Here is a 111,420-nt window from a genome sequence, read left to right on the forward strand (position 1 = left end):
TGTCGTGCCGCTGATGATCGACATCGACAAATATTGCTCGCCGAGCCGGGCGCGCTTAGATAGGCACAAGATTGTCTCGATCGGCCGATTGTGCGATTTTAAGACCTACAACTTCACCATGCTGGAAGTTGTTAAGTCGCTGCGCGAGCGGGGGTATCCCGTAACGTATCACATATATGGCGATGGTCCCGACGAGGCTCGCTTGCGCACAGCTATTGCGGAGCAGGGCCTCTCCGAGGTCGTCGTGCTCCATGGCCCGCTCGAGTATGCCCATTTCCAGGACGCGGTAAGCGATGCGCTGGTGTTCATCGGTTCCGGAACAGCGGTTATGGAAGCCGCCGCCTGCGGGGTGCCCAGCATTGCGGCAATCGAATACTCTACGGAAGCAGAAACCTACGGGTTTATACATGAGATCCCGGGGACTAGTTTTTTCGAGCCCCATCTGCCTTACCCGAGGCAGTCGATTAGCGATTTGATTGCTAAACTTCTCGCCTACACGCCTGATCAATACCGACAGATCGAAGTGGCATCGATCCAGCGCGTCCAGCCGTTCTCACCTAAAAATGTCGTTGATGTCACGGCTAAGGCCTTGCTGGAATCCAGCCCTCGCCGGGTGAATGGATTACGGTACGCTGTGTCCATGCTGGTGTGGCGCTTCCTGAGTAAAAAATTAGGCGTGTGAGTCGCGTGTTGACTGTCTGAGTAATGAAATTTTTAACCCGACACGTATACTTGAGGAGGGGGAGTGAAATCTTCCTGTGGTTCTGCGCCATTGTCGTTCTGACGTGCGTCGACTACGTGTTGGTTGGCATTGGGGAGACTGCCATGGCTATCCGTTTAGCTTCCGCAGTATATCTCGCGGGGCTCTTGCACCTGTACGCACGGCGCAAGAAAAGCTTTGGTTTCTTCCTGCTGATGGCTATTAGCTATGCGCTTCTCTTCGGACTTCCTTGCGTTGCCTGGGTGCTAAGCAATCCGCTTAACGACACTGGTCAGATTAATTTCTTGCTTGGACTGCTGAGTTGCGGAAATTTGCTGACGGTGCTAAGTCATTGCGAGAGTTACTATAAGCAAAATAAATACGTCCCCTTTGCCTTTGAGTCTAATGGGGCCTTTGTCGTTGTCTTCGTGGTCGTCGCTTTGGCGCAGGCGTACAAGCTCTACGCGTATTTCGGCGTCCTGAGTTCGAGTGAGTATGGGCATCTGGCAATTTGGGTCGATGGAGAGGCGCTGCTTAGCACGGTTCCCACGTGGATCCGGGTTATAAGTGGCGGAAGCCTGTTGACTGGCATTATCGGGGTTGCGCTTCTTCGGAATCGGCCGTATATGCAGTTTGCTTGCCTGATCCTTATTACTTCAGATATTATTATTGGCGTTCGCAATAAGGGATTTTTTGGAGTATTGGCCGCGATCTACATTCTTTCCCTTTTTGAGCGTGATAGGGCGGCCAAGCTGTTTCTGAGGATCTCTTCGCCGTTTTGGCTCGTGGCTGTATTCCTCGCGCTCTCGATGGTTTCATTCCTGCGGGAGGGCTTCGAAGTCCCAGTTTCTGAGTATTTGTTGATCGTGCTCGATTCCCTGGCCTCGATCGTTAATGGTCTGCTTACGGTCGCGTCTCAATCGCAATGTATTGACAACTTGGATGGCTCGCTGGTGTTTTCTCAGTTTTGGACGCTGATCGGACTTCGTGGCGGAGCGCAACTGTCTGGCGAGTTCAACTATTGCCTTACTGGCGATCCAAGTCCGCTAACCAGCGTCAGCTCCTCGCTGATTTTCGAAGTGCTTCTATTGACTGGCTCGTTTTGGCCGCTGGCCGCTGGCCTCTACTTGGTCGTGCTATACGCAGCGCTGCGATTGCTCGAACGGCACAAGAGCATCTTCAGCCTGTCCCTCTTGTGCGCCTTGGCGCCCGCCATTCTTTATACCTTGCGTGCGGAGTTGTTGCAGCCGCTGGTCTTCATCCTTAAGAGCCTCCCCTACATCCTGTTGATCGGACTGATGGTGAAACGCGTCTCACGAAAGAGCCCGATGGGGCCTGCCCCAGCTGAGTTGAATGTAGGTGCCCCTCAAAATTGAGCTTTGAAAGCGTATGCGAATTCTGATATTCAATTTTTTTTCCGGCGTTATGGATCGCGGCATTCCCATTTATTGCAAAAATCTGCGGCGCGCGCTGGAAATCGAGGGCCACCATGTTGTGGAGCTTTGCTGTCCGGCGTGGGCGCACGGACTGCCGAAGTCGGTGCAGAATGTCCTGTTCATGCTGTGCGAGCAGTTTCTGATGCCTGTGTTGTCGATCTTCTATTCACGGTCCGTCTACCCCTACAACACCGCTTCGGTTCTGGGAAGCCTGCACACTGGGGCGCTACTGGTTGTCCATGACTTCATACCCAATCGGAAATCTGACAAAGGCCTAGTCGCGCGATACGTCCGCATGACCCAGTGGGTGCATGCGGCTCTCGGTCGAGACGTCGCCTGCGTCTCTTACGCCACCTACCGGGTGGCTCAAAAGGTCAACGCGTTCGCCAAGTCGCGTAAACTGGTTTTGCCCAACGGCTTTTGGACTTTCCGTGCCGCCATCAACGGCCTGAGCTTCCCGCAAGGCGAGCAGATTCTGCTATGCACTGGTGTGGGTAAAAACAAGGATTTGAAAGGAGCGCTGGATCTGTATGCGTCGATTCTGTCTGAGCGGCGCATTCCCTTGGCACTGCTAGGCTTGGCTGGCGATACGGGCATAATGCAAGGCTGGCTGGCGGAGCATCCAGAGATTAATCCGACGCTGATCCGCGTGCTGCCCCGACTAACCGACCGCGAGGTTGTCGAGGTCTACATGCGCTCCCGGTGGGTGTGGGTCCACTCGCGCAGCGAAGGCTACGGGCGTTCGATAGCCGAGGCCAAGTGCTGTGCCAAGTACACGATCGCTACCAACATCCCGCCGTTCCGCGACCAGAAGGACCAGACGGTCCAGCTGTATGGCGACAGACAGAGCTTCGAGAGGGCTGTCGCGGCTCTCGAAGGCATCGATCGATCGGCGCTGCGGCCCCAAGAACCAACCGAAGACAAACTGCTGGTCAAGAACATCCGTCTATGGCTGAGGACAAGCTCCTGAATGCTGCGCCCCCGTCTGCTCATCCTTACTCCTCGTTACCCCTACCCGGTCATCGGCGGCGACCGCCTGCGTATCTACTATCTCTGTAAGGTACTAGCGCAGCACTTCCGTCTGACTCTGCTAAGCCTTTGTGAGTCGGAATCTGAGATGTGTGCGCCAACGCCAGACGACGGCGTGTTCGAATGCATCGAACGCGTCTATCTTTCACGCACCCGTTCTCGGCTCAGCGCGCTGGTGGCGTTGCCGAGCCGAACCCCTCTGCAAGTTGCTTACTATTGGAGCCCAGAGTTCCATCGCCGCATTGAGGCGCTGGCTCCGGCCCACGACGGCCTGCTGGCCCACCTAATTCGTACCGGAGATGCAATCAGGCATCTCCCGCAACCCAAGTTCCTCGAGATGACCGACGCCATTTCGCTGAACTACGCGCGTGTCAGCCGAGAAAGCGGGGCTGCGCTGGATTTGCGAACGCAGGTTTACCGCGTCGAGGCCAAGCGTCTGGAGGCCTACGAACGGGCGGTCGTCGACGACTTCGATTATTCGTTCCTGGTGTCGGATATCGACCGGCAGTTTCTGTTCGGGCGCGATGCGGCTCGCCTAGCAAAGGTCATGGTGTGCTCCAACGGCGTCGATTTGGGTGGACGGCCGTACCGCTTCGAACATGCCGGCCGCGACGTCGTGTTTATTGGCAATATGACTACGCTACAGAATCTAGATATGGCCACGTTTATGGCCACTGACGTGCTTCCGTTGGTACGCGCGCGCCAGCCCCAGAGCCGTCTGCGCGTGATCGGGCGCATCCGCGAGGGCGATGCCGCAGCACTGTTGCGTCACAATGGAGTGGACGTCACAGGTGAGGTGCCCAACGTCGCTGCCGCAGCGCAGGGAGGGGGCGTCGGTGTATGCCCTATGCGCTTGGGTGCCGGCGTACAGAACAAGGTGCTGGAGTACATGGCGCTGGGTCTGCCAACGGTCACGACAGCGCTGGGGCTCGAAGGCTTCGCGGCCCGGGATGGGCACGAACTGATGGTAGCTAACGACGCGTCCGCCTTTGCCGCAGCAGTGCTGATGCTACTTGAGGACCGCGACGCCGCGCAGGCCATGGCCGCCGCTGGTCGCCGCTATGTCGAGGACCACCACTCTTGGACCGCCATGCTGCAGCCGATGGTCGATGCGGTGGTTGAACGCCTGTGTCGAACGCCTTTGATCTCGCTGCGTTCAGGACAGTCCCCGGGGGATCATGGAGGGTGATTGCATATGACTTTCGTTGTGCGCGCCAACCCGGTGCGAAGCCAGTGTTCAGCTGAAGATGATTTTGGACACAAGAAAACTGCGCAATAACCTGTTCACCTAGAACCGCTGTGGTTACGTGGCGAGTCGATATGGCCTTCCGGACTTTGGGTCGGAGCGTCTAAAGGAGCGCAGGTTAACTGTACGTATTCAGCCCCCCGGCATTGACAACATCGTCAAGCCGGTGAAGTGCGGGTAGCGCGCAGAGCGAGCAAGGCTGAGAGTGCATGGATGGACCAACCCGAAGCCCCAGACCGCAAGGCTGCCGCAGTGCAGGACAAGCCCGAGACGCTGGAGCAATGCCACGCGGTGATCGAACAGTTGGGGCAGGAACTGGCGCAACTGCGCGGTACGTATTCAGCCCCCTGGCATTGACAACATCGTCAAGCCGGTGAAGTGCGGGTAGCGCGCAGAGCGAGCAAGGCTGAGAGTGCATGGATGGACCAACCCGAAGCCCCAGACCGCAAGGCTGCCGCAGTGCAGGACAAGCCCGAGACGCTGGAGCAATGCCACGCGGTGATCGAACAGTTGGGGCAGGAACTGGCGCAACTGCGCGAGCAGGTCAGCGCGCTGCTGGACAAGAAGCTGAACTCGCGCAACTCGTCGAAGCCGCCATCGTCAGACGGGCCCGACTCGGGCGGTAACAGGGCACAGCGCCGAGCCAGTGGTCGGGCGAGAGGCGCACAGCCTGGACACAAGGGCACGTACCGGACGCTGCTGGCGGAGTCCGAGGTGGACGCGGTCCACGACTGCCCGCCGCCTGAGGTGTGCGAGTGTGGTGGCCCGGTGGCGGCGGGGCGGCCGATGCGACACCAGGTGTTCGACGTGCCGGCACAGGTGAAGGCCGAGGTGCAGGAGTACCGGCTGTACCACGGGGTGTGCGGGCACTGCCGCAAGACGCACAAGTCGGTGCTGCCTGCGGGGGTGCCGCGCGGGCAGTCGCCGCCGCCACTCGCCGATTCCAGCGCTTCGGCCAGCCACCGCTCCAGCGTGGAAGCGCTCACGCCCACTTCTGCGGATACCCGCTCTACCGAAGCACTCTCCGGTGGCAGCAACCTCGCCACCACCCGGTCCTTGTATTCCTTGCCGTATCGAGCCACGTCTTCTCCTCGTCTTCGCCCCCTCTTTGGGTTCTATCGACGCGGCAACTATTCTGACGTGGGGGGATCTGCAGGCGGCGCGGCAGTGGGCCTGCGCGTTCGTGCATTGGTACAACCATGACCACCGCCACAGCGGCCTGCGCTACGTCAGTCCGGCGCAGCGCCATGCGGGGCAGGACCGCGAGATCCTGGCGGCGCGGGATGTGCTGTATCGGCAAGCCCGTCAGGCAAACCCGAAACGCTGGTCGGGCAAGACACGCGACTGGTCGCCGATCGGGGCGGTCACGCTCAATCCCGAGCGGGAATGTGTGGTCGCGGCTGTCGATGCCGCGGCCGCCGAAATAAGCGCAGTCGCGGCATGACTCACGCGGCAACTACCTTGAGTGTAAGCGTCCGGGCAAGACATCTCGTAAGCTCCCCCACCAACTCACGGGCGATCGGGGCCTTCCGATACCACGTCACGAACCTCTGGCGACGCACGCTGCGGCGACGAAGTCAGAAAGACGCAATGACGTGGGACCGGATGACCAAACTTGCTGCTGACTGGCTACCTCAACCCCGCATCCTTCATCCATGGCCCGACCAGCGCTTCGACGTCAAACACCCAAGGTGGGAGCCCAGTGCGTGAATCGCGCACGCTGGGATCTGTGCGGGGGGCGCTCAGCAATGGGCGTCCCTACCGCGATCATGCTCCGGCCGGCTGGCGGCAACTCTGCGGTGATCGCTGTGCAAACTCAATGGACGCGATGGTGATCCCGTGCTGGCGATGCTGATGTCCTGCAGGGACATCAGCGCATCACCTCTCAGTGCTCCACCACCGGAGCGGCCCAGTGCTCGGCCTTGCGCAGCAACACGCGGGGGGTACGGAACCGCACGATGGCGCGGTAGAGCGCGACGTAGCTCGCGCAGAACACCAGCAGCATGATCGAGAGGGTGCTGCCGTCATCCCACCACAGCACGGCGGGGCACACCGACAGCGAACACAGCACCCACAGGTAGGGCGAGGTCATGGAGTTGCGGCGCAGCATGTTGGAGGCGTCGCGCTTGCCCACGGCCCAGCGCATCAGGCGGCGGTAGATCAGGCTGTGCAGGTGGGTGGCGTCGGGCAGACCGACGGGGCGGCCGCGGATCACGCGGCGGCGGTACATGGTGAACAGCGTCTCGAAGATCGGGTAGGCGCACAGCAGCAGCGGGAAGATCGGCGAGACGGCCTCGTTGCGGCAGACCAGCAGGATGCCGAGTTCGGCGACCCAGAAGCCGAGGAAGTACGCACCACCGTCGCCCAGGAAGATCAGGCCCAGCGGGTAGTTCCAGACGAAGAATCCGAGCACGGCGCCGAGGGTGATCAGCGCGCAGTTCATGATGGTCGTGTCGCCGACCTGGAAGGCGACGTAGGCGACGGCGGCCAGCATGATGGCCACGCACATCGACGCCAGACCGTTGAAGCCGTCGATGATGTTGACCGAGTTGGCGACGCCGGCCACGGCGAGCAGGGTCAGCGCGACGGGCACGCCCGCGATCAGCAGCAGGTCGTCGAGGCCGGGGATGCCGGTCTTGGGGATCACGGCATCCAGCAGCCAGGCCGCCATGGCGGCCGCCACGACGGTGGCCAGCAGCCGCTGCCGGGGGGTGACCCGTTTGGTGAAATCCTCGATCAGGCCGGCACTGAAGGCGATCAGACCGCAGGCGACCAGCCCGGTCATGAACAGCCAGCCCTCCGCCTGTTTCTGCATCATCAGCATCGCCCCGGCCAGCACGCCGACCACGATGCCGACGCCGCCGATGCGGGGGACCACCCGAGCGTGGAATTTCTGGGGCTGGTCCTTGTCAGTGTCACCGGACAGGTGCGCGTGGCTGGAAGCCGATCGCACGATCAGCAGCGTGGCCAGAAACGCGACCAGGAACGAAGATATGAAAAAAACCATTGGTACCCCTCATGCCAGTAGTGGTGCGAGCAGCTTAGCGAACTCACCATTGACAACCATATGCTCTTTGTGAGTCGAAGCCAAGTGGAAGGCCCGTCCGTGAAACAATGACTAGCATGAACGTATATTTGTTACCGCTGTTGCGAAAAGTCTGGGCGTCGGCTGATCGTGCAGTCAGGGCGCGTTCTGGCCCGTAGCACGATGTTGTGAGTCGTTCGCGCTTGCGGCGGGGACCGTCGTGGTGTTGTTTTTTGGTTCCGGAAATGAAAAAAGGCCCTTGCGGGCCTTTTCTGAATCGAAGGGAGAGGCGACTGGAGCGTATCAGTACGCGCCGCTGCGGGCGACCATCACCTTGGCCGTGCGCAGCACGATGGACAGGTCGGTGACCAGGTTCCAGGTCTCGACGTACTGGCGGTCGAGCGCGACGCGCTGGTCGTAGTCGAGGTCGTTGCGGCCGCTGACCTGCCACAGGCCCGTCAGGCCGGGAGGCACCGACAGGTAGTGTTCACGGGCGGCGCCGTAGTAGCGGTCGAACTCGGTGCGCACGACCGGGCGCGGGCCGACGATGCTCATGTCGCCGACCAGCACGTTCCAGAGCTGCGGCAGTTCGTCGAGGCTGGTCTTGCGGATGAAACGGCCCACCTTGGTGATGCGCGGATCGTTCTTGAGCTTGAAGTCCCGGTCCCATTCGGCGCGGGCCGCGGGATCGGTGGCCAGCAGTTCCTTGAGCACCTGCTCGGAATTGGTCACCATCGACCGGAACTTGTAGCACTTGAACTCGCGTCCGCCGCGGCCCAGGCGGGTGTGCCCGTAGATGATCTGCTTGCCGGTGGTCAGGCGCACGGCCAGCGCGACGGCGATCATCAGCGGAGCGAACAGCGCGAGGATGGCCAGGACCCCCACCACGTCGAACGTGCGCTTGAAGAAGTGCTCGATCTTCGTCAGTCCGACCGTGCGGTTGGCGGCCTCGGAATGCTGACGAGCGATGTTGAGGTAGTGCACCGTGGCGGACGGGGCGGCGTAAGTTGCCGCCTTGGCCTCCACGTGGTGGTCCGTGTCGATGACACGGGCCAGGTTGGTAGCAGAAGAGTCTCCTGCGTATCGCATCGTCGCTTCCCTTCGGAGAAGTGGTGAGTTAGGGTTTGTTCGTACACATTCTAGGTAGGACCTTGAGGGTTGGCGATCACCGGTATCGGGCGTGTCGTGCCCCCGATAAGTGCGTCTGGCCGGTGGTATTTGTCATGCGATTGCTGTAAATCCGAGAAATTCGAGACGAACTGCTCGGATCTGAGCGACTTTCAGTCGAATGCGAGGGCGGCAACGCTTGACTGCAGGGTGGTCGACCCCCCTCGTTTCGGGGAGTCGATCCCGCACCGATCCGGCCGATAAGTCACGGTTGGATCGCCTGACCCCTCGTTTCCGTCGGGCCATTTCGCCTCGGGGCACCGCCCGGCATCGGTGATGCGCGAAATTCAGTGCATTCCGTCCAGTCGCACGCCTCGTCTGCGCGCCATGTCCAGCGACATGTCGAGCTGTCCCGTGGGGCCGATCAGCGCGCGGGCGGCGACGAAGGCCAGCTGATCCTCGAGAACCAGATGTGGTGCATGCAGCGCCTGAAACCTGTGCGAGGCGCCGTCCAGGACCCCTTGAATGAGGGGGTGGCCCGAGATGATTTGTTGCAAAAGAGGCGACAGCTCCGCCCAGCAGCTCTCGATTGCCCGGTGGTCCGCGAGCATCTGCCGGCCGGCGGCCTGCAGTTCGGGCTCGTCGCTGGCGAGCAGCACCGGCACGATGTGGCGTTCCTCGTCGGCGTGGTGCAGCGGGGCGGCGATGCTGAAGTAGCGCTGCACGTCCTGGGCGGCGCTGCGGGCATCGGCGTCGGCGCCGTGCTGCTGCAGGTGGGCGCACAGGCGGCCCAGCAGGTCGAGGGTGCGGCGCACCCGGTCGTGGCAGCCGGCGAGCAGCTCGAACGGTTCGGCCAGGCTGGCGGCGGGACCGCTGCTGCCGGGCAGGGGGATGACGGACATGGCGGGCGGGCTCAGGGGCCGTGGGCGGCGGTGAACAACTGTGCCACGGCCGCCAGGGCGAGCACCTCGGGCTCCTTGCCGGGGATGCCGGGCAGGCCGATCGGGCAGGTCAGCCGGGCGATCGAGGCCGCGGGCACGCCACGCGCCTCGAGCCGGCGCAGGAAGCGGGCGCGCTTGGTCTGGCTGCCGATCAGGCCGCAGAAACCGAAGTCGCCGCGCCGCAGGATGGTTTCGGTCAGGCGCAGGTCGAGCTCGTGGCTGTGGGTCAGCACCAGGTAGAAGGCGCCGGGTGGCGCGCAGGCCACCTCGGCCTCGGCCGGCTCGACGCACGACGCCTCGATGTGGGGGGGCAGCGGACCGGCCGGAAACTCGGCTTCACGCTCGTCGATCCACTGTACCCGGCAGGGCAGGGCCGCGAGCTGGCGCACGATGGCCCGGCCGACATGGCCGGCGCCGTGCAGCTGCAGCACGAAACGTGGCACGGGGGCGGCCCAGCGGGCCAGTCCTGCGGCGCTCAGGGGCTGGAAGCGCAGCGTCAGCGCGCCCCCGCAGCACTGGCCCAGGCTGGGACCCAGGGCGATGTGCTGGTCGGTCGTGGCGGCCGTCGCGCCGGCCTGCAGCCGCGCGCGTGCATCGGCGATGGCCCGCAGCTCGAGGTGGCCGCCGCCGATGGTGCCGGCCACCTCGGTGGCGCTGACCAGCAGGTGGGTGCCGGTCTCGCGGGGCACGGAGCCGCGGTGGGCGACGATCTCGACATCGAGGGCGGGTTCGCCGCGGGCCAGCCAGTGGCGGGCGATGTCGGCCAGCGGGGGGGGAACGGACATCCCGGTGCCAGGCTCGGGCTCGGGGCTCAGGGGGCGGCCCTCACGGCGTCGATCGCGTCGAGCAGCGCCTCGCTGGTGGCGGGGGCGCGCAGCGGCGGCTCGCTGCGGTGTCCGCCGGCGGCCGAGACCGCATCCTTGAGCGCGAAGAAGACGCTGAAGGGCAGCAGCAGCGGCGGCTCGCCCACGGCCTTGCTGCGGTGGATGCTGTCGGCGCCGTTGTGGTTGTCGAACAGGCGCACGGACAGCGAGGCCGGGCAGTCGTTGGCGGTCGGGATCTTGTAGGTGCTGGGCGCGTGGGTCAGCAGCTCGCCGCTGCGGCGGCTGCCGTCGGCGGGCTGCCAGACCAGCTCTTCCATCGTCAGCCAGCCCATGCCCTGGACGAAGGCGCCTTCGACCTGGCCGATGTCGAGCGCCGGGTTGAGCGAGCGGCCGACGTCGTGCAGCACGTCGGCGCGCAGCAGCTTCCACTCGCCGGTCAGGGTGTCGAGCAGCACCTCGCTGAGCGCGCCGCCGTAGGCGTAATAGAAGAAGGGCCGGCCCTTGAGGCGCTGGCGGTCCCAGTGCAGGCCGGGGGTGGCGTAGTAGCCGTCGCTCCACAGCTGCACGCGGGCCAGGTAGGCCAGCTGCACCAGCTCGCCGAACCCGATGCTGCGTTCACCCGAGCGCACGCGGCCGGCGCTGAAGTCGACCTCGCTGGCCGCGCCGCCGAGCTTCTCGGCCGCCAGCGTGGCCAGCCGGTCGCGGATCTGGCGCGCGGCGTTCTGCGCCGCCTTGCCGTTGAGGTCGCTGCCGGTGGAGGCGGCGGTGGCCGAGGTGTTGGCGACCTTCTGCGTGTCGGTGGCGGTGACGCGCACCTGGGCCAGCGGCAGGCCCAGCTCCTGGGCGACGACCTGCGCGACCTTGGTGTTGAGGCCCTGGCCCATCTCGGTGCCGCCGTGGTTCACCAGCACCGAGCCGTCGGTGTAGACATGCACCAGCGCGCCGGCCTGGTTGAGGTGGGCGACGTTGAAGCTGATGCCGAACTTGACCGGCGTGAGCGCCAGGCCCTTCTTGAGCACCGGGCTGGCGGCGTTGTAGGCGGCGATCTCGGCGCGGCGCTCGGCGTAGCGGCCCTCGCGGGCGAGCTGCTCGACCAGCGGGTGGATGACGTTGTCCTCGACCCGCTGCTCGTAGGGCGTGACGTCGCGCTCGCCGACGCCGTAGAAGTTGGCCTGGCGCACGGCCAGCGCGTCCCGACCCAGCGTGCGGGCGATGCGGTCGAGGATGACCTCGATGGCCATCGCGCCCTGCGGGCCGCCGAAGCCGCGGAAGGCGGTGTTGCTCTGCGTGTTCGTGCGGGCGCTGTAGCCGTGCATGGCCACGTCCGGCAGCCAGTAGGCGTTGTCGAAGTGGCACAGCGCGCGGCTCATCACCGGGGCGGACAGGTCGGCGCTGTGGCCGCTGTTGGAGATCATATCGATCTCGACCCCGAGCACGCGGCCGTGGTCGTCGAAGCCGACGTCGTAGCGGAACTCGAAGCCGTGGCGCCGGCCGGTGATCAGGAAGTCGTCGTCGCGGTCCGGGCGCAGCTTGACCGGGCGCTGCAGGCGCTGCGCGGCCAGCGCGGCCGCGCAGGCGAAGACGGCCGACTGCGACTCCTTGCCCCCGAAGGCGCCGCCCATGCGCCGGCACACCACCTGCACGCGATGCGAGGGCCAGCCCAGCGCGTGGGCGATGAGCTGCTGCATCTCGCTGGGGTGCTGGGTGGAGCTGTGCACCAGCAGCGCGTCGTTCTCCTGCGGCAGCGCGCAGGCGATCTGGCCTTCCAGATAGAACTGTTCCTGGCCGCCCAGGCTGAAACGGCCCTGCAGGCGGTGCGGCGCGGCGGCCAGCGCCGCGGCCGCATCGCCCCGCGCCAGGTGCATCGGCGGCACGACGTGGTCGCCGGCCGCATGGCCCTCGAGCGCGGTCATGCGCGCGGGCAGCGCCTCGATGTCGAGCACGGCGGCGGCCATCGACGCGGCCCGCCGCGCCTGCTCGCGGGTCTGCGCCACGACCAGGAACACCGGCTGGCCGCGGTACGTCAGCGCGTCGGCGGCGAAGATCGGGTCGTCGTGGACGAGCGGGCCGCAGTTGTTCTCGCCGGGCACGTCCGCGGCCGTCAGCACCGCGACGACACCGGGCTGGGCGCGCAGCCGGGCCAGGTCGATGGCCCGCAGGCGGCCGTGCGGCACCGGCGACAGGCCGAAGGCGCCGTGCAGCGTGCCGGCCAGCTCGGGCAGGTCGTCGATGTAGGGCGCCCGGCCGGCCACGTGCAGCCGGGCGGATTCGTGCGGGGGGCTGGCACCGACGGTGGTCGTGGCGGTGGCGGTCTGGGGCGGGGTGGCCAGGAAGGCGTCGACGGGCTGGTTCATGGCAGGGGCCTCCGGCGGCGGGGATCGGCGGACGGCGGCGGCACCGTCCGGTTCATGGATGGGCGAGGGCGAGCACGAGGGTGCGGGTGCGGATCGGCCGGTTCAGTCCGCCGTGACGACCTGTCGTCCGGCCTCGCCGTGCCAGACGATGAGCTGCTCGGCGGGCAGGGCGCCGTCGGGCCGGCTTTCCAGCCACAGCCGCCACAGCAGGTTGGCGGCGACCCGCTGCCGGTAGCGGGCGCTGGCGCGCAGGTCGGACATCGGCTGGTAGTCGGCGTGCAGCGCGGCCATGGCGCGCCGCACGCCGGCCTCGTCCCACGACCGGCCCCGCAGCGCGGCCTCGGCCTGCGGCGCTCGGCAGACGGTGGCGGCCATGCCGCCGAAGCTGATGCGGACCTCGGCCACCACCGGGGCGACCGGATCCGTGGTGTCGAGCACCAGCAGGACGGCCCCGAGCAGCGCCGAGATGTCGCTGTCGTGGCGCTTGGAGACCTTCCAGGCGCGCACCAGCGTGCGGCGGCTGGCGCTGTCGGGTGCGGGCAGCGGCACTTCGAGGGTGCGCAGGAACTCGCCGGGCTGGCGCTCGTTCTTCATGTAGCCCAGGTAGAAACGGTCCAGCGGCACGCGGCGCTGTCGCTCGCCGTGCTGCAGCAGCACGGTGGCGTCCAGCGCCATCAGCACCGGGGCGCCGTCGCCGATCGGCGAGCCGTTGGCGATGTTGCCGCCCAGCGTGCCGGCATGGCGCACCGGCGGCGAGGCGAAGCGGCGCCAGACGTCGTTCAGCGAGGGCAGCCGTGCGGCCAGCGCGCTCCAGGCGTCCTCGAGCGAGGCGGCGGCGCCCAGCCGCAGCGTGTGGCTGCCATCGTCGTGGCCCACGCACTCGATGCGCTGCAGCTCGGCGACCTCGCCGGTGGCGATCAGGGTGTCGAAGCGGCGGAACTGCTTGTTGACCCACAGGCCGATGTCGGTGCTGCCGGCCATCAGCTGCGCGTCGGGGGCCGCGGCATGCAGCGTGGCCAGCGCCTGGACGCTGCGCGGCGCATGGAAGGTGGTCGGGTGGCCGGCGGGGGCGTAGTGCAGGGCCGGGTCGCCGCTGAGCATGTGCAGCGCGGCGGCGATGGGGGCGGTGTCCAGGCGCTGCACCGGCAGCTCGAACATGCGCTCGCCGGCCTCGAGGATGGGGCGGTAGCCGGTGCAGCGGCACAGGTTGCCGGCCAGCGCGTCGGCCAGCTCGGCCCGCGGCGGGCAGCGGCCGCCGGCCTGGGCCTGCCGGTGCTCGTAGGTGGCGGTCAGGCTCATCACGAAGCCGGGGGTGCAGAAGCCGCACTGCGAGCCGTGGTGGTCGACCAGTGCCTGCTGCACCGGGTGCAGCGTGCCGGCGCCGGGCGGGCTCAGGTCCTCGACCGTCAGCAGGGCCTTGCCGTCGAGCGTGGGCAGGAAACGCAGGCAGGCGTTGACCGTGCGCAGCAGCAGCGGCCCGACCACGGCGGCCCGGGCCGAGTCGGTGCCGGTGGCCTCGGCGCGCCCGGCCAGCTCGGCGACGATGACGGTGCAGGCGCCGCAGTCCCCTTCGTTGCAGCCCTCCTTGGTGCCGGTGCAGCGGGCGTCCTCGCGCAGCCAGTCGAGCACGCTGCGGGTGGGGCTGGCATCGGTGATCTCGCGGATCGCTCCCTGGTGGAAGAAGCGGATCGGGCGGGGGGCGGGCAGGTCGACAGGCATCGGCATGGGCGAGAACATACTCCTTTGCGCGTTTCTTGCTATACATGTTCAGGCATGACCAGCATGAGAATGAACGTATGGCCAATCGCGCCGTCTTCGACAAGATCGAGCTCCACCTTGTCCGTGTCTTCCACACCGTGATCTCAGAACGCAGCGTATCGCGAGCCGCCGTGCAGCTGGGCTCGACCCAGCCGGCCGTGAGCGCCCAGCTCAAGCGGCTGCGTGCGCTCGTGGGCGATCCGCTGCTGGTGCGTTCGGGGGCCGGCATGGTGCCCACCGAGGTGGCGCTGCAGCTGCTGGGCACGGCCGCCGACCTGCTGCGCAGCGCCGAGCAGCTCTTCGGCGGCAAGGTCAGCGCCCGGGCGTTCAGCCCGCAGGGCAGCGAGGTGGAGTTCCGCATCGCGGCGAGCGACTACCTCGACCCGTTGTTCCTGCCCGCGCTGGTGGCGCGGCTGCGGCGCGAGGCGCCGCTGGCACGCGTCACGCTGCATGCGCTGTCGGCCGAATACGACTACCGCGCCCGGCTGGCACGCGGCGAGGTCGACCTGGTGATCGGCAACTGGCTGGAGCCACCCGGAGAGCTGCACCTGGGCCGCCTCTACGCCGACGAGATCGTCTGCCTGGTCGGCGAGGACCACCCCGCCGTGCGCTCGCCGCGCAGCTGGACGGTCGAGCGTTACCTGGCGGCCGAGCATGTCGCGCCCACGCCGATGCATGCGGGCGCGCTGGGTTTCATCGACGAGCACCTGGCGCGCGCCGGGCTGCAGCGCCACATCGCCGTGCGCTCGCCGCATTTTTCCCTGGTGCCGGCGCTGCTGGCGCAGACCCATCTGGTGCTGACCACGGGGCGGCTGTTCTGCGGCCGTTACCTGGCGCAGCTGCCGCTGCGCATCGTGCGCTGCCCGATGGCCTTTCCGAGCCTGAGCTACTACCAGCTCTGGCATGACGTCAGCCACAGCGCGGCCTCGCTGCGCTGGTTGCGCGAGATGGTGCGCGACGTGGCACGCGGGCTGGCGCAGCTGCGCCAGCCCGACCGCAGGATACTGAGTCCATGAACCCCTTCCTCGCATCGACGACCCCGGCCCGGCTGGCCGTGCGGGGCGACCTGCTCGACTTCACCGCCGATCCCGGCTGGGCGTCCCCGGCCGAGCTGGCCGGTCGGGGGGCGGCTGCGGGCATCCGCTGGCGGCCCGACCACTGGCTGATGATCGAGCAGGGCCGCATCGTCGGGGCCGAGCCGGCCGCGACGAGCACGCCCGGCGCCGACTGGCAGCGGATCGACCACCGTGGCCGGCTGATCCTGCCCGGCTTCATCGACACGCATGTGCACAGCCCGCAGCTCGACGTCATCGCCAGCCACGGCACCGAGCTGCTCGACTGGCTCGAGACCTACACCTTCCCCGCCGAGCAGCGTTACGCCGACGAGGCGCTGGCGGTCGAGCGTTCGGCGCTGTTCCTGGACGCGCTGCTGGGCCACGGCACGACCAGCGCGGTGGTCTTCCCGACCGTGCACCGCGTCAGCGCCGAGGCGCTGCTGGGCGCGGCCCACGCCCGCGGCATGCGGCTGGTGGCGGGCAAGGTGCTGATGGACCGCCACGCGCCGCCGGCGCTGTGCGACGACGTGATCGGTGCCGAGGCCGACAGCCGGGCGCTGATCGAGCGCTGGCATGGCCGCGGCCGGCTGGCCTATGCGCTGACCGTGCGCTTCGCGCCCACCAGCACGCCGGCCCAGCTGGCGATGGCCGGTCGGCTGCTGGCCGAGGTGCCGGGCCTGTACATGCAGACCCACGTGGCCGAGAACCGCGACGAGGTGCGCTGGGTGGCCGAGCTCTTCCCCGAGGCGCGCAGCTACCTCGACGTCTACCACCGCGCCGGCCTGCTCAACGGGCGTTCGGTGCTGGCGCACGGCATCTGGCTGGACGACACCGACCGCCGCCTGCTGGCCGACACCGGCGCGCAGATCGCGTTCTGTCCCAGCTCCAACCTGTTCCTGGGCAGCGGCCTGCTCGACTGGCCGGCGCTGGAGGCGGCCGGGGCGCGGGTCAGCGTGGCCAGCGACGTGGGCGGGGGCACCAGCCTGTCGATGCAGCGCACGCTGGCCGACGGCTACAAGGTGCTGGCGCTGCAGGGCCACAAGCTCAGCGCCTGGAAGGCGCTGTACGGTGCCACCGCGGGCGCGGCGCTTGCATTGGGTCTGGAGGGCGAGATCGGCTCGTTCGCCGAAGGCTGCTGCGCCGACCTGGTCGTGTGGGACTGGGCCCGCGGGCCGGTCGGCGAGCACCGCGACCGCCTGGCCACCGGCCTGCACGAGCGCCTGTTCGCCTGGCTGACGCTGTCCGACGAGCGCCACCTGGTGCAGGTGCTGGTGGCGGGCCGCGACCTGACGCCGACCCGCACGGCCTGACCGAGAATGACCGCCGCCATGAACTTTCCGCTTCCACCGAAGGCGCCCGGCCGGCGTCGCCCCGAATGCCGCCGCCCATGAGCCCGCCTCGACTCGAACTCCGCCGCATCAGCAAGCAGTACCCCGCCGTGCGCGCCAACGACGGCGTGAACCTGCTGGTGCAGCCTGGCCAGATCCACGCCGTGCTGGGCGAGAACGGTGCGGGCAAGTCCACGCTGATGAAGATCATCTACGGCGCGGTGCGGCCCGATGAAGGCGAGATCCTGTGGAACGGCCAGCCGGTGCAGATCGGCAGCCCTGCCCGGGCGCGCGAGCTCGGCATCAGCATGGTCTATCAGCATTTCTCGCTGTTCGACACGCTCACCGCCGCCGAGAACGTCTGGCTCGGTCTCGACCAGTCGCTGTCGCTGGCCGAGGTGAGCGCGCGCATCCGCGAGGTCTCGGTGGAATACGGGCTCGAGGTCGATCCGCTGCGCCCGGTGCACAGCCTGTCGGTGGGTGAGCGCCAGCGGGTCGAGATCGTGCGGGCGCTGCTGACGCGCCCGCAGCTGCTGATCCTCGACGAGCCGACCTCGGTGCTGACCCCGCAGGCGGTCACGAAGCTGTTCGTCACGCTGCGCCGGCTGGCCGCGCAGGGTTGCGCCATCCTCTACATCAGCCACAAGCTCGACGAGATCCGTGCCCTGTGCCACCACTGCACCGTGCTGCGCGGGGGCCGGGTCACCGGCGAGGTCGACCCGACGCTGGAGAGCAACGCCTCGCTGTCGCGCCTGATGATCGGCGCGGAGCCGCCGCAGCTGATGCACCGCAGCGCCAGCCCCGGGCCGGTGGCGCTGCAGGTGCGTGGGCTGAGCCTGGCGCGCACCGACCCTTTCGGCGTCGACCTCGAGGGCATCGACCTGGCGCTGCGCGGTGGCGAGATCCTGGGCATCGCCGGGGTGTCGGGCAACGGCCAGGGGGCGCTGATGGCCGCGCTGTCGGGCGAGGACCGCCGCGCGGCACCGGGCAGCATCCGCCTGTTCGAGCAGGACATCGCCCAGGCCTCGCCGGTGCACCGGCGGGCCCGCGGCCTGCACTTCGTGCCCGAGGAGCGCCTGGGGCGCGGCGCGGTGCCCACGCTCAGCCTGGCGCACAACACGCTGCTCACGCGCAGCGAGCTGGTCGGTCCGGCGGGCTGGCTGCGCATGGCCGAGGTGCAGCGCCTGGCGACCGACCTGATCTCGCGCTTCAAGGTCAAGGCCGGCGGGCCGGATGCGGTGGCCCGCTCGCTGTCGGGCGGCAACCTGCAGAAGTTCATCGTCGGGCGCGAGATCGACGCCCGGCCGAAGCTGCTCATCGTCTCGCAGCCGACCTGGGGCGTGGACGTGGGCGCGGCCGCGCAGATCCGCGGCGAGCTGCTGGCGCTGCGGGACGCGGGCTGCGCGCTGCTGATCGTCAGCGAGGAGCTCGACGAGCTGTTCGAGATCTGCGACCGCCTGGTCGTGATGGCGCAGGGGCGGCTGTCGCCGTCGATCGCCACCTCGCAGGCCACGGTCGAGCAGATCGGTGCCTGGATGTCGGGCTTGTGGGATCGGGAGGCCCGTCATGCTTAAGCTGGAGCTGCGTGCGCAGCCGTCGAGATGGATGTCGTTCGCCTCGCCGCTGCTGGCGCTGGCGCTGACGGTGGTGATCGGCATCGGCCTGTTCCTGCTGCTGGGCAAGGACCCGGTGCGGGGCCTGCAGATGTTCTTCATCGAGCCGGTCAAGGACCTGCGGGCGCTGTCGGAGCTGTCGGTCAAGGCGGTGCCGCTGGTGCTGATCGCGCTGGGCCTGGCGGTCTGCTTCCGCTCCAACCTGTGGAACATCGGCGCCGAGGGGCAGTTCATCCTCGGGGCGCTCGCCGGGGGCTGGGTGGCGATGCAGGCCGACCGTGACAGCTCGCCGGCCATCGTGCTGGCCATCCTGGCCGCCGGCGTGCTGGGCGGCATGCTGTGGGCGGGCATCGTCGCGCTGCTGCGCGACCGCTTCAATGCCGGCGAGATCCTCGTCAGCCTGATGCTGGTCTACGTCGCCGAGATGCTGCTGAGCTACCTGGTCTACGGCCCGTGGAAGGATCCGCTGGGCTACAACTTCCCGCAGACCATCACCTTCGAGGCGGTCACGAAGATCCCGCGCCTGTTCCCCGGCCTGCGTGCCAACGCCGGGGTGCTGATCGCGCTGGTGCTGGCCGGGCTGGCCTGGGTCTTCCTGTTCCGCACCTACCGGGGCTTCGCGCTGCAGGTGGGCGGGCTGGCGCCGGCGGCGGCCCGCTACGCCGGTTTTTCCTCGCGCACGGCGATGTGGACCGCGCTGCTGATTTCCGGGGGCATGGCCGGCCTGGCCGGGGCGCTCGAGGCGGCCGGCCCGCTCGGCCAGCTCACGCCCTATGTGCCGGTGGGCTACGGTTTCGCGGCCATCATCGTCGCCTTCGTCGGGCGGCTGCATCCGGTGGGCATCGTGTTCTCGGCGGTGCTGATGAGCATGTTCTACATCGGCGGCGAGCTGGCGCAGTCGCGCCTGGGGCTGCCGAAGTCCCTCACCGGCGTGTTCCAGGGCCTGCTGCTGTTCACGCTGCTGGCCTGCGACACGCTGATCGCCTATCGCCTGAAGTGGACGGCCGCGCCGCTGCGCCAGGCCTCGCCCGCACTCAAGGAGGAGGCGGCATGAACGAGTTCGCACTGCTGGTGGCCGCGACGCTGAGCGCGGGCACCGTGCTGGCCATCGCCGGCCTGGGGCTGCTGATCAACGAACGCGCCGGGGTGCTGAACCTGGGCGCCGAGGGCATGATGCTGGTGGCGGCGATCGCCGGCTTCGCCACCTCGGTGCACACCGGCAGCGACGTGCTGGCGCTGGGCGCCGGGGCGCTGGCCGGGGCGGTGATGGCCGCCGCGTTCGGGGTGCTGGTCATCTGGCTCAACACCAACCAGTACGCCACCGGGCTGGCGCTGAGCCTGTTCGGCGGCGGCTTCTCGGCCTTCCTGGGCATCCGCTACACGCAGGAGAAGCTGTCGCAGCGCAGCCAGTTCGAGCTGCCCTGGCTGTCGGACCTGCCGTGGTTCGGGCCGGCGCTGTTCCGCCAGCACCCGATGGTCTACCTGACGATGGCCTTCGCGCTGGCGCTGGCCTGGTTCCTCTACCGCTCGCGGGCCGGGCTGGTGCTGCGTGCGGTGGGCGAGTCGCCCGAGGCCGCGCACGCGCTGGGCTATCCGGTGCGCCGCATCCGTTTCCTGGCCGTGCTGGCGGGCGGTGCGCTGTGCGGGGTCGCGGGTGCCTACCTGTCGGTGATCTACACGCCGCTGTGGGTCGAGGGCATGACCGCTGGCAAGGGCTGGATCGCGCTGGCGCTGACCACCTTCGCCACCTGGCGCCCGGCCCGGGTGCTGCTCGGCGCCTACCTGTTCGGCGGCGTCACGATGCTGCAGTTCCAGCTGCAGGGCGAAGGCGTGCAGATCGCCAGCCAGTGGTTGACGATGCTGCCGTATGTCTCGACCATCGTGGTGCTGGTGCTGATCTCGCGCAATCCGGCCTGGATCCGGCTGAACATGCCGGCCTCGCTGGGCAAGCCGTTTTTCCCGGGGTCGTGAACCGATCCCATCATGCCAACCTCCTCAGTCCTCTGGAGAATCCATGTCCCTGCTCTCGAAGCGCTCGCTGCTGAAGGCCACCAGCTGGGCGGCCCTGGCGACCGTTGCCGCCCTGGCCGGTTGCGGCAAGAAGGAAGAGGCGGCCCCGGCCGCCGAGCCGGCGTCGGCGCCGGCTTCCGTGGCGGCCAAGCCCGAGCCCCTGAAGGTGGCCTTCGCCTATGTCGGTCCGGTGGGTGACGCCGGCTGGACCTATGCCCACGACAACGCCCGCAAGGCGCTGGAAGCCGAGTTCGGCGACCGCATCGTCACCACCTTCGTCGAGAACGTGCCCGAGTCGGCCGATGCCGAGCGGGTGATGCGCGACCTGGTGGGCCAGGGCAACAAGCTGATCTTCGGCACCACCTTCGGCTACATGGAGCCGATGCTCAAGGTCGCCGCCGACACGCCCGACGTCAAGTTCGAGCACGCCACCGGCTACAAGAGTGCGGGCAACATGCGCACCTACGACAGCCGCACCTACGAAGGCGCCTACATGGCGGGCGTGATCGCCGGCTCGATGACCAAGACCAACACGCTGGGCGTGGTGGCCTCGATCCCGATTCCCGAGGTGATCCGCAACATCAACACCTTCACCCTGGGGGCCCAGAGCGTCAACCCCAAGGTCAAGACCAAGGTGGTCTGGGTCAACAAGTGGTTCGATCCGCCGAAGGAAGGCGAAGGCGCGCAGAGCCTGATCAACGGCGGCGCCGACGTGCTGTTCCAGAACACCGACTCCAGCGCCGTGCTGCAGAAGGCCGAGGAGAAGGGCAAGCTGGCCTTCGGCTGGGATTCGGACATGAGCAAGTTCGGCCCGAACGCCCACCTGGCCTCGTCGGTCATCAACTGGGCGCCGTACTACAAGAAGGCCGTCAAGGACACGCTGGACGGCACCTGGACCACCGGCGGCGTCTGGTGGGGGGTCAAGGACGGCGCGATCGACCTGGTGTCGATCTCCGACAAGGTGCCTGCCGAGGTCAAGGACAAGGTCGCCCAGGTGAAGGCCGGCCTGACCGATGGCAGCTTCGTGATCTGGAAGGGCCCGGTGGTCGGCCAGGACGGCAAGGAGCTGCTCAAGGCCGGCGAGGTCGCCGACGACAAGTTCCTCCATGGCGTGAACTTCTACGTCAAGGGTGTGGACGGCAAGGTGCCCAGCGGCAAGTGATGCCGGCCGGGCTGCGGCCCGGTCGTCCGCGGCCCTGTGAGGGCGGCGGGGGAAAAAGCCTTCGAGACGGCGCTTCTGCGCTATACTCGAAGGCTTTTCCGTCTTTGGCTACGCGGAGAAGAGGCATCTGGCGAGGTCGGACGCGCATGGCGCGGGTCGGTCGGGTCGTGATGTCAGCCAGGAACCTGAGAGGCTGCCCGAATAAGCAGAACCGATGGCACTGGAAGTAGCCGCAGACCATCTAGCAAAGAGATTTGCCCATGAAGACTTTCAGCGCCAAGCCGGCCGAAGTCGTGCATGAGTGGTTTGTGATTGACGCAACGGACAAGGTTCTGGGACGGGTGGCCAGCGAAGTCGCCCTCCGCCTGCGCGGCAAACACAAGGCCATTTACACGCCTCACGTGGATACCGGTGACTTCATCGTCATCGTCAATGCGGACAAGATCCGCGTCACCGGCAACAAGGCCGAGGACAAGGTGTACTACCGTCATACCGGTCACCCGGGTGGCATCTACGGCACCAAGTTCAAGGACATGCAAGCCAAGCACCCTGGTCGCGCCATCGAGAAGGCCGTCAAGGGCATGCTGCCCAAGGGTCCGCTGGGCTACGCGATGATCAAGAAGCTGAAGGTCTATGCCGGTGGTGAACACCCGCACGCCGCTCAGCAGCCCAAGTCGCTGGACATCTAAGGAGCGATCATGGTTGGTGATTGGAACTACGGCACGGGCCGTCGCAAGTCGTCGGTCGCGCGTGTCTTCATCAAGAAGGGCACGGGCCAGATCGTGGTCAACGGCAAGCCGGTTGACCAGTATTTCGGCCGTCAGACCTCGATCATGGTCGTCAAGCAGCCGCTGCTGCTGACCAACAACGCCGAAACGTTCGACATCAAGGTCAACGTGCATGGCGGTGGTGAGTCCGGTCAGGCCGGTGCGGTCCGTCACGGCGTGACCCGTGCGCTGATCGACTACGATGCGACCCTGAAGCCCGAGCTGAGCAACGCTGGTTTCGTGACCCGCGACGCTCGCGAAGTCGAACGGAAGAAGGTCGGTCTGCACGGCGCGCGTCGCCGCAAGCAGTTCAGCAAGCGCTGATCGACCGAGCCCGTTGCCATCACGGCAGCGACCGCTCCAAAGGGCCACCTCGTGTGGCCCTTTTTCTTGTCTGGTTCTTGTGCAGGTGGAGTGCTTGAGGCATGCGCTGGAAGTTGTTGCGTCGTCGTTTTTCGGTCAGTGCGCCCCGGGTCACCGTGCGCAGCCGCCTGCCCTGGCCCTTGCGCTGGCTGTCCCTGGCGCTGGTGTTCGGCTTCTCGGCGGCCGTGGCCTTGTGGGCCTTCGAGTTCGGCAAGGAAATTGCGGGTGTGGACCGCAATGCGGTCAAGGAACTGGCGCGTGTCACCGAGGAGCTCGAGCAGATGCGTCAAGTCCACGAACGGGCGTTGACGGTCTCGAACTCCGCCGATAGCCTGCTGCGGGCCGGTCGGGTCGCTCAGGAGAGCCTGGCCGCACGTGTCAAGGCGCTCGAAGCCGAGAACCTCGCGCTCATGCGTGACGTGGCCTTCCTCGAGAAGGTCGCGCCGGGCGGCGGCGGTTCCCGGCTGGTGTCGGTGCGGGGCCTGCAGGCCCAGCTCGAAGCCAGCGGACGTGTGCATTTCCAGGCCTTGCTGATGCAGCAGCAGGGCCGTTCGACCGAGTTCACCGGGCGGGCAGAGATCGTGCTTACGGGTACGCTGGACGGGAAGAACTGGTCTCAGCCCGATCGACAGGCGACGCAGATCAAGCTCAAGCCGTATCAGCGCCTCGAAGGGGCGATCGATTTCCCGCCGAAAGCCGTTCTGAAACAGCTCGATGTGAAAATACTGGACCAGAACGGCAAGACCGTCGTCACGGAATCCGTGCGCCTCTGAGGGGAGGCGGCGGGCATGAATCGCTCGTTCGTTGCACAACCATCATCAGGAAAACCATGTTCAATTCGAAGAAACAGCCGTCCATCCGCAGCCTGGTCGGCGAGGGAACCGTCATCCAGGGCACGCTTCGTTTTGGCGACGGCCTGCGCATCGATGGCGAGGTGCAGGGCGACGTGGTGGCCAACGTCAACGACACGAGCATCCTGGTGATCAGCGAGAAAGCCAAGGTCGTCGGTACGGTCAAGGCGGGTCATGTCATCATCAACGGGACCGTCATTGGCCCGGTGGAGTCGAACCACCTGCTGGAACTGCAGCCCAAGGCCCTGATCCGTGGCGACGTGCGCTACGAATCCCTTGAAATGCACCAGGGTGCCACCATCGAAGGTGCATTGACGCGCCTGAATTCGGGCGGCAATGCCGCCTCGGCAGCCCTCGAGGACAAGAAGTCCCCGAAGCTGCTCGCCGTGGGCAATGACAAATAACCGATCGACTTGAACCGTAGACAGGAGTGCCCGATGAGCGCCGCAGCAGAAAACATCCAGACCGAGACCCCGATGCCCGCCCCGATCCTGTTCACCGACAGCGCGGCGGCCAAGGTGGCCGATCTGGTGGCCGAAGAGGGCAATCCTGACCTGAAGCTGCGTGTCTTCGTGCAGGGTGGGGGCTGCTCGGGCTTCCAGTACGGCTTCACCTTCGACGAGCTGGTCAACGACGACGACACCCAGATGGTCAAGAACGGCGTCACGCTGCTGATCGACGCGATGAGCCTGCAGTACCTCGGCGGTGCCGAGATCGACTACAAGGAAGATCTGCAGGGTGCCCAGTTCGTGATCAAGAACCCGAACGCCACGACGACCTGCGGCTGCGGGTCGAGCTTCTCGGTCTGATCAGGCCGGGTAGCAGGCGCCCAGCACCCGGGCGCCTCGTGCGCCGGTGACCGCCGCTTCGCTGGCGGGACGCCGATGCACATGGCAGGCCGCCAGCCAGGCGAAGGCGGCCGCCTCCACCTCCAGCGCCGGCAGGCCGGCGGCATCGCTGTCCTGCACCGTCACGCCCGGCAGCAAGCCGGCCAGGCGGCGCATCAGGTCGCCATTGAAGGCGCCCCCACCACACACCAGCAGCCGTGTCGCACGGGGAGCGTGGGCCCGCAGGTCGGCCGCGATCACCCGGGCGGTGAACTCGCACAGCGTGGCCTGCACGTCCTCGGGCGGGGCCTCGAGGTCCTCGGCGCTGAGCAGCGTGTCCAGCCAGGCGGGCGAGAACAGGTCCCGGCCGGTGCTCTTGGGGGGCGGCTGGTGCAGATAAGGCTCGCTGCAGCAGCGCTGCAGCAGCGTGGCCCGGACCCGGCCTGAAGCGGCCCAGGCGCCGTCGTGGTCGTAGGTCAGGCCCCGGTGCCGGCCGATCCAGTGGTCCATCAGCACATTGCCCGGCCCGCAGTCGAAGCCGCGGGGCGGCTGGCCGGGTTCGAGCACCGTCAGGTTGCTGATCCCGCCGATGTTGACCACGCCGACCGTGCGATCGGCCTGGCCGAACATGAAACGGTGGAAAGGCGGCACCAGTGGCGCCCCCTGGCCGCCGGCGGCGACGTCGCGGCTGCGGAAATCGGCGATGACGTCGATGCCGCAGAGCTCCGCGAGCAGTGCCGGCTGGTGGATCTGCAGGGTGTAGCCCGTGCCGTCGTGCAGGCCGGGCTGGTGTCGCACCGTCTGGCCATGGGCGCCGACGGCACGCAGGTCGGCCGCGGTGTGGCCGCTGCCGCGCAGCAGCTCGTCGACGACGGCGGCGTAGGCCCGTGCCAGCGCGTTGGCGGCCAGCGCGGCGTGGTGCAGTTCGTCGGGGCCGCTGGTCTGCAGCGCCATCAGCCGCTCGCGCAGCGCGGGCTCGAAGGCCTGGTGGGCGTGCCGGATCACGGTCAGGCGCGGTGCGTCCAGGTCGATGCCGCACATCACGCCGTCGACCCCGTCCAGCGAGGTGCCCGACATCAGGCCGATGTACAGCGACTCGCCAGGCATCCGGTCGACCACGGGCAGCGTCCGGTGCCGTGCCGGCTCAGCGTGCCGATGCGGTGGCCGTGCCCAGCGTCGCCGGCGAACTGCGGGTGGCGTCCAGGCGATCCATGGCCAGCGCGGCGGTCTGCTTGAAGCGTGCGCGCGAGGCGGCGCTCAGCGTCACGGTCTCGGAGCTGCGGGCGATCTGCACCGGATCGACCTGCTGGCCCTTGACCTTGAACTCGAAGTGCAGGTGCGGGCCGGTCGCCCAGCCGGTGGAGCCGACCGCGCCGATGGTCGCGCCCTGCGCCACGGAGGCGCCACGGTTGACGTCGATGCGGCTCAGGTGGGCGTAGACCGTGCTGCGGTCGTCGCGGTGCTTCAGCACCACGACGTTGCCGTAGCCGTTCTGCACGCCGGAGAACTCCACCACGCCGTCGCCGACCGCCCGCACCGGCGTGCCCGTCGGCGCGCCGTAGTCCACGCCCAGGTGGGCGCGCCAGGTCTTCTGGATCGGGTGGAAGCGCATCGCGAAGCCCGAGGTCACGCGGGAGAAGGCCAGTGGCGAGGCAAGCAGGCCGCGCACCTTGCTGGAGCCGTCGGGGGCGAAATAACCGCCACGGCCGCCTTCTTCCTGGAACCAGATCGCTTCGTGCAGCTTGTCGCGGTTGACGAAGCGTGCAGCCAGGACCCGGCCAGCGTCGGCCGTCCAGGGCACCGGCTCGCCGTCGGCGCTGCGGGTCTCGTAGACCGCAGCGAAGGTGTCGCCGCGGCGCAGTTCGCGGCGGAAATCGATGTCGGCGCCGAACATCTCGGCCAGCTGGCTGGTGACGGCGTCGGGCAGGCCGGCGTCGTCGGCAGCGGCGAACAGCGTCGACTCGATCGTGCCCGAGCCGACCCGCGCGCTGCGCTGCAGCTCGGCCTGCTCGGAGCGGGCGACCAGGCCGGCTGCCGTGCGTTCGATCGTCAGCCGGGTGAAATGGGTCTCGTGCTGCTGGCTGTCGGCCGCCGGGCCCTTGACGACCAGCTGCTGCAGGCGACCCCCGCCGGCCTCGGAGACCAGGCGGGCGTGCACCAGCTTGCCGGCCCGGCCCGTCAGCATCTGCGCGGCGACCGCGTTGCTGCGCAGGAAGGTGGCGGCTTCGGCATCGCTGATGCCCAGGCGGCGCAGCAGCGAGTCCGCCGTGTCGCCGCTGCGGGTGGTGTCGCTGCGGTGCAGGACCAGCTCGCTCAGGTCGAGGGCGGCCACCTGCGGGGCCAGTCCTTCGGGCTGCAGCGCCTGCACGACCTGCCGGGTCGGCGGGCTGTCGGGCGGCGTGGCGGTCAGGGGGGCGACACCGAAGGCGGTCACGGCACTGCCGAGCAGCACGGTCGCGATTGCGGACATCACGGCACCCGGGTGGCGCCGCATCATCAGTTCAGCGCCGGCCATCGTCATGCGCGCTTGTTCAGCCAGGGAAGTCACCAATGTAGATACTGCACACGGTTGGGAGCAGCCCCGGGAGGCCGCAGGTGATGATCCGGACGGGGGGCGTGGCCGGTGTCGACCGCGCGCCGGGGAGCTGACGCTCTAGAATCCTGTCCGCCTTCAGGCCGCCCGAGTATAACGGTGTGAGCTGATGTCACAAGTGCAAGCAATTCCCGAGTAAATTCAAAGCCTTACATGTCCAGCCCAGTCTCCGCCGAACCCGTTCATCCCCTCACCGACCGTGTGCGCGAGGCGCTGGCCATCAGCCGTCGCGGCTGCGAGGAACTGCTGCCCGAGGACGACTGGGTGCGCAAGCTGGCCCGCTCGGAAGCCACCGGCGTGCCCCTGCGCATCAAGCTCGGCCTCGATCCGACCGCCCCGGACATCCACCTCGGCCACACCGTCGTGCTCAACAAGATGCGCCAGCTGCAGGACCTGGGGCACACGGTGATCTTCCTGATCGGCGACTTCACCTCGATGATCGGCGATCCATCGGGCCGCAACACGACCCGCCCGCCGCTGACGGCCGAGCAGATCAAGGTCAACGCGGAAACCTACTACCGCCAGGCCAGCCTGGTGCTCGATCCGGAAAGGACCGAGATCCGCTACAACTCCGAATGGTGCGATCCGCTCGGCGCACGCGGCATGATCCAGCTGGCCTCGCGCTACACCGTCGCGCGCATGATGGAGCGCAACGACTTCCACGAGCGTTTCCATGCCGGCACCTCGATCGCGGTGCACGAGTTCCTCTACCCGCTGATGCAGGGCTACGACTCGGTGGCGCTGAAGAGCGACCTCGAGCTGGGCGGCACCGACCAGAAGTTCAACCTGCTGATGGGGCGCCACCTGCAGGCCGAATACGGCCAGGAGCCGCAGTGCATCCTGACCATGCCGCTGCTGGTGGGCCTGGACGGCGTCGAGAAGATGTCCAAGTCCAAGAACAACTACATCGGCATCAGCGAGCCGGCCAACACCATGTTCGCCAAGCTGCTGTCGATCAGCGACGTGCAGATGTGGACCTGGTACACGCTGCTGAGCCTGCGCAGCGAGGCGGAGATCGCCGCGCTGAAGGCCGAGGTCGAGGCCGGGCGCAACCCGAAGGACGCCAAGGTCGCGCTGGCCCGCGAGATCGTCGCGCGTTTCCACAGCGTCGCGGCCGCCGATGCCGCGGAGCAGGACTTCCAGCACCGTGCCCGCGGCGGCATCCCCGACGAGATGCCCGAGCTGAGCCTGGCCGGCGCGCCGCTGGGCATCGGTGCGCTGCTCAAGCAGGCCGGGCTGGTCGCCTCGTCCAGCGAAGGCCTGCGCATGGTCGAGCAGGGGGGGGTGCGCATCGATGGCGTGGCCATCTCCGACAAGGGCCTGAAGATCGAGGCCGGCACCTGGGTGGTGCAGGTCGGCAAGCGCAAGTTCGCCCGCGTGACGCTGGGCTGACCGCCTGGCGGGCCGGCGTGATCGGCTTTATCACATCCGGTGCCATCTGTCTGCAGATGACACCCGGCTGGGGTCGCCCTGAGCCGGCTTTTGCCCCCGGCTGAAGTCCGTAGTCTCCTGAACTGAACAAACCGGTGCCCGCCGCCGGCTCCGCCCCAGAGGGTGAGCCGGCCGGGTGTCCCGATGCACAGTCAGGCGATGAAGGAGCGGCCGATGAAACGATGGACACGGGGTCAACTGGCGGGCGGTCTCGCCGGCATGCTGATGCTGATGTCGGGCGGACACGCCCACGCCAGCCTGGTCGGCCGCGATGCGGACGGCAATGCGGCCAACGGCTACGAGGCCTACTACGACACCGTGCTGGACATCACCTGGCTGGCCGATGCCAACCTGGCCTACACCACCGGAGTGGCCGCGGCCGAGCAGGGACGCATGTCGTGGCTGGACACGACCGCCTGGATCGACCAGACCGTCAATGCCGCCGGCCTCTATGGCGTCAGCACCTGGCGGCTGCCGAGCTACGCGCCGGTCGATGGCACGAGCTACCAGCTCGACTCCTCGGTCACGCCGACGGCTTACTTCGACGGCACGATCGACTACGGCATCAACAACGCCAGCACGTCCAGCGAGCTGGGTTACATGTACTACGTCAACCTCGGCCTGCTGGCCTGGGCCGACACCACGGGCACGGCGACCACCGGCGGCTACGGCTTCGACAGCCCCGGCGTGACGCTGGACAACGAGGTGACCGGGGGTTACTACAACACCGTGCAGCTGGCCGACGTGACCGTGGGCGCGGTCACCTTCTCGCAGGTGGCGGTCCACGGCGGCCTGTGGACCGGGGCGACCGTGACGAACGACCCCTACTGGGGTTCGGGCCAGAGCGCCTTCTACCTGACCGCCGACAACGGGCAGATCGACCTGGACGCCGTCAGCTACGACCCGAACGGCTTCGACACCCGGCAGGCGGCCTGGCTGGTCACCGACGGTGACCCGTTCAGCGTCTCGGCCGTGCCCGAACCCGCCTCCGGCGTGCTGATGGCGGCCGGCGCCGGGCTGTTCGCCGTGCGGGCGCGCCGCATGAAAAAGGGCGCTGCATCGCAGCGCCCCTGATCGTTCACGGGCCCGGGGGCCGTGTCTCAGTCGGCGTAGACGCCGGCGGCCTTGATGACCGGGCCCCACTTGGCGGTCTCGGCCTCGACGAACTTCTTGTGCTCGGCCGGGTTCATGCGGGCATCGGAGACGACCACGGCGCCCAGGGCTTCCTGGCGCTTGTGGAAGTCGGCATCCTTCAGCGCCGCCTTCAATGCGGTGTTGAGCTTGTCGACCACTGCCTTGGGCGTGCCCTTGGGGGCGTACAGGCCGTGCCAGATCGTGACGTTGAAGCCCTTCAGGCCGGCCTCGTCCAGCGTGGGCAGGTTCTTCAGGGCTTCGGTGCCCAGGCGCTTGCTGGTGGTGACCGCGTAGGCCTTGACCTTGCCACTGGCGATCTGCGAGGTGGTGTTGGTGGTCTGGTCGCACATCAGGTCGACCTGGCCGCCGATCAGGTCGGTGATGGCCGGACCGGTGCCCTTGTAGGGCACGGTGGTCATGTCGACCTTCAGCGTGTTCTGGAACAGCAGGCCGCACAGGTGCGAAGCCGATCCCAGGCCCGCGTTGGCCAGGTTGATCTTGCCCTTGTTGGCGTCGATCCACTTGGACAGCTCGGCGTAGTTGCCCGCCGCCATCGACGGCCGGGCGATCAGCGTCATCGGCACCTCGTTGACCAGACCGAGGTATTCGAAGTCTTCCAGGCCCTTGTACTGCATCGTGCGGTAGAGCGCCGGCGCGGTGGCCATCGCCACGTGCGTCAGCAGCAGGGTGTAGCCGTCCGCGCTGGCCTTGGACACCTTGGTCGCGCCCAGCGTGCCGCCGGCACCGGCGGTGTTCTCGATGATGATCTGGCCACCCAGCGGCTTGCGCATCGCCTCGGCCAGGTCACGCGCCACCTTGTCGGTCGGGCCACCGGCGGTGAACGGAACGACCAGGGTGATGGGCTTCTCCGGATAACCCTGGGCGGCGACCGTGCTCGCCACGGCAGCCAGGGCAAGGGCCGTCATCGTCTGTTTCATGGAGTCTCCTGGTGGGTGCAAATGGATCTGTCGCCGGATCCTAGACCCACTGTCCGGTCTGTTCATCGCGGGAACTACGTAAGGCGGCCCGGGCGTGTGCTGTTCACGCCCGGGCCGGCCTTTCAGCGGTAGCTGCGGGCATCCTCGATGACCTTGCCATCGTTGGGCAGGCTGCCGGGCTCGCCGCGCTGCACGTCCGCCCTCAGCTTGGTGATCTCGCGCACGCTGGCGGCCACCTCGTCGCACAGCGTGGCGGGGGCGTCGGCGGGGGCCTCGATGCGCAGCGTCATGCGGTCTTGCGCCATCTCGCCCTCGACCACCAGGCGGGCCCGCCGGACCAGCGGGTGACGGCGCTGCACCTCGGCCACCTGCGAGGGGTGCACGAACATGCCACGCACCTTGGTGGTCTGGTCGGCCCGGCCCAGCCAGCCCCGGATGCGCCGCTGCGTGCGCCCGGTCGGGCAGGGGCCGGGCAGGATGGCCGACAGGTCGCCGGTGCCGAAGCGGATCAGCGGGTAGTCGCGGTTGAAGGTGGTCACCACCACCTCGCCGACCTCGCCATCGGGCACCGGGTCGCCGGTGCCGGGCCGCACGATCTCGAGCAGCACGCCCTCGTCGATCACCAGGCCCTCCCGGGCCGGGGTCTCGTAGGCGATCAGGCCCAGGTCGGCGGTGGCGTAACACTGGTAGCCGTCGACGCCACGCTCGGCCAGCCAGTCGCGCAGCGACGGCGGAAAGGCCTCGCCGCTGAGCAGCGCCCGGCGCACGCTGCTGATGTCCGCGCCGGTCTCGGCGGCCTTGTCGATCAGGATCTTCAGGAAGCTGGGCGTGCCGATGTAGCCGTGCGGCCGCAGCTCGGCCATGGCCTGCAGCTGCAGCTCGGTGTGGCCCACGCCGCCGGCAAAGACGGTGCAGCCCAGCGCGTGGGCGCCGGTCTCCATCATCGAGCCCGCCGGCGTCAGGTGGTAGCTGAAGCTGTTGTGGATCAGGTCGCCGGGCCGGAACCCGGCGGCGTGGATGGCTCGTGCCATGCGCCAGTAGTCGCCGCCCGTGCCCTCGGGCTCGTAGATCGGCCCGGGGCTCTGGAACACCCGGCGCGCGCCGGCCCCCGGGCCCTGGCCCCGCCAGCCGATCGTGGCGTGGCCGCCGAACACGTCGCTCGTGCGGGTGGCGCGCTGGCGCTCCAGCAGTTCGCTCTTGCGGGTGACCGGCACGCCGGCCAGCGCGTCGCGGCTGGTGATGGTGGCGGGCTCGACCCCGGCCAGCCGTTCGGCCAGGGCCGGGGCCCGATCGCGGGCGTGGGCGATCTGCGCCGGCAGGGCCGCCAGCAGCGCGGCCTCCCGTTCGGCCGGGTCGCGCCGCTCCAGGGTGTCGTAGGCATCGTTCATCGTCGGTCTCCGGGCCCTCAGGCCAGCCAGCGCTTGCGCCGCTTGTAGCTCTTCACGTCCTTGAAGCTCTTGCGGTCGCCCCCGCCCATGCCGAGGTAGAACTCCTTGACGTCCTCGTTCTCGCGCAGGTCGCCGGCCGCGCCGTCCATCACGATGCGGCCGTTCTCCAGGATGTAGCCGTAGTCGGCGTAGCGCAGCGCGATGTTGGTGTTCTGCTCGGCCAGCAGGAAGGTGACCCCTTCCTTGGTGTTGAGGTCCTTGACGATCTCGAACACCTCCTCGACGATCTGCGGCGCCAGGCCCATCGACGGCTCGTCGAGCAGCACCATCTTCGGGTTGGCCATCAGCGCGCGGCCGATCGCGCACATCTGCTGCTCGCCGCCCGAGGTGTAGGCGGCCTGGCTGCTGCGCCGGGTCTTCAGGCGCGGGAAGTAGGCGTAGACCTTCTCCAGCGTCTGGGCCACCGCGGCCTTGCCGTCGGTGCGGGTGTAGGCACCGGTCATCAGGTTGTCCTCGATGCTGAGGTGGGCGAAGCAGTGCCGGCCCTCCATCACCTGGACCACGCCGCGCGTGACCATGTCGGCCGGCGTGAGCTTCTCGATGCGGTCGCCCCGCAGCTCGATCGAGCCTTTGGTGACGTCGCCGCGCTCGCCGGCCAGCAGGTTGCTGATCGCGCGCAGCGTGGTGGTCTTGCCCGCGCCGTTGCCACCCAGCAGGGCGACGACCTTGCCTTCGGGCACCTGCAGCGAGACGCCCTTGAGCACCAGGATCACGTGGTTGTAGATGACCTCGATGCCGTTGACGTTGAGAAGTACAGCGCTCATGCGTTCACCTTGTGTGTCAGGCCCGCGCGGCCGATCCGGGCGGGCCGGTCCGCGGGCGCGGGGCGGCGGCAGTCGCCGCCTCGGAGGGGCTCAGCTCTGGCAGTCCGCCGGGGCTCGGCGGGTGAGCTTCTTCTCGGTGGCGTAACGCTCGGACGCGGCCTTGATCATCGGCTTGAGGATCTGCTCGTCGGCCTGATACCAGTCCGAGCTGAAGCTCCACTTGGCGCCGTCCCAGGTGTGCACGCGGGCCCAGCTCGAGCCCATGTGGTCCTGGCACGAGGTGCTGACCGGGCGGATCACGCCGGTCAGGCCGAGGGCGGCGAGCTTCTTGTCGTCGAGCGCCAGGTTCTCCAGGCCCCAGCGCACCTGCTCGCCGGTCATGACCTTGCCCTTGCCGAAACGCTCCTGCGCGCGGCGCACGGCCTCGACGCCCAGCGCCTGGATGATGACGCCGCGGGCGTAGAGCACCGAGCCGACCTCGTCCTTCGGGCCGCTGCCCTGGCCCTTGTCGTGCACCAGCTTGAGGATGTCCTGGATCACCTTGGGAGTCTGGCCCGAGGTGTTGAGCGCCAGCGCGTTGTAGCCCTTGGCGCCTTCGCCCACGTCCTTGACGTCCGGCTCCGCGCCGGCCCACCACACGCCGTACATCTTGTCGCGCGGGTAGCCGGTGGCCTGGGCCTCCTTCAGCGCGGTCGAGTTCATCACGCCCCAGCCCCACAGCAGCACGTAGTCGGGGCGCTGCTGGCGCACCTGCAGCCAGGCCGATTTCTGCTCCACGCCAGGCGCCGTGACCGGGATCTTCACCAGCTCGAAGCCGTGGGTCTTGCTGCGCTCCTCGAGCAGCGGCATCGGCTCCTTGCCGAAGGGGCTGTCGTGGTAGACCAGCGCGATCTTCTTGCCCTTGAGCTTGTCCAGCCCGCCGTTCTGCTTGCCCAGGTGCTGGATCAGGATGTCGGCGGCCGTCCAGTAGCTGCCCATCAGCGGGAAGTTCCACTTGAACACGCCGCCGTCCTGCGAGGCGGCCAGGCCGTAGCCCAGCGTGATCAGCGGGATCTTGTCGTTGGGCACCTTGTCGGTCAGCGCGAAGGTGATGCCGGTGGCCTGCGGGTCGAACAGCGAGGCCCCCTTGCCCTTGAGGCGCTCGTAGCACTCGACGCCCTTGTCGGTGGCGTAGCCGGTCTCGCATTCCTCGAAGGTCAGCTTCACGCCGTTCACGCCACCGTCACGGGCGTTGATCATCTTCAGGTAGTCCTGCTTGCCGTTGGCCCAGGGCACGCCGTTGGGCGCGTAGGGGCCGGTGCGGTAGACCAGCAGCGGGAAGAACTGCTCCTTGGCCTGGGCGAAGGAGGTGCCCGGCACGAGCGTGGCGCTGAGCCCGGTGGCGACAAGGGCGGCAGCGAGGGCAAGGGACTTCAAGGTCATGGCAGTCTCCGTGGGGCAGGGTAGGGGTTGGAGAGAGAGCCGCTCTGGTGGCGGCTGGATCGGTGGCGTCAGCGGCGCCATTCAGTGCGGGAAGGGCCACAGGCGCAGCTTCTCGCGGGCGGTGGACCACAGCCGCGCGATGCCGTGCGGCTCGACGATCAGGAAGAACACGATCAGCGCGCCGAAGATCATCACCGTCAGGTGCGAGGACAGCGCCGTGTCGATGGGGATGCCCACCATCGCCGGCAGGCTGTCGAGCAGGATGGGCAGCAGCACGATGAAGGCCGCGCCGAAGAAGCTGCCGACGATCGAGCCCAGCCCGCCGATGATGATCATGAACAGCAGGTCGAAGGAGCGGGTGATGTTGAAGGCCGCCGGCTCCCACGAGCCCAGGTGCACGAAGCCCCACAGCGCACCGGCCACGCCGACGATGAAGGAGCTGACCGCGAAGGCGCTCAGCTTGGCGTAGACCGGGCGGATGCCGATCACCGCCGCAGCCACGTCCATGTCGCGCATGGCCATCCACTCGCGGCCGATCGCGCTGCGGGTCAGGTTCTTGGCCATCAGCGCGAACAGGCACAGGAAGGCCAGGCAGAACAGGTACTTCTGCACCGGCGACTCGATCGGCAGGCCCATCACGTTCAGCCCGGCCACGCTGACCGAGCCCGACGAGGAGTCGTTCGTCAGCCAGCGGATGCGCAGGAAGGCCCAGTCGGAGAAGAACTGCGCGGCCAGCGTCGCCACGGCCAGGTACAGGCCCTTGATGCGCAGGCTGGGCAGGCCGAACATCACGCCGATCACCGTCGAGCAGACCCCGCCGAGCAGCACCGCGGCGATCACCGGCATGCCCTCGATGCGCACGAAGAAGTTGTAGGCCCCGTAGGCGCCGATGGCCATGAAGGCGCCGGTGCCCAGCGAGATCTGGCCGCAGTAGCCCACCAGGATGTTCAGCCCCAGCGCGGCCATCGACAGGATCAGGAAGGGGATCAGGATCGCGCGCATCGTGTACTCGCTGGCCAGCAAGGGCACGGCGAGGAAGGCGAAGGCGATGAAGCCGAGCACGAGCACGCGGTCCTGCGCGATCGGGAAGATCTGCTGGTCGGCGCGGTAGCTGGTCTTGAACTGGCCGTTCTCACGGTAGAGCATGTGCTTCTCCTTGTGCGCTCTGCGCTCAGACGCGGTCGATGATCTTTTCGCCGAACAGGCCCTGCGGGCGCACCAGCAGGAAGCCCAGCGCCATCACGTAGGCGAACCAGATCTCGATGCCCCCGCCCAGCATCGGGCCGATGTAGGCCTCCGACAGCTTCTCGCCCACCCCGATCAGCAGCCCGCCGATGATGGCGCCGGGCACCGAGGTCAGGCCGCCGAGGATCACCACCGGCAGGGCCTTGAGCGCGACCTGCGTCAGCGAGAACTGCACGCCCAGCTTGGAGCCCCAGATGATCCCGGCCACCAGCGCGGCGAAGCCCGCCACCGACCAGACGATCACCCAGATGCGCCGCAGCGGGATGCCGATGGACTGGGCCGCCTGGTGGTCGTCGGCCACCGCCCGCAGCGCCCGGCCGGTGCCCGTGTACTGGAAGAAGGCGGCCAGCGCGGCCACCAGCGCGGCGGCGATCAGCGCCGCGTACAGGTCCTCCTGGCTGATCAGGATGCCGCCCTGGAAGGTCGACTCGAACAGGAAGATCGGGTCCTTGGGCATGCCCACGTCGATCTTGTAGATGTCCGAGCCGAACACGATCTGCCCCAGCCCCTCGAGCACGTAGGTGATGCCCAGCGTGGCCATCAGCAGCGTGATGCCCTCCTGGTTGACCAGCTTGCCGAGCACGTAGCGCTCGATCGCCCAGGCCACGCCCACCATCAGCACCATCGTCGCGGCGAAGGCCAGCAGGTTCACGAGCAGCTTGCTCTCCAGGCCGGTGCCCTTGCCGATCCATTCGGAGAAACGCGCCATCGCCAGCGCGGCGAACAGCACCATCGCCCCCTGCGCGAAGTTGAAGACGCCGCTGGCCTTGAAGATCAGCACGAAGCCGAGCGCGATCAGCGAATACAGCATGCCCGCCATCAGGCCGCCGAAGAGGGTTTCGAGAAACGGTCCCATCGTCATTGCTCCTGCACGCGTTCAGTGGCTGGTGCCGAGGTAGGCCCGGATCACGTCCTCGTTGGCACGCACCTCGTCGGGGCTGCCATCGCCGATCTTCTTGCCGTAGTCGAGCACCACGACGCGGTCGCTGATGTCCATGACCACGCCCATGTCGTGCTCGATCAGCACGATGGTGCTGCCGAACTCGTCGTTGACGTCGAGGATGAAGCGGCACATGTCCTGTTTCTCCTCGACGTTCATGCCCGCCATCGGCTCGTCGAGCAGCAGCACCTGCGGCTCCATCGCCAGCGCGCGGCCCAGGTCGACGCGCTTCTGCAGGCCGTAGGGCAGGCGGCCGACCGGGGTCTTGCGGTGCGCCTGGATCTCGAGGAAGTCGATGATGTGCTCGACGAACTCGCGGTGCGCCTCCTCCTCGCGCTGCGCCGGCCCCCAGCGCAGCGCCTGCAGGAAGAGGTTGCTCCTCATCTTCAGGTTGCGCCCGGTCATCAGGTTGTCGATCACGCTCATGCCCTTGAACAGCGCCAGGTTCTGGAAGGTGCGCGCCACGCCCATCTCGGCGACCTGGCGGCTGTTCATGTGGCCGAAGGTCCGGCCGCGGAAGGTGATCGAGCCTTCCTGAGGCGCGTAGACGCCGTTGATGCAGTTGAGCATCGAGCTCTTGCCGGCACCGTTGGGGCCGATGATCGAGCGGATCTCGTGCTCGCGCACGTCGAAGCTGATGTCGGTGAGCGCCTTCACGCCGCCGAAGCGCAGCGAGATGTTGCGCACGTCGAGGATCACGTCCCCGCTCTGCTGGTCTTTGCTCATGCAGCCCTCTTCACGGCAGGGAAGGTCTTCGTGTCGATGATCGCCAGCGTGGCCGAGACGCTGCCGCTGCGGCCGTCCTCGAACTTCACCGCCGTCTCGATGTACTGCGACGACAGGCCGCCGTACATCGCGTCGACCAGCACCTTGTACTTGTCGGCGATGGCGCCACGCTTGACCTTGCGGGTGCGGGTCATCTCGCCGTCGTCGGCGTCGAGCTCCTTGTGCAGCACCAGCGTGCGGTGGATCTGGCTGCCCGCCAGCAGCGTGTCCTGGGCGAGGTCGGCGTTGACCTTCTCGACGCACTCGCGCATCAGCTCGAGCACCTCGGGCTTGCTGGCCAGGTCGGCATAACCGGCATAGGCCAGGTTGCGCCGCTCGGCCCAGTTGCCCACCGCTTCCATGTCGATGTTGAGGAAGGCGCAGACCCGGTCGCGGCCGTGGCCGAAGGCGACCGCCTCCTTGATGTAGGGGAAGAACTTCAGCTTGTTCTCGACGTACTTGGGCGCGAACATCGCGCCGTCGTGCGGGCCGCCCTGCAGCCGGCCCACGTCCTTGACGCGGTCGATGATCTTCAGGTGCCCGCAGGCATCGATGAAGCCCGCGTCGCTGGTGTGATACCAGCCGTCGTCGCTGAGCACCTCGGCGGTGGCCGCCGGGTTCTTGTAGTAGCCCTTGAGCAGGCCGGGCGACTTGACCAGGATCTCGCCGTTCGGGGCGAGCTTGATCTGCACGCCCTCGATGGGCACGCCCACGGTGTCGGCCCGGGCCTCGTGATCGGGCTGCAGGCAGACGAACACGGCGGTCTCGGTCGAGCCGTAGAGCTGCTTGAGGTTGATGCCGATCGAGCGGTAGAAGGTGAACAGGTCGGGGCCGATCGCCTCGCCGGCCGTGTAGGCCACCCGCACCCGCGACAGCCCCAGCGTGTTGCGCAGCGGGCCGTAGATGCACAGGTCGCCCAGCGCATGCAGCAGCCGGTCGAGGCCGCCCACCGGCTTGCCGTCCATCAGCGACGGGCCCACGCGGCGAGCCAGCGCCATGCAGCGGTCGAACAGCCACTTCTTCGGCCGGCTCGCGTCCTCCATGCGGATCATCACGCTGGTCAGCAGGCCCTCGAAGATGCGCGGCGGGGCGAAGTAGTAGGTCGGCCCGATCTCCTTGAGGTCGATGGTCACCGTCGCGGTCGACTCGGGGCAGTTCACCACGTAGCCGCACACCAGCCACTGGGCGTAGCTGAAGATGTTCTGGCCGATCCAGGCCGGGGGCAGGTAGGCCAGCACCTCCTCGCGCTCGGTCAGCCGGTCGAAGCGGGCCCCGGCGCCGGCGCGGTCGATCAGGTTGTCATGCGTGTGCACCACGCCCTTGGCGTTGCCGGTGGTGCCCGAGGTGAAGAACATCGCCGCCACGTCGCCGGGCCGCGTGGCCTGCACGGCGGCGTCGAAGAAGCCGGCGTGCTCGCGGGCATGGGCGCGGCCGGCCTCGATCAGCTGGTCCAGCGAGGCCAGGCCCGGCTCGTCGTACTTGCGCAGGCCGCGCCCGTCGTCGTACCAGAGGTGCGTGAGCTGCGGGCACTGCTCGCGGATCTCCAGCATCTTGTCGACCTGCTCCTGGTCCTCGACCACCACGAACGCGACCTCGGCGTTGTTGAGCGGGAAGACGCATTCGGCCGCCACGGCGTCCTGGTACAGCGGCACGGGGATGGCGCCCAGCACCTGCGCGGCGATCATCGTGGCCGACAGCCGCGGCCGGTTCTCGCCGATGATGACCAGGTGCTGGCCCCGCTGCAGCCCGGCGGCGGCCAGGCCACCGGCCAGGTCACGCACCAGCTCGGCCAGCGCGCTCCAGTTCAGGGTCTGCCAGATGCCGTACTGCTTCTCGCGCAGGGCAGGGGCCAGGGGCCGGCGCTGGGCGTGCTCCAGCAGCAGTCGCGGAAATGTGGTGCTCACCAGGAATCTCCTTCGCTTCTTGTTCTGGAGGCATCCTACGAAGCCGTTTGACGTCCGGGTGTCGGCCTGACGACAATCCTAGGGACTGTCCCAAGCTCTATAACCCCCGACCATGACCACCCTCAATTCCTTGCGGGAGCGGGCTCGAGCGCCCACCGGGCGGGAGCTGGCCAGCATTCCCTGGCTGCGCTTTCTCGAAGCTGACGAACGCGGGCGCGTGGCGGCGCAGCTGCAGGTGGTGGAGGTCGAGCCGGGGGTGCTGCTGTGCCGCATCGGGCGTCCGGCCAGCTACTGGTTCGGCCTGATCGACGGCCTGCTCAAGATGAGCAACGACACCGTCGACGGCACGCCGATCACCTTCACGGGCGTGCCGCCGGGCGCCTGGTTCGGCGAGGGCACGCTGCTCAAGCGCGAGAGCTACCGCTACAACATCGAGGCCCTGCGCCGCAGCACGGTGGCGGGCATTCCGCTGGAGACCTTCCACGAACTGCTCGAGCGCAGCATCGGCTTCAACCGTTTCGTGCTCAACCAGCTCAACGAACGGCTGGGCCAGTTCATCGCCGCGCGCGAGATCGACCGGCTCGACCAGCCCGATGCGCGGGTCGCGCGCAACCTGGCCGCGCTGTTCAACCCGGTGCTCTATCCGGGCGTGGGCGAGCTGCTGCGCATCACGCAGCAGGAGCTCGCCTACCTCGTGGGCCTGTCGCGCCAGCGGGTCAACGAGGCCCTGCGCACGCTGCAGTCGGGCGGCTACATCCGCATCGACTACGGCGGCGTGCGGGTGCTGGACCTGCCGGGCCTGCGGCAGTACGTGCGCGGCGCCCGGCCGGCCCCGCCGTCGCCCTCAGTGCACGAAGCCGATCGTTGAGCGCTTGCCGGCGCCGGTGTCGGGCAGGTCGGCCACCTCGATGCGGTCGCGCCGGGCCAGCTTGGCGTTGCCGAAGGCGGTCATCCAGGCGCGGCGCATCTCGCGCGGCGCGAGTTCGCTCAGGCCGTCGAGCACGTCGTCGCCGGGCCGCTCGTCGAAGCGCCGGCCCCAGTCGTGGGCGGCGCGGATGCCCTGGTAGAGGCGCACCGCGATGCGGCGTGCCGCCTCACGATCGGGCATCTGCACCTCGAACACGTTCATGCGGTTGAGGATGGGCTCGGGGATGCAGCGCTCGTCGTTGGCGGTGGCCACCCAGATCACCTGGCTGGCGTCGATCGGCACCTCGGCGAACTCGTCGATGAAGCTGTGGGCGGTGTCGTGCTCGAGCAGGCCGTAGAGCGAGCCCAGCGGGTCGTAGGCGTGCTCGCCACCGGCCTTGTCGATCTCGTCGACGACGATGACCGGGTTGGCGTAGGCGCCGTCGACCAGGGTCTCGAAGACCTTGCCCGGGCGCGCGCCCTTCCACTGGCTCGACGAGCCCGACAGCACCCAGCCGGCGGTCAGCGAGCTCATCGAGACGAAGCCCAGGCCGGTGCCCAGCAGCTGGGCGATGTGGCGGGCGAAGTGGGTCTTGCCCACGCCCGGCGGGCCCAGCAGCAGCATCGGCGTGATCTCCAGCGCGTCGCGGCTGTCCTCGCACAGCGCGATCTGGCGGCGCACGTCGTCGAGCACCGGGTGGAAGTTGGGCAGCTCGTCGTAGAGGTGGTCCATGGCCGGCAGGCCCGAGGGCTTGACCTGGAAGCGCTCCGGTCCCTTCTCCAGCATGCGCTCGTAGGTCGCGCGCAGGTGCTCGTGCTCCTTGGCCGGCAGCTTGGTCAGCCGCTTTTCAACCTCGTTCACCTGGTAGAGGTGACGCATCTGGGCGATCGGGATCGCGCCTGGGCGCGGCCCGGTACAGACCAGTTCGGTGGAAGGGGAGCTCATGCAAACCTCCTGAAGCGCTGGGTGTCACACCATTGAAGCAAAGCACGCCGCAAGCCAGCCCTGGAAGTAACCCGGCATGTCCCCCCCAAACGCAGGCATGGGGGGCTCAGCGCACCCAGGTGTTGAGCTGGATGATCGGCATCAGCACCGCCAGCACGATCAGCATCACGACCAGGCCCATGGCGACGATGAGCAGCGGCTCCAGGAGGGTGGCCACCGCCATCGCCCGGCGCTGCACCTCGGCGCCCAGCTGCGCGGCGGCGCGGTCGAGCATGCGCGGCAGCTCGCCGGTCTGCTCGCCCAGGCGGGCGAACATGGCCAGCAGGCCCGGAAAGCGTTTCTTGCCGGCCAGCGCCGAGGCCAGCGGCGCCCCTTCGCGCACCTGCACCAGCGCGTCCATCGCGTCGGCCTGCATCGCGGCGTTGGAGAGCGTCTCGGCCGCCGCCTGCAGCGCCTTCAGGATGGGCACGCCCGAGCCGGCCAGCATCGCCAGCGTGCTGGCGAAGCGGGCGGCGTTGTAGCCCCGGGCGAGCCGCCCGAGCAGCGGCAGCCTCAGGTAGGCCGCGTCCAGCTTCAGGCGGGTGGCGGGCTGGCGCCGGGCCAGCACCAGGCCACCGACGCCGGCGGCAAGCAGCAGCGCGATCAGCCAGCCCCACTGGCGCAGCGTGGCGCTGATGGCCAGCATCGCGCTGGTCAGCCAGGGCAGGGTCTGCTTGCTGCCGGCGAACACCTGGGCCACCTGCGGCACGACGTAGGTGACCAGGAAGATGACGATGACCACCGCGACCAGCGAGACGATGGCCGGGTAGAGCGCCGCGCCGATCAGCTTGGCCTGGAGCGCCTGGCGCTCCTCGAGGTCGTCGGCCAGGCGCTCGAGCACCCGGCCGAGCTGGCCGCTCTGCTCGCCGGCGGCGACCACGGCGCGGTAGACCGGATCGAACTCGCGCGGCGCGCTGCCCAGCGCGCGGGCGAAGGTCGAGCCGGCGTTGACCTCGGCGCGCAGCTCGGCCAGCAGGTCCTGCTGGCGCGGGTCCTCGGCCTCCTCGGCCAGTGCGGTCAGCGCCCGCTCCAGCGGCAGGCCAGCACCGACCAGGCCGGCGAGCTGGCGGGTCCAGATGGCCAGCGCGGTGGCGTTGAAGGCGCGCCGGCGCATGAAGCCGCCACCGGCGGCCGCGGCCTCGCGGCTGGCCTCGCTGCCCACCGGCTGCACGTCCAGCGGCACCAGCTCGCGCGCGCGCAGCTGGGTGCGCACGGCCCGGGCGTTGTCGGCGTCGAGCAGGCCGGTGTGGGTCTTGCCCGCGGCGTCCAGGGCTTCGAAACGGTAGGCGGGCATGGGGTCTCAGTCGCGGGTCACGCGCAGCAGCTCTTCGAGCGAGGTCTCGCCGCTGGCGACCAGGCGCTCGCCGTCCTCGCGCATCGTCAGCAGGCCGTTGCGGCGGGCGGCGGCGAGCAGCTCGGACTCGGCCGCGTGGCCGTGGATCAGCGCCCGCACCTCGTCGCCGACCGTCATCAGCTCGTAGACGCCGGTGCGGCCCTTGTAGCCGGTCTGGCCGCAGTCGTCGCAGCCCACCGGGTGCCAGTGCCCGTCGTCACCCTGGCGCTTGCAGCTCGGGCAGAGCCGGCGCACCAGGCGCTGCGCCAGCACGCCCAGCAGACTGGAGCTGAGCAGGAAGGGCTCGATCCCCATGTCGGTCAGGCGGGTGACGGCGCTGGTCGCGTCGTTGGTGTGCAGCGTGGCCAGCACCAGGTGACCGGTCAGCGAGGCCTGCACCGCGATCTGCGCGGTCTCGTGGTCACGGATCTCGCCGATCATGATCACGTCCGGATCCTGGCGCAGGATGGCGCGCAGCGCCTTGGCGAAGGTCAGGTCGATCCTGGCGTTGACCTGGGTCTGGCCGATGCCGCCGAGTTCGTACTCGACCGGGTCTTCCACGGTCAGCACGTTGGTCGTGCTGGTGTCGACCTGGCCGAGCGCGGCGTAGAGCGTGGTGGTCTTGCCCGAGCCGGTCGGGCCGGTCACGAGCACGATGCCGTGCGGCTGCTGGATCAGGCTCGAGAAGCGCTGGTAGGTCGCGCCCTGCATGCCCAGGCCGGGCAGCGAGAATTTCGCCTCGCCCTTGTCGAGCAGGCGCAGCACGGCCCGTTCGCCGTGCACGCCGGGCAGCGTCGAGACGCGCACGTCGATCGCGCGTCCGCCGATGCGCAGCGAGATGCGCCCGTCCTGCGGCAGGCGCTTCTCGGCGATGTCGAGCTCGGCCATGATCTTCAGCCGGCTGATCAGCGCGGCGTGCAGCGCCTTGTTGGGCTGCACCACCTCGCGCAGCGTGCCGTCGACGCGAAAGCGCACCGCCGAGCTGCGCTCGTAGGGCTCGATGTGGATGTCGCTCGCGCCGTCCTTGGCCGCCTGCGTCAGCAGCGCGTTGAGCATGCGGATGATCGGCGCGTCGTTGGCGGCCTCGAGCAGGTCCTCCACCGCGGGCAGGTCCTGCATCATGCGGCTGAGGTCGACCGCGCTCTCGACCTCGCCGATCACGGTGGCCGCGCTCGACTCGCTGCCGGCATAGGCCTGGGCGATGCGCTGCGCCAGCAGCGCCGGCTCCTCGTGGTCGAGGGTGTCGACGGCGTAGAGGCGCAGCACCTCGGCCAGCGCCGCCGCCGGGGTGGCCGGCGAGGTCGACAGCGTCAGCGAGCGGCCGTCGTCCTCGAGCAGCAGGCCGTGCGTCTTGGCCCAGGAATAGGGCAGCAGGTAGCGGTGCGCCATGGTCAGCGGGCGGGAGCGGGTTCGGTGGCCGGGCCGGCCGGCGGGCTCACCGGCGTGCCGGCAGGGGCGCTGGCGGAGGGCGCCGCGGGGCGGACCAGCGTGGCCGCGGCCGGATTCTCGGGCAGCTGCGGTCCTTCGTTGATGCTGGTGACCCTCGAGGGCTTGGGCTGGCCGTCCTGCTGGGCGGCACGGATCGCGTCGTAGCGGTTCAGCGTCAGCTGGTCGGCCTCGCCCTGGTTGCGCATGACCACCGGGCGCAGGAAGACCAGCAGATTGGTCTTGATGCGCTTGCGGGCGGCCGACTTGAACAGGCCGCCGACCAGCGGCACGCTGGCCAGGCCGGGCACGCGGTCCTCGCCGTCGGTGTATTCGTCCTTGAGCAGGCCGCCGAGCACCAGCATCTGGCCGTCGTCGACCACGACGGTGGTCTCGATCGCGCTCTTGTCGGTGCGGGGTCCGGCGCTGTTGGAGACGGTGCTCTCGACCACCGAGGAGTTCTCCTGGTAGATCACCATGCGCACCGTGCCGTTCTCGCCGATCTGCGGCTTGACGCGCAGCGTCAGGCCGACGTCCTTGCGCTCGACGGTCTGGAAGGGGTTGACCGAGCTGCTGCTGGTGCTGGTGCTGGAGGTGTAGGAGCCGGTGATGAAGGGCACGTTCTGGCCGATCACGATCTTGGCCTCCTCGTTGTCCAGCGTCACCAGGTTGGGCGTGGACAGCACGTTGGCCCCGGTCTCCGACTCGAGGAAACGCGCCAGCGCCCCCAGCGTGTAGACCCCGGCGATCTTCTGGATCAGGCCGATGTTCAGGCCGGTGCCCACGCTGACCCCGGAGGTCGAGCCGGTGGTGGTGGCGATGGTCGCGCTGGCCAGGTTGGTGCCGCTGCCGGTGCTGTAGTTGGTGCCGGCGTACAGGCCGGTCGAGTTGCTGCCGTTGCTCAGCAGGCCCTGCCACTGGAAGCCGTACTCGGCGGCCTTGGTGGCGTCCATCTTGACGATCATCGACTCGACGTAGACCTGCGCGCGCCGCGCGTCGAGCTGGTCGATGACCGCGCGCAGCTGGCGGTAGACCGGGTCGGGCGCGGTGATGATCAGCGAGTTGGTGGCCGGGTCGGCCTGCACGAAGCCGCCGGTCGACGGGCTGGCGGCCGCGGCCACCGGCGCGGTGCTCTGGGTCGAGGCGCCGGCGCTGCTGCCGGCCCCGGTGCTGCCCAGGCTGCCGCTCGCGGGGGTCATGCCGGTGCTGCCCCCGGCGCTGCCGGTCGAGCCGCCGGTGCCGCTGCCCGAGCCGCTGGCGCTGTAGGCCGCCCGCAGCACGGCCGCGAGCTTGGTGGCGTCGGCGTTGCGCAGGTAGACCACGTGGATGTTGCCGGCCGGGTTCTGCGCGCTGGCGGGGCGGTCGAGCTTGTCGATGACCGCGCGGATCTGCGCCAGCCGCACGGCGGTGGGCGCCCGCACGAGCAGGGCGTTGGTGCGGGCGTCGGCGATCACCGAGGCGCCACCCGCCGTCCCGGTGGCCAGGGAGCCGGCGGCGGCCGTGCCGGTGCCGGAGCTGTCGATGAACTTCGACACCATCTGCGCCAGGTCCGCGGCGACGGTGTGCTGCACCGGGATGACCTCGACGTCGGTCGTGCCCGCGGTGTCCAGCGCCGCGATGATGCGCGCGATGCGCTGCAGGTTGTCGGCGTAGTCGGTCACCACCAGGGTCTGGTTGCCCGGGTTGGCGTTGATGGTGTTGTTGGGCGAGATCAGCGGGCGCAGCACCGTCACCAGGTTGTTCGGGTTCTCGTGCTGCAGGCGGAAGACCTGGGTGACGATCTGGTCGCCACGCCGCGCGACCTCGCCGACCGACACCGAGCCGGTCTGCAGCTTGGCGTCCGCCTCGGGCACCACCTTCAGCAGGCCGGCGACCTCGACGGCCGCGAAGCCCAGCCCGCGCAGCGTCGACAGGTAGGTCTGGAAGGCCTCGGCGGTGCTCAGCGGCTGTTCGCTGTAGAGCGTCATCGTGCCCTTGACGCGCGGGTCCACCAGGATCGGCCGCTTGACCATGGCCGCGATCGCCCGCGACACGGCCTCGATCTCGGCGTTGACGAAGCGCACCGTGACCTTCTCGGCCACCACGGTGCGTCCCGGTTTCTGGGCCTGGGCCCGGACCGGCAGCGCCGGGGCGATCGACAGGCTGGCGAGCAGGGTCGCGCAGAGGGCACGCCGGGGCAGGTGCAGAGGGCGTTGCGTCATGGTCATCCGATCGTGAGCACGGAGCGGGCGCCGTCGCGCCGTCCGATGATGTTGAGCAGGTTGTCGAGGGCGCCCTGGGCATCGGGCTCGGCACGGGCCTCGCCGCGCAGGCGCAGGCCGCTGCGGCTCCAGCTGCCCCGGGCCTCCAGGCGCAGCGCGCCGTCGAGGGTGGTCAGCTCCACCTGGGCGATGCCGGCTTCGCTGGCGTCGCTGCGCACCGCCAGCCGGTAGCTGCCCAGGCGCTCGAGCGTGGTCAGCCGGGAGGACAGGTCACGCAGTTCCAGCGTCGCCTCGCCGGTCAGGGCAAAACGTCCGGCCGCCCATTGCAGCGTCAGGCCGGAGCTGGACAGCCGCAGCGCGCCACCGGGCTGCACCGTGTTCCAGGGCGTGCCCAGCCCGGTGAGCAGCGCGGCCGGCCACTGGGCCAGCCAGCCGGCGTCGCCGCTGCCGGGTTCCAGCGTGGCGCTGACCTGCCCCAGGCCGGGGGCGATGCGCAGCGCCAGCGTGCCGCTCAGGCAGCAGGCCTGCTGCAGCGCCAGGCGCAGGGCGGTGCCGGCCGGGCGCAGCGTCCAGTTCAGCCGGCCGGGCAGGGTGCTGGCGTCGCCGCTGCCCGGGCCGCCGCCGAGCACCATCACGGCGTTGCCGGTCCAGACCGTGCCGCGGGCATCGGCCAGCAGCACCCGGCCCTGCGTGGCCTGCGCCACCGCGGCCGCCAGCCACGAGGCCGGCGCGAACACGATCAGCGCGACCAGCGCCCCCGTCAGCAGCCCGCCGACGGCCCAGCGCCGCACGCGGGCCAGCTCGGCGGCCCAGGGGTCGAGGCCGGAGGACGGACGACCCGCCGGGCGGGGCGCCCGGACCGTGGCCGGCAGGCGCAGTTCCGGTCGGGGCGGGCGGCGGGCGCGGGGCAGCAGAGGCATGGGGGACCGGCGGGCGCTTCAGGCCGGATGCAGCAGCGCCAGCACCACGGTGCCGGTGTAGCCGTTGCCCTGGCGCTGCAGCTGCAGGTCGACCACCCGGGCCCGGGCGGCGCTGCGCACCTCGCCCAGCCAGGCGGTCAGGGCGTCGGACGGCACGGCCGTGAGGCTGACGCTGGCCTGCTCGCCGGTGAGCGTCAGCCGGGCGCCGGCGCCCAGGCGTTCGGTCGCCGCCTGCAGCGCCTGCCGGGCGGCCTCGGGCGCGACGGCGGGCAAGGCGCGCAGCGCACGGGCTTCGGCCGCCATCAGCTGCATGCGGGCGAGCTGGGTGTCGAGTTCGGTGCGCTGGGCCGCTGCGCTGCGCAGCGTGCGCCAGGCGGGGGCCAGCGCCACGCTCCAGGTCAGCGCCACGGCGATCAGGCCGGCGGCGAACAGCAGGGCGCGCTGCTCGCGGGCCCCCAGCGTGCGCCAGCGGGCCCGCCAGGGATCGAGGGCGTCGCCGGTGGTCCGGGCGGCGTTCGGTGCGGGGCGGCGCAGGGGCATCATCGCGGGCTTCCGTCGGGTCGTGTGGCGGCCGGCAGGCGGCGCAGGGTGACGCTGCCGGCGCGGGCTTCGACCTGCCAGCCCGAGGGCTGCAGCAGGGTGCGCATGCGCTCCTGCCCGGTCTCGTCGAGGCCCGGCCCGGTCAGCGTCAGCTCGCCGGGGGTGTAGCGCAGGCTCTGCGCCGGGGCGGACCCCGGCCAGGCGGTGGCGGCGGCCTGCAGCATCGGCTCCAGATCGCTGTCACCCGGTCGGCCGGCGGCGGCGCGCAGGCGGTCGTTCTCGCGCTGCATCTGGATCGGGGCGTCGAGGATGGCGCGCACCTGCGGGTGGCTGCTGCGCATGATCTGCATCACCGCCTCGCGGCGCTGCTGCAGGCCGCGGCGTTCATGCCAGGCCCAGGCGTTCAGGCCGATCAGCTGCACCGCCACCAGGGCGGCCAGCCCCCAGCGCACGGGGCGCCAGTCCGGCGAGCGCAGCCGCTGCCAGCGCTCGCGCAGCACGGCCAGCCCGCGGTGGCGGGGCGCCAGCGCAAACTGGCGCAGCTGCCAGGGGCTGGTCTGCGCGGCCAGCAGGCGCTCGGCCACCGGCCGCACCTGCACCGGCCGGCCCAGCCACTGCTCGGCCTGCGCGGCCATCTTCGGGCTGGCGCTGGCCTCGATCGGCCCGTCGCCGAGCTGGCGCAGCCAGTGGCGGGCGCCGCTGCCCTGGGCCGGCCAGGTCGAGACGCCCCGCGCATCGACGCAGGTGACGACCATCAGGGCGTCCTCGCGTTCCTGCAGCCCGGGGGCCGCATGCAGGTGCAGGCGCACCGTCGGGTGCGCCGCCGCCGGATCGGGCACCGCGTCCGGATCGACCGGCTCGGGCGGGGACAGCATCGGCACGACCCGGTCGACGCGGCGGTGCTGCTGCTCCAGCGTCTCGAGCGCACCGGTCAGCCAGGCGCGGTCACAGCAGGCGACCCAGGTCGGCTGGCCGGGTCGGCTGTCGGGGGCCAGCGCGAGGTGCACCTGCTCGGGTTCGTCGAGCAGCGCCTCCTCGAGCAGGCCGGCCAGGGCGGCGGCCATGCGGGCCGGAGGCGCCTTCGGGCAGGTCAGGCGGTGGAAGCTGATGTCGCTGTCACCGATCACCAGCACCGTCTGGCTGGCCGCGGGCAGCAGCGCGGCGGCGCAGCAGCCTTCGCTGCTGATGCCGCGCCCGTCGGTGCTCAGCGCATAGCGGAACTCGGCGCCGGCCAGCGCCGCACCACCGGCCGGGACGGTCGGTGGCACGACCGGTTGAAGGGGGTGCCAGCGCGGTCGCGCGGGCAGCAGGATCAGGAGCAGGCTCATGGGTGGGGGCGCAAGTGCCGGCGATTGTAGGGGGCCGATTCGACAGGATGACGTCTGCCGGATGTTTCATTTCAGGGCTGGAAACCCGGGCTGGCCACACGCTCCGGCGCGATGCGCTCGGTGCGCAGGATGCGCAGGTTGTTCATGTCCCGGCGTTCGATCAGCGAGCGCTGCGTCACCACCAGGTCTTCGGTGCGCAGCGCGCCCACCACCTCGAAATACTGGGTGCTGACGCTGGTGCGGGCCGGGTCCGGGCTGACCTGCGCGCCCAGCAGCGGCGTGGCGTCGCCGATGTTGCGCAGCGGATCGCTGCGGCGGTGCTGGATCAGCCGGTCCACGCCGGCCAGGTCGCTGCCCACGAGCACGGCGGCCAGCACCTCCCGGGAGGCGGTGTTGAGGTTGACCGGGGTCGCCACGGGCAGCAGCGTCACCTGCGGCAGCAGCAGCTGCAGGCTGAGCGGGTCCAGGCCCAGCCAGCCGAGCTGCTCGGCGCGCTCGGGCATCAGCGGGGTCTCGCTGCCGCCGTCGCTGTCCTGGCCGCCGCTGGCGGGCTGGGCCCGTCGCAGGGCGCTGGCCAGGCGGTCGGCGGTGTCCTCGGCCAGGCCGACCTGCCGGCACAGCCGCTGCAGCGTCAGCAGCTCGGCGGGCACGACCTTGCCCTGCTGCACCACGTTGCGCAGGTTGTAGCGGGCCTGGGCGTCGCTGATCGCGCCCGACAGGAAAGCGTCGGGTGCATCGTCGCTGTGGTCCCGGTCCGCGGCCAGGAAGGTCGACAGCCGGGCTTCGGCCAGCGGCACGGCCCAGGGCTCGCCGAGGTGATCGACCGCGGCCGCGCTGCCCTTGGTGCGGGCATCCTCGCGCAGGATCAGCAGCGTCCAGTCGAGCGCGCCCTGCAGCACCCAGGCGGCCTGGGCCTGGCCCCGTTCGGCCTGCTCGACCTGGAGCGTGCGCCACTGCTGCCAGACCATGCCGCTGGCCAGCGTGGCCACCAGCGCCACGATGATCATCGCGGTGAGCAGCGCGGCACCGGCCTGGCGCCGCGCCGGAGCGGGGCGGCCGCTCATGGGTGCACCAGCCTGAGGTCACGCGTGATCGTGCCGCCCCCGGCGGGCTCGACCACCAGGCGCACGCCCTTGGGCAGGGCCTCGCGCCGCGTGCCGCTGCCACCGGACGAGCCGGATCCGGCGCCACCGCTGGCCGGCGTGGCGGAGGCCATCACGTCGCCGCTGGACTGGGCGTTGCTCCAGGTCGTGTCGCTGCCGTGCATGGTGTAGAGCTGCCAGCCCTGCACGCCGGGCATGACCAGCACGTCGGCCGGGTCGTTGCCCACCAGCTGCAGGCTGCGCAGCCAGGCCTCCTGCAGGGCGGCCGAGGTGGTCACGGCCGGTGCGGTCCAGCGGTGCAGGCCGTCCGAGCGCAGCGTCCAGACGACCACCTGCACGCCGTCGGCCTGCCGGCGGGTCAGGCGCACCAGCGGGCCCTCGAAGTCCAGCCCGGGCACGACGCCGCTGTCGGCCAGCCCCTTGAGGTCGGCTTCCCACTGGGCCATCACGGTCTGCAGCCGCATCAGCCCGTCGGTGCGCGCCTGGGCCACGTCGCGGGTGCGCATCACGCTGGCGATGCCCTGCCAGGCCATGCCCGACATGACCGCGAAGATGAACAGCGCGACCATCACCTCGATCAGCGTGAAGCCGTGCGGGCGCTGCGGCCCCGGGGGGTGGCGGGTGGGCATCGGCGTTCAGTAGCGGTAGCGGGGCGTGACCGTGCTCAGGCGCACGAGCGCGTCGCCGCGGTCATCGAACATCTGCACGTCGACGCGGCGGAAGTTCGGATTGGGCGTGGGCCGCACCTGCAGCACGCCGCGGTAGCTGCGGCCGGCCTGGTCGCAGCTGAAGTCGCTGTCGCCGACGGAGGGGAACTGGCCCTGCAGGCGCAGCCCGGTGAGCTGGTTGTCGGCGCACCACTGCGCGGCCAGCGTGTCGGCCAGGCGTTCGGTGTTGTGCACCAGCGCGCCGGAGGCCCGCATCGCCGACCCCAGCGTCACCGCCACGATGGCCAGCGCGACCAGCACCTCGATCAGCGTCATGCCGCGCTGCGCCGGGCCGGCCCTCATTCGTTCACCACGGCAAAGGGCCCCAGGCCGTCGGTGGCCAGCACCAGGTGCCGGTCGCCCATCAGCAGCTCGATGCGCTGCCCGGACAGGATGGGGTCGGGCCCCAGCCGCACCATCGCCTGGCGCTCGGGCAGGCGGACCTGGATCAGGGCGTGGCTGTCGGCGTCGAGCCAGCGGTCGGGCAGCGCGTGGCGGGGCGGCAGGCCCTCGAAGCGGAAGTCCTGCTGTGCATCACCCTGGGCCGAAGGGCCGGGCACCCAGCGCACCTCGATGCCCAGCGCCCGCGACTGCGCCCGCCCGGCCTCGAGCAGCAGCGCCAGCCGCTCGCCTTCGCGCGCCAGCCGGGCGTGGGCCGGATCCGGCACGGCCAGCGTGACCAGCGCGCTGGCCAGCGCGATGATCGCCACCACCACCATCAGCTCGAGCAGGCTGAAGCCGCGCGACGGTCCGGGCAGGGTCGGCACGCGGCCGCGGGTCCGCACGGGCGGGGCGTTTATTGCCAGGACCCGAGGTCGGCGTCCTTGCCCTCGCCGCCGGGCTGGCCGTCGGCGCCGAGGCTGAACACGTCGATCTCGCCTTTCACGCCCGGGTTGGCGAACTGGTAGCCGCGGCCCCAGGGGTCGTTGGGCAGCTTGTCCAGGTAAGGCTTCCAGTTGCCCGGCACCGGCGAGGCGGTGGGGCGCGCGACCAGCGCCGACAGGCCCTGCTCGCCGGTGGGGTAGCGCTGGTTGTCGAGCTTGTAGAGCTTGAGCGCCTGCATCAGGTTGTTGACGTCGGTGCGGGCCGCGGTGATGCGGGCGTCGTCGGCGCGGTCCAGCACGTTGGGCACGATCAGCGCGGCCAGCACGCCGATGATGACCAGCACCACCATCAGTTCGATCAGGGTGAAGCCGCGCTGCGCGGCAAGTCTCAGGCTGTTCATCGCGGGGTGGGGGAATCGTTGCAGGGGTCGGGGCGGACCCGCCGGGGCGGGCAGATCGTCGATCATAATGCGCCCCCATGGCAGCACGTTGGACAGCATGGTGGGTGTGGGCGATCGTCGCGGCAACGCTGGTGTTCTGGGGGTTGCGCCTGACGGCGTCGTCGATTCCGGTGCCTGCCGAGGCCCGTCTGGTCGGCAACGAGCAGGTCGCCCGCGGGGACGTGGCCCGGCTGTTGCGCAGCGGCCCGGCCGCACCGGCTCCCGCCCCCGCGGTGGCGAGTCGCTTCCGTGTCGTCGGGGTGGTGGCTTCGGCCCGCCCGGACGAGTCCGGCCTCGTGATGCTCGCGTTCGATGAGCAGCCGCCGCGCACCTTCCGGGCCGGCCAGGTCGTCGACGGCGACCTGATCGTGCAGCGCATCGAGGCCCGGCGCGTCGAGCTCGGCCCGAGGGGGCAGGCGGCGACGATCGTGCTGGAACTGGCGCCGCTGCCGGTGGCCACCGTCGCCACGCTGGCGAACGCGGCCGGTGGCCCGGGCGCACCCGCGGCCCAGGCCAACCCCGCGCCGCCGGTCGGCCTGTCGCCTCCGTCCGCGCCCCCGGCCCGTCCGGCCGACGGCGAAGCGGACGCCTCGCCGCCGCGCTGACCGCGGTCAGAAGTCGGGCGTGCTCGGCAGGGTGCGCAGGAACTCCCGCACCGGCGCCTCGGCGACCGGGTCTTCCGTGCGCAGCTGCTGCGGCGGCAGCGGCTCGACGGTGTCGGCGACATCGCTCAGCAGCGCCGCGGCCGCGCTGACGAGCGGCCAGCTCAGCGCGATGCCCGTGCCGTCGATGCTGTTCATGCCCAGCGCGAGCAGCGCGGTGCTCTCCAGCGAGTCCAGCACGGCATCGAGTCCGGCGTGTTCGGTGCTGCGGCAGAAGATGCAGTAGTCGGCCACCGGGCCGGCGATCTGGGCCGCGACGATCAGCGCCGCGCAGGCGCTCAGCCCGTCGACCAGCAGCAGGCTGCGCCGCTCGGCGGCCTTGAGCATGGCGCCGACCATCATCGCGGTCTCGAAGCCGCCGAAGGCGGCCAGGGCCTCGACTGGATCGTCGATGCCGGTGTGGCGGCTCTGGGCCGCCTGCAGCACCGAGACCAGGTGGTCGAGCTCGGTCGCCTCCATGGCCGGGCCGCTGCGCAGGATGGCGTGCAGCGGCACGTCGATCAGGCGCGAGATCAGCAGCGCGGAGGCCTCGTGGCTGCCCACGCCGATGCCGGCGCAGCCCAGCACGTTGCCCGGCATCGACTCGACGATCTCCATGCCGGCGCGGATGGCCGCGTGCACCTGCTCCAGCGTCATCGCCTGCGCGACCCGGCAGTTGCGGGTGCCGTGGGCGATCTTGCGGGCCAGCAGGCCGGGGCAGCGCGGCACCGGCTCGGCCAGGCCGCTGTCGACCACCTCGACCGTCAGGCCCTGATGGTGGGCGAACACCGGCAGCGGCACCCGGCTGTGCAGGATGTCGTTGACCACCGCCGTGGTCGAGTGCGCCAGCGGCGAGCTCACGTCGACCGCCAGGCCGTGGTCACCGGCGAAGACCAGCAGGCGCGGCTGGCGCAGCCGCGGGCGCAGCGAGGCCTGCACCAGGCCGATGCGCACCGCCAGCGGCTCCAGCTCGCCCAGGTGGCCGGCCAGGCGGGTGCGTCGGTCGAGCTTGCCGAGCAGGGCGGTCTCGAGCTCGGGGTGATCGGTGGGGGTGATCAGAGGGGAGTCGTCGGTGAACATCGTGGCTGCCGCAACGGGGGGATCCCGCATCACGGCCGCATTGTGCTCGCCGGGCTTGCGCCCGCCGTGCTACGAAGTCACGCTGCGCCCCGTCAGCGCAGGAAGAGTCGGTAGACCGGGTTGTCGCTCTCTTCCACCCAGGGGTAGTCCAGCGTGTTGAGGAAGCGGCGGAAGCTCGCCCGGTCGCTGCGCGGCACCTGGATGCCCACCAGGATGCGGCCGTAGTCCGCGCCCTGGTTGCGGTAGTGGAACAGGCTGATGTTCCAGCTCGGGTGCAGGCTCGACAGGAAGCGCATCAGCGCGCCGGGCCGCTCGGGGAAGACGAAGCGGAACAGCCGCTCGTTCTCGGTGAGGGGCGAATGCCCGCCGACCATGTGGCGCAGATGCTCCTTGGCCAGGTCGTCGTGGCTGAGGTCGATCGCGTCGAAGCCGTGCTGGCGGAAGGTGTCGGCGATCTCGACCGACTCGCCGCGCCGGCTCATGCCCACGCCGACGAAGATGTGCGCCACCCGCTCGTCGGAGATGCGGTAGTTGAACTCGGTCACGCTGCGCGGGCCGAGCAGCTCGCAGAAGCGCCGGAACGAGCCCCGCTCCTCCGGGATCGTGACGGCGAACAGCGCCTCCCGCTCCTCGCCCATCTCGGCCCGTTCGGCCACGAAGCGCAGCCGGTCGAAGTTCATGTTCGCGCCGCAGGTGATGGCCACGAAGGTCTTGCCGGTGCAGCCGGTGCGCTCCACGTACTGCTTGACGGCCGCCACGCTCAGGCCGCCCGAGGGCTCGATGATCGAGCGCGTGTCCTGGAACACGTCCTTGATGGCTGCGCAGACCGCGTCGGTGTCGACCACCATGAACTCGTCGACCAGCTCGCGCGCGATGCGGAAGGTCTCCTCGCCCACCTGCTTGACGGCGGTGCCGTCGGCGAACAGGCCGACGTCGTTGAGCCGCACCCGCTTGCCGGCCTGGACCGAGCGCATCATCGCGTCCGAGTCGGTGGTCTGCACGCCGATGACCCGGATCTCCGGGCGCACCGCCTTCAGGTAGGCGGCCACGCCCGAGATCAGTCCGCCCCCGCCGATGGCCACGAAGACCGCGTCGATCGGGCCCTGGTGCTGGCGCAGGATCTCCATCGCGATCGTGCCCTGGCCGGCGATGACCAGCGGGTCGTCGAAGGGGTGCACGAAGGTCAGGTGGTCGCGCTGCGCGATCTGGACCGCGGTCTCGTAGGCATCGGAGTAGCTGTCGCCCTCCAGCACCACCTCGCCCTTCAGGGCACGGACGGCATCGACCTTGACCTGCGGGGTCGTGCGGGGCATCACGATCAGCGCCCGGCAGCCCAGGCGCTGCGCGCCCAGCGCCACGCCCTGGGCGTGGTTGCCGGCCGACGCGCAGATCACGCCGCGCGCCAGTTCCTCGGCCGACAGGTGGGCCATCTTGTTGTAGGCGCCACGCAGCTTGAAGCTGAAGACCGGCTGGTTGTCTTCGCGCTTGAGCAGCACCTGGTTGCCCAGCCGCGCCGACAGGTTGCGTGCGGTCTCGAGCTCGGTCTCGCGAGCCACGTCGTAGACCTTGGCGGTCAGGATGCGTGGCAGGTAGCGACTCAGGATGGCTTCGCGCGGCGTCGGGCCGGTGCCGGCCCGGGGCTTGCGGCGTGCGGCGGTGGCCGAGGGAGGGGTGTCCGGGACAGAGGCGGGGCTGGTGGAACGCTTGGCGCGCGCGGTGGGCATGGGATGGTCTGCGGCTGGCGGGTCAGGGAGCCTTCGATCATAAGCCGCACGGGCAAAAAAAAGCCCGAGGCATGAACCTCGGGCTGAATCCACCTTTAGAGGAGGGTGGAGGAGACAATCGGTGTGAGGGCAAACCAGTAATGCTGATTCAGCGCAACACGTGATACAAGTTTAACCCAATCGATGCTGCATTGCAACGCAGGCCGTCAAGACCGATGAAACGCCGGTCGGGAACGGGACGGGGAGGGCATGGCGATAATCCGCCCGATCCCCTCACCGAGACACGGAAGCACGCAATCATGGAATGCACCATCCACTGGATGCCCTCGTCGGGCATGGCTTTTTCGGCCGAGACCGGCAGCGGACACCTGATCACGATGGACGGCGCGCCCGAAGGGGGCGGCCGCAACCTGGCGCCCCGCCCGATGGAGACCCTGCTGGCCGGCGCCGGTGCCTGCACCGCCTACGACGTGGTGCTGATCCTCAAGCGCGGGCGCCATCAGATCGAAGGCTGCCAGGTGCAGGTCAAGGCGGACCGCGCCGAGACCGAGCCCAAGGTGTTCACGCGCATCGTGATGCACTTCGTCGTGACCGGCCGCGCGCTGCCGCAGGCTGCCGTCCAGCGGGCGGTGCAGATGTCCTACGACAAGTACTGCTCGGCCACCGCCATGCTGGCCAAGACCGCCGAGATCGTGCTCGAGGTCGAGGTCAGGGACTCGGCCGCCCCCGCGACCTGAGCATCAGATCCGGTGGGCGACGGTGGTCATCACCCTGGCCGCCGCACGCATCGTCCACCGCACGGGAGCGGGCAGGGCCACGCCCCCCGAGTCCAGCGCTTCCCGGGCATGGCGGACTTCGTCGTCGCGCATCTGCGTGACGATGGCTCTGGACGCGTGATCCTGTGCTGGCAGCCGTTCGAGGTGGCCGTCCAGGTGCTGTTCCACCTGGCGTTCGGTCTCGACCACGAAGCCCAGGCTGACCCGGTCGCCCGCCACGCCGGCGACCGCGCCGATCGTGAAGGCGCCGGCGTACCACAGCGGGGTCAGCCAGCTGATGCGGTCGCCCAGTTCGTCGAGGCGCTCCTTGGTCCACGCGAGGTGATCGACCTCATCCTGTGCAGCATGCTCCAGTTGGGTGCGCAACTGCGGCGAGCGGGTGGTCAGGGCCTGGGCCTGGTAGAGCGCCTGGGCACACACTTCCCCGACGTGATTCACCCGCATCAAGGCCCCGGCCAGGCGACGCTCCGGCTCCGACAGCTCGCTGGCGTCCTGCCGGTCGATCTCCAGCGTCCGGGCCGGATTGGCTCGGCTGGCGCAGGAGGCGCCCGAGACCGTCCTGAGCGCGTGGTCGATGGACATCAGCAGCCGGTCGACCGGGCTGAACCGTGGAGAAGGCGAGTGGGTGCCTGACATGCGTGGACCTCTGGGTTGGCCTGGGGCCTGTATTGGATCTGCTCGAGCCGTGTCCGGATTGACGCGTTGCTGACAGACAACAGCTGACATCCAGTCGCCATCCGGCCTTGGTAATCTCCGCTCCGGTCTGGTGCAATACCCGCTTGCTTCCACTGAGGGAGCAGGACAGATCAGCTCTTCAGCCAGGTTCAGATTCTGAGCTTCTGCTGATTAACCTAGGAGATCGTTGCAATGAAAAAATCCCTCCTCGCCCTGGCCGCGCTGTGCGCGTTTGCCGGTGCCGCTTCCGCTCAGTCGTCTGTCACCCTGTTCGGCGTCGTGGACGTCAACGCCCGCCAAGTCAAGAACGGTGACACCAAGCAGACCCAGCTGGGCACCGACGGCCTGTCGAGCAGCCGCCTGGGCTTCCGTGGCGTCGAAGACCTCGGTGGTGGCCTGAAGGCCGGCTTCTGGCTGGAATCGCAGGTCCAGGCCGATGGCGGCACCGCCAACGCCACCCGTTTCTGGCACCGTCGTGCCACCGTGAGCCTGATGGGCTCGTTCGGTGAAGTGCGCCTGGGCCGTCAGCTGGACCCGTCGTACAACGCCTGGGGCGCTTACGACACGTTCAACACCAATGGCCTGGCTGATCTGGGCTCGCTGGTGTCGGTGCTTGGTTCCGGTGCGGACACCAAGTCCCGCATCGACAACGGCGTGAACTACATCCTGCCGTCGAACCTGGGTGGTTTCTACGGTGAAGTGGCTGCCGCTCCTGGCGAAGGCACGGCTGGCAAGAAGTACATCGGCACCCGCCTGGGTTATGCCGCCGGTCCGGTGGACGTGTCGCTGGGCTATGGCCAGACCGACGCTTCGCTGAGCACCGACGACAAGCTGAAGGTGCTGTCGCTGGCCGCTTCGTATGACCTGAAGGTCGTCAAGCTGTTCGGCGCCGTGGTGCAGAGCAAGTACCTGTCGCAGAAGCAGCGCGTCAGCCACGTCGGCGTGATCGTGCCGGTCAGCACCGCGGGCAAGTTCCGCGTCTCGTTCGCGAACTCCAACCTGTCGGGCACGAGCACGACGGGTGCCAGCGTCGACGCGAACGATGCCAACCAGTTCGCCCTGGGTTACATCCACTCGCTGTCCAAGCGCACCGAGCTGTACACCACCTACGCGCAGATCAAGAACAAGGGCTCGTCGGCCCTGTCGGTCGCCACGGTCAACGGCTACACCATCAAGGCTGGCGACAAGTCGCGTGGCCTGGAATTCGGCGTCAAGCACAGCTTCTGATCGAAGCTGGGCTCGAACCCTCGCCTCGCGGTGAGGGTCGTGCCGTGGAAGCCGCCCCTCCGGGCGGCTTTTTTCATGGGTGAGACCCGTTTCGGGAGCGTGATGTGAAGGCTGCGGTCGGTGGGCGCGAAGCTCCGGTGTCATGGCGGGGTCGGCGAGGCCGGTGGCCGTCGCTCGTGCTGCTCTGCGGCGTGCTGGCGGCCTGTGCCTCAGGGCAGACCGGTGGGCCGGTGGCTGCGGCGCCGGCAGAGGCCGCCGAGTCGGCGTGGTCGGCCCAGCGGCTGCCGGGCAAGCGCGAGACGATCTACGCCGCCTCGAACCGCCAGGGGCGGCCGTGCGTCGAGGCCGTGGCGGATCGCTCGGCCAGCCTGTGGCGCCGCCGCACCAGTGTGGCCGTGCCACAACTGGATCGGATCGACTTTTCGTGGTGGGTGCACAACCTGGCGGAGGGCGCCTCCGTGGCCGAGGCCAGCCGGGACGACGCGGCGGCGAGGGTGGTGCTGGCCTTCGAGGGTGACGACGAGCGTCTGTCGCTGCGCAACCGGGCCTTGTTCGACCTGGCCGAGGCGATGACCGGCGAGCGTCCGCCGCATTCCACGCTGATGTACGTCTGGGACGCGACGGCTCCGGTGGGCAGCGTGATCGTCAGCAGCCGCAGCGACCGGGTCCGCAAGATCGTCGTCGAGTCCGGGGCGCAGCGCCTGGGCCAGTGGCGGGACTACGAGCGGGATCTGGTCGGTGACTTCCGCCGGGCGTTCGGCGAGGAGCCGGGTCCGCTCACCGGCGTGGCCTACATGACCGATGGCGACAACACCGGCAGCCGCGTGCGCGCCTGTTACGGGCGCTCGCGCCTGCGGGGCCGCGAGATCGACTGAAGGTGTGCCGGGGCTCAGCCCCCGGTCGCCGGGGCCGAGGTCGGGGTCGGCAGCTTCAGGGCGCCCTTCTGTCCGCAGCCGCCCAGCAGCAGCGCGGCACCGATCGCGCAGGCGATCCACGGCGCGATCCCCCGGGTGCTGCGCCGGGATGCTCCACCGCCGTGGTTGGTGAACCGCGACCCGTGCTGCGCAGGGGTGGGGGTGGGCGCTAAACTGGATCGGAAGCGACTGCTCATCCTCCCAATTCTAGCGATCATGGAACCGACGACCCCCTCCACCTCCGCACTGTCCGATGCCCGATACCACCAGCTGGCCAGTGCGGTGCTGGCCGGCATCGAGGCCACCGTCGATCGCTGGCTCGACGACGACGTGATCGACATCGACAGCCACCGCACCGGCGGGCTGCTCGAGCTGAGCTTTCCCGGCGGCAGCAAGATCATCATCAACATGCAGCCACCGCTGCACGAGATCTGGATGGCCGCTCAGGCGGGCGGCTACCACTACCGTTGCGTCGACGAGCGCTGGGTCGATACCCGTACGGGCGATGAGTTCTTCGCCGCCTTGTCCGCCCAGGCCAGTCGCCAGGGCGGCAAGCCGCTGGTGTTCGTGGCGGGCTGACGCCGCGGCGCGGCCTCAGTTGCGGAACAGGTCGAGGATGCCTTTGCGCTCCTCGGTGCTGGGCGCCTGCGGGGCGTTGTCCTCCATGCCCAGCGAGCCGATGCCGGCGCCGTGGGTGTTCTCTTCGTAGTACCAATCGCCGCCGACGTTGATGACCCCTTCGGGCGCGGTGTATTCCTTGACGGGCACCGAACGCAGGGCCTTGCTCATGAAGTCGATCCAGACGGGCAGGGCCAGGCCGCCGCCGGTCTCCTTGTCCCCGAGCTTGTGGGGCTGGTCGTAGCCGATCCACACCACGCCGACCAGCTTCTGGCTGAAGCCGGCGAACCAGGCGTCCATCGAGTCGTTGGTGGTGCCGGTCTTGCCGTAGAGGTCGGGGCGCTTCAGGCTGCTCTGCGCCTTGGCGGCAGTGCCTGAACGGGTGACCTCCTGCAGCAGCGTGTCCATCACGAAGGCGTTGCGGGCCGGGATGGCGCGCATGTCGTCGCTGAGCTGCGGCGGCTGCGATTGTGCGATCACCCGGCCGCGGGCATCGGCGATGCGGCTGATCAGGCTCGGATTGATCCGGTAGCCGCCATTGGCGAAGACCGCATAGGCGCTGGCCATCTGCATCGGGGTGACGCTGCCGGCGCCGAGTGCCATCGTCAGGTAGGGCGGGTGACGTTCGGCCTCGAACCCGAAGCGGCTGATCCAGCCCTGGGCATAGGTCGGGCCGATCGACTGCAGCACCCGGATCGAGACCATGTTCTTCGACTTGGCCAGGCCGCGGCGCAGCGACATCGGCCCGTCGAACTGGCCGTCGTAGTTCTTGGGCTCCCAGGGCTGGCTGCCGGTCGAGCCGGCATCGAAGAACAGCGGGGCATCGTTGACCACCGTGGTCGGCCCCAGTCCCTTCTCCAGCGCGGCGGAGTAGATGAAGGGCTTGAAGCTCGAGCCGGGCTGACGCCAGGCCTGGGTGACGTGGTTGAACTTGTTGCGGGTGAAGTCGAAGCCGCCCACCAGCGCGCGCACCTCGCCGGTCACGGGATCGAGCGCGACGAAGGCACCTTCCACTTCCGGGCGGTGCATCACGGCCCAGTCGCCCTTGGGCGACTTCAGCAGGCGCAGCACCGCGCCGCGCCGGATCTGGGGCGGCTCGCTGCCGCTGCTGCGCAGTGCACTGGCGGCCATGCGCACGGACTCGCCGGTGAGGTTGAAGGTCTCGCCGTTCTGCAGCATCACCTTGATGCTGCGGGCGTCGGCGCGCAGCACGACCGCGCTGCGCAGGTCGCCGTAGTCGGGATGCTCTTCCAGGGCTTCGGCGACCCGGGCGTCGAGCTTGCGATCGTCGTCGGCCGGCAGGCTGACGTAGGCCTCCGGGCCGCGGTAGGCCTTGCGGCGCTCGAAGTCCAGCAGCCCCTTGCGCAGGGCCTGGTAGGCGGTCTCCTGTTCGGTGGTCTGGATCGACAGCGTGATGTTCAGGCCACGCGTGTAGGTGTCTTCCCCATATTGTGCGTAGACCATCTGGCGGACCATTTCGGCCACGTATTCGGCATGGACACGCGGGGCGGCCGTGCTGGTGTCGCGGTAGACCAGCTTCTGCGCCAGGGCCTCGTCGTGCTGCTCCTGCGTGATGAAGCGGGTCTCCAGCATCCGGTCGATGATGTGGCGCTGGCGGGTCTCGGCGCGTTTCGGGTTGACGATCGGGTTGTAGGCCGATGGTGCCTTGGGCAGGCCGGCGAGCATCGCGGCCTCGGCGGGGGTGATCTGGTCGAGCGGCTTGCCGAAGTAGATCTCGCTGGCGGCAGCGAAGCCGTAGGCCCGCTGCCCCAGGTAGATCTGGTTCATGTAGACCTCGAGGATCTTTTCCTTCGACAGCAGGCGCTCGATCTTCAGTGCCAGCAGGATCTCGTAGATCTTGCGCGTGAAGGTCTTTTCGGTGGAGAGGTAGAAGTTGCGCGCCAGCTGCATCGTGATCGTCGATGCGCCCTGGCTGCGCACCTCGCGCAGGTTCTCGAGGCCGGCTCGCAGCACGCCGACGTAGTCGACGCCGCTGTGTTCGTAGAAGCGGGAGTCCTCGATCGCCAGCACCGCGTTCTGCATCACCTTGGGGATCTGCCCGATGGGCAGGTAGCTGCGGCGCTCCTCGCCGAACTCGCCCAGCAGCACGCCGTCCGCCGAGTAAATACGCATGGGCAACTTGGGCCGATAGTCGATCATGCTGTTGACCGATGGCAGATTCGGGTAGGCCATCGCCAGCGCGATCCCCAGAACGCACAGACCGGCAAACGCAACCGTTAGCAACCCCCCGATCAGCCACCCGAAGACACGGGCTACCATCGCAACCGGATTGCGGGAGCCGGGTCGGCCGGACGGGCGTGAGGAGGGGGTGGAGGAGGATTCGCTCATGGGGGAGATGCGTCGAGGCCAGCGATTATAGGAACGGGGTGACACGGGCCCTGGCCCAGGTCGGTTCGATCATGATCCGTGCAGCAGTTCTCGTTTTCCGGTCGTGCCATGAAGGCCGTGTACGTGTGCCTTTTGCAACGAGCGGGAACGCGAAAATACGGGAAAATCTTTGTACATCAATGGCTTTATTGCTAGCATTGAAGTAACTTATTAACTGCTCGTGTCGGGTGGACGCACGGCTGTGGGGAAACGCGTGAGCTTTCTTGACCTTCTTCTGGGACGCAAGTCGGCATCCCTGCTCGGGCTGGACATCAGCTCGTCGAGCGTCAAGCTGGTCGAGCTCGGGCAGACCGCGTCCGGCGAGTACGTGGTGGAGCGCTTCGCGAGCGAGCCCTTCGAGAAGGGCTGGATCGCCGACGGGCAGATTGAAAAATTCGATGAGGTCGCCGATGCGGTGCGTCGGGTGGTCGCCAAGAGCGGCACCAAGACCCGCCAAGTGGCGATGGCCATGCCCCAGTCCGCGGTCATCACCAAGAAGATCGTGCTGCCCGGCGGCCTGCGCGAAGAGGAGCTGGAGCTGCAGGTCGAGGCCGAGGCCAACCAGTACATCCCCTTCTCCCTCGACGAGGTCAGCCTCGACTTCTGCATCATCGGTCCGAGCCCCGAGGCGGTGGGTGATGTCGAGGTGCTGATCGCAGCCTCCCGCAAGGACCGTGTCCAGGATCGGCAGGGTCTGGCCGAGGCGGCCGGGCTGAAGCCGGTGGTGCTCGACATCGAGTCCAACGTCTCGCGACTGGCCATCGGCCGCATGATCGCCACCCTGCCCAACGAAGGGCGGGATGCGCTGGTGGCGCTGTTCGAGATCGGCGCCGACACCACCAGCCTCAAGGTGCTGCGTGACGACGAGATCCTGTACGACCGGGACCAGGCCTTCGGCGGGGCCCAGCTGACCCAGCTGATCTCGCGGCAGTACGGCTTCTCCTTCGAGGAGGCCGAGAACAAGAAGGTCGCCGGCGACCTGCCCGACGACTACGAGAGCACGCTGCTCGCCCCCTTCGTCGACAGCCTGGCCCAGGAGATCGGGCGTGCGCTGCAGTACTTCTTCACCAGCACGCCGCACCACAAGGTCCACTACGTGATGCTGTCCGGTGGCACGGCCACGCTGCCGGGCCTGAAGGACCGCGTGATCGAGCTGACCGGCTTCGCGTCGATGGTGGTCAACCCCTTCGAAGGCATGAAGATCGGGGCGGCCGTGCGTGAAAACCGTCTGCGTCGCGATGCGCCGTCTTACCTGACGGCCTGCGGACTGGCGATGCGGAGATTCCTGCAATGATCCTGATCAACCTCCTCCCGCACCGGCAGGAGCGCCGCAAGCGACGCCGGCAGGCCTTCTTCGCCGGCATCGGCGTGGCGGCGGTGGTGGGGCTGCTGGTGGGCGTGCTGTGGTACCTGGTGGTCGTCGAGCTGAGCCAGCGCCAGGCCTCCCGCAATGCGTTCCTGCAGACCGAGATCCAGCGGCTGGAAGGCCAGATCAAGGACATCGCGTCCCTGCGGGCCGAGATCGATGCGCTGAAGGCCCGGCAGAAGGTGGTCGAGGACTTCCAGATCGACCGCAACATGCCGGTCCACCTGCTCAACGAGCTGGTGCGCCAGACGCCCGAAGGGGTCTACCTGACGGCGTTGCGCCAGGATGGTCAGGGCGTGGCCGTCACCGGCGTGGCGCAGACCAACGAGCGGGTGTCCGAGTTCCTGCGCAACACGGCCTACCACTCGGAGTGGCTCGACCATCCCGAGCTGGTGGAGATCAAGGCCGCCGCCGTCTCGACGGTGGGGCGTGACGCGAAGCGGCTGTTCGAGTTTTCGGTGCGGCTCAACCTGAAGCGCCCGCAGGACAAGGAAGCCGAAGCGGCCTCCGCGCCTGCGTCGGGGGCGGCCGGTGTCGCGGCCAGCGCTTCGGCGACCCAGTCCTGAAAGACGTCCATGGCGACCTCCCGACCGTTCACCCTCGATTTCGACGACCTGGTCGAACAGGTGCGTTCGCAGTTCACGGACCTGAACCCGAACGAACCCGGCCAGTGGCCCATCCTGCCCAAGGCGCTGGCCTGGCTGGCCGCCGCGCTGGCGGCGCTGTTCCTCGCCTGGTTCATGCTCGTGTCCGACGCGATCGGCCAGCTCGACGCCGAGACCGCCCGCGAGCAGACCCTCAAGGACGAGTACCGCGCCAAGCTCACCCAGGCGATCAACCTCGACGAGCTGCGCAAGCAGAAGCTGCAGGTGCAGGAGTACGTCACCCAGCTCGAGCGCCAGCTGCCCGGTCGTGCCGAGATGGACGCGCTGCTGTCGGACATCAACCAGGCCGGCCTCGGGCGCGGCCTGCAGTTCGAGCTGTTCCGCCCCGGCCAGGTCGCCATCCGCGACTACTATGCCGAGCTGCCGATCTCGCTGCGCGTGAGCGGTCGTTACCACGACATCGGCTCGTTCGCCGCCGACGTGGCCAACCTCTCTCGCATCGTCACGCTGCACAACCTCGTCATCCTGAGCGTGCCGGCCGCCGGCGGCAACGCCTCGCAGCTGCCCAGCGGCATGCTGACGATGGAGGCCACCGCCCGCACCTACCGCTACCTGGATCCCTCCGAGGTCGAGGCCAGCCAGAAGGCGGCCAAGGCCGGCAAGCCCGACGGGAGCAAACCATGAGCCGGATCCAGGCCGCCCGTCCCCTGGCACTGGCCGCGCTGGCACTGGCCACGCTGCTGACCGCCGGCTGCGGTGACACCCATGAAGAACTGCAGGCCTGGATGGACCAGCAGCGGCTCGAGGTCCGGCCGCGGGTCTCGCCGTTGGTGCCTCCGCGCAAGTTCGATCCCCAGCCTTACCTGGCCTCGCTGACGGTCGATCCGTTCAGCAACCAGAAGCTGCAGGTGGCGATCAAGCAGGAGGACCGGCAGCCCAATTCGGTGCTGGCCGCGGAGATGAACCGGCGGCGCGAGCCGCTGGAGGCGTACACGCTCGACTCGCTCGTCATGGTCGGCAGCGTCGTGCGCGGTGGGGTGCCCCACGCCCTGCTGAAGGCCGACAGCCTGCTCTACCAGGTCCGGGTCGGCAACTACCTGGGTCAGAACTTCGGTCGCGTGACCCGCATCAGCGAAACAGAAATCACATTGCGCGAAATCGTGCAGGACGCCGTGGGGGAGTGGGTTGAACGCTCCGCCACGCTGACCCTCCAGGAGCGTGCTCAGGAGAAGGGTCGATGAAGCAGATCCAGGAGAAGTCCACCATGTCCCATTGGCCTACGCGTCTGGCGGCGCTGTTCGCGTGCGCTCTCGTGCCCGCGGCGGCGTGGGCCGAATCGGTCGTGCAATCCGTGTCCGGATCCCAGCAAGGCAGTGGTGAGGTCATCCGCATCGAGCTGTCCGAGGCCCTGGCGCAGCTGCCCCGCGGTTTTGCGCTGCAATCGCCGGCCCGCATCGCGCTGGACCTGCCGGGCGTGACCAACGCCACCGGCCGCAGTTCACATGAGCTCAACCTGGCCAACCTGCGATCGGTCGCGCTGGCCCAGGCCGGTGACCGCACCCGCCTGGTGCTCAACCTGAAGCAGTACACCGGCTACCGCACCGAGCTGCAGGGCAAGACCCTGGTGGTGCGGCTCGACCCCGCGGTCATTCCGCAGCCCGGCGCCAGGGTGGCGGCGGCCGATCCGGCCATCCACTTCTCCGACAGCCGCAATGCGCAGGTCGAGGAGGTGCAGGGCATCGATTTCCGTCGGGGCCAGGAAGGTGCCGGCCGCGTGGTGGTCGATCTGGCCAACCCGCAGATCGGGGTCGACATCCGCCAGATGGGCCAGAACCTGGTGGTCGAGTTCCTGCGCTCGACCTTGCCGGAAGCGCTGCGCCGCCGTCTCGACGTGACCGACTTCGGCACGCCCGTGCAGCGGGTGACCACGACCCAGGCCGGTGACCGGGTGCGCATGGTGATCGAGCCGCGTGGTGCCTGGGAGCACAGTGCCTACCAGACCGATTCCCAGTTCGTGCTCGAGGTCCGCCCCGTCAAGGTCGATCCGAACAAGCTCACCCAGGGCGCGGGCTACAGCGGCGAGAAGCTGACGCTGAACTTCCAGAGCATCGAGGTGCGCTCGCTGCTCCAGGTCATCGCCGACTTCACGAACTTCAACATCGTCACCAGCGACACGGTCACCGGCAACGTCACGCTGCGCCTGAAGGACGTGCCCTGGGACCAGGCCCTGGACATCATCATGCAGGCCAAGGGCCTGGGCGTGCGCAAGAACGGCAACGTGCTGTGGGTCGCCCCCAAGGACGAACTGGCTGCCAAGGAGAAGCAGGACCTCGAGGCCAAGGCCCAGGTCACGGCGCTGGAGCCGCTGCGCTCGCAGGCCTTCCAGCTCAACTATGCCAAGGCCGAGGACGTCGCGCGCAGCCTGGGCGGCCAGCAGTCCGCGACCGGCTCCACCGCCAGCGGGGCCGGCACCCGCATCCTGTCCGTCCGGGGCAGCGTGTTTGCCGAGACCCGCACCAACCAGCTCTTCATCAGCGACATCCCGAGCAAGCTCGAGGAGATCGGCCAGCTGATCGGAAAGATCGACATCCCGGTGCGCCAGGTGATGATCGAGGCGCGCATCGTCGAGGCCGAGGACACCTGGGGCCGTGCGCTCGGGGTCAAGCTCGGGGCGACCGACCTGCGCGCCCAGCAGGGCGGCACGCCCGGCTGGAGCGTGGGCGGCAGCAACCGGATCGCCATCGGCGGCAACTACCTGTCCAACGGCTACCAGACCTCGCAGACCAGCACGACGGTGGACTACAGCAACACCCAGTTCGTCAGCCTGCCCGCGGACACCTCGTCTCTGGGTGCGACGGCCGCGACCTTCGCGCTGTCGCTGTTCGGGGCGTCCTCGAACCGTTTCCTGAACCTGGAGCTGTCGGCGCTGGAGTCCGAGGGCAAGGGCAAGCTGGTCTCCAGCCCGAGGGTGATCACGGCCGACCAGAAGAGCGCGCTGATCGAGCAGGGCACCGAACTGCCCTACCAGTCGGCCACCTCCAGCGGTGCCACCGCGGTGTCCTTCCGCAAGGCCAACCTGAAGCTCGAGGTCATCCCCCAGATCACGCCGGAGGGCAACATCATCATGGACGTCGACGTGAACAAGGACAGCGTCGGCCAATCGACCTCGGCCGGTTTTGCGATCAACACCAAACACGTCAAGACCCAGGTGCTGGTGGAGAACGGCGGCACGGTCGTGATCGGCGGCATCTTCGAAGTCAGCGAGATCGAATCCATCAACAAGGTCCCGGTGCTCGGTGACGTGCCCTACCTGGGCGTGCTGTTCCGCAACAAGACCCGCAAGTCGAGCAAGACCGAACTGCTGGTCTTCCTGACGCCGAAGGTGATCACGGATCGCAATGCGCCGGCGGGGCGCTGAGATCGAGATAACAAAAAGACAGGGGAAGCGAGTGATGATTGCAGTGAATATGGTGGCGCGCGTTCTGTGTGCTGTGGCCGCAGCCACGCTGGTGGCCTGCGGCGGTGGAGGCGGTGCCTCTGGTTCATCGGTCTTTGATGGAACCGGCTCCACGGGAACGTCCACAACGACGAGCGAGACCGTTTCATCTTCCACGGCAGGTACGGTCGTCCTGAGTTTGTCGAGCAGCACCGTGAGTGCCTCCACGCCTGGCACGGTCTCTGCCCTGGTGAAAAAATCCGATGGCACGCCGATGAGTGGTGTGATCGTCCGATTTGCCGTGACGGCCGGCAAGGCGACGGTGTCTCCGGACAGTGTATTGACCGACACGAATGGAGTTGCCGCGGCCAGTATTACCCCGGTGTCCGGGACGCTCGGTGCCGATTACGTCACGGCAGCAGCGGAGTTGTCGAGCACCTCGACCCTGAGCACTCGGGCTGCATTCACCGTTTCTGCTGTCGATGTCGCCCTGGCCAACATGACGGCATCTCCTGCGCCCATCGATGCTTACGGGGCATCGGCCATTGGTGTCGACGTCACCGGGGCCTCGGCGACGTCGCCCGTGACCGTGAACTTCTCGTCGACCTGCGCGAGCTCCGGTAAGGCGGTGCTCTCGCCGACGACGGTGACGGTGACCGGCACCACCGCCTCGATCACTTATCAGGACAAGGGCTGTGCGGGCACTGACCGCATCAGTGCCTCCATCGTCGGGACCAGTCAGCAACGTCAGGTTGACCTTGTCGTGGCTGCGCCCGTGGCGTTGGCGCTTGAATACGTGTCGTCTTCGCCAGAAAAGATCTGTCTGGCAGGCAGCGGCTGTGATGAATCCGCGGTCGTCAAGTTCCGCCTCCGGGACCAGTACGCCAACCCGGTGGCTGGCAGCACCGTGAACTTCTCGCTCGACATCGCGGGTGTCGCCACGCTGTATCCCTTGAGCCAGCAGACCCAGACCGATACCTCGGGCATCGCGCAGGTTTCGGTGAAGTCGGGGTCCATCCCGACGCCGGTGCGTGTCCGTGCGGAGTACACCACGCCTGCCGGTACCAAACTTTCGACCGTCTCCAATGTGCTGGCGATCAATGCCGGCCTGCCGACCCAGCGTGCGGTCAGTTTTTCTGCCGCGACCTACAACGTTGATGGCTGGTCGGTCGACGGGACGGAAAGCGCGATTCGTGTGCAACTCAATGACCGATTCGGCAATCCTGTGCCTGATGGCACTTCCGTCAGTTTTGTCGCCGAAGGTGCGAGTGTCATTCCGGCTCGCTGCACGACGGTCAGCGGAGTTTGTTCCGTCAAGTTCGTGACGAGCAACTATCGGCCGCCAAATGGTCGGGTCACGGTGGTCGCATTTGCGCAGGGCGAAGAATCTTTCGTCGATAGCAGTGGCGATAATCTTTACACTGCAGGCGAGTCATTCGATGATCTGGGCGAGGTTTTTGTCGACAAAGACGAAAATTCGTCGCTGGATACGGCGACTGGCGAGTACCTCGCCGGCTCGGCTAAGAACGGTGTCTGGGATGGAAATTCCTACGTGAGGGTGAGCCGGGTGTTCACCCTGTCGAACAGTGCTGCCGAGCCCAGGCTGTTCGCGTTTGATAGTGTCCTCGGGTGTGATGCCAAAAGCACGGCGGCCTTGACGACGCTGAGTGCGTTGAGTTTGCGGCCGAGCTTGGCCAGCTGCCGAGTCTCGCAATTGATCTGCATTCGGGATGCCAATATCGCTGCAGATGCTCTGGGTGGCAATCCAATACCGGCGGGAGCCACATTGACCGCGACGACGAAGGCCAAGGGGGCTGCCGTCAGCGTGGACTTCACGCCGATTCCATCGACGGTCACTGGGGCAACGGCTCACCGCGTGACGGCTGAGCTGAGTGACTGTTCGAAAGCGCTGGAGGCGTCGGGTCCTCTGGACCTGGAGATCAAGATGCCTGCGGGTCAGACCTACACGTTCGACATCGGGATGGTCCAGTAGGGAGGCGGGCTGCTGCGGGCGATCCCGATAGACTGTCGTCCCGTGTCAGATCCCTGACACCGCTGTCTCCGTCCCTTAGGCGTTGCGGCCGTCGAATCCACAGGGTTCGATGGCCGTTTCGTTTCGATGCTGCGCTCAACGCACCTGTGGTCATGCCTGATCCGTCCGTTCCTCCGTCGTCTGGGGTTCCGCCCCTGCCCATCATCAGCCTGGTCGCCATGCCCGGCGCCGGCAAGACCACGGCCGGTCGCCAGCTGGCGCACATGCTGGGGGTGCCGTTTGCCGATGTGGACGTCGAGATCGAGCGGCGCATCGGCTGCAGCATCCGGTCGTTCTTCGAGCAGCATGGCGAGGTCGCGTTCCGGCAGATCGAGGCCGACACGATCGCCGAGCTCGTGAAGCGGCCGGCCCATGTGCTGGCCACCGGTGGCGGTGCGGTGCTGAGGCCCGAGAACCGGGCGGCACTGAAGGCCAACACCGTCGTGCTCTACCTGCGCGCGACGCCCGAGGAGCTGTACCGGCGCCTGCGCCACGATACGCAGCGCCCGCTGCTGCAGGTGGCCGATCCGCTGCGCAAGCTGCGCGAGCTCTACCGCGACCGTGATCCGCTCTATCAGGAAGTGGCGCACTACACCGTCGAGACCGGCCGGCCGTCGGTCAGCCACATGGTCAACATGATCCTGATGCAGCTGGAGCTGGCGGGGGTCGTCGACAACCAGCTGGTCAAGTCGGCCACGCTGAGGCACTGAGGGGCGGCGGGTGCGGCGGCCTGGCGGGGCAGGGCACTCGTTAAACTCGCTGCATGAACGCCAAGACCGCTCCTGCTTCGCCGACGGCTGCCGCCGATCCTGTCACGGTCCGTGTCGACCTGGGGGACCGCAGCTACGACATCCTGATCGGGTCGGGCCTGCTCGATCGTGCCGAGACCTGGGCCGGGCTGCCTCGCGCGTCGACCGCCCTGATCGTCACCAACACCACGGTGGCCCCGCTCTACGCCGAGCGGGTGCAGGCGGCGCTGCAGCCGCATTACCCGCGCGTGCGGGTGCTGGCGCTGCCGGACGGCGAGGCCCACAAGGATGCGGCCACGCTCGAGCGGATCTACGACGAGCTGCTTGGCCAGGCCTGCGACCGCAAGACGGTGCTGTTCGCGCTGGGCGGCGGCGTGGTGGGCGACATGACGGGTTTTGCCGCGGCCTGCTACATGCGCGGCGTGCCCTTCGTGCAGGTGCCGACCACCCTGCTGGCCCAGGTCGATTCGTCGGTGGGCGGCAAGACCGCGATCAACCACCCGATGGGCAAGAACATGATCGGCGCGTTCTACCAGCCGCAGCGGGTGATCTGCGACCTGGACACGCTGGACACGCTGCCGATCCGGGAGCTGTCGGCGGGCCTGGCCGAGGTGATCAAGTACGGCCCGATCGCGGACCCCGAGTTCCTGTCCTGGATCGAGGCGCACATCGACGCGCTGATGGCCCGTGACAAGGTGGCGCTGGCGCATGCGGTGCGCCGCTCCTGCGAGATCAAGGCGGCCGTGGTCGGCAGCGACGAGCGGGAAGGGGGCGTGCGCGCCATCCTGAACTTCGGCCACACCTTCGGCCACGCGATCGAGGCGGGCCTGGGCTACGGCGAGTGGCTGCACGGCGAGGGCGTGGGCTGTGGCATGGTCATGGCGGCCGAGCTGTCGGTGCGGCTGGGGCTGATGCCGGCGGCTTTCCGCGAGCGCCTCGAGGCGCTCTGCGTGCGGGCCGGCCTGCCGGTGCGGGGTCCGGCGCTGGGGGCGGCGCGTTACCTGGAGCTGATGCGCGTGGACAAGAAGGCCGAGGGGGGCGAGATCCGCTTCGTCGTGATCGATCGCCTGGGCTCGGCCCGCATGCAGGGTGCGCCCGACACGATGGTCACCGGCGTGCTGGATGCCTGCTGCTGAATCCCGCCGCACGAGCGCCGGCGCCCGTGCGCCGGCCGGGGTGCTGGCGCCGTACGCCTCGCGTCCCGAGACCGGCCGCGGCCGGCGCCATGCGGAGCCGCCGGCTCCGACCCGCAACGACTACCAGCGTGACCGTGACCGCATCGTGCACAGCACGGCGTTCCGGCGGCTGGTCTACAAGACCCAGGTCTTCCTCAACCACGAGGGCGATCTGTTCCGCACCCGGCTGACCCACTCGCTGGAGGTGGCGCAGCTGGGGCGCTCGATCGCCCGCAGCCTCGGGCTGCACGAGGATCTGGTCGAGGCCATCGCGCTGGCCCACGACCTGGGTCACACCCCTTTCGGCCATGCCGGCCAGGACGAGCTGCACGCCTGCATGGCGCCCTACGGCGGCTTCGAGCACAACCTGCAGAGCCTGCGCGTGATCGACGTGCTGGAGCAGCGTTACCCGACCTTCGATGGCCTGAACCTGAGCTTCGAGACCCGCGAGGGGGTGCTCAAGCACTGCTCGAAGCGGGTCGCCCGCTGGATCGAGGCGCACGAGCCGGGAGGCATCGGCCGGCGTTTCCTGGATCGCACCCAGCCCAGCCTGGAGGCGCAGCTGGCCAACCTGGCCGACGAGATCGCCTACAACGCCCACGATGTCGACGACGGGGTGCGTTCGGGGCTGATCACGATCGACCAGCTCTGCTCGGTGCCGCTGTTCGCGCGTTTCCACGCCGAGGCGCTGGGCGAGCACCCCGGGCTGGCGCAGATGAAGCGCAGCCGGCTGCTGGCCGAGATCCTGCGGCGCATGCTGTCGGCGCAGGTCTACGACGTGATCGACGCGACCGGCGAGCGCCTGCGCCAGCAGCGTCCCGGATCGGTCGAGGCCGTGCGGGCCGGGCCGGCGCTGGTGGGCTTCAGCCCGGAGATGCAGCGGGCCAGCCGCCAGCTCAAGCGTTTCCTGTTCCGGGCGCTCTACCGCCATCCCCAGGTGATGGACACCACCGGGCGGGCCTGCCGGGTGGTGCGCGAGCTGTTCGCCTGCTACGAGGCGGACCCGGGCGAGATGCCGCCCGAATACGCGCAGTCGCCGCTGCTGCGGCGTTCGGTGGCCGACTACATCGCCGGCATGACCGACCGGTTCGCCGTGCGCGAGCACGAACGGCTCACCGGCCTGCAGCTCTTCGCGTCGCCCTGATCAGGCGGCCTCGACCGGCAGGAAGCCGTCGGTCGACAGGTAGCGCTCGCCGGTGTCGTAGTTGAAGCCCAGCACCCGGCTGCCGGCCGGCAGCTCGGCCAGCTTCTGGGCGATGGCCGCCAGCGTCGCGCCGCTGGAGATGCCCACCAGCAGGCCTTCCTCGCGGGCGCTGCGGCGGGCCATCTCCTTGGCCGCCTCGGCCTCGACCTGGATCACGCCGTCGAGCCATTCGGTCTTCAGGTTGGCCGGGATGAAGCCGGCGCCGATGCCCTGGATCGGGTGAGGCGAGGGCTTGCCGCCGCTGATCACCGGCGAGGCGGCCGGCTCGACCGCAAAGACCTTCAGCTGCGGCCAGGCGGTCTTGAGCACCTGGGCGCAGCCGCTGATGTGGCCGCCGGTGCCCACGCCGGTGATCAGCGCATCGAGGCCGTCGGGGAAGTCGGTCAGGATCTCCCGGGCGGTGGTGCGCACGTGCACGTCGATGTTGGCCGGATTCTCGAACTGCTGCGGCATCCAGGCCCCGGCCGTGCTGGCCACCAGTTCCTGGGCCTTCTCGATCGCGCCCTTCATGCCTTTCTCGCGCGGCGTCAGCACGAAGCGGGCACCGTAGGCCAGCATCAGGCGGCGGCGCTCCAGGCTCATGCTCTCGGGCATCACCAGCACCAGCGGATAGCCCTTGACGGCGGCCACCATCGCCAGGCCGACGCCGGTGTTGCCCGAGGTCGGCTCGATGATGGTGCTGCCCGGCTGCAGCGCGCCGCTGGCCTCGGCCGCCTCGATCATCGCCAGCGCGATGCGGTCCTTGATCGAGCCGCCCGGGTTACTGCGCTCGGACTTGATCCAGACCTCGGCGTCGCCGAAGAGGCGGTTGATGCGGATGTGGGGCGTCTGGCCGATGGTGGCCAGCACGTTGGCTGCTTTCATGACGACATCTCCTGTGAGGTCCGGGTGTTGTGCTGATTCTGTCGCATCGACAGCGCCCACGCGCGGCGTCGACAATCGCGTTTTCCCCGGAACCGTCCATGGCCCGCCTGTCCCGACTCGTGCTTCCCGGTCTGCCCCACCATGTCATCCAGCGGGGGCACAACCGCCAGGCCATCTTCCTCGACGATGCCGACCGGCAGGCCTATCTGGCGGCGCTGCAGGACGTCGCGGCCTCGCTGCGCGTGGCCGTGCACGCCTACGTGCTGATGGCCGAGCATGTGCACCTGCTGCTGACGCCGCCCGACGAGGCCGCGCTGGGGCTGCTGATGCAGGGCCTGGGGCGGCGTTACGTGGCGGCGTTCAACCGCCGCCACGGCCGCAGCGGCACGATCTGGGAAGGGCGCTACCGGGCCACGGTGATCGAGCCCGAGCCCTACACGCTGCCCTGCATGCGCTACATCGAGCAGAACCCGGTGCGCGCCGGGCTGTGCCTGCATGCGGCCGACTGGCCGTGGTCCAGCGCCGCCCACCATGTCGGGCGCCGGCGTGATGCGCTGATCAGCGAGCCGATGCCGTTCTGGGCCCAGGGCAACACGCCGTTCGAGCGCGAGATGGCCTGGCAGCGCCTGCTCGACGAGCCGCTGCCCGATGTGCAGGTGCAACAGATGACCGACAGCGCCCTGAAGGGTTGGGTGCTGGGATCTGGCCCCTTCCTTGCACGTGTGGGCACCTCCACAGGGCGACCCGTCGCGCCCCGGCCCCGTGGGCGGCCCCGGCATGCACCGACTCGGGACGGCGGGGCCGCTTGACTCTCCGCTTTGGTGCCTGCGGCCCGCTTTGATCTGTCCCTAATTAAATTCTGCTGCTGATCGTTTGGTTTCTATTCGAGTCTGACCCCATTTTATTCTGCTTGAGGGTCAGTGAGCGCTGCTGTAAATTCGCGCAGTTTTCTATCCCGTCATTCGTAGGAGTGCGCCATGACTCAGGCTGCCTCGGGACCCGCGTCCCAACAAGAGATCCACGCCCTCGCCGCTGGCGGGTTGTATGACCCGGCCAACGAGCACGACGCCTGCGGCGTCGGCTTCGTGGCGCACATCAAGGGCCAGAAGGCACATTCCATCGTCGAGCAGGGTCTGAAGATCCTCGAGAACCTCGACCACCGGGGCGCCGTCGGCGCCGACGCGCTGATGGGCGACGGTGCGGGCATCCTGATCCAGATCCCGGACGACTTCTTCCGCGCCGAGATGGCCAAGCAGGGCATCGCCCTGCCGCCGCTGGGCGAGTACGGCGTGGGCATGATCTTCCTGCCCAAGGAACACGCCTCGCGCCTGGCCTGCGAGCAGGAGCTCGAGCGGGCGGTCAAGGCCGAAGGCCAGGTGCTGCTGGGCTGGCGCGACGTGCCGGTGGATGCCGACATGCCGATGTCACCCACGGTGCGCAAGACCGAGCCGGTGATCCGCCAGATCTTCATCGGCCGGGGCGCCGACGTGATCGTGCCCGACGCGCTCGAGCGCAAGCTCTACGTGATCCGCAAGACCGCCTCGGCCGCGATCCAGGCGCTCAAGCTGACGCACAGCCGCGAGTACTACGTGCCCAGCATGAGCTGCCGCACGATCATCTACAAGGGCCTGCTGCTGGCCGACCAGGTGGGCAAGTACTACCTGGACCTGCAGGATCCGGCCTGCACCTCGGCGCTGGCGCTGGTGCACCAGCGCTTCTCGACCAACACCTTCCCCGAGTGGCCGCTGGCCCACCCGTACCGGATGGTGGCGCACAACGGCGAGATCAACACCGTCAAGGGCAACTTCAACTGGATGCGCGCCCGCGAAGGCGTGATGAAGTCGCCGGTGCTGGGTGACGACCTGAAGAAGCTCTACCCGATCAGCTTCGAGGGCCAGAGCGACACCGCCACCTTCGACAACGCGCTCGAGCTGCTGACGATGAGCGGCTACTCGCTGGCCCACGCCGCGATGATGATGATCCCGGAAGCCTGGGAGCAGCACACGACGATGGACGAGCGCCGCCGCGCGTTCTATGAATACCACGCCGCGATGATCGAGCCGTGGGACGGCCCGGCCGCGATGGTCTTCACCGACGGCAAGCAGATCGGCGCGACGCTGGACCGCAACGGCCTGCGCCCGGCCCGCTACATCGTCACCGACGACGACCTGGTCGTGATGGCTTCGGAAACCGGCGTGCTGCCGATGATTCCGGAGAACAAGATCATCAAGAAGTGGCGCCTGCAGCCGGGCAAGATGTTCCTGATCGACTTCGAGCAGGGCCGCATCGTCGACGACGAGGAGCTGAAGAACCAGTTCGCCTCGGCCAAGCCCTACCGCCAGTGGATCGAGAACGTGCGCATCAAGCTCGACCAGATCCCGGCGGAGCTGGCTGCCGCAGTGTCGGGCGAGTCGCTGCTCGATCGCCAGCAGGCCTTCGGCTACACCCAGGAAGACATCAAGTTCCTGATGGCACCGATGGCGGCCAACGGCGAGGAAGGCATCGGCTCGATGGGCAACGACAGCCCGCTGGCCGTGCTGAGCGACAAGAACAAGCCGCTCTACAACTACTTCAAGCAGCTGTTCGCCCAGGTCACGAACCCGCCGATCGACCCGATCCGCGAAGCCATCGTGATGTCGCTCAACAGCTTCATCGGCCCGAAGCCCAACCTGCTGGACATCAACGCGGTCAACCCGCCGATGCGCCTCGAGGTGGCCCAGCCGGTGCTCGATTTCGCCGACATGGCGCGCCTGCGCGGCATCGAGCGCCACACCGGTGGCAAGTTCAAGTCGCATGAGCTGAACATCACCTACCCGCTGGCCTGGGGCCATCAGGGCGTGGAAGCCAAGCTCGCGTCGCTGTGCGCCGAGGCGGTCGATGCGCTCAAGGGTGGCCACAACATCCTGATCATCACCGACCGCTACATGGACCGCGGCAACGTGGCCATCCCGGCGCTGCTGGCGCTGTCGGCCATCCACCACCACCTGGTGCGCGAGGGCCTGCGCACGACCGCCGGTCTGGTGGTCGAGACCGGTTCGGCCCGCGAGGTGCACCACTTCGCGGTGCTGGCCGGCTACGGCGCCGAGGCCGTGCACCCCTACCTGGCGATGGAGACCCTGGTCGAGATGCACCAGTCGCTGCCGGGCAAGCTGTCGGCCGACAAGGCGATCTACAACTACGTCAAGGCGATCGGCAAGGGCCTGTCGAAGATCATGTCCAAGATGGGCGTGTCGACCTACATGTCCTACTGCGGCTCGCAGCTGTTCGAGGCCATCGGCCTGAACCGCGACCTGATCGCCAAGTACTTTCGCGGCACCCCGACGCAGGTCGAGGGCATCGGCGTGTTCGAGGTGGCCGAGGAGTCGATCCGCAACCACCGCGCCGCCTTCGGCGACGATCCGGTGCTGGCCTCGATGCTGGAGACCGGCGGCGAGTACGCCTGGCGCGCCCGTGGCGAGGAGCACATGTGGACGCCCGACGCGATCGCCAAGCTGCAGCACAGCACCCGCTCGGGCAAGTTCGACACCTACAAGGAATACGCCCAGCTCATCAACGACCAGAGCAAGCGCCACCTGACGCTGCGCGGCCTGTTCGAGTTCAAGCTCGACCCGAGCAAGGCGATCCCGCTGGAGGAGGTCGAATCGGCCGCCGACATCGTCAAGCGCTTCGCCACCGGCGCGATGTCGCTGGGCTCGATCTCGACCGAAGCCCACTCGACGCTGGCGCTGGCGATGAACCGCATCGGCGGCAAGTCCAACACCGGTGAAGGGGGCGAGGATCCGGCGCGTTATCGCAACGAGCTCAAGGGCATCCAGATCGTCGACGGCACCAAGGTGTCGGACGTGGTCGGCAGCAAGGTGATCGAAGCCGACTACACGATGAAGGACGGCGACAGCCTGCGCTCGCGCATCAAGCAGGTCGCGTCGGGCCGTTTTGGCGTGACCACCGAATACCTGGTGTCGGCCGACCAGATCCAGATCAAGATGGCCCAGGGCGCCAAGCCGGGCGAGGGCGGCCAGCTGCCGGGCGGCAAGGTGTCCGAGTACATCGGCCGGCTGCGCCACTCGGTGCCGGGCGTGGGCCTGATCTCGCCCCCGCCGCACCACGACATCTACTCGATCGAGGATCTGGCCCAGCTGATCCACGACCTGAAGAACGTCAATCCGGCCTCGTCCATCAGCGTCAAGCTGGTGTCCGAGGTGGGCGTGGGCACCATCGCCGCGGGCGTGACCAAGTGCAAGGCCGACCACATCGTGATCGCCGGCCACGACGGCGGCACGGGCGCCTCGCCCTGGTCGTCGATCAAGCACTGCGGCACGCCGTGGGAACTCGGCCTGGCCGAGACCCAGCAGACCCTGGTGCTCAACCGCCTGCGCGGCCGCGTGCGCGTGCAGGCCGACGGCCAGATGAAGACCGGCCGTGACGTCGTCATCGGCGCGCTGCTGGGTGCCGACGAATTCGGCTTCGCCACCGCGCCGCTGGTGGTCGAGGGCTGCATCATGATGCGCAAGTGCCACCTGAACACCTGCCCGGTGGGCGTGGCCACGCAGGATCCGGTGCTGCGCAAGAAGTTCACCGGCAAGCCCGAGCACGTCGTCAACTACTTCTTCTTCGTCGCCGAGGAAGCGCGCCAGATCATGGCGCAGCTGGGCATCCGCAGGTTCGACGACCTGGTCGGTCGTGCCGACCTGCTCGACACCCGCAAGGCCATCAGCCACTGGAAGGCCAAGGGCCTGGACTTCAGCCGCGTGTTCTTCCAGCCGTCGGTGCCGGCGGACGTGCCGCGCATGCACGTCTCCGAGCAGGACCACGGCCTGGGCAAGGCGCTGGACAACAAGCTCATCGAGAAGGCCCGCGCCGCGATCGAGAAGGGCGAGAAGGTCCAGTTCATGGAGGACGTGCGCAACGTCAACCGCTCGGTCGGCGCGATGCTGTCGGGCGAGCTGATCAAGCACCATCCGGACGGGCTGGCCGACGAGTCGATCTTCGTGCAGATGGAAGGCACGGGCGGCCAGAGCTTCGGCGCCTTCCTGGCCAACGGCATCACCTTCTACCTGATCGGTGAAGCCAACGACTACACCGGCAAGGGCCTGTCGGGCGGCCGCATCGTGGTGCGTCCGTCGATCGAGTTCCGCGGCGATGCGTCGAAGAACATCATCGTCGGCAACACGGTGCTGATCGGCGCGACCAGCGGCGAGGCCTTCTTCCGCGGCGTGGCGGGCGAGCGTTTTGCCGTGCGCCTGTCGGGCGCGACGGCGGTCGTCGAAGGCACGGGTGACCATGGCTGCGAATACATGACCGGCGGCACCGCCGTCGTGCTGGGTCGCACCGGCCGCAACTTCGCGGCCGGCATGTCCGGTGGCGTCGCCTATGTCTACGACGAGGACGGCGCCTTCGCCAGCCGCTGCAACACCGCCCAGGTCGCCCTGGACAAGGTGCTGACCGCGGCCGAGCAGGAGCAGACCATGGACCTGGCGATCTGGCACAAGGGCCAGACCGACGAGGCGCTGCTGAAGAAGCTGGTCGAGGACCACCACCGCTGGACCGGCTCGCTGCGGGCCCGCGACATCCTCGACAACTGGAGCGAGGCTCGCGCCCGGTTCGTCAAGGTGTTCCCGCACGAGTACAAGCGTGCGCTGGGCGAGATCAACGCCACCAAGGCTGCCGACGAGACCATCGCCCGGGCCAAGGGTGACGTGAAGGGCGACGGCAAGGCGGCTCAGGCCGTCGCGGCCAAGTAATTGTGGAGCCCCGGCCGCAGCCGCGACACGCGCTGCGGCCGTCCTGACAGAACTATCGCGAGAGTGGACGCATCATGGGTAAGGTCACTGGTTTCATGGAATTCGAGCGCCTCGAGGAGGGCTACGAGCCCGTCGAGAAGCGCCTGAAGAACTACAAGGAATTTGTCATCGGCCTGAAGGCCGACGACACGAAGGTGCAGGCGGCGCGCTGCATGGACTGCGGCACGCCGTTCTGCAACAACGGCTGCCCGGTCAACAACATCATCCCGGACTTCAACGACCTGGTCTTCCAGGGCGACTGGAAGAACGCGATCACGGTGCTGCACAGCACCAACAACTTCCCCGAGTTCACCGGCCGCATCTGCCCGGCGCCGTGCGAGGCAGCCTGCACGCTGAACGTGAACGACGACGCCGTGGGCATCAAGTCCATCGAGCACGCGATCATCGACCGCGCCTGGGACGAAGGCTGGGTCGTGCCGCAGCTGCCCAAGGTCCGCACGGGCAAGAAGATCGCCATCGTCGGCTCCGGCCCGGCCGGTCTGGCCGCAGCCCAGCAGCTGGCCCGTGCCGGCCACGACGTGACGCTGTTCGAGAAGAACGACCGTCCGGGCGGCCTGCTGCGCTACGGCATCCCCGACTTCAAGATGGAGAAGTCGCACATCGACCGCCGGGTCAAGCAGATGGAAGCCGAAGGCGTGGTGTTCCGCACCAACACGCTGGTGGGCGAGATGCCCAAGGGCTCCAAGGTCACCAACTGGGCCAAGGACACCGTCACGCCCGAGTCGCTGAAGGCCGAGTTCGACGCGGTGCTGCTGACCGGCGGGGCCGAGCAGAGCCGCGACCTGCCGGTGCCGGGCCGTGACCTGGCCGGGGTGCATTTCGCGATGGAATTCCTGCCGATGCAGAACCGCATCAACCACGGCGGGAAGATCAAGGACCAGATCCGTGCCGACGGCAAGCACGTCATCGTCATCGGCGGTGGTGACACCGGCAGCGACTGCGTGGGCACGTCCAACCGCCACGGCGCGGTCAGCGTCACGCAGTTCGAGGTCATGCCGCGTCCGCCGGAAGAAGAGAACCGCCCGATGACCTGGCCGTACTGGCCGCTGAAGCTGCGCACCTCGTCCAGCCACGAAGAAGGCTGCGTGCGCGAGTTCGCCGTCTCGACCAAGGAATTCGTCGGCGACAAGGGCAAGGTCACCGGCCTGAAGACCGTGAACGTCGAGTTCAAGGACGGCAAGCTGGTCGAGATCCCCGGCTCCGAGAAGGAATACAAGGCCGATCTGGTGCTGCTGGCGATGGGCTTCGTCAGTCCGGTGGCCACCATCCTGGAGGCCTTCGGGGTCAGCAAGGACGCCCGCGGCAACGCCAAGGCGACGACCGACCTCGACGGCGGCTACAAGACCAACGTCGACAAGGTCTTCGCGGCCGGCGACATCCGCCGCGGCCAGTCGCTGGTGGTCTGGGCGATCCGTGAAGGCCGTCAGGCCGCCCGCGCGGTCGACGAGTTCCTGATGGGGGCGACGACGCTGCCGCGTTGATCGCCGGGCCGGTGCGTCCGCCTTGCGGCGAGACGCGTCACCGCCATGCCGAGGGCCGCCATCCAGGCGGCCCTTTTCATTTGTTCATGCCCGGCGCTGCAAGGCCTCATCCGCGGGGGCCACACTGGTGTCAGTGCTTTCCCCTATCATGCCGGCCATGGCACCGGACCGGTGCCGCTCCTCTTGCCCACCGACCGCCTCGTGTCCTCCTTGCCGCCGCCCCTTTCCGCGCCCGATCCCGCCGCTCTCGTCGAGCTGCGCGGGGTGACCTGTGGCTACGGTGACCGGATCGTCCTGCGGGACGTGAACCTGTCCGTGCCGCGAGGCGCCGTCGTCGGCCTGATGGGCACGTCCGGCGGGGGCAAGACCACGGTGCTGCGCCTCATCGGCCGGCAGCTCGACGTGCAGTCGGGATCGGTGTCGTTCGACGGGGTCGACGTGGCCACGCTCGAGCGCCAGGCGCTGATGGCCATGCGCCGTCGCATGGGCATGCTGTTCCAGTTCGGCGCGCTGTTCACCGACCTGTCGGTCTTCGACAACGTCGCCTTCCCGCTGCGCGAGCACACGGGCCTGCCCGAGGCGATGGTGCGTGACCTGGTGCTGATGAAGCTCAACGCGGTCGGCCTGCGGGGCGCGCGTGACCTGATGCCCAGCCAGATCTCGGGGGGCATGAGCCGCCGGGTCGCGCTGGCGCGCGCGATCGCGCTCGATCCGGAACTGATCATGTACGACGAACCCTTCGCCGGCCTGGACCCGATCTCCATGGGCATCTCGGCCCGGCTGATCCGCGATCTCAACGATGCGCTGGGGGTCACGAGCATCGTGGTCTCCCACGACGTCGACGAGACCTTCCTGATCGCCGATCACATCATCTTCATCGCCAACGGCGGCGTGGCCGCCCAGGGCACGCCGGCCGAGCTGCGGGCTTCCGACGATCCGCTGGTGCGCCAGTTCGTCAGCGCCGCCCCCGACGGCCCGGTGCGTTTCCACTATCCGGCCGTGCCGCTGGCCCAGGACCTGGGCCTCGGGGGGCGGGCATGAACCTGCATCCTGAAGCCGTCGGGCGGGGCGTGCGGGAGTGGCTCGGTGCCGTCGGCCACGCGACCCGCCTGCTGCTGCGGCTGATCACCCTGCTGCCCGCGGCCCTGCGCCGTCCGCGCCTGGTGGTCGAGCAGGTGCACTTCCTCGGCAACCTGTCGCTGGCCATCATCTCGGTGTCGGGCCTGTTCGTCGGGTTCGTGCTCGGCCTGCAGGGCTACTACACGCTGCAGCGCTACGGCTCGTCCGAGGCGCTGGGGCTGCTGGTGGCGCTGTCGCTGGTGCGCGAGCTCGGCCCGGTCGTCACGGCCCTGCTGTTCGCCGGGCGGGCGGGCACGGCCCTGACGGCCGAGATCGGCCTGATGAAATCCGGCGAGCAGCTCGCCGCGATGGAGATGATGGCGGTCGACCCGGTGCAGCGCGTGCTGGCGCCCCGCTTCATCGGCGGGCTGATCGCCTTGCCCCTGCTGTCGGCGGTGTTCAGCGCGGTCGGCATCATCGGGGGCTGGCTGGTGGGCGTGGTGCTCATCGGCGTGGATCCGGGGGCGTTCTGGTCGCAGATGCAGAACGGGGTCGAGGTGTTCGCCGACGTGGGCAACGGGGTGATCAAGAGCGTGGTGTTCGCGCTGACCGTCACCTTCGTGGCGCTGCTGCAGGGCTACCTCTGCCAGCCCACGCCCGAAGGCGTGGCCCATGCGACCACACGCACCGTGGTGATGGCGTCGCTGGCGGTGCTGGGGCTCGACTTCGTGCTCACGGCACTGATGTTTTCGATTTGAAGAACAGGGTAGGACATGCAGAAGTCCCGTCATGATGTGTGGGTCGGTCTCTTCGTGATGATCGGTGCGGCAGCCTTGCTTTTCCTGGCCCTGAAGGCGGGCAACCTGCTGTCGGTGTCGTTCGAGCCGACCTACCGGGTGGTGGCCAGCTTCGACAACATCGGCGGCCTGAAGCCGCGTGCGGCGGTCAAGAGCGCCGGGGTCGTCGTGGGGCGCGTGGCCACCATCGGCCTGGACGACAAGACCTATCAGGCCCAGGTGGTCATCGACATGGAGCAGCGTTTCGTGTTCCCGAAGGACTCGTCGGCCAAGATCCTCACCGCCGGCCTGCTGGGCGAGCAGTACATCGGCCTGGAGCCGGGCGCCGAGGCGAAGAACCTGGCCAACGGCGACCGCATCACCCAGACCCAGTCGGCGGTGGTGCTCGAGACGTTGATCAGCCAGTTCCTCTACAACAAGGCCGCTGACGCCAGCGATGCGCCGGCGAGTGCCGAGGCCCTGAAATGACGCGTCGCCTGCTCTCCTGGCTGGTCGTGGCCTGGCTGTCGCTGGCGGGTGCCGGCTGCGCCACGGTCGACAACCCCGATCCGTTCGAGAAGGTCAACCGGGGCGTGTTCGCGTTCAACGAGGCGGCCGACGAGGCGGTGATCCGTCCGGTGGCCACGGTCTACCGCGACGTGCTGCCGATGTTCGTGCGCACCGGCTTCAGCAACTTCTTCGGCAATGTGCGTGACGCCTGGTCATCGGTGAACCTGTTCCTGCAGGGGCGTTTCGCCGAGGGCTTCTCCGACATGATGCGCTTCGGCAGCAACACCGTGTTCGGCATGCTGGGGGTCGTCGACGTGGCCACCGAACTGGGTTTCGAGCGCCACGGCGAGGATTTCGGCCTGACGCTGGGCCGCTGGGGCGTGCCTTCGGGGGCCTACATCGTCTGGCCGATCTTCGGCCCCTCGACGGTGCGTGACTCGGTCGGCCTGCCGGTCGACCAGCTCGCCGCGCCGCAGGCCTTCATCAGCCCGTCGGCGGCCCAGTACACGCTGACCGCCACCCAGCTGATCAGCACGCGGGCCTCGCTGCTGCAGGCGACCAACCTGCTCGACGACATCGCGCTCGACAAGTACACCTTCGTGCGCGACGCCTACCTGCAGCGGCGGCGCAGCCGCATCTTCTCCGACGAGAGCGAGCAGTGATCCTCGCCGGACGGACGGCGCCCGGGCCCGTGGCTGTCGTCCTGGCGTCCGGATGATCCGTTACGGGAATCGGTGCCGTTTCCGGCGCCACAGAAAGGAAAGCATGTTGAAGATGATGAGGACGGTCGCGATGGCGGCCGGTCTGGCACTGGCATCCTCGCTGGTGCTGGCCCAGGTGGCTCCGGATGCGCTGGTCAAGCAGGTGTCCTCCGAGGTGGTGGATTCGGTCAAGGCCGACAAGACCATCCAGGCCGGGGATGTCAAGAAGATCATCGCCCTGGTGGACGCGAAGATCCTGCCGCACGTGAACTTCCAGCGCATGACCTCGTCGGCGGTCGGCCGCTACTGGCGCCAGGCGACGCCCGAGCAGCAGGGTCGCCTCCAGGACGAGTTCAAGACCCTGCTGGTGCGCACCTACGCCGGCGCGCTCACGCAGGTCAAGGACCAGACCATCGAGTTCCGCCCGCTGCGCTCGCGGCCCGAGGACACCGAGGTCATCGTGCGCTCCGAGGTCAAGGGCAAGGGCGATCCGATCCAGCTCGACTACCGCCTCGAGAAGGCCGGTGACGCGTGGAAGATCTACGACGTCAACGTGATGGGGGTCTGGCTGGTGGAGAACTACCGCTCCAGCTTCGCGCAGGAGATCGCCAGCTCGGGCATCGAAGGCCTGATCACCAAGCTGGCCGCGAAGAACAAGTCCGCCGCCAGCAAGGTCTGAGCGATGGCGCTGCAACTGCCGCAACGGCTGACCCACGATCAGGCCAGGGCCTGCAGCGCCGCACTGATCGCTCAGATGACCGCGCAGGGCACGAAGGCGACGGTGCTCGACGCGTCGGCGCTGCAGGTCTTCGACTCGTCAGCGCTGGCGGTGATCCTGAGCCTGCGCCGTGCGGCAGGGGCCGCGGGCGGCTCCCTGCTGCTGCAGGGCCTGCCGGTGCGGCTGCAGTCGCTGGCCCGGCTCTATGGCATCGACACGCTGATCGAGGATCCGGCCGCATCCGGCGCGGCCTGAGGCGCTGGCTCAGCTGGTGGGCACGTCGCGCTTGAGGCGCAGGTTGCGCTTGATCTCCTGCAGCACGGTGCGCAGCTCGGGGCCGAGCTTGAGCGCCACGCCGGTGGTCAGGATGTCGATCACCGTCAGGTGCAGCAGCCGGCTGACCATCGGGCTGTAGCGGTCGTAGTCTTCCGGATGGTCGACCGCCAGCATGATCTGCGCATGCTGCGACAGCGGGCATCCGCTGGTCGACATCACGATGATGGTCGCGCCTTTCTTGCGCGCGATCTCGGCGGTGTCGATCAGGTCCCGGCTGCGGCCGGAGTTCGAGATCAGCACCGCGCAGTCGTCGGGGCCGAGCATGGTCGCGGCCATCACCTGCACATGGGCGTCGCTGTAGGCGACGGCATTGATGCCCAGCCGGAAGAACTTGTGCTGCGCGTCCTGCGCCACGATGCCGGAGTTGCCCACGCCGTAGAACTCGAGCCGGCCACCCCGCTGGATCGTGGTCGTCAGCGCCTCGATCGCGCGGCCCACCGCGTGCGCGGCCGCGTCGTTGCGGTACTTCAGCAGCGCGCTGACCGCGTTGTCGATCACCTTGACGATCAGGTCGCCAGGCTTGTCGTCCTCGTCGACGGCGCGGTGCACGAAGGGCACCCCTTCATTGACGGTGCCGGCGAGCTTGAGCTTGAAGTCGGCCAGGCCGTCGTAGCCCACGCTGCGGCAGAAGCGCACCACCGTGGGCTTGCTGACGTGGGCCCGTTCGGCCAGTTCGGCCACCGGCAGGCCGGCGAAGCTGCGGGCATCCACCAGCACCAGGCGCGCCACCCGCTGCTCGGCCGGCGACAGCGCCGGCAACGAGGCGCGGATGCGGTCGAGCATCGAGGGCAGGTTGGCGGGGTGGCTGCCGTATCCGGTCACTGTTCTTCGCTCCACGCATGGCTGTCACGGGCGACCAGCGCGCTGGCGGCCGCCGGCCCCCAGCTGCCGGCGGCATAGCCGCGCGGGCCTTCGCCGCCGTTCTCGCGCGAGCGCTGCCAGCTGTCGAGGATGGGCTCGACCCAGCGCCAGGCCTGCTCCTGCTCGTCGCTGCGCACGAACAGGTTCAGGCGCCCGGCGATCGCGTCCAGCAGCAGGCGCTCGTAGGCACCGACCCGATCGGTCTGGAACACCTTGTCGAAGTCGAGGTCCAGCGACACCGGCGCCAGCGCGTCATTGGTGCCGCTGCCCTTGGCCGCCAGCAGGTGCAGCTCCAGCCCGTCTTCCGGCTGCAGCTTGATCACCAGCTTGTTGGCCCGGTGCGCGCCCGGGAAGATCGGGTGCGGCACCTGGCGGAAATTCACCACGATCTGCGCATCACGCGCCGACAGGCGCTTGCCGGTGCGCAGGTAGAAGGGCACGCCCGCCCAGCGCCAGTTCTGCACCTCGGTGCGCAGCGCGACGAAGGTCTCCGTGTGGCTGTCGGCCGGCACCTTGAGCTCGTCGAGGTAACCCGGCACGGCCTGGCCGGCGACGTTGCCGCCGCGGTACTGGCCACGGATGACGTCGCGCACCACGGTCTCGGGCGTGAAGGGCTTGAGCGACTTCAGCACCTTGAGCTTCTCGTCGCGGATCGCGTCGGCGTCGCCGGTCGACGGCGGCTCCATCGCGATCATCGTCAGCAGCTGCAGCGCATGGTTCTGGATCATGTCGCGCAGCGCGCCGGTGCGGTCGTAGAAGTCGCCGCGCGTGCCCACGCCCAGCGATTCGGCCAGCGTGATCTGGATGTTGGCGATGCTCTCGCGGCGCCACAGCGGCTCGAACAGCGCGTTGCCGAAGCGCAGCGCCATCAGGTTCTGCACCGAGGGCTTGCCGAGGTAGTGGTCGATGCGGAAGGCCTGGCGCTCCGAGTACACCGAACGCACCACCCGGTTGATCTCCTGCGCGCTCGCCAGGTCGTGGCCCAGCGGCTTCTCCAGCACGACCCGGATCTGCGGCGTGTTCAGCCCGGCCGCGCCCAGCTTCTCGCAGATCACGGGGAACAGGTGCGGGCTGGTGGCCAGGTAGAGCACCACCGTGTCGGCGCCCCGTTCGTCGATCCACGACTTCAGGCCGGCGTAGTCCTCGTCACGGGACAGGTCCATGCGGCGGTAGTGCAGCAGCTCGGCAAAACGGGCGAACTCGTCGTCGCTCGGGCGCTTGGAGCTCTCGACGTCGACGAAACGTTCCTTGATGAAGGCGCGGTAGCTTTCATCGCTGCGGTCGTCGCGGGCCACCGCCAGGATGCGTCCGCCCGGGGGCAGCTTGCCGTGGCGGAAGGCCTGGAACAGGGCGGGCATCAGCTTTCGCCACGTCAGGTCGCCGGTGCCGCCAAAAAAAACCAGATCGAAGGACATCGTGTCGCCTTTCACGGGTGTCGTGCCAGGCCGCACCCGATGTAACTAAGTTTCACGACAGATGATGCATGAGTTTCTTCGGACGGTCAACGCAGGATTCTCCGGGCGGCTGGAGGGTGTGGATCATGTCCGCCGATCCCCGCGAACACGTAACCCGTTTGAACGCCTGACCAGCGCCCGACGGGTTCTAATGTCGGGTGTTGTCATCTCGGACCTGTCCTGTAGCGCCATGAATCAGCTCGACCAACTCAAGCAGTGCACCACCGTCGTCGCCGACACCGGCAACTTCAAGCAACTCGCCCAGTTCACGCCCCGGGATGCCACGACCAACCCGTCGCTGATCCTGAAGGCCGTGCAGCAGCCCGACTACGCGCCGCTGCTGTCCGAGACGGTGGCCGCCCACGCCGGCGCTGCGCTCGACCAGATCGTCGACGAGGTGCTGGTGCGTTTCGGCCTGGAGATCCTGAAGGTGGTGCCGGGCCGCGTGTCCACCGAAGTCGACGCCCGCCTGAGCTTCGACAAGGAAGCGACCCTGGCCCGCGCGCGGCGCCTGATCGCGCTGTACGAGGCCCGCGGCATCGGTCGCGACCGCGTGCTGATCAAGATCGCCGCCACCTGGGAAGGCATCCAGGCCGCCCGTGAACTCGAGCGCGACGGCATCCACTGCAACCTGACGCTGCTGTTCGCGTTCTGCCAGGCCGTGGCCTGCGGCGAAGCCGGGGTGCAGCTGATCTCCCCGTTCGTCGGTCGCATCTACGACTGGTACAAGAAATCGGCCGGCGCCAGCTGGAACGAGGCGGCCCAGGCCGGCGAGAACGACCCGGGTGTCGTCTCGGTGCGCAACATCTACCGCTACTACAAGAAGCATGGCATCGCCACCGAGGTGATGGGCGCGAGCTTCCGCAACGTCGGCCAGATCCTGGCCCTGGCCGGCTGCGACCTGCTGACCATCAGCCCCGATCTGCTGGCCCAGCTGCAGGCGAGCGAGGCACCGGTCGTGCAGGCACTGGACGCCGGGTCGGCCCGTGCCAGCGAGCTGGCGGCCGTCAGCTTCGACGAGGCCGCCTTCCGCTTCGCCCTCAACGAGGACGCGATGGCCACCGAGAAGCTGGCCGAAGGCATCCGTGCCTTCGCGGTCGACGCCGGCAAGCTCGACCAGATGATCCTCTCGCTGCAAGCCTGAACTGCCGCCGACGGCAGCACCCTGATCCGGAGACCCCATGAACATCCCGCGCTGTGACCAGACGCCCGCCTGGAGCGAGCTGAAGCACCACTACGACACGCAGGGCCGTGACTTCGACCTGCGCACCGCCTTCCAGCAGCAGCCCCAGCGTGCGGCCGAGCTGAGCGTGGCGGCCCCGGAGATCGTCGCGGACCTGTCGAAGAACCGCTGGGACCTCGCCACCCGTGACCTGCTGGTCCGGCTGGCGCGTGAATGTGGTCTGGAAGCGCGCCGGGATGCGATGCTGCGTGGCGAGGTGGTCAATCCGACCGAAGGGCGGGCGGTGCTGCACACCGCGCTGCGTGCACCCAGGGGGGCGGCCCCGTTCAGCGACGAGGTGCACGAGGTGCTCGACCGCCTGCTGCAGTGGGTCGAGCAGGTCCGGGACACGGCCCGCAGCGGCATCCGCCATGTGGTGAACATCGGCATCGGCGGCTCCGACCTGGGGCCGCAGATGCTGGTGCCCGCCCTCGACGCCCATCTGCACGAGGGGCTGCAGTTCCACTTCGTCTCCAACGTCGACGGCCACGACATCGTGCCGGTGCTGCGCGGGCTCGACCCGCGCGAGACGCTGTTCATCGTCGCCTCGAAGACCTTCACGACCCAGGAGACGATGGCCAACGCGAACCTGGCCCGGACCTGGTTCCTGGAGGGCATGGGGCCGCAGGGCGAGGCCGAGATCGGGCGCCACTTCGTGGCCACGACGACCAATGTGCAGGCCGCCTCGGCCTTCGGCATCCACACCACCTTCGGTTTCTGGGACTGGGTGGGCGGGCGTTTCTCGCTGTGGAGCGCGATCGGCCTGCCGGTGGCGCTGGCCATCGGTGCGGATGCGTTCCGGTCGATGCTGGCCGGTGCGCACGCGATGGACCGGCACTTCGCCGAGACGCCGCTGGAGCGGAACCTGCCGGCGCTGCTCGGGTTGCTGGACGTCTGGTACCGCAACTTCCATGGCTACACCAGCCGTTCGGTCGCGCCGTACCACCAGGGGCTGCGGCGCCTGCCGGCCTATCTGCAGCAGCTGGAGATGGAGTCCAACGGCAAGCAGGTCGACCTCGACGGCCAGCCGCTGCCGTACGCGACCAGCCCGGTGGTCTGGGGCGAGCCCGGCACCAACGGCCAGCACGCCTATTTCCAGATGCTGCACCAGGGCAGTGACGTGATCCCGGTCGAGTTCATCGCCGTGCGCCACACCTCCCACGACACGCGCTTGTCGCCGGCGCTGCAGGCCGGTCTGGCCGATCAGCACACCAAGCTGCTGGCCAACTGCCTGGCCCAGAGCCAGGCGCTGATGCAGGGCAAGAGCACCGAGTCGGCACTGCTCGAGCAGGCGCCCACCGCGTCGAAGGCCCTGGGGGCACTCACCGTGGCCCGCCATCGCACCTTCCCGGGCAACCGTCCCAGCAGCACGCTGGTCATGGACCGGCTCACGCCCGCCAGCCTCGGTGCGCTGATCGCGATGTACGAGCACCGCATCTTCGTCAGCGGTGCCATCTGGGGCATCAACAGCTTCGACCAGTGGGGCGTCGAGCTGGGCAAGGCGCTGTGCAACCAGCTGCTGCCGCGTTTCGCCACCGGTGACACCACCGGTCTGGACGGCTCGACGGCCGCGCTGCTCACCCGCCTGCGCGGCTGACGCGCCCTGAGGGAAGGGCCAACGGGCCCGCTCCCTCAGGCCCCGGCGCGCACCGGGATGGTCACCGTCACTGCGGCGTTTCCGTCCTGAGGATCCATTGTTTCGGGTCGTTGAAGGTGGTGGCGTAATGCGTGTCCGCCAGCGCATCGGCGACGGCGCCCAGGAAGTGCTCCTTGAACGCGGCTTCCGAGAAGCGCTCCGCATTGCGGCGGCAGGCCATCGGATCGATGGGCTCGGACTGCTCGAAGCGTTCGACGGCCTCGCAGATGGACTCGACGCTCTGCTCGGCGAACAGCAGCCCCGTGCGGTCCGGGCCGCGGCCGGTGTTGACCGTCTCGCAGGCGCCACCACGACCGAACGCGATCACCGGGGTGCCGCAAGCCTGTGATTCCACCGGCGTGATGCCGAAGTCTTCCTCTGCAGCGAAAACGAAGGCGCGGGCGGTGGACATCATCTCCACCAGCACGGCCGACGGCCGGTGGCCCAGCACCTGCACATTGCTGGTCTGATCCGCGATTTCACGGATGCGGCCCATGTCAGGCCCGTCACCCAGGATGACCAGCTTGCGATCGGGCATCCTGGCAAACGCTTCGGCGATCAGCGGCATGCGCTTGTAGGGCACCATTCGTGACGCGGTGACGTAGAAGTCACTCTTGTCCTGGCGCAGGGCGAAGCGTTCGACATCCACCGGCGGATACACCACCGCGGAGCGGCGACCGTAGACCTTCTCGATGCGCCGGGCGATGTAGGCGGAATTGGCCATGAAACTGTCGACCCCGTGGGCCGTGCGGTGGTCCCACAGGCGCAGGTAATGCAGGCTGGCACGAGCGATCCAGGCCTTCAGGCCTCGGGTCAGCTTGGATTCGTTCAGGTATTGATGCTGCAGGTCCCACGCGTAGCGCATGGGGCTGTGCACATAACTCACGTGCACCTGACCCGGTCCGGTGATGACCCCTTTGGCCACGGCATGGCTGGACGAGATGATCAGGTCGTAACCCGAGAGGTCGAACTGTTCGACCGCCAGCGGCATCAGGGGCAGGTAGTTGCGAAACGACGTCCGGGCCTTGGGCAGGTGCTGGATGAAACTGGTCCTGGCCTTGCGTCCACCCAGGAACTTGCGGTCCTCGTCCGACATGAAATCGACCACTGAAAACAGGTCGGCCTGCGGGAAGATCTTCAGGATCTGCTCCACCACCCGTTCGGAACCGGCGTAGGTGACGAACCATTCATGCACCAGCGCCACGCGCAATTGTTTCGTATTCAAGTTCAAGCTCCTTCGGGGGCTGCAGTCTGCATGCGCGGGTTGGACGCCAGGGTGGCTTCCAGCAATTCGAGATGCAATCTGGCGTTGCGCTCCCAGGAATAATGCTGCGTTCGTTTCAGGCCTTCGGCCTTCAGTTGCTGACGCAATTCGGGATCGGCGACCACGCGGGCGATGTGGCGTGCCAGTTCCGCGGGATCGTGGGGGTCGAAGTAGAGTGCCGCGGCACCGCAGGTTTCCTGCAGGGCGGCAGCGGTGGAAGAGATCACCGGACAGCCGCAGGCCATCGCCTCCAGCGGCGGGATGCCAAAACCTTCGTAGAACGAAGCCATCACAAAACAGGTGGCCTGGCTGTAGAGGGCCTTGAGTTCTTCGTCGGTGACATAACCCAGCTGGATCGTGCGCCCGGCCGAACCGGCCGCCGTGCTCGAGAAGATCGAGATGTCGGCGGCGCCGGCGATGGCCACCAGCGGACCGTCGTCGCCCATCAGCTCGATGGCGCGCACCACGGCGGCGAAGTTCTTGTTCGGCGTGTGGCTGCTGACGGCCAGCACGAAGGGCCGGTGCCTGAGCTGATGCCGGTCGAGGATGCGCTCATCGGCCGATCGACGCTCGAGATGCTGCCAGCCTTCCGTGGCCACGTGGACCTTCGAGGCGGGGGCACCGAAACACTCGACCGCTTCCCCGGCGCTGAACTCGGACACCGCCATGGTCGCCGGTGCCCGCTGCACGATGCGCGACACCAGGGAGCGGTACCACCAGGAAAAGGTCCTGGAGTAGGTCTGCGGAAAACGCACGACGGCACCGTCGTGCACGGTGACGATCTGGTTCTTCACCCACAGCGGCCCGGTGAAGCCCGGGCTGAAGATCAGGCCGCCGCGGGCACGCCACGGCAGGTCCAGCTGTTCCCACAGGTGGCCCTTGAAGCGGCCGCAGTGTTCGACCCGGATGCCTTTCAGCTCGGGCGCCGGCACGCCCGGGGGCAGCAGCAGCACCCAGCGCGCGAAGCTGCCTTCACCCTGCTGGATCAGCTGGTCCAGGCAGGCGATGGTCTCGATGCCATAGCGCTGGACGCCGGTGACACGCTGTCCATACGAGCGCCCGTTGATGTAGATGGTCTTCTGGCTCATGAGGTGAGGCGGGCCTTCTTGTGGTGCTGGACGCTCATTCCGCAGGCGGCCGCCGCAAAGGCATAGAACCCGATGCCCAGGTCGAAGACCGTGCCGGCGATCGCGCTGCCGATGAGGATCGATGCGGCCGCATGGCGAGACGCCACGGCGATGGGCCAGATCTCGCTGTCGCTGCGATCCTTCGGCCGCGAGCGGCCGAGGAACGAGAGGGTGAAGATCACGAACAGCAGCGTGCCGATCACGCCCAGGTTCGACAGCAGCACCAGCGGATAACTGGAGGCCCGGGTGCTGCCCAGGCCGACGCCCAGTCCGTAGGATTCGAGGAAATTGCTCCAGGCCTGCTGGTTCCACGAACCACGCTCCACGCCGGACTGGCTTTCCATCTTGTCGAACAGGGTCAGGTTGAAGAACGAGATCACGGGCTCGAACACCGCCGGACTCACCAGCATAAGCAGGCTGATGACCATGATGATCATGGCCGCGACGGCCGACATCGTTCCCCAGCGTGACGGGCTGCGGCCGGAGAGCATGGTCATGCCGTCGAGCATCAGCACGACGCAGAGGTAACCCATCAGTCCGACATAACCGGTCGTGGAGGTCGACAGCAGCAGCAGCAGCAGGGTGATCAGCGCCAGCCAGCCGGTCTGGCGGGCATGCCAGCCGTGCCGCCACAGCGTGAGGGTGGCGGCAAAGATGCCCAGGCAGAATCCGGCGAAGGCCGACGACTCCGGGAAGGTGCCGTAGAGCCGCTGCAGGCCGCCCATCGGGTCCGAGTTCAGCATGGCATAACTGCCATTGCGCACGTACTCGAGCATCGAGGGCAGGCCGCCATACAGCTCGACCATGTTGATGAGCCCGGCCACCACATTGGCCCAGGCCGTCAGCATGATGCCGGCGCCGAACTGTTCGTAGCCATCCTTTTCCTGGAGCAGCGACCTCACGCAGGCGAAGGTCAGCAGCGAGCCCAATGCGTAGGCCGCCTGCGAGATGTTGCTCGAGACCGGCCGCAAGGGGGTCGGCAGCAGCAGGTCGTCCGCGCTGGAGGTCAGTCGGTCGATGGTCAGCACGTCGATGTCACCCGCGAGCATGCGCGGAATGAAGATCGCGCCGACGACCCCCCAGAGGATCAGCATCAGCAGCCAGAAACCGGGCTGGCCATCGCTCATCTCCCGTGTCAGCCGCGAGGTCCCGCCCTTGCGCAGCGCCGTCAGCAGCAGCAGCGGAAGAAAGGACACCGCGGGTGACAGGGAGGCGCCCCCGAGCACCGGCAGGATGAATGCCGCCGAACCGCCGAACAGGGTCCAGAACAGCAGCATCGACAGTTGCCGTGTTCCGCGCGCCCACCAGGCCGAGAGCAGCACCAGGGCGGCAAAGTAGGTCGGTATCATGGCGTGAAACTCGGTGGCATGGGTTTGCGGTCAGGATCGGATGAGGTCATGCGGCAACCCGGAATTCAGCTGCGCTTCATGGCGACAAATGCTGAAAGTGCGAGTGCCGATGCCAGCAGCAGTTCGATGGAGACCCGCAGCCATGCCATGCCATGCACGCCGAACGCGGGAATCGACCACTGCGCGCCGATCCACAGCAGCGCGCCGGACAGCACGTAGATCAGCGCGATCTGCTTGTCCAGGTGCAGCGGATAGAGATAACACTGCACCAGCAGTTGCGACAAGGCCATCAGCGGCAGCGCGGGCAGCAGGATCATCAGCAGTTCGGTGCTGGATTCATATGCCGCACCCATCAGCAGCGGAATCAGGTACGGCAGGATCAGCATGCCGGCCACCGTGCAGGCCGAGGCGATGCCGAAGATCTTCAGGACGATCTTTCCATAGACCCGCGAGGCCTTGTAGGGGTCTTCGGCAAACATGCGCATGCTGCCCGGGAACAGCACCACCGTGAGCGGTTGCAGCAGGCCGGTCGCTGCGGTCAGGATGCGGTCGGCCAGTGCGTAGTGCCCCACCGTGTCCGCTGACGCGTGGCGGGTCAGCAGATAGGCGCTGCCATAACCCATCGCGGTCAGGGCCGCACGGTAGGCGAAGACATAGAGGCCCTTGCGCAGTGCATCGGCCAGCACGCCTTCAGGCAACTGGATGTGCTTGGCGTGCTTGCGGGCGTGGCGCCAGGCGAAGAGATTCACGCCGGCCGCGGCCACGTTCATGATGATGAAGGCGGTCACCACATCCTCGGTGCTGCGCACCCAGAGGGCGCACATCAGCAGCGTGAGCACTGCGGGCACGGTCTCGAAGGTCGCCTGCAGCCTGGATTCTCCCTGGGCCGTCAGCATCCACCCGAAGTTCATTCCACACTGGATGCCCAGCAGCACCGCCAGGCCGATCACGGCCCATTCGTTGCGCAGGGGTTCGGAGTAGAAGATCGCGGCCGTCGCTGCAGCCAGCGACAGGGGAATCATCGTCAGCCTGGAAAACGTGGCGATGCTCAGCGCGGTGTCACGGTCGTTCTGGCCGGACGCCGATGCGTAGAGTCGGCTGGCGATCAGTGGCGTGCCGAACTCCACGATCTGCCAGACCATCATCGCGATCATGTGCGCGACCGAATAGATGCCGTAGCCTTCCGGGCCCAGATTCCGGCCCAGCAGGGGAATCAGGGCCAGCGTGCTCAGGATCCGGACGGCCATGCCTCCGTACAGATAGAGCGCCCGGGTCAGGTTCGATCCCACGGCCGGGGCCTGGGGGGCGGCTGACGTGGCGATGATCTGGGGCTGGGAAGGTTTTCCTGACATAGAGGCGATCAGGACAGTTCGAGCACACGCTCGGGGGTCAGTTTCCCGAGCATCAGGTCACGCAGCGCCATCAGGTTGCCCCGCACCCGGCCGAGCCGGTCGACATGGGGTTCGGGGGTCAGCAGCTTGCCGAAATTGGCCAGCATGTTGCGTGCCATCAGGCGGAACGCAAAATGAGCCGTCACCGTGCCCTTGCGCCAGAGGTAGAGCGGGTTGGCGACCTGGGAGTAACCGAAACGCACGCCCGACTGGCGTCCGGATTTGGTCGCGAGGTGCACGCCCCTGAGGGCCTTGGACTTGACGACCCGTCCCGCCTTCGAGACCTGGCGGGAGAAGTCCACGTCCTCCTGCCAGCCGTACAGCGGCAGGCGCTCATCGAAGCGTGAGCCGGTCTGGCGGATGGCGGCCCAGCGGAAGGCCATGTTGCAGCCATATCCCGCGTAGTAGGGCGAGATGCCCTGACTCTGTGCGCGGGGCCCGGCCGCGGCGATGATCGAGCGCGCTTCTTCGGGTGGGATTCCGGGGCCGAGTATGCCGTCGGCCAGCAGGTCACCCGTGGCGACCACCACATCGGGCTGGGCGACAAAAAGCTGCTCCATCTGCTCGAGATAATCCGGGCTCAGGAAGATGTCGTCATCCAGGAAGATGATCAGGTCACAATCCCCCACCATGTCGAGGATCTGGTTGCGCTGCTTGGTCAGGCCACGCGGACCGATGGTCCAGCGGATCGGGATGCCGTCCAGTCGCAGGGTTCCCGGCTGGAAATCCTTGTCCGTTGCCGGACAGACCAGGATCTCGTCCGGGCGGCGGGACTGGCGCGTCAGTTCCGCCAGGGTTTCGCCCACCATGAACGGCCGACCGGCCGTCGCAATGGCCACAACGATGCGCAGAGGATGGACGGGTCGATTGGTCATGCTGTTGATTTGAGGTGCGCAATGGGTGCCGGCTGGCCCTGGATGCTGATGCGACCCCGCCGGGCTGTGAGGGCGCATTTTCCTTGCAGAGTTTGCAGCCAAACCCGCTGATTCCCGTGGACCAGGGGGACGGGTGGCTGCCTGAACGGTCCGGTCGGCCTCCGCCGATCGACCCAGGGAGATTGCCGCCCATCGGGATGAATCAGGGAATGGAAAATCAATTCAAAAATGCAATTGATAGTTTTCCATTATTCAGCCAAGGCAAGTCTACTCGATGTCCTTCCTGCGACACCCCCGCGGATGGATGCAGGCCGCAGCGCCGTGGGAAGTCACCGGAAAGAGGCGTCCGGGCTGGTGCGCCCGGCCGCCAGCGAGATCCAGGGGTTCCGAGGGTGGGCGAGGATCCGATCCGGCGTCATGCCGGGATCGGAGGGCATCGGCTCCACGGGCAGGATCGCTCAGAAATCGTGGTCGTTCATGACCACGCCGGCCATCTGGGTCGAGGTCTTGCTCAGCGACCGGATGAGCTGCTGGAGCTTCTGCTGCGAGGTCTTGCCCTTGCGGCTGATCGCCAGCGTGGCGCCGCAACGCGAGGCGATGACCCGTGCATCGGCGCCCATCTCGCTGGCGGGCGTGTCGATGATGACCTGATCGAACTGCGGCAGCAGCGTGAGCAGCAGGTGGCTGAACGCCGGGCGCTCCACCAGTTCGAGCGGGTTGGGGGGGATGGCGCCCACGGGCAGCACGAACAGGCCGGGCAGGTCCTCGACCGACTTGATGACGTCGACGTGGCTCTGGTTGGACAGCAGGCTGCTCAGGCCGGTGTTGTTGGCCACGCCGAAGATGTCGTGGACACGCGGGCGGCGCATGTCGGCGTCGACCAGCAGGGTGCGGCAACCCAGCTGGCTGAAGGACACGGCCAGGTTGGCCGCGACGAAGCTGCGCCCGTCCTTGGTTTCCGTGCTGACGACGGCCAGCGCCTGCCGCGGAGAGGTCGGGCTGAGGATGCCCATCGACAGCGAGCTGCGCAGGTCACGGAAATTCTCGGCCATGTCGCCGAACGGATCGGCGGCGACCACCAGCTCGGGGTTGTTGTTGAACCGGCCGGGTGAATAGGGGTACTGGAACTGCTTGGACAGCGCCCAGGTGACCTCCTCGGCCGTGGCCAGGTGCAGCGACACCGCGGCTTCGCCGAAACGCATGCCGTACTTGCGCTGGTGTTCCAGGATCTGGGCGATCTGCGCTTCCGTCAGGTCCTTGGCCGCCTGCATGATGCGGCCGATCGAACGATCGGTGGATCCCACCGTCGAGGGCAGCGAGCTGTTGTCGGAGACTTCCATGCGCTGGGTTTCTGGGGCGTCGGTGCGGTAGTTCATGTGTGTCTGGAGCCTTCAGCTTCGCGTGCGCGCCGGGGCGCTGAGCAAGGTATTGGTGGTGCGGCCGCCATTGGGCTTCATCACGCCGGCGAGCAGGCGCGGGCGTGCCGAGGAGCCCCGGCTGAGGTCCACCAGCACGGGCAGGTCCACGGTCATGGCGATGTCTTCTTCGCTGCGCACGCGGGTGTCGAGGGCCTCGCGGACCAGCGCGATCGCGATGCCGGCGATCAGCCCCACCACGCAGCCCAGCGCCAGGTTCAGGCTGGTGACCGGGCTGGACTTGCGCAGCGGAGGTTTGGCCGCCTGCAGCACCGACACGTTGCTCTGGGTGTTCAGGCTGTCCAGGCTGGTCTGCTGCAGTCGGGCGAGGATGGCGTCATAGGCCTTCTGCGCGTTCTGCACGTCTCGCTCGAGCACGGCGGCCTCGTTGCGCTGCGACTTCAGTCGCATGACCTTGGCGCGCTGCGCCTCGAGTTCGCGACGCACGATGCCCAGGCGGGCCTGGTCGACGTTGCTGCTCACGCCGAGCGAGCCGTTGACCTTGCGCGATTCCTCGGCGATGCGCGTGCGCAACTCGTCGATGCTGGCGCGCAGTTCCACGATCTGCGGGTGCTGCTCGCCGAGCCGCGCCTGCAGCTGGCGGTACTGCGACTGCTTGAGCGTGAGTTCGGTCTTGATGCCCGAGATCACCGAGTTGGACAGGACTTCCTGGGTGCGGTCCTCGCTGCCGACCGAGCCGGAGCTGCGGCTGGACGTGTTGGCCGCCGAGACCTGCAGGTCGACCACCTGGGAGCTCAGCTGGGACAGGCGTGCCTCCTCGATGTCGATGCGGTTGTCGGAGCTCAGCAGGCCCTGCTGGCGCTCGTACTCGGACAGGCGGGCCTGGGCACGTTCGTAGTCCTCGCGCAGTTCCTTGGCGCGGCCGTCGAAGAAGGTGTTGTACTGGCGGGCCGGTTCGATCCGCAGCTCCAGGATCGTGTCCACGTAGGCCTTGACCACCGCGTTGGCGACGGCGGCGGACTGCTTCGGATCCGGGCTGCTGTAGGTGATCGACATCACGTTGGAGTCGCGCAGCGGACGGGCGACCAGGTTCTCGATGATGTTGTCCGACAGCCAGGTCTCGATCGACCCGACGCCGCCGGTCTTCGAGCGCCAGCGCTCGATCATCATCGGATCCTTGTCGAGCTGCAGCGCCGCGATGGCCCGCAGGATCACGCGCTCGCTGGTGATGACATCACCCTGCGTCTTCATGTAGCTGGTGGCGGTCACGCCTTGCGCCAGGGTGTTCTGGGTGTCGGAGCCCTTGAGGTCGACCACCACCGAGGCGGTCGAGGTGTAGGCGGGCGTGGTCGACAGCGTGATGGCCAGTGCCACGGCGAGCATCACCAGGACGGACGAGAGCACGGCCTTCCACCGCGCTCGCAGGATGAGGAACAGACGAGCGATAGACATGTGTTATTTACTCCGGGGCGCGGGCGATCGAGCGCCCAGGTGATGGGGTTGCAGCGGGTCAGCCAAGATCGGACTCGTCCTGATAGACCTTCTGCAGCGACGCCTTGAAGGCGGCGCTGGAGAATCTCTGCTGCGCGGCTTGGCGTGCGGCCGCACCGATGCGCTGACGCAGCAGCGGTGCATCGATCAGCAGGCCCACGCTGATGAACAGATCGTCTTCGGTGGCGCACAGCAGACCGGTCTCGCCATCCTTGATCAGCGTGCGGTGTTGCGGGGTGTCGATGACCACGCAGGTCTTGCCCATGGCCATGGCTTCCTGGACGTGCAGGGCGGAGCCGTGTGCATCGGTCGGTGCGATGAAGATCCAGGCATCCGACATGGCCTGGGCCCGGGCGAGCGCATCGCTGGCGCCGGCCTGGGCGACACCGGCGGCCCGCAGGCGCACCGTGGAGTCCGTGTCGACGGCGTCCACCCAGCGGAAGCGCAGCCCGGACCGCAGGCCGGCCATCAGGATGGCCAGCTGGGTGAAGCGTTCGACGCAGCCGCGGCGATCATGGTGCACTCCGGCGACGACCAGCGGGTGTTCGCTCTCCGTCGTCTCGGCCTGGAAATAGGCGGGATCGACCCAGTTTTCCACCAGCCCGATGGGCTGGGTGGTCAGCCGGCCCACACGCTGGGCATCGAGCGAGGAGTGCGCGACCGGATGGAAGCGAACGCTTCTGAGCAGCGGTGCCAGCAGGGTGCGGGCCCAGCGCTGCACGGGCGTCGCCCCCTTCAGCAGCCTGGAGCCGTGTGGCGAGTAGTACCAGCGCAGACCTTCGGTGCTCGAGCGCAGCGCGGCCGCGGCGAGCAGCGTGGGGGTGTAGCCATGCAGGTGCACGGCGCTGGCTTCCTGCTGGTGCAGTTCACGGCGCACGGCGGCCATCCAGCGCAGCCAGGACAGGACCGGGCCGCCCTGGCGGCTGATGCGCACCACCTTCACGGCGGGATGGAAGACCCGCTCCGTGGTGTCTCCGGGCGCACGGTCCATCATGACGATGGTCTGGGCCTGCGGGCCGGCCGAGCCGAGGTCGGAGGCGGCCCGCAGGAAGCTGTAGAGCGCATCGGTCACCTCGCCCACCGCATGCACCACCACCACGGGTGACTCGCTGCGTTGCCGCAGGTTGAGCACCTGCCCGGAGGGCAGGGCGGGTGAATGCAGGCCGGCGACCTGATCGGTGACCGTCTGGAGCGAGGTGCGGCGTCGGACATTCATGATCGGGACCTCATCGAGCGCCGTGGCGGTTCAGGACGACGAGAACGGTGCGCAGCAGGATGCCGGCATCGTGGGCGAGCGAGCGCTGCTCGACGTACTGGCGATCCAGCGCGACCCGTTCGTCGTAGCTCAGCTCGTTGCGGCCGCTGACCTGCCACAGGCCGGTGATGCCCGGTCGCGCCACCAGGTAGTGCCAGCGCGAGGCGCCATAACGCTCCAGCTCTTCCACCGTGATCGGACGGGGCCCGACGAAGGCCATCTCGCCGCGCAACACGTTGAACAGCTGCGGCAGTTCGTCGAGGCTGGACTTGCGCAGGAACTGGCCGATGCGCGTGATGCGCGGATCGTTGACCAGCTTGTGGTCACGCTCCCACTCGGCCCGCGCGACCGGATCGCTGGCGAGCAGCTGGGCCAGGGCCTGCTGGGAGTCCGTGCGCATCGACCGGAACTTGAAGCAGCGGAACAGCTGGCCACGCCGGCCGACCCGGTAGTGGCAGTAGAAGATCGGTGCGCCGTCGTCGATGTACACGAACAGCGCCACCAGGGCCATCACCGGCAGCAGCACCGGCAGCAGGGCGACGGCCAGCAGCAGGTTGATCAGGGTGTGCATCCGCTCGCGAGCCATCGACCTGTCGTACAGGCGGGCAACGCGGACACGTCCCGCGTGCAAGCTTGTGTTTGCATTCATTCAACCCTCTCCTGGTCCGCTGAGACCGACACACCACACGAGAAGCTAGGTTAGCCGCCCTCCGCCTGCTTCGATCGCCCGCCCCCCTTGGATCCGGGTGGGCGATGCATGCACGCGTACCCCTCATCGCGATCGTGCAAACAAGCACTGATTTTTCTATTGATTTGAAGCATCAACTGTACAGCCCGGATTTTTCTGCGGCACGTGCCCGCGGCTGACCAGCGTGGTGAAGCGTTAATTTGACTGGAAGTGGCCAGGGAATACGCGAATCCGTGAGAATTTTCGCACGAGCATCTGCCGCTGAATACGGATGCGCACGGTGCCGGAAGGCCTGCGGCTGGGGCATTCCCACCGGTGGCTCGTGGCCTGCCGTCATGGCTCACCCCCCGGATGCAAGGGCGTCCAGAGGGAGAAGGACGACGCCCGATCGTGGATCCTCGTTCTCGAGATCCTGAAGTGGAAAAAACTCTTCAGGATCGGAAGTGACACCTGTTTGCGGGGGTCGTGAGCCAGGTTCACCCCTCAGCAAGGGGATGTGGGGGCCAGGCAACGCTCGACCAGGCGAACCCAGAAAGATCCTCCGAGCGGAATCAGGTCGTCGTTGAAGTCGTAATGGGGGTTGTGCAGCGTGCAGGGGCCCAGGTCATGTCCGGCCGGGCTGTCGTCCTGCCGGTGGTCGCCGTCGCCGTTGCCGATGAAGAAGTAGGCCCCCGGCCTGGCCTGCAGGAAGAAGCTGAAGTCTTCCGCGCCCATCGTCGGCTCGAAGCGCAGCGTGGCCTCGTGGCCGACCAGGTCGTGCATCACCTCGCGCACCAGCTCGGTCTCGCGCGGGTGGTTGACGGTCGGCGGGTAGTTGCGCACGAACTCGAACTCGATCTCGGCGCCGAAGGCCGCACCCGTGTGGTGCGCGATGTCGCGCATGCGCTGCTCGATCAGGTCGAGCACGGCGGTCGAGAAGGTCCGTACCGTGCCCTGGACCTCGCAGTGGTCCGGGATGACGTTGGTGACCTCGCCCGCGTGGATCATCGTCACCGAGATCACGGCCGCGTCGAGCGGCTTGCGGTTGCGCGTGATGATGGTCTGGAAAGCCTGCACCATCTGGCAGGCCACGGGCACCGGATCGATGCCCAGGTGGGGCAGGGCGGCGTGGGCGCCCTTGCCGGTGATGCGGATGCGGAACTCGTTGCTCGAGGCCATGCACGGGCCGTCGCACAGGCCGAACTGGCCCGCCGGGATGCCGGGCCAGTTGTGCATGCCGTAGATCTCGTCCATCGGAAAACGCTCGAACAGGCCGTCCTCCATCATGGCGCGGGCGCCGCCGCCGCCCTCTTCGGCCGGCTGGAAGACCAGGTAGACGGTGCCGTCGAAATGGCGGTGGCGCGCCAGGTGCTGGGCGGCGGCCAGCAGCATCGCGGTGTGGCCGTCGTGGCCGCAGGCGTGCATCCGGCCGGGGTGGCGGCTGGCGTGGGCAAAACGGTTGTGCTCGGTCATCGGCAGGGCGTCCATGTCGGCACGCAGGCCGATCGCTCGGTCCGAGCGGCCCTGGCGCAGCACGCCGACCACCCCCGTCCTGCCGATGCCGCGGTGCACGGGGATGCCCCAGCCGGCGAGCGTGCTGGCCACGAGCTCGGCGGTCCGGACCTCCTCGTAGGCCAGTTCGGGGTGGGCGTGCAGGTCGCGGCGCAGCGAGGCGATGCCCGGTGCGGCGGTGACGATGGGTTCGATCAGGGTCATGGCGTGATCTCCGTGCCGGCAAGAAACATGTCCGGGGCCGATTTTCCGTCGGGCTTGGGGCGGGTGCCGCCTCGTGCCATCATTTCATCCATGTCTTCGTCCGCTCCCGAATCCGTCCTGCCGCCGATCACCCAGGTCACCGGCGCCTGTCCCCACGATTGCCCGGACACCTGCGCGATGCAGGTCAGCGTCCAGTCCGGTCGGGTGGTGCGCATCCAGGGGCATCCCGATCATGCGAACACCCGGGGCGCGCTGTGCACCAAGGTGTCGCGCTACGCCGAGCGCACCTACCACCCGGAGCGGCTGTTGCAACCTTTGCGCCGGGTCGGCGCGAAGGGGGAAGGCCGCTTCGAGCCGGTCAGCTGGGACGAGGCGCTGGACGACATCGCCTCGCGCCTGGGCGCGATCGCGGCCCGCGACCCCCAGGCCATCGTGCCCTACAGCTATGCCGGCACGATGGGGCTGCTGCAGGGGGAGTCGATGGCCGCCCGGTTCTTCCACCGGCTGGGGGCGTCCCTGCTCGATCGCACCATCTGCGCGTCCGCCGGCGGGGAGGCGCTGGCGCTGACCTACGGTGGCAAGGTGGGCATGCCGGTGGCGCAGTTCGCCGACAGCCGCCTGATCCTGATCTGGGGCAGCAACTCGATCGCGTCCAACCTGCATTTCTGGACCCACGCCCAGGCGGCTCGCCGTGCCGGCGCCCGGCTGGTGTGCATCGATCCGCGCCGCACCGACACGGCCGACAAGTGTGACGAGCACCTCGCGCTGCGTCCGGGCACCGATGCCGCGCTGGCGCTGGCGCTGATGCACGAGCTGATCGTGCACGACGGGCTCGATCAGGACTACCTCGATCGCCACACCAGCGGCTGGCCGGCCCTGCGCGAGCAGGCGCTGGACTGGCCGCCCGAGCGTGCGGCCCGGGTCTGCGGGCTCGAGGCCGAGCGCATCCGTGCGCTGGCCCGGGACTGGGCCCGGATCCGGCCGGCGTCGATCCGCCTGAACTACGGCATGCAGCGCGTGCGGGGCGGAGGCAATGCCGTGCGCCTGATCGCGGCCTTGCCCTGCCTGACGGGCGCCTGGCGCGAGCGCGGCGGCGGCCTGCTGCTGTCGAGTTCGGGCTGGTTCAAGCCGGTGCGCGACGACGCCGCGCTGCAGCGCCCGGACCTGCTCGCCGGTCGCCAGCCCCGGCTGATCAACATGAGCACCATCGGCGACGATCTGCTGCGGCCGGCGTCGGCCGAGTTCGGCCCGCGCATCGAGGCGCTGATCGTCTACAACAGCAACCCGGTGGCGGTCGCGCCCCAGTCGTCGCGGGTAGTGGCCGGTTTCCGGCGCGAGGACCTCTTCACCGTCGTGCTGGAGCATTTCCTGACCGACACCGCCGATCACGCCGACTACGTGCTGCCGGCCACCACCCAGCTCGAGCATCTGGACGTGCACACCAGCTACGGCCACACCGACGTGCTGCTCAACCGGCCGTCGATCGCGCCGGTGGGCGAGGCCCTGCCCAACACCGAGATCTTCCGTCGCCTGGCGGCCCGCATGGGCTTCGACGAACCCTGCATGGCCGACGACGACGAGGCGCTGGCGCGCCAGTCGCTGACCGGACCGGTGCGCTACGAGGACCTGCTCGAGCGTGGCTGGCTGACGCTGGACCTGCCCGAGCGGCCGTTTGCCGACGGGGGATTCCCGACCGCCGACGGGCGCGCGCATTTCACGCCCGAGGGCCACGGCGTCGCGACCTTCCTCGCGCCGCATGAAAGTGCCGACTCGGCGCCCGAGCTGGCCCGGCGCTACCCGCTGGCGATGATCTCGCCGCCGGCGCGGCATTTCCTGAACTCGACCTTCGTCAACGTGCGCTCGCTGCGTGACATCGAGGGCGAGCCGGTGCTGGAGATGCACGACGACGACGCACGGGCCCGCGGCCTGGTCGACGGCATGCTGGTGCGGGTCTGGAACGACCGCGGCGAATACCACTGCGTGCTGCGCCTGAACCGGCGCGCCCGTGCCGGCGTGGTGCACGGCCTGGGCATCTGGTGGCGCAAGCTGGGGGTGCGTGGCACCAACGTCAACGAGCTGACCCACCAGCAGCTCACCGACCTGGGCCGCGCGCCCTGCTTCTACGACACGCTGGTGGAGGTCGAGCCCGCGTGAGTGCCCGGTCGGTGTTCCGGCTTGCCCGACGGGCGCTGGTGGCCGGCGCGATGGCGCTGGCCACGCTGCCGGGCGGGGCGACCGGGCCGGCCGGACCGGCACCGGTCGAGGAGTCCTGGCTCGAACGGGTCGCCTACCTCTGGCAGTCGGTGCGCGGACACCTGGACCTGCTCGCCCGAACGCAGGACGTCGACGAGCTGATCGCCGCCCCGGCCACCCCGGCGGCGCTGCGCGAGCGCCTGCAGGTCGCCCGCGGGCTGCGCCGCTACGCGGTGAACGCGCTGGGCCTGCCCGACAATCCGGCCTACCGGCGCCATGCCACCCTGGGGCGCCGTGCGGTGGTGTGGAACGTGGTGGCGGCGCCCGAACTGTCGCTGCGCCTGCACACCTGGTGTTTTCCGGTGGCTGGCTGCGTCGGCTACCGGGGTTATTTCGACGAGGCACAGGCCCGCGCGCTGGCGCAGCGCCTGGTCCGCCAGGGCTGGGAGGTGCATGTCTACGGGGTGCCGGCCTATTCGACGCTCGGCCGGCTGCCCGGGCGATGGCTGGCCGATCCGCTGCTCGACACCTTCATCGGCCTCGACGACGCCGAACTGGCGCGGCTGATGTTCCACGAGCTGGCGCATCAGGTGGTCTATGTCGCCGACGACACCATGTTCAACGAATCCTATGCCAACGCCGTCGGCGCCCTGGGCGCGCAGGCCTGGCTGGCGTCGACCGGGCAGGGGGAGCAGGCCGAGGCGGTGCGACAGCGGGATGCGCGCCGGGTCGATTTCGAGGCGCTCGTGGGTCGCTACCGGGCCGAGCTGGAGGCGCTTTACGCCAGCGAGGCGACGCCCGAGGCCAAGCGGGTGGCCAAGCAGCAGCTGTTCGAGGCGATGCGCTCGGAGCACCGCCAGATGAAGGCGCAGCGCTGGGCCGGCCATGCCGGATACGACCGCTTCTTCGCCGAACTCGGCAATGCGCGGCTGGGGGCGATGGCCTCCTATGTCCAGCAGCAAGGGGACTTCGAGCGGCTGTTCGTGCACTGCGGCGAGCACTTCGGACGCTTTCACGCCGAGGTGGCCCGGCTGGCCGCGCTGGCGCCGGGCGAGCGCGCCGACGCGTTGTCGGCGAGCCGCTGCGAGCGACCGTGACCGGCGCTCAGCGCAGGGAGTCGTACAGGTCGATGTACTGCTGCTGGGCGGTCGCGGGTGCCAGGCCTTCGACGCCTTTCCAGGCGTCCCACTTGGCCCGGGCGATGAAATCGGCAAAACCGGGTCGATCACCCTGCACGTCGCCGCTGCTGCCCTGCTTGTACAGCGCATAGAGGCGCAGCAGCGTCTGGTTGTCCGGGCGTTCCGGCAGTTGCTTGGAGGCGGCGACGGCGGCGTCGAAACGGGTCCTGAGATCGTCTTGGGGCTGGGTCATGGGGCGCGATGGAAGTGACGGGTCATTATCCGGGGCGCGGTCCACCGGACGCTGTCACCCCGGTGTCGCGCCGGCTCAGAAACCGAGGCTGGCGAGCAGGTCGTCGACTTCGCTCTGGTTCTGGACCACGTCGGTGCGGCCCTCGTGGGAGACCACCGGGCCCTGCAGCACCGTCAGGTCGACCTTCTCGCGCTGATCGGGTGGCACCACCTGCACCAGCAGCTTGACGAGGCTGTCCTCCAGGTCGTTGGCCAGCGCCACGACCTTGGAGACCACCTGGCCGGTCAGGTCGTGGAAGTCCTGGGCCAGCATGATGTCGGTCAGGTGCTGGTCGATGCGTGCGGTCGAGGCCTCGACGTCGTGCACGAAGTTCAGCAGCGCGCCGCTGGCGACCGCCTTGACCGGATTGGCCACCAGCGCCTGGGCCAGCGCCCGGGTGTCCTGGGCGATGCGCTGGTGTTCCAGCTTGGCGTGGTCCACCGAGTTCAGCACCTTGTTGGCGGCGTCGCTCGTCTTGTTGGCGATGTAGGTCAGGCGGCTGCGGGCGTCGGGCAGGCCTTCGCTGGCGATCTGCAGCTTGGGCATCACGCCCAGCTGCTGCATCGTGTCGTGCAGCAGGCGCGTGATCGTGCCGATCTGTTGAAACACTTCCGGGGAGGTGATGACACCTTCCTTGGGTGTCAGGGCGGTGATGTCCTCGATCCTCATGGCGTGTCTCCTCAGGCGGTGGCCGCGATCTTCTGCATGATCTTGGTGACTTTTTCTTCCAGCGTGGCCTTGGTGAAGGGCTTCACGATGTAGCCGGCCGCACCGCTCTGGGCCGCGCGCACGATGTCTTCCTTGCGCGCCTCGGCCGTCACCATCAGCACGGGGATGTGCTTGAGGGTCTCGTCCTTCTTGATCGCGTCGAGCAGGTCGAAGCCGGTCATGTTGGGCATGTTGATGTCGCTGACCACGAAGTCGAAGCGACCGTTGCGCATCATGTTCAACGCGACGGCGCCGTCCTCGGCTTCTTCGACGTTGTTGCAGCCCATCTCCTTGAGCAGGCCGCGCACGATGCGCCGCATCGTCGAGAAGTCATCGACAACCAGGAATTTGAGGTCGGTGGAGACAGTCATGAGAATCCCTTGAAGGACAACAGGAAGTGTGTTGGATGTTTATCGACCGCCCTGGGGCGGACTTGAGCCGGCGGCTTCGCTTTCGAGTGCGGCCATCGGATCTTCCGGCGCATCGCCGGACGAGAAGAAGCGGTCCTCCGCGTCCCGGGTCATCACCGTGATGCTGATGCGCCGGTTGATCGGGTTGCCGGGGTCCTTGCGGTCGAACGGCACGCTGGCGGCCAGCCCCTGGATGCGCAGCACCCGGCTGTCGGCCAGCCCCCCGGCCAGCAGTTCGCGCCGCGAGGCATTGGCCCGGTCGCTGGAGAGTTCCCAGTTGCTGTAGCCCAGCTCGCCCGCACTGAACGGCATGGCGTCGGTGTGGCCCTCGAGCGTCAGCTTGTTGGGGACCTCGGTCAGCACGCTGCCGATGGCCCTCAGGATGTCGCGCATGTAGGGCTTGACCGCCGAGGCGCCGCTGTCGAACATCGGCCGGCTCTGCTCGTCGACGATCTGGATGCGCAGGCCCTCGCGGGTCATGTCCAGCCGGATCTGCGACTTGAACGCGCTCAGCCGCGGCGAGTTGTCCAGCACCTCGCTGACCTTCTCTCGCAGCATCTCCAGCCGCTCCTGCTCGGCCTTGGCCTGTTCGGCCTTCAGGGCCTTCAGGTTGTAGGTCTTGCGCTGGGCCTCGATGTCGCCCTTCTTGACCTGGCCGCCCTGGCGGGTGATGTCGGTGCCGCCGCCCTTGATGAGCGAGGAGGCATCGCCCGAGCCCGAGGCGCCGTTGTTGGTCAGCGCCACCTTCAGCGGGTTCTGGAAGAAGTCCTGGATGCCCTTCTTGTCGCCCTCGCTGGTCGAGCCCAGCAGCCACATCAGCAGGAAGAAGGCCATCATCGCGGTCACGAAGTCGGCGTAGGCGATCTTCCACGCGCCGCCATGGGCGCCATGGCCCCCCTTCTTGACGCGCTTGATGATGATCGGCTGCAGCTTCTTGGCGTCACCGGCCATGAGGGTCTCCCGTGTTCACCGGCGGGCTCACTTCTTCTTGACGTGGGCTTCGAGCTCGGCGAAGGTCGGGCGCTCGGTCGAATAGAGCACCTTGCGGCCGAACTCGATCGCGATCTGCGGCGCGTAGCCCTGCATCGAGGCCAGCAGCGTGGTCTTGATGCACTGCAGCTCCTTGCCGTCCTCGTCGATCTTCTGCTCCAGCAGGCCGGCCAGCGGTTCGGCAAAACCGTAGGCCAGCAGGATGCCCAGGAAGGTGCCGACCAGGGCCGAGGCGATCATGCCGCCCAGGATCGCGGGCGCCTGGCCCACCGAGCCCATCGTGTTGACCACGCCCAGCACCGCGGCGACGATGCCGAAGGCGGGCAGCGCGCCCGCCAGCCGGGCGATGGCCGCCGCCGCGCCGTGGGCCTCGTGGTGGTGGGTCTCGAGTTCGGTGTCCATCAGCGACTCGATCTCGTGGGCGTTGAGGTTGCCCGAGACCATCATGCGCAGGTAGTCGCAGACGAATTCCGTGACGTGGTGGTCGTTGCCCACCACCGGGAACTTCTGGAACAGCGCTGAGCTGTGCGGGTCCTCGATGTCCTTCTCGATCGACATCAGGCCCTCCTTGCGCGTCTTCTGCAGGATCTCGTAGAGCATGCCCAGCAGCTCCATCGCGCGGGCCTTGGAGTACTTGCTGCCCTTGAAGCAGGCCCCCAGGCCTTTCATCGTGGCCTTGAGCACCTTGGGCTGGTTGTTGGCCACCATCGCCCCCAGGGCGCCACCGAAGATGGTGGTCATCTCCCAGGGCAGGGCCTTCAGCACCACGGACATGTTGCCGCCGTGGATGATGTACACGCCGAAGATGCAGGCGATGGCGACCAGCCAGCCGATGATGACAAACATGGACGTGTGTTCCTCAGTTTCGATCCGTCGGCATCACGCGCTGCGCATCCGACACCGTGTTTTGCATATCGGAGCGCCGGGGGCGCGACTTGAGTGCACCGTCGACGCGGTAGACCCAGATGCGCCGCTGTCCCGGGACATCCAGCACGGCCGACGGGGCCTGGTCCGGCACCGCGAACTCCAGGCTGATCAGCCAGCTGCCCGGGCGCATCTCGCCGCGGGCCTTGGCCCAGGCGCGTGACATCGATTCCGGGCGCTGGAACAGGTAGACGAGGTCGTGGGCCGACCAGGAGGCCGACCACATGTCACCGGCGGTGATGCGGGCCCCGCGGCAGCGCCAGCGGGCCAGCCGTGCCAGCGGCCGGCTCCATTCGATGCCGTGCAGCACCGCTTGCGGCCAGCAGCGGTGCAGGGCCTGCAGGCCGTGGCCCAGGCCGCAGCCCGCGTCGAGCACGCTGGCGCCCGCGGGCAGGGGCACCACGGACGGCAGCGCGTCCAGCGCCCCCCGGCCGGTCGGGAACATCGGCGCGTCCGACCAGGCCCGCAGCGGATAGGCCAGGGCCAGCAGTCCCAGCGGGACCAGCCACAGCCAGGCCGGCAGCGTGCCACCCCAGCCCGACAGCAGTGCCGACACGGGAAAACCGGTCGCGGTGATCAGGCGTCGCCAGCGTGAGCCGGCCTTCAGCGCGAGAGCGCCGGCCAGCAGCGCGCCGGCCAGCAGGGCCGCTCCCGGGGCCAGACCCTGGCGGACCAGCAGCACCGTGCTGGTCCAGGCCAGCGCCCAGACGAGCAGCGCCGGCAGCGGCCAGCGCAGCCGCTGACCGCCCGCCCCCGGGGTGGTGGCCGCACAGGCGTGGTCGACCTGCGGCGCGGGGCGGTCCGGGGTTCGGGGTCGGCCATGCATGGCCGGTCGGGAGGGCAGGGAAGGCACGAGATCGATTGAAGCGCGAGTCGTGTCGCCCCGATCGCCGATGAGGCGGGGTATTCCCGGCGCAGTCCCGGGCGTGGCCAGGGATCAGAGCAGGTCGAGCAGGCGCTGGCGCTGGAGGCGCACGCGCATCTCGGGGGCGGGCACCACCGCGATCACCGCGCGCGGCCCCGTCGCCCTGCGCAGCACCGGGTCGCTCAGCGGCATGCCGCCGGCACCGACCAGGACGGCGACCTGGGGCTCGTTGCTGCGCTCTCCGCGCCCGAGCACCACACCGACCTCCTGGTTGGCCAGCCGGACATGCATGCCGGGCGGGTACATGCCCAGCGCCCGGATCAGCGCAGCGCCCACCTCGTCGGGCTGGCCGTCCGGTCCCACGCAGACCTGCCGGGCGGCCAGCAGCGGCGACAGCGCCGGTCGGTCGCGCCGCAGGCCGATCATGGTGACGTAACGATCGGCGGTCTCGATGATGCGGGCCATGCGGCGGCCGATGTCCAGCGAGGCGAGCGGTCCCTCGGCCAGCGCGGGGTCGTGATGCAGGCGCACGGCCTTGAGCCAGCGAGCATCCTTCACGCCGGCCGCGGCCAGCAGGACCGAACTCTGGCGTGCGTGCTCATCCAGCGCCTGGCGCTGTTCGGGCGACAGCGGCGAGGGCTGGCGCGCCTGGGCGTCCTGCAGCGCCGTGATCGACAGGTTCATCGTCAGGGCGGCGTGGGCCAGCGTGTCGATGTCCTCGTCGCTCCAGTGCATCAGGCGGGCCATCAGTTCCGCGCTCGACGCGCACAGCACGGCCTGGTGGGCGCTGTGGCGCGTGGTGTCCTGCAGCACATGCTGGATCAGCAGGAACAGCAGCGCATCGGGCTGGCGTCGACCGATGTCGAGCACCCCGGTGCAGGCCTTGTGCAGGCGCTCCAGCCACTCGCCGTCAGGCCGTGGCGCCTGCAGCACCTGATGCATCTCCTGCATCTGGCTGGTGAAGCGTTCGGCCAGTCCCTGGCTGTGGTGGTCCGGCCCCGGGGCGGCGGCGTGGCGCGTGTTCAGGCGGACGTGGGTGATGTGCTGCAGCGGCGCGTCGCTGCGCACCAGACCTTCGACCGTGCCGTCGAGCCAGCGGCGCAACGCGCCTTCCTCGTCCCTGGACACGAACAGGGCCTTGTTCCTCATGGTCTGCATCATCTGCCCGGTCGTGATGCTGCCGCCCGCGGGCAGCAGCAGCAGTCCGTTGAGGTCACGCAGGCAGAAGGGCAGGGGTTCACCCTGCCTCAGGCGTTCCGGTGAGAGGGCGATCAGTTCCATGTGGCGGCGCAATGGATCTTGAGGACATTGCAAAAAAAAAGGGCCCATGCGATGACACGGGCCCTTGCAAGGCACCTCTGAGGTGCAGGAGGAGACAGGCAATCAACCACGACAGTCAACTGGGTGAGGGTGGCTCATCGAGCGTGCCCTGCACCTGTTGTGGTTATCGACGAAAAAAGAGACCGGCTTGATGGGGGCCTTTCCGGTACCGCCCAAAAAGTCGCAACAGTGCAAAAAATGCGCGAGAACGGCGGGCTGCGGGCTCAGTGCAGCTGGAGGGCGCCGCTGGCCTTGCCCTTGCCGGCGCGAGCCGGGGGGTTGCACAGGCCGCAGACGAAGTGCTTGGAGATCTCGTGGGGGTGGGTGACGAAGTGGCCACCGCACTTGGAGCAGGGGGTGAGGGTGAG

Annotated in this window: 100 protein-coding genes and 3 pseudogenes (1 of these 103 only partly in view); 48 read left to right on the forward strand and 55 right to left on the reverse strand. The window is 68.4% G+C overall.

The genetic code is table 11. The annotated features are described in order from the left end of the window. From C7444_RS07445 to C7444_RS20515, 6 genes and pseudogenes are all read left to right on the forward strand, one after another. On the forward strand, positions 1–682 hold the 3' portion of the coding sequence (locus C7444_RS07445; protein WP_170130662.1) for a glycosyltransferase family 4 protein. The gene continues 500 nt to the left of window position 1, outside the view; only the last 682 of its 1,182 coding nucleotides appear in the window; the start codon falls outside the window, past its left edge; the stop codon is at positions 680–682. A gap of 143 nt (positions 683–825) precedes the next feature. Continuing rightward, positions 826–2,076 (forward strand): hypothetical protein, encoded by a 1,251-nt coding sequence (locus tag C7444_RS07450; protein ID WP_146219359.1) that lies wholly within the window; start codon positions 826–828, stop codon positions 2,074–2,076. Between the two features lie 49 nt (positions 2,077–2,125). Then, positions 2,126–3,106, forward strand: coding sequence for a glycosyltransferase (locus C7444_RS07455; RefSeq protein ID WP_170130663.1), 981 nt, complete (start codon positions 2,126–2,128; stop codon positions 3,104–3,106). Next, positions 3,107–4,354, forward strand: a complete 1,248-nt coding sequence (locus C7444_RS07460) for a glycosyltransferase (protein ID WP_110400214.1) — start codon at positions 3,107–3,109, stop codon at positions 4,352–4,354. A 270-nt stretch (positions 4,355–4,624) separates the two neighbouring features. After that, positions 4,625–4,768 (forward strand): hypothetical protein, encoded by a 144-nt coding sequence (locus C7444_RS20210; protein ID WP_170130664.1) that lies wholly within the window; start codon positions 4,625–4,627, stop codon positions 4,766–4,768. A gap of 63 nt (positions 4,769–4,831) precedes the next feature. Then, positions 4,832–5,092: pseudogene (locus C7444_RS20515) on the forward strand (DUF6444 domain-containing protein); the annotation flags it as partial. Positions 5,093–5,355: 263 nt separating this feature from the next. On the opposite strand, the pseudogene C7444_RS21035 reads toward C7444_RS20515, so the two are convergent. Next, positions 5,356–5,493, reverse strand: a pseudogene (locus tag C7444_RS21035) (transposase); the annotation flags it as partial. A 68-nt stretch (positions 5,494–5,561) separates the two neighbouring features. On the opposite strand from C7444_RS21035, the pseudogene C7444_RS19975 reads away from it, so the two are divergent. Continuing rightward, positions 5,562–5,855 (forward strand): annotated as a pseudogene (locus C7444_RS19975) (hypothetical protein); the annotation flags it as partial. Between the two features lie 441 nt (positions 5,856–6,296). On the opposite strand, the gene C7444_RS07475 reads toward C7444_RS19975, so the two are convergent. The 6 genes from C7444_RS07475 to xdhA form a co-directional block, all read right to left on the reverse strand. After that, positions 6,297–7,418 carry an MraY family glycosyltransferase gene (locus tag C7444_RS07475; RefSeq protein WP_110400216.1) on the reverse strand — a complete coding sequence of 374 codons (1,122 nt, stop codon included), beginning with the start codon at positions 7,416–7,418 and terminating at the stop codon, positions 6,297–6,299. 321 nt (positions 7,419–7,739) lie between these two features. Next, positions 7,740–8,525, reverse strand: a complete 786-nt coding sequence (locus C7444_RS07480; protein ID WP_110400217.1) for a sugar transferase — start codon at positions 8,523–8,525, stop codon at positions 7,740–7,742. Positions 8,526–8,890: 365 nt separating this feature from the next. Beyond that, a complete protein-coding gene (locus C7444_RS07485; protein WP_110400218.1) occupies positions 8,891–9,445 on the reverse strand; it encodes a hemerythrin domain-containing protein in 555 nt (184 codons plus the stop codon). 11 nt (positions 9,446–9,456) lie between these two features. Next, entirely contained in the window at positions 9,457–10,269 is an 813-nt protein-coding gene (xdhC, locus tag C7444_RS07490; RefSeq protein ID WP_110400219.1) for a xanthine dehydrogenase accessory protein XdhC, read from the reverse strand. 26 nt (positions 10,270–10,295) lie between these two features. Further along, positions 10,296–12,662 carry a xanthine dehydrogenase molybdopterin binding subunit gene (xdhB, locus tag C7444_RS07495; protein ID WP_110400220.1) on the reverse strand — a complete coding sequence of 789 codons (2,367 nt, stop codon included), beginning with the start codon at positions 12,660–12,662 and terminating at the stop codon, positions 10,296–10,298. A 102-nt stretch (positions 12,663–12,764) separates the two neighbouring features. After that, entirely contained in the window at positions 12,765–14,381 is a 1,617-nt protein-coding gene (gene xdhA / locus C7444_RS07500) for a xanthine dehydrogenase small subunit (protein ID WP_110400310.1), read from the reverse strand. A 77-nt stretch (positions 14,382–14,458) separates the two neighbouring features. On the opposite strand from xdhA, the gene C7444_RS07505 reads away from it, so the two are divergent. The 11 genes from C7444_RS07505 to erpA all read left to right on the forward strand — a co-directional run bounded on the left by C7444_RS07505 (position 14,459) and on the right by erpA (position 24,378). Continuing rightward, positions 14,459–15,436 carry a LysR family transcriptional regulator gene (locus C7444_RS07505; protein WP_110400221.1) on the forward strand — a complete coding sequence of 326 codons (978 nt, stop codon included), beginning with the start codon at positions 14,459–14,461 and terminating at the stop codon, positions 15,434–15,436. Beyond that, a complete protein-coding gene (gene guaD / locus C7444_RS07510; protein WP_110400222.1) occupies positions 15,433–16,785 on the forward strand; it encodes a guanine deaminase in 1,353 nt (450 codons plus the stop codon). Before C7444_RS07505 ends, guaD begins: the two co-directional genes overlap by 4 nt. Before the next feature lie 77 nt (positions 16,786–16,862). Continuing rightward, on the forward strand, positions 16,863–18,377 hold the full coding sequence (locus C7444_RS07515) for an ABC transporter ATP-binding protein (protein WP_110400223.1): 1,515 nt from the start codon (positions 16,863–16,865) through the stop codon (positions 18,375–18,377). Further along, positions 18,370–19,470 (forward strand): ABC transporter permease, encoded by a 1,101-nt coding sequence (locus C7444_RS07520; RefSeq protein ID WP_110400224.1) that lies wholly within the window; start codon positions 18,370–18,372, stop codon positions 19,468–19,470. The genes C7444_RS07515 and C7444_RS07520 overlap by 8 nt, the downstream gene beginning before the upstream one ends. After that, entirely contained in the window at positions 19,467–20,387 is a 921-nt protein-coding gene (locus tag C7444_RS07525) for an ABC transporter permease (protein ID WP_110400225.1), read from the forward strand. The genes C7444_RS07520 and C7444_RS07525 overlap by 4 nt, the downstream gene beginning before the upstream one ends. A 43-nt stretch (positions 20,388–20,430) precedes the next feature. Then, positions 20,431–21,588, forward strand: a complete 1,158-nt coding sequence (locus C7444_RS07530) for a BMP family ABC transporter substrate-binding protein (RefSeq protein ID WP_110400226.1) — start codon at positions 20,431–20,433, stop codon at positions 21,586–21,588. Between the two features lie 260 nt (positions 21,589–21,848). Continuing rightward, on the forward strand, positions 21,849–22,277 hold the full coding sequence (gene rplM / locus C7444_RS07535) for a 50S ribosomal protein L13 (RefSeq protein WP_110400227.1): 429 nt from the start codon (positions 21,849–21,851) through the stop codon (positions 22,275–22,277). A gap of 9 nt (positions 22,278–22,286) precedes the next feature. Continuing rightward, complete coding sequence (rpsI, locus tag C7444_RS07540) at positions 22,287–22,679, forward strand: 30S ribosomal protein S9 (protein WP_110400228.1); 393 nt, start codon at positions 22,287–22,289, stop codon at positions 22,677–22,679. A gap of 101 nt (positions 22,680–22,780) precedes the next feature. Next, the gene (locus tag C7444_RS07545) at positions 22,781–23,491 is read left to right on the forward strand and encodes a DUF6776 family protein (protein WP_110400229.1); all 711 of its coding nucleotides are present in this window, start codon (positions 22,781–22,783) and stop codon (positions 23,489–23,491) included. 56 nt (positions 23,492–23,547) lie between these two features. Further along, a complete protein-coding gene (locus C7444_RS07550; protein ID WP_110400230.1) occupies positions 23,548–23,973 on the forward strand; it encodes a bactofilin family protein in 426 nt (141 codons plus the stop codon). Between the two features lie 33 nt (positions 23,974–24,006). Beyond that, positions 24,007–24,378, forward strand: coding sequence for an iron-sulfur cluster insertion protein ErpA (erpA, locus tag C7444_RS07555; RefSeq protein ID WP_110400231.1), 372 nt, complete (start codon positions 24,007–24,009; stop codon positions 24,376–24,378). Here erpA and C7444_RS07560 read toward each other — a convergent pair whose 3' ends face one another. Together C7444_RS07560 and C7444_RS07565 are read right to left on the reverse strand one after the other, a co-directional pair. Further along, complete coding sequence (locus C7444_RS07560) at positions 24,379–25,503, reverse strand: anhydro-N-acetylmuramic acid kinase (protein WP_110400311.1); 1,125 nt, start codon at positions 25,501–25,503, stop codon at positions 24,379–24,381. It lies immediately after the preceding gene. Positions 25,504–25,540: 37 nt separating this feature from the next. Continuing rightward, the gene (locus C7444_RS07565; protein ID WP_245909441.1) at positions 25,541–26,866 is read right to left on the reverse strand and encodes a M23 family metallopeptidase; all 1,326 of its coding nucleotides are present in this window, start codon (positions 26,864–26,866) and stop codon (positions 25,541–25,543) included. A 276-nt stretch (positions 26,867–27,142) separates the two neighbouring features. Here C7444_RS07565 and tyrS point away from each other — a divergent pair, with 276 nt between their 5' ends. Both tyrS and C7444_RS07575 read left to right on the forward strand, forming a co-directional pair. Continuing rightward, positions 27,143–28,381 (forward strand): tyrosine--tRNA ligase, encoded by a 1,239-nt coding sequence (tyrS, locus tag C7444_RS07570; protein WP_110400233.1) that lies wholly within the window; start codon positions 27,143–27,145, stop codon positions 28,379–28,381. Between the two features lie 213 nt (positions 28,382–28,594). Further along, positions 28,595–29,494, forward strand: coding sequence for a PEP-CTERM sorting domain-containing protein (locus C7444_RS07575; protein ID WP_170130665.1), 900 nt, complete (start codon positions 28,595–28,597; stop codon positions 29,492–29,494). Positions 29,495–29,520: 26 nt separating this feature from the next. On the opposite strand, the gene C7444_RS07580 is transcribed toward C7444_RS07575, so the two are convergent. The 8 genes from C7444_RS07580 to C7444_RS07615 all read right to left on the reverse strand — a co-directional run bounded on the left by C7444_RS07580 (position 29,521) and on the right by C7444_RS07615 (position 38,980). Beyond that, complete coding sequence (locus C7444_RS07580; protein WP_110400235.1) at positions 29,521–30,492, reverse strand: tripartite tricarboxylate transporter substrate-binding protein; 972 nt, start codon at positions 30,490–30,492, stop codon at positions 29,521–29,523. A gap of 122 nt (positions 30,493–30,614) precedes the next feature. Further along, positions 30,615–31,880 carry a phenylacetate--CoA ligase family protein gene (locus C7444_RS07585; protein WP_110400236.1) on the reverse strand — a complete coding sequence of 422 codons (1,266 nt, stop codon included), beginning with the start codon at positions 31,878–31,880 and terminating at the stop codon, positions 30,615–30,617. A 17-nt stretch (positions 31,881–31,897) separates the two neighbouring features. Continuing rightward, on the reverse strand, positions 31,898–32,704 hold the full coding sequence (locus C7444_RS07590) for an ABC transporter ATP-binding protein (protein WP_110400237.1): 807 nt from the start codon (positions 32,702–32,704) through the stop codon (positions 31,898–31,900). Positions 32,705–32,794: 90 nt separating this feature from the next. Further along, positions 32,795–34,126, reverse strand: coding sequence for an ABC transporter substrate-binding protein (locus C7444_RS07595; RefSeq protein WP_110400238.1), 1,332 nt, complete (start codon positions 34,124–34,126; stop codon positions 32,795–32,797). Between the two features lie 81 nt (positions 34,127–34,207). Next, positions 34,208–35,272 (reverse strand): branched-chain amino acid ABC transporter permease, encoded by a 1,065-nt coding sequence (locus tag C7444_RS07600; protein ID WP_110400239.1) that lies wholly within the window; start codon positions 35,270–35,272, stop codon positions 34,208–34,210. A 25-nt stretch (positions 35,273–35,297) separates the two neighbouring features. Beyond that, the gene (locus C7444_RS07605) at positions 35,298–36,227 is read right to left on the reverse strand and encodes a branched-chain amino acid ABC transporter permease (protein ID WP_110400240.1); all 930 of its coding nucleotides are present in this window, start codon (positions 36,225–36,227) and stop codon (positions 35,298–35,300) included. 21 nt (positions 36,228–36,248) lie between these two features. Further along, positions 36,249–37,037 carry an ABC transporter ATP-binding protein gene (locus C7444_RS07610; RefSeq protein WP_110400241.1) on the reverse strand — a complete coding sequence of 263 codons (789 nt, stop codon included), beginning with the start codon at positions 37,035–37,037 and terminating at the stop codon, positions 36,249–36,251. Further along, positions 37,034–38,980: an AMP-binding protein gene (locus tag C7444_RS07615; RefSeq protein ID WP_110400242.1), complete on the reverse strand. Its 1,947-nt coding sequence runs from the start codon at positions 38,978–38,980 to the stop codon at positions 37,034–37,036. Before C7444_RS07615 ends, C7444_RS07610 begins: the two co-directional genes overlap by 4 nt. A 112-nt stretch (positions 38,981–39,092) precedes the next feature. Between C7444_RS07615 and C7444_RS07620 the strand changes: the two genes are divergently transcribed. After that, a complete protein-coding gene (locus tag C7444_RS07620; RefSeq protein WP_110400243.1) occupies positions 39,093–39,848 on the forward strand; it encodes a Crp/Fnr family transcriptional regulator in 756 nt (251 codons plus the stop codon). On the opposite strand, the gene C7444_RS07625 is transcribed toward C7444_RS07620, so the two are convergent. From C7444_RS07625 to gspG, 12 genes are all read right to left on the reverse strand, one after another. Next, positions 39,825–40,832, reverse strand: a complete 1,008-nt coding sequence (locus C7444_RS07625) for an AAA family ATPase (protein WP_110400244.1) — start codon at positions 40,830–40,832, stop codon at positions 39,825–39,827. The two genes, C7444_RS07620 and C7444_RS07625, sit on opposite strands and share 24 nt — an antisense overlap. Before the next feature lie 106 nt (positions 40,833–40,938). Next, positions 40,939–42,165 (reverse strand): type II secretion system inner membrane protein GspF, encoded by a 1,227-nt coding sequence (gene gspF, locus C7444_RS07630; RefSeq protein WP_110400245.1) that lies wholly within the window; start codon positions 42,163–42,165, stop codon positions 40,939–40,941. A 6-nt stretch (positions 42,166–42,171) separates the two neighbouring features. Continuing rightward, the gene (gene gspE, locus C7444_RS07635) at positions 42,172–43,593 is read right to left on the reverse strand and encodes a type II secretion system ATPase GspE (RefSeq protein WP_110400246.1); all 1,422 of its coding nucleotides are present in this window, start codon (positions 43,591–43,593) and stop codon (positions 42,172–42,174) included. A 2-nt stretch (positions 43,594–43,595) separates the two neighbouring features. Next, positions 43,596–45,830 carry a type II secretion system secretin GspD gene (gene gspD / locus C7444_RS07640; protein ID WP_110400247.1) on the reverse strand — a complete coding sequence of 745 codons (2,235 nt, stop codon included), beginning with the start codon at positions 45,828–45,830 and terminating at the stop codon, positions 43,596–43,598. A gap of 2 nt (positions 45,831–45,832) precedes the next feature. Next, positions 45,833–46,750 (reverse strand): type II secretion system protein N, encoded by a 918-nt coding sequence (gene gspN, locus C7444_RS07645; RefSeq protein ID WP_110400248.1) that lies wholly within the window; start codon positions 46,748–46,750, stop codon positions 45,833–45,835. Between the two features lie 18 nt (positions 46,751–46,768). Continuing rightward, positions 46,769–47,293, reverse strand: coding sequence for a type II secretion system protein GspM (gene gspM, locus C7444_RS07650; protein WP_245909442.1), 525 nt, complete (start codon positions 47,291–47,293; stop codon positions 46,769–46,771). Then, a complete protein-coding gene (gene gspL, locus C7444_RS07655; RefSeq protein ID WP_110400249.1) occupies positions 47,290–48,618 on the reverse strand; it encodes a type II secretion system protein GspL in 1,329 nt (442 codons plus the stop codon). The genes gspM and gspL overlap by 4 nt, the downstream gene beginning before the upstream one ends. 71 nt (positions 48,619–48,689) lie before the next feature. Beyond that, a complete protein-coding gene (gspK, locus tag C7444_RS07660; RefSeq protein ID WP_110400250.1) occupies positions 48,690–49,682 on the reverse strand; it encodes a type II secretion system minor pseudopilin GspK in 993 nt (330 codons plus the stop codon). Then, complete coding sequence (locus C7444_RS07665) at positions 49,679–50,350, reverse strand: PulJ/GspJ family protein (RefSeq protein WP_110400251.1); 672 nt, start codon at positions 50,348–50,350, stop codon at positions 49,679–49,681. The genes gspK and C7444_RS07665 overlap by 4 nt, the downstream gene beginning before the upstream one ends. Before the next feature lie 6 nt (positions 50,351–50,356). Further along, a complete protein-coding gene (gene gspI / locus C7444_RS07670; protein ID WP_245909443.1) occupies positions 50,357–50,731 on the reverse strand; it encodes a type II secretion system minor pseudopilin GspI in 375 nt (124 codons plus the stop codon). Beyond that, entirely contained in the window at positions 50,728–51,213 is a 486-nt protein-coding gene (locus tag C7444_RS07675) for a prepilin-type N-terminal cleavage/methylation domain-containing protein (RefSeq protein ID WP_245909444.1), read from the reverse strand. The genes gspI and C7444_RS07675 overlap by 4 nt, the downstream gene beginning before the upstream one ends. A gap of 11 nt (positions 51,214–51,224) precedes the next feature. Further along, positions 51,225–51,653 (reverse strand): type II secretion system major pseudopilin GspG, encoded by a 429-nt coding sequence (gspG, locus tag C7444_RS07680; RefSeq protein WP_110400253.1) that lies wholly within the window; start codon positions 51,651–51,653, stop codon positions 51,225–51,227. Between the two features lie 77 nt (positions 51,654–51,730). On the opposite strand from gspG, the gene C7444_RS07685 reads away from it, so the two are divergent. Next, positions 51,731–52,297, forward strand: coding sequence for a hypothetical protein (locus C7444_RS07685; RefSeq protein WP_146219362.1), 567 nt, complete (start codon positions 51,731–51,733; stop codon positions 52,295–52,297). Between the two features lie 6 nt (positions 52,298–52,303). On the opposite strand, the gene C7444_RS07690 is transcribed toward C7444_RS07685, so the two are convergent. Both C7444_RS07690 and ilvA read right to left on the reverse strand, forming a co-directional pair. After that, positions 52,304–53,443 (reverse strand): nicotinate-nucleotide--dimethylbenzimidazole phosphoribosyltransferase, encoded by a 1,140-nt coding sequence (locus tag C7444_RS07690; RefSeq protein ID WP_245909445.1) that lies wholly within the window; start codon positions 53,441–53,443, stop codon positions 52,304–52,306. Between the two features lie 62 nt (positions 53,444–53,505). Next, positions 53,506–55,137: a threonine ammonia-lyase, biosynthetic gene (gene ilvA / locus C7444_RS07695; RefSeq protein ID WP_110400256.1), complete on the reverse strand. Its 1,632-nt coding sequence runs from the start codon at positions 55,135–55,137 to the stop codon at positions 53,506–53,508. A 299-nt stretch (positions 55,138–55,436) separates the two neighbouring features. On the opposite strand from ilvA, the gene C7444_RS07700 reads away from it, so the two are divergent. Then, positions 55,437–55,874, forward strand: coding sequence for an OsmC family protein (locus C7444_RS07700; RefSeq protein WP_110400257.1), 438 nt, complete (start codon positions 55,437–55,439; stop codon positions 55,872–55,874). A 3-nt stretch (positions 55,875–55,877) separates the two neighbouring features. On the opposite strand, the gene coq7 is transcribed toward C7444_RS07700, so the two are convergent. Continuing rightward, a complete protein-coding gene (gene coq7 / locus C7444_RS07705) occupies positions 55,878–56,549 on the reverse strand; it encodes a 2-polyprenyl-3-methyl-6-methoxy-1,4-benzoquinone monooxygenase (protein ID WP_110400258.1) in 672 nt (223 codons plus the stop codon). Positions 56,550–56,780: 231 nt separating this feature from the next. Between coq7 and C7444_RS07710 the strand changes: the two genes are divergently transcribed. Further along, positions 56,781–57,815, forward strand: coding sequence for a porin (locus C7444_RS07710; RefSeq protein WP_110400259.1), 1,035 nt, complete (start codon positions 56,781–56,783; stop codon positions 57,813–57,815). A gap of 230 nt (positions 57,816–58,045) precedes the next feature. Further along, positions 58,046–58,690, forward strand: coding sequence for a DUF3047 domain-containing protein (locus C7444_RS07715; RefSeq protein ID WP_170130666.1), 645 nt, complete (start codon positions 58,046–58,048; stop codon positions 58,688–58,690). Between the two features lie 14 nt (positions 58,691–58,704). Here C7444_RS07715 and lptM read toward each other — a convergent pair whose 3' ends face one another. After that, positions 58,705–59,070, reverse strand: a complete 366-nt coding sequence (gene lptM, locus C7444_RS20980; RefSeq protein WP_375136915.1) for an LPS translocon maturation chaperone LptM — start codon at positions 59,068–59,070, stop codon at positions 58,705–58,707. Here lptM and cyaY point away from each other — a divergent pair. Further along, positions 58,976–59,308, forward strand: a complete 333-nt coding sequence (gene cyaY / locus C7444_RS07720) for an iron donor protein CyaY (RefSeq protein WP_375136916.1) — start codon at positions 58,976–58,978, stop codon at positions 59,306–59,308. The two genes, lptM and cyaY, sit on opposite strands and share 95 nt — an antisense overlap. A gap of 15 nt (positions 59,309–59,323) precedes the next feature. Here the strand turns inward: cyaY and C7444_RS07725 are convergent, their stop codons facing one another. Further along, positions 59,324–61,627: a penicillin-binding protein 1A gene (locus C7444_RS07725; RefSeq protein ID WP_110400262.1), complete on the reverse strand. Its 2,304-nt coding sequence runs from the start codon at positions 61,625–61,627 to the stop codon at positions 59,324–59,326. A 322-nt stretch (positions 61,628–61,949) separates the two neighbouring features. Here C7444_RS07725 and C7444_RS07730 point away from each other — a divergent pair, with 322 nt between their 5' ends. The 9 genes from C7444_RS07730 to C7444_RS07770 all read left to right on the forward strand — a co-directional run bounded on the left by C7444_RS07730 (position 61,950) and on the right by C7444_RS07770 (position 72,242). Beyond that, positions 61,950–63,029: a pilus assembly protein PilM gene (locus tag C7444_RS07730; RefSeq protein WP_110400263.1), complete on the forward strand. Its 1,080-nt coding sequence runs from the start codon at positions 61,950–61,952 to the stop codon at positions 63,027–63,029. After that, a complete protein-coding gene (locus C7444_RS07735; protein WP_110400264.1) occupies positions 63,026–63,667 on the forward strand; it encodes a PilN domain-containing protein in 642 nt (213 codons plus the stop codon). Before C7444_RS07730 ends, C7444_RS07735 begins: the two co-directional genes overlap by 4 nt. A 9-nt stretch (positions 63,668–63,676) precedes the next feature. Next, positions 63,677–64,390: a type IV pilus inner membrane component PilO gene (locus C7444_RS07740; RefSeq protein ID WP_110400265.1), complete on the forward strand. Its 714-nt coding sequence runs from the start codon at positions 63,677–63,679 to the stop codon at positions 64,388–64,390. Beyond that, entirely contained in the window at positions 64,387–64,947 is a 561-nt protein-coding gene (locus C7444_RS07745; RefSeq protein WP_211317501.1) for a pilus assembly protein PilP, read from the forward strand. Before C7444_RS07740 ends, C7444_RS07745 begins: the two co-directional genes overlap by 4 nt. Before the next feature lie 23 nt (positions 64,948–64,970). Further along, on the forward strand, positions 64,971–67,124 hold the full coding sequence (locus C7444_RS07750; RefSeq protein ID WP_245909446.1) for a type IV pilus secretin PilQ: 2,154 nt from the start codon (positions 64,971–64,973) through the stop codon (positions 67,122–67,124). Between the two features lie 34 nt (positions 67,125–67,158). Continuing rightward, complete coding sequence (locus C7444_RS07755; protein WP_170130667.1) at positions 67,159–69,135, forward strand: Ig-like domain-containing protein; 1,977 nt, start codon at positions 67,159–67,161, stop codon at positions 69,133–69,135. A 152-nt stretch (positions 69,136–69,287) separates the two neighbouring features. Next, positions 69,288–69,884 (forward strand): shikimate kinase, encoded by a 597-nt coding sequence (locus C7444_RS07760; protein WP_245909447.1) that lies wholly within the window; start codon positions 69,288–69,290, stop codon positions 69,882–69,884. A gap of 53 nt (positions 69,885–69,937) precedes the next feature. Next, a complete protein-coding gene (aroB, locus tag C7444_RS07765; RefSeq protein WP_110400269.1) occupies positions 69,938–71,059 on the forward strand; it encodes a 3-dehydroquinate synthase in 1,122 nt (373 codons plus the stop codon). Continuing rightward, positions 71,046–72,242: a deoxyguanosinetriphosphate triphosphohydrolase gene (locus C7444_RS07770; RefSeq protein ID WP_110400270.1), complete on the forward strand. Its 1,197-nt coding sequence runs from the start codon at positions 71,046–71,048 to the stop codon at positions 72,240–72,242. Before aroB ends, C7444_RS07770 begins: the two co-directional genes overlap by 14 nt. Here the strand turns inward: C7444_RS07770 and cysK are convergent, their stop codons facing one another. After that, a complete protein-coding gene (gene cysK, locus C7444_RS07775; protein ID WP_110400271.1) occupies positions 72,243–73,166 on the reverse strand; it encodes a cysteine synthase A in 924 nt (307 codons plus the stop codon). 98 nt (positions 73,167–73,264) lie between these two features. Between cysK and C7444_RS07780 the strand changes: the two genes are divergently transcribed. The 9 genes from C7444_RS07780 to C7444_RS07820 all read left to right on the forward strand — a co-directional run bounded on the left by C7444_RS07780 (position 73,265) and on the right by C7444_RS07820 (position 84,467). Further along, on the forward strand, positions 73,265–73,975 hold the full coding sequence (locus tag C7444_RS07780) for a transposase (RefSeq protein WP_110400272.1): 711 nt from the start codon (positions 73,265–73,267) through the stop codon (positions 73,973–73,975). 168 nt (positions 73,976–74,143) lie between these two features. Next, a complete protein-coding gene (locus C7444_RS07785) occupies positions 74,144–78,907 on the forward strand; it encodes a glutamate synthase-related protein (RefSeq protein WP_110400273.1) in 4,764 nt (1,587 codons plus the stop codon). A gap of 74 nt (positions 78,908–78,981) precedes the next feature. Beyond that, the gene (locus tag C7444_RS07790) at positions 78,982–80,448 is read left to right on the forward strand and encodes a glutamate synthase subunit beta (RefSeq protein WP_110400274.1); all 1,467 of its coding nucleotides are present in this window, start codon (positions 78,982–78,984) and stop codon (positions 80,446–80,448) included. A 201-nt stretch (positions 80,449–80,649) separates the two neighbouring features. Next, complete coding sequence (locus C7444_RS07795) at positions 80,650–81,489, forward strand: ABC transporter ATP-binding protein (RefSeq protein WP_245909448.1); 840 nt, start codon at positions 80,650–80,652, stop codon at positions 81,487–81,489. Beyond that, on the forward strand, positions 81,486–82,265 hold the full coding sequence (mlaE, locus tag C7444_RS07800; RefSeq protein ID WP_110400275.1) for a lipid asymmetry maintenance ABC transporter permease subunit MlaE: 780 nt from the start codon (positions 81,486–81,488) through the stop codon (positions 82,263–82,265). Before C7444_RS07795 ends, mlaE begins: the two co-directional genes overlap by 4 nt. Positions 82,266–82,280: 15 nt before the next feature. Continuing rightward, complete coding sequence (gene mlaD / locus C7444_RS07805; RefSeq protein WP_110400276.1) at positions 82,281–82,772, forward strand: outer membrane lipid asymmetry maintenance protein MlaD; 492 nt, start codon at positions 82,281–82,283, stop codon at positions 82,770–82,772. After that, positions 82,769–83,455: an MlaA family lipoprotein gene (locus C7444_RS07810; RefSeq protein WP_110400277.1), complete on the forward strand. Its 687-nt coding sequence runs from the start codon at positions 82,769–82,771 to the stop codon at positions 83,453–83,455. The genes mlaD and C7444_RS07810 overlap by 4 nt, the downstream gene beginning before the upstream one ends. A 112-nt stretch (positions 83,456–83,567) precedes the next feature. Then, on the forward strand, positions 83,568–84,173 hold the full coding sequence (locus tag C7444_RS07815; protein ID WP_375136917.1) for an MlaC/ttg2D family ABC transporter substrate-binding protein: 606 nt from the start codon (positions 83,568–83,570) through the stop codon (positions 84,171–84,173). A 3-nt stretch (positions 84,174–84,176) separates the two neighbouring features. Beyond that, on the forward strand, positions 84,177–84,467 hold the full coding sequence (locus C7444_RS07820; protein WP_110400279.1) for an STAS domain-containing protein: 291 nt from the start codon (positions 84,177–84,179) through the stop codon (positions 84,465–84,467). A 9-nt stretch (positions 84,468–84,476) separates the two neighbouring features. On the opposite strand, the gene C7444_RS07825 is transcribed toward C7444_RS07820, so the two are convergent. Then, the gene (locus C7444_RS07825; protein ID WP_110400316.1) at positions 84,477–85,331 is read right to left on the reverse strand and encodes a MurR/RpiR family transcriptional regulator; all 855 of its coding nucleotides are present in this window, start codon (positions 85,329–85,331) and stop codon (positions 84,477–84,479) included. Between the two features lie 35 nt (positions 85,332–85,366). After that, complete coding sequence (gene zwf, locus C7444_RS07830; protein ID WP_110400317.1) at positions 85,367–86,824, reverse strand: glucose-6-phosphate dehydrogenase; 1,458 nt, start codon at positions 86,822–86,824, stop codon at positions 85,367–85,369. Positions 86,825–87,053: 229 nt separating this feature from the next. Between zwf and tal the strand changes: the two genes are divergently transcribed. Then, a complete protein-coding gene (gene tal / locus C7444_RS07835; RefSeq protein ID WP_110400280.1) occupies positions 87,054–88,007 on the forward strand; it encodes a transaldolase in 954 nt (317 codons plus the stop codon). A gap of 37 nt (positions 88,008–88,044) precedes the next feature. Beyond that, positions 88,045–89,682 (forward strand): glucose-6-phosphate isomerase, encoded by a 1,638-nt coding sequence (pgi, locus tag C7444_RS07840; protein WP_110400281.1) that lies wholly within the window; start codon positions 88,045–88,047, stop codon positions 89,680–89,682. A 67-nt stretch (positions 89,683–89,749) separates the two neighbouring features. Here the strand turns inward: pgi and C7444_RS07845 are convergent, their stop codons facing one another. From C7444_RS07845 to C7444_RS07890, 10 genes are all read right to left on the reverse strand, one after another. After that, positions 89,750–90,946: a glycosyltransferase family 4 protein gene (locus tag C7444_RS07845; RefSeq protein WP_245909449.1), complete on the reverse strand. Its 1,197-nt coding sequence runs from the start codon at positions 90,944–90,946 to the stop codon at positions 89,750–89,752. A 2-nt stretch (positions 90,947–90,948) separates the two neighbouring features. Then, the gene (locus C7444_RS07850; RefSeq protein ID WP_110400283.1) at positions 90,949–92,073 is read right to left on the reverse strand and encodes a glycosyltransferase family 4 protein; all 1,125 of its coding nucleotides are present in this window, start codon (positions 92,071–92,073) and stop codon (positions 90,949–90,951) included. Continuing rightward, positions 92,070–93,461 carry an O-antigen ligase family protein gene (locus C7444_RS07855; protein WP_110400284.1) on the reverse strand — a complete coding sequence of 464 codons (1,392 nt, stop codon included), beginning with the start codon at positions 93,459–93,461 and terminating at the stop codon, positions 92,070–92,072. The genes C7444_RS07850 and C7444_RS07855 overlap by 4 nt, the downstream gene beginning before the upstream one ends. A 65-nt stretch (positions 93,462–93,526) precedes the next feature. Then, positions 93,527–94,750 (reverse strand): lipopolysaccharide biosynthesis protein, encoded by a 1,224-nt coding sequence (locus C7444_RS07860; protein WP_211317502.1) that lies wholly within the window; start codon positions 94,748–94,750, stop codon positions 93,527–93,529. A gap of 71 nt (positions 94,751–94,821) precedes the next feature. Then, complete coding sequence (locus C7444_RS07865) at positions 94,822–95,727, reverse strand: glycosyltransferase family 2 protein (protein WP_170130669.1); 906 nt, start codon at positions 95,725–95,727, stop codon at positions 94,822–94,824. 458 nt (positions 95,728–96,185) lie between these two features. Continuing rightward, entirely contained in the window at positions 96,186–97,103 is a 918-nt protein-coding gene (locus C7444_RS07870) for a polysaccharide biosynthesis tyrosine autokinase (protein WP_110400287.1), read from the reverse strand. A 15-nt stretch (positions 97,104–97,118) separates the two neighbouring features. Beyond that, positions 97,119–98,555, reverse strand: coding sequence for a GNVR domain-containing protein (locus tag C7444_RS07875; RefSeq protein WP_110400288.1), 1,437 nt, complete (start codon positions 98,553–98,555; stop codon positions 97,119–97,121). A gap of 58 nt (positions 98,556–98,613) precedes the next feature. Then, complete coding sequence (locus C7444_RS07880; protein ID WP_110400289.1) at positions 98,614–99,810, reverse strand: glycosyltransferase; 1,197 nt, start codon at positions 99,808–99,810, stop codon at positions 98,614–98,616. A gap of 10 nt (positions 99,811–99,820) precedes the next feature. After that, a complete protein-coding gene (locus C7444_RS07885) occupies positions 99,821–100,420 on the reverse strand; it encodes a sugar transferase (RefSeq protein WP_245909450.1) in 600 nt (199 codons plus the stop codon). A gap of 600 nt (positions 100,421–101,020) precedes the next feature. Next, positions 101,021–102,232 (reverse strand): M20 aminoacylase family protein, encoded by a 1,212-nt coding sequence (locus C7444_RS07890; RefSeq protein WP_110400291.1) that lies wholly within the window; start codon positions 102,230–102,232, stop codon positions 101,021–101,023. Between the two features lie 90 nt (positions 102,233–102,322). Here C7444_RS07890 and C7444_RS07895 point away from each other — a divergent pair, with 90 nt between their 5' ends. Next, positions 102,323–104,386 (forward strand): molybdopterin-containing oxidoreductase family protein, encoded by a 2,064-nt coding sequence (locus C7444_RS07895; protein ID WP_110400292.1) that lies wholly within the window; start codon positions 102,323–102,325, stop codon positions 104,384–104,386. Next, the gene (locus C7444_RS07900; protein WP_245909451.1) at positions 104,383–105,522 is read left to right on the forward strand and encodes an aminopeptidase; all 1,140 of its coding nucleotides are present in this window, start codon (positions 104,383–104,385) and stop codon (positions 105,520–105,522) included. Before C7444_RS07895 ends, C7444_RS07900 begins: the two co-directional genes overlap by 4 nt. A 7-nt stretch (positions 105,523–105,529) precedes the next feature. Here C7444_RS07900 and C7444_RS07905 read toward each other — a convergent pair whose 3' ends face one another. From C7444_RS07905 to C7444_RS07940, 8 genes are all read right to left on the reverse strand, one after another. Beyond that, positions 105,530–105,796: an acyl-CoA-binding protein gene (locus tag C7444_RS07905; protein WP_110400293.1), complete on the reverse strand. Its 267-nt coding sequence runs from the start codon at positions 105,794–105,796 to the stop codon at positions 105,530–105,532. A gap of 75 nt (positions 105,797–105,871) precedes the next feature. Then, positions 105,872–106,504, reverse strand: a complete 633-nt coding sequence (locus C7444_RS07910) for a protein phosphatase CheZ (protein ID WP_110400294.1) — start codon at positions 106,502–106,504, stop codon at positions 105,872–105,874. Between the two features lie 11 nt (positions 106,505–106,515). Beyond that, a complete protein-coding gene (cheY, locus tag C7444_RS07915) occupies positions 106,516–106,914 on the reverse strand; it encodes a chemotaxis response regulator CheY (protein ID WP_110400295.1) in 399 nt (132 codons plus the stop codon). 39 nt (positions 106,915–106,953) lie between these two features. Continuing rightward, the gene (motB, locus tag C7444_RS07920) at positions 106,954–107,904 is read right to left on the reverse strand and encodes a flagellar motor protein MotB (protein WP_110400296.1); all 951 of its coding nucleotides are present in this window, start codon (positions 107,902–107,904) and stop codon (positions 106,954–106,956) included. Between the two features lie 27 nt (positions 107,905–107,931). Then, positions 107,932–108,789 carry a flagellar motor stator protein MotA gene (motA, locus tag C7444_RS07925; protein WP_110400297.1) on the reverse strand — a complete coding sequence of 286 codons (858 nt, stop codon included), beginning with the start codon at positions 108,787–108,789 and terminating at the stop codon, positions 107,932–107,934. A gap of 13 nt (positions 108,790–108,802) precedes the next feature. After that, a complete protein-coding gene (locus C7444_RS07930) occupies positions 108,803–109,720 on the reverse strand; it encodes a class I SAM-dependent methyltransferase (RefSeq protein ID WP_245909452.1) in 918 nt (305 codons plus the stop codon). A gap of 84 nt (positions 109,721–109,804) precedes the next feature. Beyond that, a complete protein-coding gene (locus tag C7444_RS20215; protein ID WP_170130670.1) occupies positions 109,805–111,013 on the reverse strand; it encodes an HD-GYP domain-containing protein in 1,209 nt (402 codons plus the stop codon). Between the two features lie 263 nt (positions 111,014–111,276). Further along, the coding region (locus C7444_RS07940) for a FlhC family transcriptional regulator (protein WP_245909458.1) at positions 111,277–111,420 on the reverse strand (144 nt) is incomplete at its 5' end.

The sequence above is a fragment of the Sphaerotilus hippei genome (genome assembly GCF_003201595.1).
GTDB classification, from domain to species: Bacteria; Pseudomonadota; Gammaproteobacteria; order Burkholderiales; family Burkholderiaceae_C; genus Sphaerotilus; species Sphaerotilus hippei.

Coding starts and splice junctions, on each gene's coding strand:
- C7444_RS07450 (WP_146219359.1), top strand. CDS start 826: ATGGCTATCCGTTTAGCTTCCGCAGTATATCTCGCGGGGCTCTTGCAC.
- C7444_RS07455 (WP_170130663.1), top strand. CDS start 2,126: ATGGATCGCGGCATTCCCATTTATTGCAAAAATCTGCGGCGCGCGCTG.
- C7444_RS07460 (WP_110400214.1), top strand. CDS start 3,107: ATGCTGCGCCCCCGTCTGCTCATCCTTACTCCTCGTTACCCCTACCCG.
- C7444_RS20210 (WP_170130664.1), top strand. CDS start 4,625: ATGGACCAACCCGAAGCCCCAGACCGCAAGGCTGCCGCAGTGCAGGAC.
- C7444_RS07475 (WP_110400216.1), bottom strand. CDS start 7,418: ATGGTTTTTTTCATATCTTCGTTCCTGGTCGCGTTTCTGGCCACGCTG.
- C7444_RS07480 (WP_110400217.1), bottom strand. CDS start 8,525: ATGCGATACGCAGGAGACTCTTCTGCTACCAACCTGGCCCGTGTCATC.
- C7444_RS07485 (WP_110400218.1), bottom strand. CDS start 9,445: ATGTCCGTCATCCCCCTGCCCGGCAGCAGCGGTCCCGCCGCCAGCCTG.
- xdhC (WP_110400219.1), bottom strand. CDS start 10,269: ATGTCCGTTCCCCCCCCGCTGGCCGACATCGCCCGCCACTGGCTGGCC.
- xdhB (WP_110400220.1), bottom strand. CDS start 12,662: ATGAACCAGCCCGTCGACGCCTTCCTGGCCACCCCGCCCCAGACCGCC.
- xdhA (WP_110400310.1), bottom strand. CDS start 14,381: ATGCCTGTCGACCTGCCCGCCCCCCGCCCGATCCGCTTCTTCCACCAG.
- C7444_RS07505 (WP_110400221.1), top strand. CDS start 14,459: ATGGCCAATCGCGCCGTCTTCGACAAGATCGAGCTCCACCTTGTCCGT.
- guaD (WP_110400222.1), top strand. CDS start 15,433: ATGAACCCCTTCCTCGCATCGACGACCCCGGCCCGGCTGGCCGTGCGG.
- C7444_RS07515 (WP_110400223.1), top strand. CDS start 16,863: ATGAGCCCGCCTCGACTCGAACTCCGCCGCATCAGCAAGCAGTACCCC.
- C7444_RS07520 (WP_110400224.1), top strand. CDS start 18,370: ATGCTTAAGCTGGAGCTGCGTGCGCAGCCGTCGAGATGGATGTCGTTC.
- C7444_RS07525 (WP_110400225.1), top strand. CDS start 19,467: ATGAACGAGTTCGCACTGCTGGTGGCCGCGACGCTGAGCGCGGGCACC.
- C7444_RS07530 (WP_110400226.1), top strand. CDS start 20,431: ATGTCCCTGCTCTCGAAGCGCTCGCTGCTGAAGGCCACCAGCTGGGCG.
- rplM (WP_110400227.1), top strand. CDS start 21,849: ATGAAGACTTTCAGCGCCAAGCCGGCCGAAGTCGTGCATGAGTGGTTT.
- rpsI (WP_110400228.1), top strand. CDS start 22,287: ATGGTTGGTGATTGGAACTACGGCACGGGCCGTCGCAAGTCGTCGGTC.
- C7444_RS07545 (WP_110400229.1), top strand. CDS start 22,781: ATGCGCTGGAAGTTGTTGCGTCGTCGTTTTTCGGTCAGTGCGCCCCGG.
- C7444_RS07550 (WP_110400230.1), top strand. CDS start 23,548: ATGTTCAATTCGAAGAAACAGCCGTCCATCCGCAGCCTGGTCGGCGAG.
- erpA (WP_110400231.1), top strand. CDS start 24,007: ATGAGCGCCGCAGCAGAAAACATCCAGACCGAGACCCCGATGCCCGCC.
- C7444_RS07560 (WP_110400311.1), bottom strand. CDS start 25,503: ATGCCTGGCGAGTCGCTGTACATCGGCCTGATGTCGGGCACCTCGCTG.
- C7444_RS07565 (WP_245909441.1), bottom strand. CDS start 26,866: ATGTCCGCAATCGCGACCGTGCTGCTCGGCAGTGCCGTGACCGCCTTC.
- tyrS (WP_110400233.1), top strand. CDS start 27,143: ATGTCCAGCCCAGTCTCCGCCGAACCCGTTCATCCCCTCACCGACCGT.
- C7444_RS07575 (WP_170130665.1), top strand. CDS start 28,595: ATGAAACGATGGACACGGGGTCAACTGGCGGGCGGTCTCGCCGGCATG.
- C7444_RS07580 (WP_110400235.1), bottom strand. CDS start 30,492: ATGAAACAGACGATGACGGCCCTTGCCCTGGCTGCCGTGGCGAGCACG.
- C7444_RS07585 (WP_110400236.1), bottom strand. CDS start 31,880: ATGAACGATGCCTACGACACCCTGGAGCGGCGCGACCCGGCCGAACGG.
- C7444_RS07590 (WP_110400237.1), bottom strand. CDS start 32,704: ATGAGCGCTGTACTTCTCAACGTCAACGGCATCGAGGTCATCTACAAC.
- C7444_RS07595 (WP_110400238.1), bottom strand. CDS start 34,126: ATGACCTTGAAGTCCCTTGCCCTCGCTGCCGCCCTTGTCGCCACCGGG.
- C7444_RS07600 (WP_110400239.1), bottom strand. CDS start 35,272: ATGCTCTACCGTGAGAACGGCCAGTTCAAGACCAGCTACCGCGCCGAC.
- C7444_RS07605 (WP_110400240.1), bottom strand. CDS start 36,227: ATGGGACCGTTTCTCGAAACCCTCTTCGGCGGCCTGATGGCGGGCATG.
- C7444_RS07610 (WP_110400241.1), bottom strand. CDS start 37,037: ATGAGCAAAGACCAGCAGAGCGGGGACGTGATCCTCGACGTGCGCAAC.
- C7444_RS07620 (WP_110400243.1), top strand. CDS start 39,093: ATGACCACCCTCAATTCCTTGCGGGAGCGGGCTCGAGCGCCCACCGGG.
- C7444_RS07625 (WP_110400244.1), bottom strand. CDS start 40,832: ATGAGCTCCCCTTCCACCGAACTGGTCTGTACCGGGCCGCGCCCAGGC.
- gspF (WP_110400245.1), bottom strand. CDS start 42,165: ATGCCCGCCTACCGTTTCGAAGCCCTGGACGCCGCGGGCAAGACCCAC.
- gspE (WP_110400246.1), bottom strand. CDS start 43,593: ATGGCGCACCGCTACCTGCTGCCCTATTCCTGGGCCAAGACGCACGGC.
- gspD (WP_110400247.1), bottom strand. CDS start 45,830: ATGACGCAACGCCCTCTGCACCTGCCCCGGCGTGCCCTCTGCGCGACC.
- gspN (WP_110400248.1), bottom strand. CDS start 46,750: ATGCCTCTGCTGCCCCGCGCCCGCCGCCCGCCCCGACCGGAACTGCGC.
- gspM (WP_245909442.1), bottom strand. CDS start 47,293: ATGATGCCCCTGCGCCGCCCCGCACCGAACGCCGCCCGGACCACCGGC.
- gspL (WP_110400249.1), bottom strand. CDS start 48,618: ATGAGCCTGCTCCTGATCCTGCTGCCCGCGCGACCGCGCTGGCACCCC.
- gspK (WP_110400250.1), bottom strand. CDS start 49,682: ATGAGCGGCCGCCCCGCTCCGGCGCGGCGCCAGGCCGGTGCCGCGCTG.
- C7444_RS07665 (WP_110400251.1), bottom strand. CDS start 50,350: ATGCCCACCCGCCACCCCCCGGGGCCGCAGCGCCCGCACGGCTTCACG.
- gspI (WP_245909443.1), bottom strand. CDS start 50,731: ATGAGGGCCGGCCCGGCGCAGCGCGGCATGACGCTGATCGAGGTGCTG.
- gspG (WP_110400253.1), bottom strand. CDS start 51,653: ATGAACAGCCTGAGACTTGCCGCGCAGCGCGGCTTCACCCTGATCGAA.
- C7444_RS07685 (WP_146219362.1), top strand. CDS start 51,731: ATGGCAGCACGTTGGACAGCATGGTGGGTGTGGGCGATCGTCGCGGCA.
- C7444_RS07690 (WP_245909445.1), bottom strand. CDS start 53,443: ATGCGGGATCCCCCCGTTGCGGCAGCCACGATGTTCACCGACGACTCC.
- ilvA (WP_110400256.1), bottom strand. CDS start 55,137: ATGCCCACCGCGCGCGCCAAGCGTTCCACCAGCCCCGCCTCTGTCCCG.
- C7444_RS07700 (WP_110400257.1), top strand. CDS start 55,437: ATGGAATGCACCATCCACTGGATGCCCTCGTCGGGCATGGCTTTTTCG.
- coq7 (WP_110400258.1), bottom strand. CDS start 56,549: ATGTCAGGCACCCACTCGCCTTCTCCACGGTTCAGCCCGGTCGACCGG.
- C7444_RS07710 (WP_110400259.1), top strand. CDS start 56,781: ATGAAAAAATCCCTCCTCGCCCTGGCCGCGCTGTGCGCGTTTGCCGGT.
- lptM (WP_375136915.1), bottom strand. CDS start 59,070: ATGTCGATCACGTCGTCGTCGAGCCAGCGATCGACGGTGGCCTCGATG.
- C7444_RS07725 (WP_110400262.1), bottom strand. CDS start 61,627: ATGGTAGCCCGTGTCTTCGGGTGGCTGATCGGGGGGTTGCTAACGGTT.
- C7444_RS07735 (WP_110400264.1), top strand. CDS start 63,026: ATGATCCTGATCAACCTCCTCCCGCACCGGCAGGAGCGCCGCAAGCGA.
- C7444_RS07740 (WP_110400265.1), top strand. CDS start 63,677: ATGGCGACCTCCCGACCGTTCACCCTCGATTTCGACGACCTGGTCGAA.
- C7444_RS07745 (WP_211317501.1), top strand. CDS start 64,387: ATGAGCCGGATCCAGGCCGCCCGTCCCCTGGCACTGGCCGCGCTGGCA.
- C7444_RS07750 (WP_245909446.1), top strand. CDS start 64,971: ATGTCCCATTGGCCTACGCGTCTGGCGGCGCTGTTCGCGTGCGCTCTC.
- C7444_RS07755 (WP_170130667.1), top strand. CDS start 67,159: ATGATTGCAGTGAATATGGTGGCGCGCGTTCTGTGTGCTGTGGCCGCA.
- C7444_RS07760 (WP_245909447.1), top strand. CDS start 69,288: ATGCCTGATCCGTCCGTTCCTCCGTCGTCTGGGGTTCCGCCCCTGCCC.
- aroB (WP_110400269.1), top strand. CDS start 69,938: ATGAACGCCAAGACCGCTCCTGCTTCGCCGACGGCTGCCGCCGATCCT.
- C7444_RS07770 (WP_110400270.1), top strand. CDS start 71,046: ATGCCTGCTGCTGAATCCCGCCGCACGAGCGCCGGCGCCCGTGCGCCG.
- cysK (WP_110400271.1), bottom strand. CDS start 73,166: ATGAAAGCAGCCAACGTGCTGGCCACCATCGGCCAGACGCCCCACATC.
- C7444_RS07780 (WP_110400272.1), top strand. CDS start 73,265: ATGGCCCGCCTGTCCCGACTCGTGCTTCCCGGTCTGCCCCACCATGTC.
- C7444_RS07785 (WP_110400273.1), top strand. CDS start 74,144: ATGACTCAGGCTGCCTCGGGACCCGCGTCCCAACAAGAGATCCACGCC.
- C7444_RS07790 (WP_110400274.1), top strand. CDS start 78,982: ATGGGTAAGGTCACTGGTTTCATGGAATTCGAGCGCCTCGAGGAGGGC.
- mlaE (WP_110400275.1), top strand. CDS start 81,486: ATGAACCTGCATCCTGAAGCCGTCGGGCGGGGCGTGCGGGAGTGGCTC.
- mlaD (WP_110400276.1), top strand. CDS start 82,281: ATGCAGAAGTCCCGTCATGATGTGTGGGTCGGTCTCTTCGTGATGATC.
- C7444_RS07810 (WP_110400277.1), top strand. CDS start 82,769: ATGACGCGTCGCCTGCTCTCCTGGCTGGTCGTGGCCTGGCTGTCGCTG.
- C7444_RS07815 (WP_375136917.1), top strand. CDS start 83,568: ATGATGAGGACGGTCGCGATGGCGGCCGGTCTGGCACTGGCATCCTCG.
- C7444_RS07820 (WP_110400279.1), top strand. CDS start 84,177: ATGGCGCTGCAACTGCCGCAACGGCTGACCCACGATCAGGCCAGGGCC.
- C7444_RS07825 (WP_110400316.1), bottom strand. CDS start 85,331: ATGCTCGACCGCATCCGCGCCTCGTTGCCGGCGCTGTCGCCGGCCGAG.
- zwf (WP_110400317.1), bottom strand. CDS start 86,824: ATGTCCTTCGATCTGGTTTTTTTTGGCGGCACCGGCGACCTGACGTGG.
- tal (WP_110400280.1), top strand. CDS start 87,054: ATGAATCAGCTCGACCAACTCAAGCAGTGCACCACCGTCGTCGCCGAC.
- pgi (WP_110400281.1), top strand. CDS start 88,045: ATGAACATCCCGCGCTGTGACCAGACGCCCGCCTGGAGCGAGCTGAAG.
- C7444_RS07850 (WP_110400283.1), bottom strand. CDS start 92,073: ATGAGCCAGAAGACCATCTACATCAACGGGCGCTCGTATGGACAGCGT.
- C7444_RS07855 (WP_110400284.1), bottom strand. CDS start 93,461: ATGATACCGACCTACTTTGCCGCCCTGGTGCTGCTCTCGGCCTGGTGG.
- C7444_RS07865 (WP_170130669.1), bottom strand. CDS start 95,727: ATGACCAATCGACCCGTCCATCCTCTGCGCATCGTTGTGGCCATTGCG.
- C7444_RS07870 (WP_110400287.1), bottom strand. CDS start 97,103: ATGAACTACCGCACCGACGCCCCAGAAACCCAGCGCATGGAAGTCTCC.
- C7444_RS07875 (WP_110400288.1), bottom strand. CDS start 98,555: ATGTCTATCGCTCGTCTGTTCCTCATCCTGCGAGCGCGGTGGAAGGCC.
- C7444_RS07880 (WP_110400289.1), bottom strand. CDS start 99,810: ATGAATGTCCGACGCCGCACCTCGCTCCAGACGGTCACCGATCAGGTC.
- C7444_RS07885 (WP_245909450.1), bottom strand. CDS start 100,420: ATGCACACCCTGATCAACCTGCTGCTGGCCGTCGCCCTGCTGCCGGTG.
- C7444_RS07890 (WP_110400291.1), bottom strand. CDS start 102,232: ATGACCCTGATCGAACCCATCGTCACCGCCGCACCGGGCATCGCCTCG.
- C7444_RS07895 (WP_110400292.1), top strand. CDS start 102,323: ATGTCTTCGTCCGCTCCCGAATCCGTCCTGCCGCCGATCACCCAGGTC.
- C7444_RS07905 (WP_110400293.1), bottom strand. CDS start 105,796: ATGACCCAGCCCCAAGACGATCTCAGGACCCGTTTCGACGCCGCCGTC.
- C7444_RS07910 (WP_110400294.1), bottom strand. CDS start 106,504: ATGAGGATCGAGGACATCACCGCCCTGACACCCAAGGAAGGTGTCATC.
- cheY (WP_110400295.1), bottom strand. CDS start 106,914: ATGACTGTCTCCACCGACCTCAAATTCCTGGTTGTCGATGACTTCTCG.
- motB (WP_110400296.1), bottom strand. CDS start 107,904: ATGGCCGGTGACGCCAAGAAGCTGCAGCCGATCATCATCAAGCGCGTC.
- motA (WP_110400297.1), bottom strand. CDS start 108,789: ATGTTTGTCATCATCGGCTGGCTGGTCGCCATCGCCTGCATCTTCGGC.
- C7444_RS20215 (WP_170130670.1), bottom strand. CDS start 111,013: ATGGAACTGATCGCCCTCTCACCGGAACGCCTGAGGCAGGGTGAACCC.